The 113,366-nt window shown below is 67.2% G+C and carries 102 protein-coding genes, 1 tRNA gene and 1 riboswitch (2 of these 104 running past the window's edge); of the genes, 35 read left to right on the top strand and 68 right to left on the bottom strand.

Annotation, left to right across the window (positions count from 1 at the left end; all coding sequences use genetic code 11):
- The 12 genes from ccoP to RD110_RS08735 form a co-directional block, all read right to left on the bottom strand.
- Window positions 1–746 carry the 5' portion of a cytochrome-c oxidase, cbb3-type subunit III gene (gene ccoP / locus RD110_RS08790; protein WP_076198629.1) on the bottom strand. It extends 172 nt beyond the left edge of the window, so 746 of the gene's 918 nt are visible here — the first part of the coding sequence; it begins with the start codon at window positions 744–746; the stop codon falls past the left edge of the window.
- Window positions 747–755: 9 nt separating this feature from the next.
- Window positions 756–893 (bottom strand): cbb3-type cytochrome oxidase subunit 3, encoded by a 138-nt coding sequence (locus RD110_RS08785; RefSeq protein ID WP_076204671.1) that lies wholly within the window; start codon window positions 891–893, stop codon window positions 756–758.
- A 17-nt stretch (window positions 894–910) separates the two neighbouring features.
- The gene (gene ccoO / locus RD110_RS08780; protein ID WP_076198627.1) at window positions 911–1,549 is read right to left on the bottom strand and encodes a cytochrome-c oxidase, cbb3-type subunit II; all 639 of its coding nucleotides are present in this window, start codon (window positions 1,547–1,549) and stop codon (window positions 911–913) included.
- Window positions 1,550–1,564: 15 nt separating this feature from the next.
- Window positions 1,565–3,007 carry a cytochrome-c oxidase, cbb3-type subunit I gene (ccoN, locus tag RD110_RS08775; RefSeq protein ID WP_076204668.1) on the bottom strand — a complete coding sequence of 481 codons (1,443 nt, stop codon included), beginning with the start codon at window positions 3,005–3,007 and terminating at the stop codon, window positions 1,565–1,567.
- A gap of 68 nt (window positions 3,008–3,075) precedes the next feature.
- Window positions 3,076–3,213 (bottom strand): cbb3-type cytochrome oxidase assembly protein CcoS, encoded by a 138-nt coding sequence (ccoS, locus tag RD110_RS08770; RefSeq protein WP_076198625.1) that lies wholly within the window; start codon window positions 3,211–3,213, stop codon window positions 3,076–3,078.
- Window positions 3,214–3,222: 9 nt separating this feature from the next.
- Window positions 3,223–5,547 (bottom strand): heavy metal translocating P-type ATPase, encoded by a 2,325-nt coding sequence (locus RD110_RS08765; RefSeq protein ID WP_076198623.1) that lies wholly within the window; start codon window positions 5,545–5,547, stop codon window positions 3,223–3,225.
- Window positions 5,548–5,591: 44 nt separating this feature from the next.
- Entirely contained in the window at window positions 5,592–7,409 is a 1,818-nt protein-coding gene (locus RD110_RS08760) for a sensor histidine kinase (RefSeq protein WP_083686167.1), read from the bottom strand.
- Between the two features lie 164 nt (window positions 7,410–7,573).
- Entirely contained in the window at window positions 7,574–9,124 is a 1,551-nt protein-coding gene (locus tag RD110_RS08755; protein WP_076198621.1) for a bifunctional aminoglycoside phosphotransferase/ATP-binding protein, read from the bottom strand.
- Window positions 9,125–9,189: 65 nt separating this feature from the next.
- Window positions 9,190–10,341, bottom strand: a complete 1,152-nt coding sequence (locus RD110_RS08750; RefSeq protein WP_076198619.1) for an ABC transporter permease — start codon at window positions 10,339–10,341, stop codon at window positions 9,190–9,192.
- Complete coding sequence (gene rbbA, locus RD110_RS08745) at window positions 10,338–13,115, bottom strand: ribosome-associated ATPase/putative transporter RbbA (RefSeq protein ID WP_394329444.1); 2,778 nt, start codon at window positions 13,113–13,115, stop codon at window positions 10,338–10,340. The genes RD110_RS08750 and rbbA overlap by 4 nt, the downstream gene beginning before the upstream one ends.
- A 25-nt stretch (window positions 13,116–13,140) precedes the next feature.
- A complete protein-coding gene (locus RD110_RS08740) occupies window positions 13,141–14,235 on the bottom strand; it encodes an HlyD family secretion protein (RefSeq protein ID WP_204250042.1) in 1,095 nt (364 codons plus the stop codon).
- A gap of 8 nt (window positions 14,236–14,243) precedes the next feature.
- Window positions 14,244–14,696 (bottom strand): universal stress protein, encoded by a 453-nt coding sequence (locus tag RD110_RS08735; RefSeq protein ID WP_076198617.1) that lies wholly within the window; start codon window positions 14,694–14,696, stop codon window positions 14,244–14,246.
- Between the two features lie 262 nt (window positions 14,697–14,958).
- On the opposite strand from RD110_RS08735, the gene RD110_RS08730 reads away from it, so the two are divergent.
- Window positions 14,959–15,477: a universal stress protein gene (locus RD110_RS08730; protein ID WP_076198615.1), complete on the top strand. Its 519-nt coding sequence runs from the start codon at window positions 14,959–14,961 to the stop codon at window positions 15,475–15,477.
- Window positions 15,478–15,489: 12 nt separating this feature from the next.
- Here the strand turns inward: RD110_RS08730 and RD110_RS08725 are convergent, their stop codons facing one another.
- Window positions 15,490–16,983 carry a trypsin-like peptidase domain-containing protein gene (locus RD110_RS08725; RefSeq protein ID WP_239467202.1) on the bottom strand — a complete coding sequence of 498 codons (1,494 nt, stop codon included), beginning with the start codon at window positions 16,981–16,983 and terminating at the stop codon, window positions 15,490–15,492.
- Between the two features lie 13 nt (window positions 16,984–16,996).
- Window positions 16,997–17,626, bottom strand: coding sequence for a hypothetical protein (locus RD110_RS08720; protein WP_076198611.1), 630 nt, complete (start codon window positions 17,624–17,626; stop codon window positions 16,997–16,999).
- Between the two features lie 172 nt (window positions 17,627–17,798).
- On the opposite strand from RD110_RS08720, the gene RD110_RS08715 reads away from it, so the two are divergent.
- Window positions 17,799–18,329, top strand: coding sequence for a universal stress protein (locus RD110_RS08715; RefSeq protein ID WP_076198609.1), 531 nt, complete (start codon window positions 17,799–17,801; stop codon window positions 18,327–18,329).
- Window positions 18,326–18,694 carry a hypothetical protein gene (locus RD110_RS08710; RefSeq protein ID WP_076198607.1) on the top strand — a complete coding sequence of 123 codons (369 nt, stop codon included), beginning with the start codon at window positions 18,326–18,328 and terminating at the stop codon, window positions 18,692–18,694. The genes RD110_RS08715 and RD110_RS08710 overlap by 4 nt, the downstream gene beginning before the upstream one ends.
- Window positions 18,695–18,732: 38 nt before the next feature.
- On the opposite strand, the gene RD110_RS08705 is transcribed toward RD110_RS08710, so the two are convergent.
- Window positions 18,733–19,152 (bottom strand): Hsp20/alpha crystallin family protein, encoded by a 420-nt coding sequence (locus RD110_RS08705; RefSeq protein WP_076204658.1) that lies wholly within the window; start codon window positions 19,150–19,152, stop codon window positions 18,733–18,735.
- A gap of 262 nt (window positions 19,153–19,414) precedes the next feature.
- On the opposite strand from RD110_RS08705, the gene RD110_RS08700 reads away from it, so the two are divergent.
- Window positions 19,415–20,200, top strand: a complete 786-nt coding sequence (locus tag RD110_RS08700) for a dienelactone hydrolase family protein (RefSeq protein WP_157900097.1) — start codon at window positions 19,415–19,417, stop codon at window positions 20,198–20,200.
- Window positions 20,201–20,222: 22 nt separating this feature from the next.
- Here the strand turns inward: RD110_RS08700 and RD110_RS08695 are convergent, their stop codons facing one another.
- Together RD110_RS08695 and RD110_RS08690 are read right to left on the bottom strand one after the other, a co-directional pair.
- Window positions 20,223–20,792 carry an NAD(P)H-dependent oxidoreductase gene (locus RD110_RS08695; protein ID WP_076198603.1) on the bottom strand — a complete coding sequence of 190 codons (570 nt, stop codon included), beginning with the start codon at window positions 20,790–20,792 and terminating at the stop codon, window positions 20,223–20,225.
- A 67-nt stretch (window positions 20,793–20,859) separates the two neighbouring features.
- Window positions 20,860–21,474, bottom strand: a complete 615-nt coding sequence (locus tag RD110_RS08690) for a phasin family protein (RefSeq protein ID WP_083686164.1) — start codon at window positions 21,472–21,474, stop codon at window positions 20,860–20,862.
- Between the two features lie 128 nt (window positions 21,475–21,602).
- Between RD110_RS08690 and RD110_RS08685 the strand changes: the two genes are divergently transcribed.
- Window positions 21,603–22,130, top strand: a complete 528-nt coding sequence (locus RD110_RS08685; RefSeq protein ID WP_076198599.1) for a flavodoxin family protein — start codon at window positions 21,603–21,605, stop codon at window positions 22,128–22,130.
- A 55-nt stretch (window positions 22,131–22,185) separates the two neighbouring features.
- On the opposite strand, the gene RD110_RS08680 is transcribed toward RD110_RS08685, so the two are convergent.
- Window positions 22,186–23,016, bottom strand: coding sequence for a universal stress protein (locus RD110_RS08680; protein WP_076198597.1), 831 nt, complete (start codon window positions 23,014–23,016; stop codon window positions 22,186–22,188).
- 246 nt (window positions 23,017–23,262) lie between these two features.
- On the opposite strand from RD110_RS08680, the gene RD110_RS08675 reads away from it, so the two are divergent.
- A complete protein-coding gene (locus RD110_RS08675) occupies window positions 23,263–23,916 on the top strand; it encodes a BON domain-containing protein (protein WP_076198595.1) in 654 nt (217 codons plus the stop codon).
- Between the two features lie 40 nt (window positions 23,917–23,956).
- Here RD110_RS08675 and RD110_RS08670 read toward each other — a convergent pair whose 3' ends face one another.
- Both RD110_RS08670 and RD110_RS08665 read right to left on the bottom strand, forming a co-directional pair.
- Window positions 23,957–24,940, bottom strand: coding sequence for a zinc-dependent alcohol dehydrogenase family protein (locus RD110_RS08670; RefSeq protein WP_076198593.1), 984 nt, complete (start codon window positions 24,938–24,940; stop codon window positions 23,957–23,959).
- 13 nt (window positions 24,941–24,953) lie between these two features.
- Window positions 24,954–25,772: a universal stress protein gene (locus tag RD110_RS08665; protein WP_076198591.1), complete on the bottom strand. Its 819-nt coding sequence runs from the start codon at window positions 25,770–25,772 to the stop codon at window positions 24,954–24,956.
- 157 nt (window positions 25,773–25,929) lie between these two features.
- On the opposite strand from RD110_RS08665, the gene RD110_RS08660 reads away from it, so the two are divergent.
- Window positions 25,930–27,285, top strand: a complete 1,356-nt coding sequence (locus RD110_RS08660) for an MBL fold metallo-hydrolase RNA specificity domain-containing protein (RefSeq protein WP_076198589.1) — start codon at window positions 25,930–25,932, stop codon at window positions 27,283–27,285.
- A gap of 1 nt (window position 27,286) precedes the next feature.
- Here RD110_RS08660 and RD110_RS08655 read toward each other — a convergent pair whose 3' ends face one another.
- Window positions 27,287–29,836 carry a cation-translocating P-type ATPase gene (locus tag RD110_RS08655; protein WP_076198587.1) on the bottom strand — a complete coding sequence of 850 codons (2,550 nt, stop codon included), beginning with the start codon at window positions 29,834–29,836 and terminating at the stop codon, window positions 27,287–27,289.
- The gene (locus tag RD110_RS08650; protein ID WP_076198585.1) at window positions 29,820–31,457 is read right to left on the bottom strand and encodes a PHA/PHB synthase family protein; all 1,638 of its coding nucleotides are present in this window, start codon (window positions 31,455–31,457) and stop codon (window positions 29,820–29,822) included. The genes RD110_RS08655 and RD110_RS08650 overlap by 17 nt, the downstream gene beginning before the upstream one ends.
- Before the next feature lie 252 nt (window positions 31,458–31,709).
- Between RD110_RS08650 and RD110_RS08640 the strand changes: the two genes are divergently transcribed.
- The gene (locus RD110_RS08640; RefSeq protein WP_076198581.1) at window positions 31,710–34,442 is read left to right on the top strand and encodes a bifunctional acetate--CoA ligase family protein/GNAT family N-acetyltransferase; all 2,733 of its coding nucleotides are present in this window, start codon (window positions 31,710–31,712) and stop codon (window positions 34,440–34,442) included.
- Here the strand turns inward: RD110_RS08640 and RD110_RS08635 are convergent.
- From RD110_RS08635 to RD110_RS08610, 6 genes are all read right to left on the bottom strand, one after another.
- Window positions 34,424–34,786 (bottom strand): TraR/DksA family transcriptional regulator, encoded by a 363-nt coding sequence (locus RD110_RS08635; RefSeq protein WP_083686163.1) that lies wholly within the window; start codon window positions 34,784–34,786, stop codon window positions 34,424–34,426. The genes RD110_RS08640 and RD110_RS08635 overlap by 19 nt on opposite strands.
- Complete coding sequence (locus RD110_RS08630) at window positions 34,787–35,206, bottom strand: universal stress protein (protein ID WP_076198579.1); 420 nt, start codon at window positions 35,204–35,206, stop codon at window positions 34,787–34,789.
- Between the two features lie 87 nt (window positions 35,207–35,293).
- Window positions 35,294–35,626: a hypothetical protein gene (locus RD110_RS08625; protein WP_076198577.1), complete on the bottom strand. Its 333-nt coding sequence runs from the start codon at window positions 35,624–35,626 to the stop codon at window positions 35,294–35,296.
- A 20-nt stretch (window positions 35,627–35,646) separates the two neighbouring features.
- The gene (locus tag RD110_RS08620; RefSeq protein WP_076198575.1) at window positions 35,647–37,476 is read right to left on the bottom strand and encodes a putative bifunctional diguanylate cyclase/phosphodiesterase; all 1,830 of its coding nucleotides are present in this window, start codon (window positions 37,474–37,476) and stop codon (window positions 35,647–35,649) included.
- Window positions 37,477–37,623: 147 nt separating this feature from the next.
- Complete coding sequence (locus RD110_RS08615; protein WP_076198573.1) at window positions 37,624–38,265, bottom strand: response regulator; 642 nt, start codon at window positions 38,263–38,265, stop codon at window positions 37,624–37,626.
- Entirely contained in the window at window positions 38,262–39,752 is a 1,491-nt protein-coding gene (locus RD110_RS08610) for a PAS domain-containing sensor histidine kinase (RefSeq protein ID WP_076198571.1), read from the bottom strand. The genes RD110_RS08615 and RD110_RS08610 overlap by 4 nt, the downstream gene beginning before the upstream one ends.
- A 260-nt stretch (window positions 39,753–40,012) precedes the next feature.
- Between RD110_RS08610 and RD110_RS08605 the strand changes: the two genes are divergently transcribed.
- Window positions 40,013–41,734 (top strand): methyl-accepting chemotaxis protein, encoded by a 1,722-nt coding sequence (locus RD110_RS08605; protein WP_076198569.1) that lies wholly within the window; start codon window positions 40,013–40,015, stop codon window positions 41,732–41,734.
- A gap of 33 nt (window positions 41,735–41,767) precedes the next feature.
- Here RD110_RS08605 and RD110_RS08600 read toward each other — a convergent pair whose 3' ends face one another.
- The 3 genes from RD110_RS08600 to RD110_RS08590 form a co-directional block, all read right to left on the bottom strand.
- Complete coding sequence (locus RD110_RS08600) at window positions 41,768–42,511, bottom strand: response regulator (protein WP_076198567.1); 744 nt, start codon at window positions 42,509–42,511, stop codon at window positions 41,768–41,770.
- Entirely contained in the window at window positions 42,511–43,188 is a 678-nt protein-coding gene (locus RD110_RS08595) for a helix-turn-helix domain-containing protein (RefSeq protein WP_076198565.1), read from the bottom strand. Before RD110_RS08595 ends, RD110_RS08600 begins: the two co-directional genes overlap by 1 nt.
- Window positions 43,189–43,269: 81 nt before the next feature.
- The gene (locus RD110_RS08590; RefSeq protein WP_083686161.1) at window positions 43,270–45,972 is read right to left on the bottom strand and encodes an ATP-binding protein; all 2,703 of its coding nucleotides are present in this window, start codon (window positions 45,970–45,972) and stop codon (window positions 43,270–43,272) included.
- Window positions 45,973–46,091: 119 nt separating this feature from the next.
- On the opposite strand from RD110_RS08590, the gene RD110_RS08585 reads away from it, so the two are divergent.
- The 7 genes from RD110_RS08585 to hemN all read left to right on the top strand — a co-directional run bounded on the left by RD110_RS08585 (window position 46,092) and on the right by hemN (window position 56,730).
- A complete protein-coding gene (locus RD110_RS08585) occupies window positions 46,092–46,463 on the top strand; it encodes a response regulator transcription factor (RefSeq protein WP_076198561.1) in 372 nt (123 codons plus the stop codon).
- Window positions 46,463–47,230 (top strand): HD-GYP domain-containing protein, encoded by a 768-nt coding sequence (locus tag RD110_RS08580; RefSeq protein ID WP_076198559.1) that lies wholly within the window; start codon window positions 46,463–46,465, stop codon window positions 47,228–47,230. The genes RD110_RS08585 and RD110_RS08580 overlap by 1 nt, the downstream gene beginning before the upstream one ends.
- Before the next feature lie 47 nt (window positions 47,231–47,277).
- Window positions 47,278–48,084, top strand: a complete 807-nt coding sequence (locus tag RD110_RS08575; RefSeq protein ID WP_076198557.1) for an ABC transporter substrate-binding protein — start codon at window positions 47,278–47,280, stop codon at window positions 48,082–48,084.
- An 8-nt stretch (window positions 48,085–48,092) separates the two neighbouring features.
- Window positions 48,093–50,624, top strand: a complete 2,532-nt coding sequence (locus tag RD110_RS08570; protein WP_083686160.1) for an ATP-binding protein — start codon at window positions 48,093–48,095, stop codon at window positions 50,622–50,624.
- A gap of 303 nt (window positions 50,625–50,927) precedes the next feature.
- Window positions 50,928–51,326 (top strand): response regulator, encoded by a 399-nt coding sequence (locus RD110_RS08565; protein WP_076204651.1) that lies wholly within the window; start codon window positions 50,928–50,930, stop codon window positions 51,324–51,326.
- A gap of 12 nt (window positions 51,327–51,338) precedes the next feature.
- Complete coding sequence (locus RD110_RS08560; RefSeq protein WP_076198555.1) at window positions 51,339–55,121, top strand: EAL domain-containing protein; 3,783 nt, start codon at window positions 51,339–51,341, stop codon at window positions 55,119–55,121.
- A 217-nt stretch (window positions 55,122–55,338) separates the two neighbouring features.
- On the top strand, window positions 55,339–56,730 hold the full coding sequence (gene hemN / locus RD110_RS08555; protein WP_076204649.1) for an oxygen-independent coproporphyrinogen III oxidase: 1,392 nt from the start codon (window positions 55,339–55,341) through the stop codon (window positions 56,728–56,730).
- Window positions 56,731–56,773: 43 nt separating this feature from the next.
- On the opposite strand, the gene RD110_RS08550 is transcribed toward hemN, so the two are convergent.
- From RD110_RS08550 to thrS, 11 genes are all read right to left on the bottom strand, one after another.
- Window positions 56,774–57,394: an OmpW/AlkL family protein gene (locus RD110_RS08550; protein WP_076198553.1), complete on the bottom strand. Its 621-nt coding sequence runs from the start codon at window positions 57,392–57,394 to the stop codon at window positions 56,774–56,776.
- A gap of 77 nt (window positions 57,395–57,471) precedes the next feature.
- On the bottom strand, window positions 57,472–58,260 hold the full coding sequence (fnr, locus tag RD110_RS08545; RefSeq protein WP_083686159.1) for a fumarate/nitrate reduction transcriptional regulator Fnr: 789 nt from the start codon (window positions 58,258–58,260) through the stop codon (window positions 57,472–57,474).
- Window positions 58,261–58,696: 436 nt separating this feature from the next.
- Window positions 58,697–58,773, bottom strand: a tRNA-Pro gene (locus RD110_RS08540).
- 24 nt (window positions 58,774–58,797) lie between these two features.
- Entirely contained in the window at window positions 58,798–59,271 is a 474-nt protein-coding gene (locus RD110_RS08535) for a MerR family transcriptional regulator (RefSeq protein ID WP_076198549.1), read from the bottom strand.
- 149 nt (window positions 59,272–59,420) lie between these two features.
- A complete protein-coding gene (locus RD110_RS08530; protein WP_076198547.1) occupies window positions 59,421–59,732 on the bottom strand; it encodes an integration host factor subunit alpha in 312 nt (103 codons plus the stop codon).
- Window positions 59,733–59,779: 47 nt separating this feature from the next.
- Window positions 59,780–62,221 carry a phenylalanine--tRNA ligase subunit beta gene (gene pheT, locus RD110_RS08525; protein WP_076198545.1) on the bottom strand — a complete coding sequence of 814 codons (2,442 nt, stop codon included), beginning with the start codon at window positions 62,219–62,221 and terminating at the stop codon, window positions 59,780–59,782.
- A gap of 62 nt (window positions 62,222–62,283) precedes the next feature.
- Window positions 62,284–63,336 (bottom strand): phenylalanine--tRNA ligase subunit alpha, encoded by a 1,053-nt coding sequence (gene pheS, locus RD110_RS08520; protein ID WP_076198543.1) that lies wholly within the window; start codon window positions 63,334–63,336, stop codon window positions 62,284–62,286.
- A gap of 112 nt (window positions 63,337–63,448) precedes the next feature.
- A complete protein-coding gene (rplT, locus tag RD110_RS08515; RefSeq protein WP_076198541.1) occupies window positions 63,449–63,808 on the bottom strand; it encodes a 50S ribosomal protein L20 in 360 nt (119 codons plus the stop codon).
- A gap of 26 nt (window positions 63,809–63,834) precedes the next feature.
- Window positions 63,835–64,038, bottom strand: coding sequence for a 50S ribosomal protein L35 (gene rpmI, locus RD110_RS08510; protein WP_076198539.1), 204 nt, complete (start codon window positions 64,036–64,038; stop codon window positions 63,835–63,837).
- Between the two features lie 214 nt (window positions 64,039–64,252).
- Window positions 64,253–64,795, bottom strand: a complete 543-nt coding sequence (infC, locus tag RD110_RS08505; RefSeq protein ID WP_239467270.1) for a translation initiation factor IF-3 — start codon at window positions 64,793–64,795, stop codon at window positions 64,253–64,255.
- Between the two features lie 150 nt (window positions 64,796–64,945).
- Entirely contained in the window at window positions 64,946–66,853 is a 1,908-nt protein-coding gene (gene thrS, locus RD110_RS08500; protein ID WP_076198537.1) for a threonine--tRNA ligase, read from the bottom strand.
- A gap of 279 nt (window positions 66,854–67,132) precedes the next feature.
- Here thrS and RD110_RS08495 point away from each other — a divergent pair, with 279 nt between their 5' ends.
- Entirely contained in the window at window positions 67,133–67,651 is a 519-nt protein-coding gene (locus RD110_RS08495) for a septal ring lytic transglycosylase RlpA family protein (protein WP_076198535.1), read from the top strand.
- Window positions 67,652–67,726: 75 nt separating this feature from the next.
- Here the strand turns inward: RD110_RS08495 and aceA are convergent, their stop codons facing one another.
- The 6 genes from aceA to RD110_RS08465 all read right to left on the bottom strand — a co-directional run bounded on the left by aceA (window position 67,727) and on the right by RD110_RS08465 (window position 74,022).
- Window positions 67,727–69,046 (bottom strand): isocitrate lyase, encoded by a 1,320-nt coding sequence (gene aceA, locus RD110_RS08490; protein ID WP_076204644.1) that lies wholly within the window; start codon window positions 69,044–69,046, stop codon window positions 67,727–67,729.
- 269 nt (window positions 69,047–69,315) lie between these two features.
- Window positions 69,316–70,134 carry an ABC transporter permease subunit gene (locus tag RD110_RS08485; protein WP_076198533.1) on the bottom strand — a complete coding sequence of 273 codons (819 nt, stop codon included), beginning with the start codon at window positions 70,132–70,134 and terminating at the stop codon, window positions 69,316–69,318.
- On the bottom strand, window positions 70,134–71,069 hold the full coding sequence (locus RD110_RS08480; RefSeq protein WP_076198531.1) for an ABC transporter permease: 936 nt from the start codon (window positions 71,067–71,069) through the stop codon (window positions 70,134–70,136). Before RD110_RS08480 ends, RD110_RS08485 begins: the two co-directional genes overlap by 1 nt.
- 10 nt (window positions 71,070–71,079) lie before the next feature.
- On the bottom strand, window positions 71,080–72,192 hold the full coding sequence (locus tag RD110_RS08475; RefSeq protein WP_076198529.1) for an ABC transporter ATP-binding protein: 1,113 nt from the start codon (window positions 72,190–72,192) through the stop codon (window positions 71,080–71,082).
- Window positions 72,193–72,301: 109 nt separating this feature from the next.
- Entirely contained in the window at window positions 72,302–73,477 is a 1,176-nt protein-coding gene (locus tag RD110_RS08470; RefSeq protein WP_076198527.1) for an extracellular solute-binding protein, read from the bottom strand.
- 131 nt (window positions 73,478–73,608) lie between these two features.
- Window positions 73,609–74,022 (bottom strand): gamma-glutamylcyclotransferase family protein, encoded by a 414-nt coding sequence (locus RD110_RS08465; RefSeq protein ID WP_076198525.1) that lies wholly within the window; start codon window positions 74,020–74,022, stop codon window positions 73,609–73,611.
- 32 nt (window positions 74,023–74,054) lie between these two features.
- Between RD110_RS08465 and RD110_RS08460 the strand changes: the two genes are divergently transcribed.
- The 7 genes from RD110_RS08460 to RD110_RS08430 all read left to right on the top strand — a co-directional run bounded on the left by RD110_RS08460 (window position 74,055) and on the right by RD110_RS08430 (window position 81,716).
- Window positions 74,055–75,029: a DMT family transporter gene (locus RD110_RS08460; protein ID WP_083686157.1), complete on the top strand. Its 975-nt coding sequence runs from the start codon at window positions 74,055–74,057 to the stop codon at window positions 75,027–75,029.
- Window positions 75,030–75,201: 172 nt separating this feature from the next.
- Complete coding sequence (locus RD110_RS08455) at window positions 75,202–75,633, top strand: SWIB/MDM2 domain-containing protein (protein ID WP_076198523.1); 432 nt, start codon at window positions 75,202–75,204, stop codon at window positions 75,631–75,633.
- Window positions 75,634–75,874: 241 nt separating this feature from the next.
- On the top strand, window positions 75,875–76,885 hold the full coding sequence (locus RD110_RS08450; protein ID WP_076198521.1) for an ABC transporter permease subunit: 1,011 nt from the start codon (window positions 75,875–75,877) through the stop codon (window positions 76,883–76,885).
- A gap of 2 nt (window positions 76,886–76,887) precedes the next feature.
- Window positions 76,888–77,802, top strand: coding sequence for an ABC transporter permease subunit (locus tag RD110_RS08445; RefSeq protein ID WP_076198519.1), 915 nt, complete (start codon window positions 76,888–76,890; stop codon window positions 77,800–77,802).
- 12 nt (window positions 77,803–77,814) lie between these two features.
- A complete protein-coding gene (locus RD110_RS08440; protein ID WP_076198517.1) occupies window positions 77,815–78,831 on the top strand; it encodes an ABC transporter ATP-binding protein in 1,017 nt (338 codons plus the stop codon).
- Window positions 78,828–79,898 (top strand): peptide ABC transporter ATP-binding protein, encoded by a 1,071-nt coding sequence (locus RD110_RS08435; RefSeq protein WP_275425866.1) that lies wholly within the window; start codon window positions 78,828–78,830, stop codon window positions 79,896–79,898. Before RD110_RS08440 ends, RD110_RS08435 begins: the two co-directional genes overlap by 4 nt.
- Window positions 79,899–80,066: 168 nt before the next feature.
- A complete protein-coding gene (locus tag RD110_RS08430) occupies window positions 80,067–81,716 on the top strand; it encodes an ABC transporter substrate-binding protein (protein WP_083686155.1) in 1,650 nt (549 codons plus the stop codon).
- Window positions 81,717–82,186: 470 nt separating this feature from the next.
- Here RD110_RS08430 and RD110_RS08425 read toward each other — a convergent pair whose 3' ends face one another.
- Window positions 82,187–82,576, bottom strand: coding sequence for a hypothetical protein (locus tag RD110_RS08425; protein WP_076198515.1), 390 nt, complete (start codon window positions 82,574–82,576; stop codon window positions 82,187–82,189).
- Window positions 82,577–82,760: 184 nt separating this feature from the next.
- Between RD110_RS08425 and RD110_RS08420 the strand changes: the two genes are divergently transcribed.
- Complete coding sequence (locus RD110_RS08420; RefSeq protein ID WP_239467201.1) at window positions 82,761–84,845, top strand: beta strand repeat-containing protein; 2,085 nt, start codon at window positions 82,761–82,763, stop codon at window positions 84,843–84,845.
- Between the two features lie 28 nt (window positions 84,846–84,873).
- On the opposite strand, the gene RD110_RS08415 is transcribed toward RD110_RS08420, so the two are convergent.
- Window positions 84,874–85,779, bottom strand: a complete 906-nt coding sequence (locus RD110_RS08415; protein WP_076198513.1) for a LysR family transcriptional regulator — start codon at window positions 85,777–85,779, stop codon at window positions 84,874–84,876.
- Between the two features lie 139 nt (window positions 85,780–85,918).
- Between RD110_RS08415 and RD110_RS08410 the strand changes: the two genes are divergently transcribed.
- Together RD110_RS08410 and RD110_RS08405 are read left to right on the top strand one after the other, a co-directional pair.
- Window positions 85,919–86,794 (top strand): SDR family oxidoreductase, encoded by an 876-nt coding sequence (locus RD110_RS08410; protein ID WP_076198511.1) that lies wholly within the window; start codon window positions 85,919–85,921, stop codon window positions 86,792–86,794.
- On the top strand, window positions 86,782–87,222 hold the full coding sequence (locus tag RD110_RS08405) for a hypothetical protein (protein ID WP_239467200.1): 441 nt from the start codon (window positions 86,782–86,784) through the stop codon (window positions 87,220–87,222). Before RD110_RS08410 ends, RD110_RS08405 begins: the two co-directional genes overlap by 13 nt.
- A gap of 61 nt (window positions 87,223–87,283) precedes the next feature.
- On the opposite strand, the gene RD110_RS08400 is transcribed toward RD110_RS08405, so the two are convergent.
- Both RD110_RS08400 and RD110_RS08395 read right to left on the bottom strand, forming a co-directional pair.
- Window positions 87,284–88,984 carry a thiamine pyrophosphate-binding protein gene (locus tag RD110_RS08400; RefSeq protein ID WP_076198509.1) on the bottom strand — a complete coding sequence of 567 codons (1,701 nt, stop codon included), beginning with the start codon at window positions 88,982–88,984 and terminating at the stop codon, window positions 87,284–87,286.
- Between the two features lie 38 nt (window positions 88,985–89,022).
- A complete protein-coding gene (locus tag RD110_RS08395) occupies window positions 89,023–89,766 on the bottom strand; it encodes a response regulator (RefSeq protein WP_076198507.1) in 744 nt (247 codons plus the stop codon).
- 127 nt (window positions 89,767–89,893) lie between these two features.
- Between RD110_RS08395 and RD110_RS08390 the strand changes: the two genes are divergently transcribed.
- Window positions 89,894–92,563, top strand: a complete 2,670-nt coding sequence (locus RD110_RS08390) for a sensor histidine kinase (RefSeq protein ID WP_076198505.1) — start codon at window positions 89,894–89,896, stop codon at window positions 92,561–92,563.
- Window positions 92,564–92,612: 49 nt separating this feature from the next.
- Here RD110_RS08390 and RD110_RS08385 read toward each other — a convergent pair whose 3' ends face one another.
- Window positions 92,613–95,066 carry a DEAD/DEAH box helicase gene (locus tag RD110_RS08385; protein ID WP_083686154.1) on the bottom strand — a complete coding sequence of 818 codons (2,454 nt, stop codon included), beginning with the start codon at window positions 95,064–95,066 and terminating at the stop codon, window positions 92,613–92,615.
- Between the two features lie 77 nt (window positions 95,067–95,143).
- Window positions 95,144–95,299, top strand: a riboswitch (FMN riboswitch).
- 96 nt (window positions 95,300–95,395) lie between these two features.
- Between RD110_RS08385 and RD110_RS08380 the strand changes: the two genes are divergently transcribed.
- Window positions 95,396–95,893 (top strand): 6,7-dimethyl-8-ribityllumazine synthase, encoded by a 498-nt coding sequence (locus RD110_RS08380; RefSeq protein WP_076198503.1) that lies wholly within the window; start codon window positions 95,396–95,398, stop codon window positions 95,891–95,893.
- A gap of 4 nt (window positions 95,894–95,897) precedes the next feature.
- On the opposite strand, the gene flhD (RD110_RS08375) is transcribed toward RD110_RS08380, so the two are convergent.
- The 7 genes from flhD (RD110_RS08375) to RD110_RS08345 all read right to left on the bottom strand — a co-directional run bounded on the left by flhD (RD110_RS08375) (window position 95,898) and on the right by RD110_RS08345 (window position 99,929).
- The gene (gene flhD / locus RD110_RS08375) at window positions 95,898–96,224 is read right to left on the bottom strand and encodes a flagellar transcriptional regulator FlhD (protein WP_076198501.1); all 327 of its coding nucleotides are present in this window, start codon (window positions 96,222–96,224) and stop codon (window positions 95,898–95,900) included.
- Window positions 96,225–96,387: 163 nt separating this feature from the next.
- Window positions 96,388–96,933 (bottom strand): flagellar transcriptional regulator FlhC, encoded by a 546-nt coding sequence (gene flhC / locus RD110_RS08370; protein WP_076198499.1) that lies wholly within the window; start codon window positions 96,931–96,933, stop codon window positions 96,388–96,390.
- Between the two features lie 28 nt (window positions 96,934–96,961).
- Entirely contained in the window at window positions 96,962–97,294 is a 333-nt protein-coding gene (gene flhD, locus RD110_RS08365) for a flagellar transcriptional regulator FlhD (RefSeq protein WP_076198486.1), read from the bottom strand.
- Between the two features lie 259 nt (window positions 97,295–97,553).
- Window positions 97,554–98,594, bottom strand: coding sequence for an NAD(P)H-dependent glycerol-3-phosphate dehydrogenase (locus RD110_RS08360; protein ID WP_076198485.1), 1,041 nt, complete (start codon window positions 98,592–98,594; stop codon window positions 97,554–97,556).
- A 31-nt stretch (window positions 98,595–98,625) separates the two neighbouring features.
- Window positions 98,626–99,087 carry a protein-export chaperone SecB gene (gene secB / locus RD110_RS08355; protein WP_076198483.1) on the bottom strand — a complete coding sequence of 154 codons (462 nt, stop codon included), beginning with the start codon at window positions 99,085–99,087 and terminating at the stop codon, window positions 98,626–98,628.
- Window positions 99,088–99,207: 120 nt separating this feature from the next.
- The gene (grxC, locus tag RD110_RS08350; protein WP_076198481.1) at window positions 99,208–99,468 is read right to left on the bottom strand and encodes a glutaredoxin 3; all 261 of its coding nucleotides are present in this window, start codon (window positions 99,466–99,468) and stop codon (window positions 99,208–99,210) included.
- 50 nt (window positions 99,469–99,518) lie between these two features.
- Window positions 99,519–99,929, bottom strand: a complete 411-nt coding sequence (locus RD110_RS08345; protein ID WP_076198479.1) for a rhodanese-like domain-containing protein — start codon at window positions 99,927–99,929, stop codon at window positions 99,519–99,521.
- Between the two features lie 124 nt (window positions 99,930–100,053).
- Here RD110_RS08345 and gpmA point away from each other — a divergent pair, with 124 nt between their 5' ends.
- The 3 genes from gpmA to RD110_RS08330 all read left to right on the top strand — a co-directional run bounded on the left by gpmA (window position 100,054) and on the right by RD110_RS08330 (window position 103,192).
- On the top strand, window positions 100,054–100,800 hold the full coding sequence (gene gpmA, locus RD110_RS08340) for a 2,3-diphosphoglycerate-dependent phosphoglycerate mutase (RefSeq protein ID WP_076198477.1): 747 nt from the start codon (window positions 100,054–100,056) through the stop codon (window positions 100,798–100,800).
- A gap of 118 nt (window positions 100,801–100,918) precedes the next feature.
- Window positions 100,919–102,352, top strand: a complete 1,434-nt coding sequence (locus RD110_RS08335) for a S41 family peptidase (RefSeq protein WP_076198475.1) — start codon at window positions 100,919–100,921, stop codon at window positions 102,350–102,352.
- A gap of 69 nt (window positions 102,353–102,421) precedes the next feature.
- A complete protein-coding gene (locus RD110_RS08330) occupies window positions 102,422–103,192 on the top strand; it encodes a HesA/MoeB/ThiF family protein (protein ID WP_076198473.1) in 771 nt (256 codons plus the stop codon).
- Here the strand turns inward: RD110_RS08330 and RD110_RS08325 are convergent.
- On the bottom strand, window positions 103,174–103,707 hold the full coding sequence (locus tag RD110_RS08325; protein ID WP_076198471.1) for a thermonuclease family protein: 534 nt from the start codon (window positions 103,705–103,707) through the stop codon (window positions 103,174–103,176). The genes RD110_RS08330 and RD110_RS08325 overlap by 19 nt on opposite strands.
- Before the next feature lie 53 nt (window positions 103,708–103,760).
- On the opposite strand from RD110_RS08325, the gene RD110_RS08320 reads away from it, so the two are divergent.
- The 3 genes from RD110_RS08320 (at window position 103,761) to RD110_RS08310 (ending at window position 107,212) form a co-directional block, all read left to right on the top strand.
- Window positions 103,761–105,449 carry a SulP family inorganic anion transporter gene (locus RD110_RS08320; RefSeq protein ID WP_076198469.1) on the top strand — a complete coding sequence of 563 codons (1,689 nt, stop codon included), beginning with the start codon at window positions 103,761–103,763 and terminating at the stop codon, window positions 105,447–105,449.
- Between the two features lie 136 nt (window positions 105,450–105,585).
- Window positions 105,586–106,365 carry a GGDEF domain-containing protein gene (locus RD110_RS08315; protein WP_076198467.1) on the top strand — a complete coding sequence of 260 codons (780 nt, stop codon included), beginning with the start codon at window positions 105,586–105,588 and terminating at the stop codon, window positions 106,363–106,365.
- Between the two features lie 4 nt (window positions 106,366–106,369).
- A complete protein-coding gene (locus RD110_RS08310) occupies window positions 106,370–107,212 on the top strand; it encodes a MinD/ParA family protein (RefSeq protein WP_076198465.1) in 843 nt (280 codons plus the stop codon).
- Between the two features lie 30 nt (window positions 107,213–107,242).
- Here the strand turns inward: RD110_RS08310 and RD110_RS08305 are convergent, their stop codons facing one another.
- From RD110_RS08305 to clsB, 7 genes are all read right to left on the bottom strand, one after another.
- Window positions 107,243–109,240, bottom strand: coding sequence for a CHASE domain-containing protein (locus RD110_RS08305; protein WP_076198463.1), 1,998 nt, complete (start codon window positions 109,238–109,240; stop codon window positions 107,243–107,245).
- Window positions 109,241–109,320: 80 nt separating this feature from the next.
- Entirely contained in the window at window positions 109,321–110,139 is an 819-nt protein-coding gene (locus tag RD110_RS08300) for a substrate-binding periplasmic protein (RefSeq protein ID WP_083686153.1), read from the bottom strand.
- Between the two features lie 123 nt (window positions 110,140–110,262).
- Complete coding sequence (locus RD110_RS08295; RefSeq protein ID WP_076198461.1) at window positions 110,263–111,156, bottom strand: DUF429 domain-containing protein; 894 nt, start codon at window positions 111,154–111,156, stop codon at window positions 110,263–110,265.
- Window positions 111,157–111,172: 16 nt separating this feature from the next.
- A complete protein-coding gene (locus RD110_RS08290) occupies window positions 111,173–112,054 on the bottom strand; it encodes an EamA family transporter (RefSeq protein WP_076198459.1) in 882 nt (293 codons plus the stop codon).
- Window positions 112,055–112,125: 71 nt separating this feature from the next.
- Window positions 112,126–112,548: a BLUF domain-containing protein gene (locus RD110_RS08285; RefSeq protein WP_076198457.1), complete on the bottom strand. Its 423-nt coding sequence runs from the start codon at window positions 112,546–112,548 to the stop codon at window positions 112,126–112,128.
- Window positions 112,549–112,550: 2 nt separating this feature from the next.
- Window positions 112,551–113,261: a GTP cyclohydrolase I gene (gene folE / locus RD110_RS08280; RefSeq protein WP_157900371.1), complete on the bottom strand. Its 711-nt coding sequence runs from the start codon at window positions 113,259–113,261 to the stop codon at window positions 112,551–112,553.
- 82 nt (window positions 113,262–113,343) lie between these two features.
- On the bottom strand, window positions 113,344–113,366 hold the final stretch of the coding sequence (gene clsB, locus RD110_RS08275) for a cardiolipin synthase ClsB (RefSeq protein ID WP_076198453.1). It continues 1,189 nt past the right edge of the window; the window shows 23 of its 1,212 coding nt (coding positions 1,190–1,212); its start codon lies beyond the right edge, outside the window — the gene reads right to left on this strand; the stop codon is at window positions 113,344–113,346.

The following is a 113,366-nucleotide window of genomic DNA, read 5'->3' as shown; positions in this document are numbered from 1 at the left end:
TTCAGGCGCGGCGCACCCACGGCCTGCTGGCCCACGCCGCCGACGCCGTGGCAGGCGGCACACACCCCGAACTTGGACTTGCCCAGGCCGGCGCGCAGCGAGTCCGTGGCGCGGCCCGACAGGCTCAGCACGTACTGGGCCAGGTTCTTCACGTCGTCGGGCGTGCCCACGGCCGCGGCCATCGGCGGCATCTCGCCGATGCGGCCCTTGGTGATGGTCTCGATGATCTTGTCCGGCGTGCCGCCGTGCAGCCAGTCGGTGTCGGTGAGGTTGGGAAAGCCCTTGCTGCCGCGCGCGTCGGAGCCATGGCATTGGGCGCAGTTGTTCAGGAACAGCCGTTCGCCGATGGCCATGGCGGCGCCGTCGCCGGCCAGCACTTCGGTCGGCATCGCGGCGAACCGCGCGTACACAGGCTCGAGCGCAAGCTCGGCCGCGCGGGTGTCCTTCTGGTACTCGCCGCTCGTGCTCCATCCAAGCTTGCCCGCATAGGCGCCCAGACCCGGATAGGCGATCAGGTAGCCGACACCGAAGACGATGGTGAGCACGAACAGGCCCATCCACCAGCGAGGCATCGGGTTGTTGGCTTCGCGCAGGTCGCCGTCCCAGACATGGCCGGTGGTGTTGTCGTCGCCGGTCGGAGCCTGGCCGCGTGCGGTCAACCACAGCAGCAGGGCACAGGCGACGATGCTCGCCACCACCGCCACCGCCACGTAGACGGACCAGAAATTGTTGATGAAGTCACTCATGCGGGGCTTTCAATCCTGTTCGAAGGGCAACTGCGCGGCTTCCTCGAAATCGCGTTGGTCACGGCGCAGGTAGACCCAGGCCAGGATGCCGAGGAAGGTGGCGAAAGACACCAGGGTGCTCGCCACGCGCAGAAAGGTGATGTCCATGTCCATGTGTTCTCTCCTTACTTCAGGGCCAGGCCCAGGGATTGCAGGTAGCTCACGAGGGCGTCCATCTCGGTCTTGCCCTTCACGGCGGCCGGCGCGGCGGCGATCTGCGCGTCGGTGTAGGGCACGCCCACGCGGCGCAGCGCCGTCATGTGGGTGGCGGCCGTGTCAGGGTCGACCAGGGCCTTCTCGAGCCAGGAATAGGCGGGCATGTTCGATTCAGGCACCACGTCGCGCGGGTTGTTGAGGTGGATGCGATGCCACTCGTCGCTGTACTTGCCCCCCACGCGGTGCAGGTCGGGCCCGGTGCGCTTGCTGCCCCACTGGAAAGGATGGTCGTAGACGAATTCGCCAGCCGTGGAATAGTGGCCGTAGCGCAGCGTCTCGGCCAGGAAGGGCCGGATCATCTGCGAATGGCAGTTGTAGCAACCTTCGCGCAGGTAGACGTCGCGGCCCAGCACCTGCAGCGGCTGCAGCGGCTCCACTCCCTTCATCGGCTCGGTGGTCGACTTCTGGAAGAACAGGGGCACGATCTCCACCATGCCGCCGACGGCGATGACCAGCAGGATCAGCAGGATCATCAGGAAGTTGTTGGTCTCGATTTTCTCGTGCGTGAAGCCGGGCTTGGCCACGCTGGACTGGTTTTCTTTGGACACATCGACTCCTTTGACTTACGCGGCCACCGGCACCGGGATCGACGCCTTCACCGAACGGCCGGCCACCACGGTGCGCCAGACGTTCCAGGCCATCACCAGCATGCCGCCCAGGTACAGCAGCCCGCCGATCAGGCGCACCACGTAGAACGGATAGGTCGCCTTCACGCTTTCGACGAAGGTGTAGGTGAGCGTGCCGTCGGCGTTCAGCGCGCGCCACATCAGGCCCTGCATCACGCCGGCGATCCACATGGCGGCGATGTAGAGCACGATGCCCACGGTGGACATCCAGAAATGCAGCTCGATGGCCGGCACGCTGTACATCTGGGTGCGGCCGTAGAGCCGCGGAATCAGGTAGTAGAGCGAACCCATCGAGATCAGGCCGACCCAGCCGAGGGCCCCGGAGTGCACGTGGCCGATGGTCCAGTCGGTGTAGTGCGACAGGGCATTCACCGTCTTGATCGACATCATCGGCCCCTCGAAGGTCGACATGCCGTAGAACGACAGCGCCACGATCAGGAAACGCAGGATCGGGTCGGTGCGCAGCTTGTGCCACGCGCCAGACAGCGTCATCACGCCATTGATCATGCCGCCCCAGCTCGGCGCGAGCAGGATCAGCGAGAACACCATGCCCACCGATTGGGTCCAGTCCGGTAGCGCGGTGTAGTGCAGGTGGTGCGGGCCGGCCCACATGTAGGTGAAGATCAGCGCCCAGAAGTGCACGATCGACAACCGGTACGAATACACCGGGCGGCCGGCCTGCTTGGGGATGTAGTAGTACATCATGCCCAGGAAGCCGGCGGTGAGGAAGAAGCCGACCGCATTGTGGCCGTACCACCACTGCACCATCGCATCCTGCACGCCGGCATAGGCGGAATAGCTCTTCATCCAGCCGGCGGGCATCTCCGCGCTGTTGACGATGTGCAGCAGCGCCACGGCAATGATGAAGGCGCCGTAGAACCAGTTGGCCACATAGATGTGTCGCACCTTGCGCGTGCCGATGGTGCCGAAGAAGACCACCGCATAGGCCACCCAGACCACGGCGATCAGCAAATCGATCGGCCATTCGAGTTCGGCGTATTCCTTGCCGGTCGTGTAGCCCAGGGGCAGGCTGATCGCCGCCGAGACGATCACCAGTTGCCAGCCCCAGAAGACGAAGGAAGCGAGCTTCGGCGCGAACAGCCGCACCTGGCAGGTGCGCTGCACCACGTGGAAACTGGTGGCCATCAGCGCGGAGCCGCCGAAGGCGAAGATGACCGCGTTGGTGTGCAGCGGCCGCAGCCGGCCGTAGCTCAGCCAGGAGATGCCGGTGATCAGATCCGGCCAGGCCAGTTGCGAAGCGATGATCACGCCGACCAGCATGCCGACCACGCCCCACACCACGGCCATGAGCGCGAACTGCCGTACGGCCGTGTCTTCGTACGCCGCGGCGGGAGCATTTGGATACGTGGAAGCTTGCATCATGGGAACCTTGTTCTATGGACGAGGTCGAGTGTCCCGCGCACCGGCGCCGGGCTCGTTGATGCAAATCAATCGTCCAGAAGAATGCGCTCGCCTTCGCGCTCCACGTCGTCGAACTGACCACGCTCGACGGCCCACCAAAGTCCACCGACGATGACCAACGCTAACACAACGGAAAAGGGAATCAGCAGGAACAGGATGTCCATGGAACTTTCTCAGGTTGTCGGCAGGTGACGACCCGACAGCCGGGCCGCGTTGGCCACCACGACCAGCGAACTGGCCGCCATGCCAGCGCCGGCCAGCCATGCGGGCAGCAGGCCACCCAGGGCCAGGGGCACACACACGGCGTTGTAGGCCGCGGCCCAGTACAGGTTCTGGCGCACGACACGCATGGTGCGCCGGGCCTGGCCGATGGTGTGGACGATGGCCATCACCTCGCCGCCCAGCGCGCTGAAATCGGCACCCGCCTGCGCCAGCGGCACGGCACGCCCGAACGCGAAGGAGGCGTTGGCCCGCGCCAGCACCGGGCCGTCGTTCAGGCCGTCGCCGACCATCGCCACGCGCCGGCCGCTCGCCTGCAGCGCGAGCAGGGCCTGCAGCTTGTCCTCCGGCGTGCAGCCGCCTTGCGCATGGGTAATGCCCGCGCGCTCGGCCAATGCGTTCGCAGCCTCGGGCTGATCCCCGGAGAGCAGCCGCACCTCGATGCCCTGGGCCCGCAGCGCGTACACCGCCGCTACCACATCGGGGCGCAGGCTCTCGCCCAGCTCGAAGCTCGCCAGCCAGCCGGCGTCGTCGCACAGGTGCACCTGCACCGCCTTCGTGCGCAGTGCCACGGCACCACAGAACGCTGCGGCGCCCAGCCGCACATGCATCGGCACGGCGCCGGACGCGATGCTCGCCGACGGCTGCAGGCTGACCTCGGCGGCCAGTCCCTGCCCGCCATGCTCGACCAGGCGCATCACCTGCCAGCCGGGCTTCGCACCGCCGCCCCAGGCCGCCACCAGCGCGCGCGCCGCAGGGTGGGACGACTGCGCGCCGATCGCGGCGGCCAGTGCCAGCACGTCGTCGGTGCGGGCGCCGGCCCGGCAGAACACCCGCTCGAGCCTCGGCGTGTCGTCGGTCAGCGTGCCGGTCTTGTCGAACACTACGGTGTCGACGCCTGCCAGCGCCTCCAACCCCTGCAGCCGGCCCACCAGCACACCGCGGCGTGCGAGGCTCGCCGCGCTGGCCAGCATCGCCGCCGGCGAGGCCAGCGACAACGCGCACGGGCAGGTCACCACCAGCACGGCCACCGCCGCCATCAACGCCTTGCCGTGGTCCACCGGCCACCACCACGCCAGCGCCGCCGCGGCGGCGGCGAGCACGCCCACGAGGAACGGCCGCGCGATGCGGTCGGCCAGCAGCGCCAGACGCGGCTTGGCCGTGGCGGTGGCCTCCATCAGGGCCACCACCCGCGCGAACCGCGTGGACTGGCCGACGCCGCGCACGCGCACCTCCACCGTGGCATCCAGGTTGTGGCTGCCGGAGAGCACGGGATCGCCCGGCCCACGCGACACCGGCCGCGATTCGCCGGTCAGCAGCGCCTCGTCGGCATGGGTGGCGCCGGTCTCCACCACGCCATCGGCCGGAAAGGCCTCGCCTGGCAGCACCCGCACGAGATCGCCCACGGCCAGCCGGCCCACCGCCACGCGCTGGAAGCGGCCGCTGGCATCGGCGCGCAGCACGCTGTCGGGCAGCCTGTGGATCAGCGCATCCAGGGCCCCGGCCGTGCGCCCGCGCAACCGCTCTTCCAGCCAGCGGCCGGTGAGCAGCAGGAACACGAACATGGTGAACGAATCGAAATAGACCTCGTGGCCGAGGGCGCCGCCGGCGTCGAAGGTGGCCGCGGTGCTCACGGCAAACGTGATGCCCATGCCGAGCGCCACGGGCAGGTCCATGCCCAGCCGCCGCCGCGCCAGGTCGCGCCAGGCGCTCGCAAAGAATGGCGCACAGGAAAACAGCAGCACGGGCAGGCTCAGCACCCACGAGGCCCAGCGCATCAGCTGCGCCGAGCCGGCGTCCACCTCGCCGGGCGTGGCGATGTAGGCCGGGTAGGCGTACATCATCACCTGCATCATGCAGAAGCCGGCGACCATCCAGCGCCACAGGGCGACGCGTTCGGCCTGCTGGCGCCTGGCCCGCGTGGCCACCGCACCAAGAGGAACGAAGCCATACCCGGCGGCCTGGGCCGCCGCGAACCAACCGGACGGGCGTCCCGCGGCAGCCGACCACACGATGCGTGCGCGCTGCGTCACCGCGTTGACCTGGGCTTCCTCCACCCCCGGCACGCCGGCCAGTGCGGCTTCGATGGCGAAGGCGCAGGCCGCGCAGCGCATGCCGTCCACGGCCACCTGCGATTCCCAGCGGCCATGGAGCGCATCGTCGTCCAGGCAACGCCCGAAGCTGGGCCATTCGGCCGGATCGTCCAGCACCGCCCAGGCCTGCGCCCGCCCCTCGCCTGAACCGGAGGGCGGGTCGATGGAAGGGAGTACCGCCTGCATCCGGCGAGCTTAGGCCGGGCTCGCCGGCACAAGGTTGACCTAGGTCAAACCCGCTCGCGCGGCAGGCAGAGCGTGAAGCGGGCCCCTTGCCCTTCTTCGGAGACGAGCGACAGGCCGCCGCCCATGCGGATGGCCAGCGCCCGCGACAGGGCCAGGCCGAGCCCCGTGCCGCCATGCTGGTAGCTGACCCGGTCGTCCGCCTGGCGGAACCTCTCGAAGATCGTCTCGTGCAGGTGCGCGGGTATGCCGGGGCCGGTGTCTACCACGTGGAAGCGGACGTGCTGCGGGTCCGCGTCGACTTCGATGCGCACCGAGCCCGCCGCGGTGAACTTCATGGCGTTGGACAGCAGGTTGTTGAGCACCTGCTTTACGCGCAGCCCGTCGCAATGCAGCGTGCGGGGAACATCCGGCGCGAGGTCGACCTGCAGATCCAGATTCTTGGAAGCAGCGGTGATCGTGAACAGGTCCGCCGTGGACCGCACGAGGTCGCCCACCTGGTGCGCCGCCGGCATGAACGGCATCGCGCCGGCCTCCACCTTGGCCAGGTCCAGGATTTCGGTCAGCAGGTCGTTCAGATGTTCGGAGGCCTTGCGGATCAGGCCCGCCGTCTCCTTGTAGCGGGGTTGCTCCAGGCGCAGCTCCATCAACTCCGCGAAGCCCCGGATGCTGGTCAGCGGTGTGCGCAGTTCGTGCGAGATCGCCGCCAGGAACTCGCTCTTGGCCTGGCTCGCTGAACGCGCCTGTGCCTCGCTGGCCTGCAGCGCGGCGTTCTTGACCTCCAGCTGGCGCACGCTGCGCACAAAGATGACGGCGGCACCGACCGTGGCCAGGCTGAACAACGCGGTAATCACCAGCGCCAGATCGCGGTGGTGGCGCCATTCCCCCAGGGCCTCCGAAATACTCGTGGCGACGGACACCATCAGCGGATAGTCGCCGACGCGGCGGTAGGCGAACACGCGCTCCACCCCGTCCAGGCTGCTGACGCGGGTGTAGTGCCCCTCGCGGCCGCGCCGTTCATCGCCGCTGCCCGACAGCAGGCTGCCCATGCCCTGACTGTCCCCGCCCATCACCCGCGCGCGCACGGAGTTGTCGTCGCCCAGTAGCGCCACGCTGCCCTGTCTGCCGAGCCGCACGCCCCGGTAGATCTCTTCGAAATAGCCCGGGTTCAGCGACGCCACCACCACGCCCAGCACCTTGCCTTGGGCATCGCTGATCCGGCGCGACAGCTGTATCGTCCATTTGCCCGACACCTTGCCCAACACCGGCTTGCCGATGAACAGGCCATTGCCGGCAATCTGGCGCGCCACCTCCGGCGCGACCAGGGTGCCCAGGTGCGCCTGGACATGCTCCCGGCCCGACAGGTCGACATGGCCGGTGGCCTCGGCGCCGGGATCGATGTTGCTGCCGATGAAGCGCCCGTCAGGACCGATCAGCGACAGCTGCGTGAGGATTTGCGGCACCAGGCCGGTCTCGTTGGCGAAACGCTTGAAGTCCGCGGCCTGGAACTCGCCCGAACGCACCGCATCCCCCATGCGCAGCGTGGCCTGATCCGCCGAAGCCAGCACACGGATGGTCTGCGCCTCCAACGCCAAGGCCAGGTTGCCGTTTTGCCGGACCTCGGCATCGAGCGCCGCCCGCCTGGAGACGACCACCCCCCCGGCCACGAACAACCAAGTGAGCAGCAGCACGACCGAAATCACCAGTCCGACGCGCCAGTCGAGGCGCGAGCCCGCGAGTCGCTCGAGCAGCGCGCCACGAATGCCGGAGCCAGCTGGCGACGGGCGCGCGGCAGCGCCGCCGGATGGATCAGGGGCGTCCCAGGCCGCCAGGCCCGGTGCGGTGTCGGTGGTGGAGGTTTGCATGGTTCCCGGGCCGTCGGAAGGCCCCTTCTCGCGGCGGACAGGCATCACCCAATGTGTGCCGCACATCCGTCGCAAGCGGACGAAGTGTAGGTGATTTCAAATTTATTTGATAAATTTGAAATTAAAACCACGTTAATTCGTGAAATATGATAGATAACCCGCCTTCACGCCACCGCCAGGCACCGCGCGTGCAGCACCTTGGCGTCCACCGGCGCATCGGTGCAGACATCGATCACCAGTGGCAATTCTTCGTCGCGCAGCGGCTCGCGAAACGTGCGCTGGCGCTCGACGACGGCATCGTCCGCCTCGGAAGGATCGTCCCCGGCCTGCTCGCGCGCATGCAGCCGCGCGCGCAACAACACCGGGTCCGCATGGCAGTGCAGGATCGAAAATGGCACGCCGAGTTCGTCGGCCAGCTCGCGAAAGAGATGGCGCTGCGCATGACGAAGGAAAGCCGCGTCCACGATGACCGGATAGCCCGAGCGCACCGCCACGCGCGCCGCCTCCGCCATGCGCTCGAAGGTCTGCCGCGTCGCGTCTTCCGTGTAGATGTCGAACGGTTGGCCGCTGGACCGCTGCAGCGGATCGAGCCCGAACAGGCGCTTGCGTTCCACATCGGAACGCACCCGTACCGCGCCCTGCTGCTCCACCAGCCGCGCTGCGACGCTGGACTTGCCAGAACCCGAGACGCCGTGCGTGATGAGGATGCGGGCCGCAGCCCGGTCGGGCCGCGTCAGGCGCACGGCCAGGCCGAAATACGCCTCGGCCTGGCTGGGCAGGGCGCCGCGCCGTGGCCCGTCATTCCCGACTTCCACCAGGGTTCGCACCAGCGCCCGGTAGACCTCGAAGAAGCGCAGCACGGCCACGCCCGCATAGTCGCCGGTGTGCTGCAGGTAGACGTCCAGGAAACGGAAGGCCAGGTCGTTGCGGCCGCGCGATTTGAGGTCCATGGTCAGGAAGGCGACATCGCTCATGACATCGGTCCAACGCAGCGATTCGTTGAATTCGAGCCGGTCGAAGGCGGTGGGCATGCCATCCACCAACGCGACGTTGCCCAGGTGCAGGTCGCCATGGCACTCGCGCACCAGCCCGCTGCGCAGCCTGAAATTCCAGGTGTCGCGCAGCAGCGCGGCCTGCTCGTGCACCCACGCCCGCAGCGCGCCGGTCTCGCCGGGGTAGGCGCCTTCCTCGAGCTGCCGAAGGATGTCGAGCACCGGGTCGGCGGCATCGGCCTGCGCGCCCGCGGGCAACGGCACGAGCTGCGCGTCGCGGTGGAAGTCGGCGATACGGCGCGCCAGCGCGTCCACGTGCGCCGGCTCGAGCCCACCGGCCGCCAGCAGCTCACTGAAGAGTGCCCCTTTGGCAAAGCGGCGCATGGCCACGACATGGTCGATTTCCGGGCCGCCGCCGCCCAGCCGCGGCGCGGCCACCGTCCCGCGAACGGGGAGCACGCCCAGGTACAGCGATGGCGCCAGCCGCCGGTTCAGGCGCAGTTCCTCCTCGCAGAAGTGCTTGCGCAGCGCCGCAGTGCTGAAATCCAGGAACGGCCGTCGCACAGGCTTCTTCAGCTTGTAGACCAGCCGCTCCGTCAGCAGCACCCAGGAAATCGGCGTTTCGATCAGTTCCACCCGCTGGCCGGTCTCCTCCCCCAGGCGTTGCTGCAAGGCCAGCGCCAGCGATGGGTCGGGGCCGATATCAGAGTTCGAGGCGTCCATGGCCGCAGTTTGCGTCGCCCTCCACCGCGCGCTTTTGACCTGGCGCAAGGACCACGCGAAGCGGCTCAGCCCTGCCTGGCCACCGACAGGCGCAGCCGGCGCAGTGCCGCGATGAAGAACACCGCGCCGATCAGTGCGATGGCGGCGAAATGCGGCCAGACGATGGACAGCCCCGCGCCACGGTAGAGGATGGCCTGCGCGAAGCTCACGAAATGCGTGGTGGGCGCGCCCAGCATCACGAACTGCACCGCCTCGGGCATGCTCTCGCGTGGCGTCGATCCACCCGACAGCAGTTGCAGCGGCAGCAGCACCAGGATGATCAGCAGCCCGAGTTGCGGCATGGAGCGGGCCACGGTGCCGAGGTAGATGCCCATGGCCGTCATGGCGAACAGGTGCAGCGCGCAGCCGGCCAGGAACAGCGCCGTGGCGCCGGCGATCGGTGTGTGCAGCGCCCCCTGGACCACGAAATGCAGCGACAGCGCAGCCGCCACCAGCACCACCAGTCCCATCGCCCAGACCTTGGAGACCATGATCTGCAGCGGCGTCACCGGCAACACCAGGATGTGCTCCAGCGTGCCGTGTTCGCGTTCGCGGATCAGCGCCGCGCCGGTGAGGATGATGGACAGCATGGTGATTTCGTTGATCAGTTGCATCACCCCCATGAACCAGCGCGGCTCCAAGGTCGGATTGAAACGCATGCGGAGTTCCAGCTCGACCGCCGATGGCACCGCGACGCGATCGCGCTGCACGAACTCGGCGATCTCGCCCAGCGCGATGCGCTCGATCGTGGCCGCGCCCACGAAGGCTTGCGTCATCTGGGTGGCATCGACGTTGAGCTGCATGGCCGGCGCGCGGCCGGCCAGCACGTCGCGCTGCAGCCCGCTCGGCAACTGCAGCACGAAGGTGTAGAGCCCGCGGTCGAGCCCGGCGTCCATGCGCTGCACCGACACCTGCTCCGGCAACTTGAAAGAAGGTGGATACAAGGCCGTGGTGATGCGCTGCGACAGCGGCGACTGGTCTTCGTCCACCACGGCGACGGCCGCACGGCGCAGCGTATCGGGCGCGCTGCTGGCCGCGCTGTAGATGCCGCCGGAGAACGCCCACAGCACCAGGAGCAGCAGCAGCCGGTCGCGCCACAGGCTGCGCAGTTCCTTCACGCCCAGCCGCGCCACAGTACGCAGCCAGGCCAACAGGGCTGGATCACCATGCCGGCTCATGGCGCCTGCCGACGCAGAAGCGCCACGCTCAACGACAGCAGCAGGGCGGCCGCCGCCAGCAGCGGCATGAACTCGTTGCGCAGGTCCGCGAAACCCAGCGCCTTGGAAAACACGCCGCGGCTGATCGTGAGGAACGGTCCGGTGGGATAGACGCGCCCGATCCAGGCACCGAGGCCTTCGAGCGATGACACCGGCGTCAGGATGCCGGAGAACTGGATCGCCGGCAGCATGGTCGCCAGCGCCGTACCGAAGATCGCCGCAATCTGGCTGCGCATGAACACCGACATCAGCAGGCCCAGCCCCGTGGCGGCGAACAGATAGGCCACGGCCGCCGCGGCCAACGTGAGCAGGCTGCCCTTGAACGGCACGCCAAAGACCCACACCGCCATCGTCGCCATCAGCGCGAAATTGACCAGGCCGGCGGCCACGTAGGGCAGTTGCTTGCCGAGCAGGAACTCGAGCCTCGTCACCGGCGTCACGTAGAGGTTGACGATGGAGCCCAGTTCCTTCTCGCGCACCACGCCCAGCGCGGTGAGCATCGCTGGCACGAAGATCAGCAGAATCGGGATCACCGCCGGCACCATCGCATCCAGGCTGCGCATGTTGGGGTTGTAGCGGTAGCGCAAGGCCACCGAGGCCAGCGCCGCGTCGGCCCGTCCGCGCTGTGCCGCCGCCTGCGCGAGGTAACCCGCGTGCAGCGCCTGCACATAGGCCGACACGTTCTCCGCGCGCATCGGCATCGCGCCGTCGATCCACACGCCGACAGCGGTCGGCGTGGCGCGCAACACGTCGCGGCCGAAGCCGCTCGGGATCTCGATGGCCACCGTCAGCTCGCCGCTGCGCATACGCCGCTCCATGTCCGCGCCATCCAGAATGGCCGGCTGCACCTTGAAGTACGGCGAGCCCGAGAACTCCTGCACGTAGGCGCGGCTGGCCGGTGTGCGGTCATGGTCCAGCACCGCGAAGCGCAGGTCCTTCACGTCCAGGCTGATGCCGTAGCCCATGATCAGCATCAGCAACAACGTGCCGAGCAGGGCCATGACCAGGCGGATCGGGTCGCGGCGCAGTTCGAGCTGCTCGCGCCACGCATAGGCGAACAGCCGCTGCAGGCGCAGCCCGAAAGGGCCGGGCCGTCCCTCCGGCGCAGCCGCTGCCACCGGGGTTGCGGCGGCCTGCGACAGGGGTGCGGCGGCGTTCGGGCCGGGCGCCGCCTGCGCGGCCAGCAGGCAGGCGACGAAGGCCTCCTCCAGTGTGCGCGCGCCGAAGCGCGCGACCAGCGCGGCCGGGGTGTCGCTGGCCAGCACCCGGCCCGCGTGCATCAGCGAGATGCGGTCGCAGCGCTGGGCCTCGTTCATGAAATACGTCGAGATGAAGATCGTCACACCATCGGTGCGCGCCAGCTCGAGGATCAGCCGCCAGAAGCGATCGCGCGCCACCGGGTCCACGCCCGATGTCGGCTCGTCCAGGATCAACAGGCGCGGCGCATGCACCACCGCCACGGCAAGCTGCAGGCGCTGGCGGTGGCCGAGCGGCAGGCCCTCGGGCCAGGCATCGGCCACGTTCAGCAGGTCGAAGCGCTCCAGCATCTCGGCGATGCGGGCCTCCACCCGGTCCGGCGGCATGCCGAAGAGTTGCGCGTGCAGCCGCAGGTTCTGGCGCACGGTGAGCTCGGCATACAGCGAGAAGCCTTGCGACATGTAGCCCACCTGGCGCCGCGTTTCCAGGTCGCGTGCATCGATGGGCTTGCCGAACAGGCTGGCGCTGCCGGCGTTGGCCGGCAGCAGGCCGGTGAGCATCTTCATCGTGGTCGTCTTGCCGCAGCCGTTCGAGCCGAGGAAGCCGAAGATCTCGCCGCGGCGGATGCTGAAACTCACGTCGTCCACGGCGACGAAATCCCCGAAGCGGCAGGTCAGGCCGCTCGCCTCGATGGCCACCGGCGCATCGGCCAGATCGCGCGGCGCCGCCGCCGCGTCGGCCGGCGGCCCCCGCTCGGCCTGCGGCAGCAGGGCGATGAAGGCCGCGTCCAGCGTGGGCGTGCCGGTGCGCGCCATCAGCTCGGCCGGGCTGCCCTGCCCCAGGATCCGGCCGGCGTGCATGGCCACGATGTGCTCGAAGCCCTCGGCCTCGTCCATGATCGAGGTGGCGACCAGCACCGTCATCGGCACCGCCGACCCGCGCTGCCGCGCGGAGCGCATCCGGCCGATCAGCTCCCAGAACTGCCGGCGCGAAAGCGGATCGATCCCGGTGGTCGGCTCGTCCAGGATCAGCAGATCGGGGTCGTGGATCAGGGCGCAGCACAGCCCCAGCTTCTGTTTCATGCCGCCCGAAAGCTGGCCGGCGAGCCGGTCGGCGAAAGGCGCAAGGCCGGTGGCGGCCAGCAGTTCGGCGCTGCGCCGCGCGCCTTCGCGCTGGCTGTGGCCGAACAGCCGGGCGAAGAATGCGATGTTCTCCCGCACCGACAGGTTGGCATAGAGGTTGCGGCCCAAGCCTTGCGGCATGTAGGCGATGCGCGGGCACACGCGCTCCCGGAACCGTCCGCTGGCCATGTCGCCGCCCAACACCTCGATGCGCCCGGCCTGCATCTGCCTGGCGCCGGCCAGCAGCGCCAGCAGGGTGGACTTGCCGACGCCGTCCGGGCCGATCAGCCCCAGCATCGCACCCTCGGCGAGTTCGAGCGTGACATCGTCCAGCGCCACACGGTCTGCGTAGCGGTGCCCCACCTGCACGAGTCGCGCCGCGACACCGGCCGCGCGGTTCACGGCGCCGACGGACACGCAACACCCCAGTCTCGCGCGCGGCTCATGGCGATGCGCCCTCCGCCGGCGCGGCGGGCAGCGAGGTCTGCAAGCGCGCCGGCCACGGCAGCGCCGGGTCGGTGCGGACATAGGCCATGCCGGGCAGGCCGGTCTTCACCTGCGCGCCATAGCGCGCCAGCAGCGCCGGGTCGATGCGGGCCCGCACCCGGAACACCATCTTGTTGCGTTCGTCCAGCGTTTCCACGGTCTTGGGCGTGAACTGGGCGACGCTGGCGATGAACGACACCCGCGCCGGTATCGCCCATTGCGGCGCCGCATCCAGCACGATGCGCACCTCGGCGCCGATCGGCGTGCGGCCGGCGGCCACTTCGGGCAGGAAGAAATTCATGGTCACGTCGCTCAGGTCCACCAGCGAGAGGATGCGCGTGCCGGCGGCCACGATCTCCCCTTCCTCGGCGGCGCGCACCTGGACCCGCGCGTTGCGCGGTGCGCGCAGCACACTGTCGTCCAGGCTGGCCTGCAGGCTCAGCACACCAGCGCGTGCCGCGTCGATCGAGGCCTCCGCCTCCACCGCCTGGGCGCGCGCGGCGGCGATGGCCTGCCTGGCTTCGGCAACCTGCGACAGCGCCGCAGCCAGCACGGCGCGCGCGCCGTCGTTCTGCGCGCGCGCCTCGTCGAGCTTCTGCGGCGCGAGGAATTGCTGGTCGACCAGTTCCCGCGTGCGCTGCATGTCGCGCTCGGCCAGGGCCAGCTGGCTCTGGCGCTGGGCCACCGTGGCCAGCGCCGTCTGCTCGGCCTGCAGTCGCAGCGCCACTTGCGCCTCGGCCGTCTGGCGCGCATGAACCGCCTGCGCGACCTGGGCACGTGCGCGCGCCAGCTCCGCGTCGAGGGTTTCGGTGGCGAGTTCGGCCACCACCTGGCCGGCCGAGACCATGTCGCCCTCGTGCACCCGCACCGTCTTCAGCCGTCCGGCGGTCTTGGCCGCGATGTCGATCTCCACCGCCTCCAGCCGTCCGTTGCCGCCGACCACACCGGCCAGCGAAGGCTCGGGCGCCAGGCGCCACCACACGCCGGCGGCCAGCAGCACGGCAGCGATCGGCAGCCCCCAGGCGGCCGCCCTGCGAAGTCGCGGTGGCACGCCCGCCATCAGGTGCCCGAGACCGAGCGCACGAGCAGCACCGGCACCGTGCTGGCGCGTGCGACGAATTCGGCATCGCTGCCCATCATGACCCGGTTGAAACCGCGCCGGCCGTGCGTGCCCATGACGATCAGGTCGCAGCCGGCCGCACCCGCCTCCTCGACGATCGCCTGGCCGACCCGTTCGCGCGTGATCTCGCGCAGCCGGGTCTCGGCGGCGACATCGGATTCCTCGGCGGACTTCTGCGCACCGTCGAGCAGCCGCTGCCCGACCGAGCGCAGGTGCGCCATGGTTTCCTCATAGGCCTGCACGCTGGCCATCTCCACCAGCATGGGAAAGTCGTCGATCACATGCAGCAGCACCAGCGTGGCCTTCAACTCGGACGCCATGCGCATGGCCTCGAGAAGCCCGCGCTCGGCCGTGTCGCTGCCATCGAGCGGAACCAGGATTTTCTTGTACATCGCCTACCTCTCGCGGCCGGGACTCCGAAGGCCCCGCCGCCGGCCACGCGCGGGGACGTCCTCATTCTTCGACACGCCCGCGGCGCAAGGGTTGCGTCAGATCAAGCCGGTGCGACGGGCGCACGACACGTGCATCGTCGCGCCGCTTGATTGACCTGGGTCAAACCCTCGGCGCCCCGATCGCCGAATACTGGTCAGGCCTGCCCGCGGTGCGACGCTGCAAGCGGCAGCCAGCACCGAACATCAGCCCAAGGAGTTCACCATGTACCAACGCATCCTGGTTCCCATCGACGGCAGTCCCACCGCCCAGCGCGGCTTGCGCGAAGCCATCGCGCTGGCCCGGCTCACCGGTGGCCGGCTGCGGCTGATGCATGTGATCGACCAGTTGTCCACCGCCCGTGCGCGCAATGCCTACGATGGCTATGCGCCGGACTGGCTGGAGACCGTGCGCCGCGACGGCACCAAGCTGCTCGAGGACGCTGCGGCCCAGGCCCAGGGCGAAGGCATCGACACCGACACACTGCTGCATGACAGCTTCTCGCCGCATCTGGCCGAGGTCGTGGCCGAAGAGGCCGACCGCTGGAGCGCCGACCTGATCGTGCTCGGCACCCACGGCCGCCGCGGTGTCGGTCGCTTCCTCATGGGCAGCGGTGCCGAAAGCATCCTGCGCCTGGCCAAGGTGCCGGTGCTGCTGGTGCGTGCGGTCGAACTGGCCAAGGTAGAGGCGCCGGAGGCACCGATCAAGGTCAGCCTGCCCACGGGCGCGCTGGCCTACGAATGAGGCCGCGCACGCTCAGCGCAGCCGCACCGGTACGAAGCCGCGCCCGCCGTGGCGCAACACCAGCAGCGCCACCACCCCGGGACCGGCATCGGCGGCGGCATCGAGTTGCCGCTCGTCGCGCAGCGGCGTGCCGTTGACCGCCAGGAGCACGTCGCCGCGGACCAGCCCGGCCGCCGCCGCCGCGCCGGTGGCGGCATCGACCACCAGGCCATGGTCGAGGTTCAGCGCCCGCCCCCGTGCCGGCTCCAGCGCATGCAGCTTGAGGCCGAACGCGCCAGGCCGCATGTCCACCGCGGCGGCCGTGGACTCCGGTGCGGAGACCACCATGTCCAGCGTGACACGCAACTCGCGCCGAGCCCGATCGCGCCAGAGCGCGAGCCGCCATGTGGCGCCGGGCGCCGCCGCGTCCAGCCGGCGGTAGAGATCGCCCGGCGTGAGGACGGGCCCGTCGTCCACGGCCAGGATCACATCGCCGGGCAGCAGCCCCGCCAGCGCCGCCGCGCTGCCCCGCCCCACCTCGCAGACCAGTGCACCGTCGGGCGCCGCAAGGCCGAAGGCTTGCGCCAGATGCTGGTCGAGGTCCTGCAGCACCGCGCCGAAGACGGCATGCTCGGCCCGGCCCTTGGCCAGGATCTGCCCCAGCGAGCGCAAGGCCACGTCGATCGGGATGGAGAAGCCCAGTCCCTGGTACCCGCCCGAGCCGGAGAAGATCTGCGCGTTGATGGCCACCACCGTGCCGTCCTGCCCCAGCAGGGGCCCGCCGGAACTGCCAGGGTTGAGCGCGGCGTCGGTCTGGATGTAGGGCACGGCCGCGTCGCCCGGTAACCAGCGATCCACCGCGCTGACGACGCCCTGGGTGGCGCTCTGCGCCAGTCCGAATGGCGAGCCTATGGCCAGCACCGGATCGCCCATCTCGAGCAGCCGCGCATCGCCTGTGCACACCACCGGCAAGCCGGTCGCCTCGATGCGCAGCACGGCCACGTCGGTGAGGCGGTCCACGCCGACCAGTCTGGCATCGAAGGTCCGCCGGTCGGCCAGGGTCACCGTCAGCAGGCGCGCCCCGTGCACCACATGGGCGCTGGTCAACACGAGGCCGTCCTCGCGGACGATGAAGCCCGAGCCTTGCGTGCGAAACGGGACCTTGGCCTCGGGCATTGGCTCGGATGACGGTTCCGGCGCGCTGCGTTCCCCGGGAACGAAAGGAAACAAAGGATCGACGAGATCCGCCCCGCCAGCGCCTTCGGCCAGCGCGAGCACGCCGGTCGCCGAGACCACCACCACCGCGGGCGCAGTGCGCCGCGCGGCCTCGCGGAAGCTGCGGCCCGCGGGCCCAGGTGGCCCGGAGCCAGCGCAGAGCGCGGGCGGCTGGAGCGATACGGCAGCGGGCGACGCCTGCCCGGCCGCGGTGCCCTGCAGCAGCGCCAGGCAGACGACGCCGATCCCGGCCGAGACGCACCGATGCACCACGGGTGGCCCCATGCTGCGGTGCGGTCCGCGCCGATCCATCGCGCGGGCGTCATCAGCCCTTCTGCGCGGGGCGGCCGGCACCGACGGTGTGCCTGGCCGCCTCCATGGTCCTGGCGGCGGCCTCACGGGCCGCGCCCGCCGCCGCATGCATGGCCTCGTCGGCCTTGTGCAGGGCATCGCGCGTCGCCGCGGCCGCCTTCTCGGCCTCGTCACGGGTCGACGCGGCAAACTGTTTCGCGGCTTCCTCGGCGCGTGCCAGGGCCTCGCGCGAAGCGTCGGCAGCCTTGCGGCTTTCGTCCGCCGCATGTTCGGCGGCAGCGCGCGCATCGTCGAGCGCATTGTGCGCGGCGGCATGCGCCTTTTCGTCGAAACGGATCGCCCGCTCGGCGGCCTTGCGCGCGAGCCGGCGGATCGCATCCGCCGCGGCCTGCGACACCTTGGCGCTGAGCACGCGGCTTCGCTCGGCCGCCTCGCGTGCCTGCGCCTGCGCCTGCCGCCCGGCCGCGTCCGCATCGCGCGCCGCCGTGGCCGCATCGCCGCCCTTCGCGCGGTTCGTACCGGCTTGGCCGGACGCCGCCGGCGCGGGCAACGGAGCGGACGAAGGGGAAGTTTGCGCTTGCGCCGCGGCAACGGCCAGCCCGAAGGCCAGGCCGATCACGCCGTGAAGATATCTGGTTGCCATGGGGCTTCTCCTGCAATTCGGTGGAGCACCAGTGTCAACACACTAAGTGGCCGCCGCCTTGCGCCAACGCAACCCATCAGCGCCAGGCTGCCCCCTGTTTGACCTGCATCAAGCATTTCTGTCCGATGCCTACCAATACTGCCGGTACCCCCATCCACACCGAGAGGTTGCCATGTACCAACGAATCCTTGTCCCGGTGGACGGCAGTTCCACCTCAGACGCCGGCCTCGCCGAAGCCATCCGGCTAGCCCGCGGCAGTGGCGGCCGGCTGCGCCTCATCCACGTGATCGACGACCAGTCCTTCGGCTTCGGCATGGCCGCGTATGGCGAATACCCCGGCGACTGGCTGACAGTGCTGCGCGACAACGGCATGGACATCCTGGAAAAAGGCCAGGCAACGGCCAAATCAGCCGGCGTCGAAGTCGAGATCAAGCTGCACGACGGCCTGCTCGGAGCGCTGGACGACATCGTCCAGAAGGAGGCGGCACAGTGGCCGGCGGACCTGATCGTGCTCGGTACGCACGGACGCCGCGGCGTGGGTCGGCTCATGCTGGGCAGCGATGCGGAACGCATCGTGCGATCTTCGAACGTGCCGGTACTGCTGGTCCACGGCGCCAAACCGGAGGCCGGTGGCGCAGCGGTGGCCGCCGAAGTGAAGGCCTTGGCCGGCGCGACGGCCAGCACGGTGGCGGCGCTCGGATGAAAGCCACCAGACAGGCCCTGCTGGGGCTATGGCCCTCGCTGGTGCTGGGCCTTTGGCCGCAGGCGCATGCTGAGCAGCCCGCCTCGCGCGGCGCCATGCTGTATGCCACGCAGTGCGCGGCCTGCCATACGACGCAGGTGCACTGGCGAGCACGGCGCCTGGCCACCGACTGGCAGAGTCTGCAGGCGCAGGTCCGCCGCTGGCAGGACGTGGCCGCCTTGCGCTGGACGGAGGAAGACGTCGTCGAGGTCACGCGTCATCTCAACGATACCTTCTACAACTTCGAACCGCCCGGCGGCCGGCTGGGCGCAATCCGCACCGGCGCCGAGGCCGCGGCGCTGCGGCCGGGCGCTGGCGCGAGCTGAAGGCCGGGGCGCGGTCCATCGCCGCGCCCGGCGGCACCTCACTGGATCGCGATCGCGCGGCTGCCACCCCCTTCGCGCTTGGGCAACGTGAGCTTGAGCACGCCGTCTTCGAGCCGGGCCACGGCCGCCTGGGTGTCGACCTCCTGGGCCAGCGAGAACCCACGCGAAACGCTGCCCACATAACTCTCCTTCAGCAGCACGCGGCCGCCGGACTTCTCTTCACGGTCCTGGCGCACTTCGGCCGAGATGGTGATGTAGTTGCCGTCCGCCGTCACGCGGATGTCCTCCTTCTTCGCCCCCGGAATCTCGGCCCGCACCTGGAAGTCCTTGTCGTTCTCGGTCACGTCCAGGCGGATGTCGCCGGGCACGTCGTCACGCAGGCCGGTGGACCGGGCCAGCCGTCGGAACATGTCGGGGAAAAGATCGTCGAAGCGATCGAAACGGGTCAATGCATTCATGGTTTTCTCCTTGGGTTGGAAGGGTTGCGAACCGGACACCCATACCGGCGACCGGTGAGAAAAAGTCTAGAAAACGATGTGGCCGCCAGCGTTGCGCAAGATCAAGCCAGCCGCATCACGCCGCCCGCCAAACGGCCATTGGTACGCATCGACGCACAGCTTGATGCGCATCAACACGATGCCGCGCGCAAGGCGAAAAATGCCTGCATGCGTTCATGGCCGCGGATGCTTTTTCTTCAGCGCGCGGCTGGAAAGGTTCATCATGGCTTCAATCGCATCGTCGCCAGTTCTGCCGGTCAGGCTCGCGCCCGGCAGCCGCGCCGGTCTGGCGCAGGCTGCCTTTGCGGGTCGCTGCCGCAAGGGCGCGTCCTGCACCGAACCCCTTCGGGGCTTGCGCGTGCACATCGGCCCCAATGGCGTGGAAGGCGAGCTCTGTCTGCCGCCGCTGGCCCGCGGACTCGTCATCTTCGCGCCGGGCAGCGGCGGCAGTGGTCACAACGCCTGCCATCTGTGCGTGACCAAATCTCTGCACGGCCAGGGTCTGGGCGCACTGCTGGTGGATCTGCTGACGCCGCGGGAAGCCCACGACCGCACCAAGGTGTTCGACATCGACCTGCTGAGCGATCGTCTCACCGAGGCCATCGAATGGACCCGCAGCGAAGCCGGCGTGCGCGACCTGCCGATCGGGCTCTTCGGCGCGGAAATCGGCGGTGCCGCGGTGCTGGCCGCCGCGGCCGCGAACCGCGACCGCATCTTCGGCGTGGTGACCCACGGCGGCCGCCCCGACATGGTGATGCCGATGCTGCGGGCCGTGCGCACGCCCACCCTGCTCATCGCCAGCGATGCCGACCCGCTGGTGCTCGCGCTGAACCGCCTGGCACTGGACATGCTCAAGTCCAACGGCCAGATCGCGGTGATCGCCTCTGCCGACCTGCCCGCCGACGGAGCCGCCGCGAACGAGCAGATCGCACAACTGGCCGCCGAGTGGTTCGCCGCACGCCTGGCGACCGCGCCGCAGGCGCAGCCACAGGCCCGGCAGCACGCATGAGCTTCTGGCGACGGCCCGGCGCTCAGCCCGCCGCGCGTCCCAAGGCGTGCAGATGCGCAAGCCAGCGGCCGCGCCGAGCCGGCCCGATGGCTTCGATGGAGCCCACCAGGGTGATGCGCACCGGCTTGATGCCCACGAAGCCGAAAAGATTGCGCCTGAGCGAGCGCAGGCTGTGCGCCCAGAAGTACCAGCGGTACAACGTGGCCGGCATTCCCATCGTCACCACCACCCGGGCCGCGCAACGCCGGCCGCGGGTGGGCGGCGTGGTCCCGCCTTGGCCGGGCCTCAGCACCTGTTCGAAAAAGGCTTTCAGCACCGCCGGCATGTCACCGAGCCAGAGCGGGAAGACCACCACCAACTGGTCCGCCGCCTCGATCGCCGCGCGCACCCGCGCCAGTTGCGGCAGCACCTCGCCGCTGTCCCATTCGGATTTCTTGCGCAGCAGAGGGAAGTCCATGGCGCCCACCTCGAACAACTCGACCGCGTGCCCGGCCGCCCTGGCCCCGTCGGCGTAGGACATCGCCAGCCCGTGGCAGAAATGAGATCCCTCGGTGTCAGGGTGCCCCTGAAGGATGACGATATGCTTGGTCATGTGGACCTGTGAGACAAGGTTGGGTTGCGCCGGAGCGCAGCGGAGAAGGTTGCGCGCCCGCCGCCGCTCAGCCGGCCTGTGCCGCGGCCCGCGTTGCCTCGACCCAGGCCGTGGTCATCTTCTGGGCATTGGCGCGAACCGTCTCCAGCCAGGCATCGGCGGCCAGTGGGGATGAGGGTGTGGCGGCGGCTTTTGCCGGCGCCAGGGCAGCAGCCCAGGCGTTCCCCATTTGCTGCCATGCCGACGCCCAGGCATCCTGCCCGGACGAAGCGGTGGCCTCACCGTTCAGCCGTTTGGACGCCTCCCCCTTCGGTATCGGGCCCGCATGGACCAGGTGCTTCGTGCACGCGGCCTGCAGATCACCCCAGGCCGCCAGGGCATCGCCCTGCGCGGCGAGCGCATTGACGATGCTCTTGCCGAGGAATTCGGCCTGCACGTTGAGCCAATCCTTGGGTTCCTTGCTGGCCGCCAACTTGCGGGCGGCTTCGGACATGTCCTCGGCGAAGGTGCGGGCCATCCTGGCCTGGGCGCGCCTCGACACCTCCAGGCCGTGCAGCCACAGCTGCTGCATCTGCTGCAGCTGCAGACCGGAAGATGCGGATGCAGCCTCCGGAGACTCGCCCGGTGCCGCATCTGCGCCTCCGGCAGTTGAAGACATGGACTTCGTCGTGGTGCGTGTCATGGCGTGCTCCTGAGGGATGGGTGCTGCCACTGTAGGCGCGGGCACCAACGGCGCCTTGATCCATCGCAAGGCAGGAACGCAGCAATTCCATAGAGTCGATCCATCGCCATTCTCGCAAGGGGCTCGCCATGCGCAAGACACTGGTCGTCTTCTATTCCAGCACCGGCACCTGCCGCCGCCTGGCCCAGTTGCTGAACACGCAGTTCGGCTGGCCCCTGGGCGAGATCCGCGAACCCCATGTGCGCGTCGGCTTGCGGGGCGTGCTGCGCTGTGTGGCCGATTCATGGCTGAGCCGGGAGCCGCCGATCCGCTACGAAGGCCCCGCGCTGCGGGACTTCGACGCGGTGGTCCTGCTCGCGCCGATCTGGCTGTACCGGCTGGCCGGGCCGATGCGCAGCTTCATCGCGTCGCACGGCGCCGAACTGCGGCACTATGCGGTGCTCTCGGTGATGGGCGGTCGCGGCGCACCCAATGCCGTGGCGGAGATCGGCGCGCTCACCGGCCGTGCGCCGCTGCTGAGCATGGCCTTCACGTCGCGCGAGGTGGACGACGGATCGTGCGTGGCCCGGCTGCCCGCCTTCGCCGCGGCGGTGGAAGGCGCGGCCACCGCCGACACGCCGCTGCGCCCCCACGAGCTTTCGCCGCACACGGCGTGAACACCGGGCCGGGCCGCCGGTCGACGACCCGTCGTGGCATGGCCGGCAGGCCGGCTCAATGCACCATCAGCACCGGCACCGTCATCGATTGCAGCACCGTCCGGCTCATGCCGCCGAGCACGAACTCGCGCAACCGGTTGTGGCCGTAGCAGCCCATCACCAGCAGGTCGACCCCGAGGTCCGCCGCCCGTGACAGCAGGTTCTGGCCGATGTCGCCACGCTCCGCACCCGCGGCATGGACCGCCGCCGTGATCCCGTGCCGCCCCAGGTACTGCGCGATGCGGTCCAGCCCCGGCCTGGCATCGTCACCGTAGCTCACGACGTGCACCTGCCGCGCACGCGCAAGCCAGGGCAGGGCCGCCGCAACCGCACGCGCAGCTTCGCGGGTTTCCTTCCAGGCCAGCAGCACGGTGGTGCCAGGCGGCTGGCCGTGGCCGACAGGGCTTGCATACGGCAACACGAGCGCGGGCTTCCCGGTGGTGACCAGCAGGGTCTGCACCATGTCGGCCGGCACGTCGCCGCCGGCTTCATCGTCGGGATCGCGCTGCCCGAGGATCAGCAGGTCGGCGTAGAGCGCTCGCTGGGCCAGGCCGCAATGTGCATCGCGCAGGCTGTCGCCCCAACTCAGCCGCGGCGACGCGGCCGCATGCGATTCGAAGATGCGCAAGGCCTTCGCGCGCCGCTCCGCGTCGAGTTCGCGCATCGTCGCGATCGCCTGGCCGCCGCCTTCGAGCGAGGCGGTGACGCGCAGTTCCGCCGGCAACACCGCGTACTGCACCGTGGCATCGGCGCCGAAGCACTCAGCCACCTGCCGTGCGACTTCGATGCGCCGCGCGGCGTGGGATGAACTGTCCATGTGGACGAGGATCGAGCGAAGGTTCTGCATGGGCGGCTCCGTGATGGTTTGGATCGAATCCCGAAGCTACAGGCTCGGGGCCGCCGAGGCATTGCGCCATGTCAATCGCCGCAGTGACGCCGCGGTCGCGCCGGCCAGAACGCTGCCGAAGGCGAAGCAGCCGGATCGCCCTTTGATCCACCGCAAGACACCCGCCCGCAGGCTTTCTAGACTGCTTCGGCAGGCCCTCAAGTGGCCTGGTGCCAAGCGTTCTGAACTTCAACGAAAGGACATCTCATGAAAACGGATCTACAACTGCGCGACGACGTGCTCGCCGAACTGAAATGGACGCCGGACGTCGACGAAACCGATGTGGGCGTGATCGTCAAGGATGGCATCGTCACCTTGACGGGGCACATGAAGTCGTATGCGGAAAAACATGCCGCCGAGCGCGCGACGCAACGTGTCGCCGGTGTGAAGGGGGTGGCGGTCGAACTGAAGGTCCAGTTGCCCCTGAGCAGCCAGAGGACCGACGCCGACATCGCCGCCGCGGCCGAGCGGGCCCTCGAGTGGGACGCGCTGGTGCCAAGCAATGCGGTGCGTCCCACGGTGGAGGGCGGGTGGGTGACCCTGGACGGCAGAGTCGAATGGGACTACCAGCGCAGTGCCGCTCACCGCGCCGTGCGCAATCTCCTCGGGGTGACGGGTGTCACCAACAATGTCGCCATCGTTCCCAGGGCATCGCTCAAGAACATCGAACAGGCCATCCACGGCGCGCTCGAACGCCAGGCCGAGCGTGAAGCCAAGCACATCGAGGTGTCGGTGAGCGGCAACCAGGTGACCTTGCGCGGCAAGGTGCACTCCTGGGCGGAACGCACGGCAGCGCAAGGTGCGGCATGGTCCGCACCGGGCGTGGCGACCGTCGTGAACCACATCGAAGTCACCTACTGAGGGTTGACTGGCTGACCGGCGATGCGGGCAGGTCGGCCGGTCAGGGCACCAGCACGGCCGCGCCGTGCACACGGCCTTCGCGCAGGTCCAGCAGCGCCCGGTTCGCCTCGCGCAGGGGATAGGCCGTGGTCGTGGTCTGGATGCCGACCAGCGGCACCAGGCGCAGGAAATCCTCGGCGTCGCTGCGGGTCAGGTTGGCGACCGAGACCAGTTGCCGCTCGTGCCAGAGGAGCCGATAGGGGAAAGCCGGGATGTCGCTCATGTGGATGCCCGCGCAGACCACGCGCCCCCCCTTGCGTACGGCCTGCAGCGCCAACGGCACCAGGTCCCCCGCGGGCGCGAAGATGATGGCCGCGTCGAGCGGCTGCGGTGCGGCCTGGTCCGAGCCGCCGGCCCAGTCGGCGCCGCATTCCCGCGCGAAGGCCTGGCCCGACGTGTCGCCCGGCCGGGTGAAGGCGGCCACCCACCGCTTCTGCCAGCGCGCCACCTGCACGACGATGTGGGCTGCCGCGCCGAAGCCGTAGAGTCCGATGCGCGTGCCCTTGCCCGCCGCGACCAGCGAACGCCAGCCGATGAGCCCGGCGCACAGCAGCGGCGCAAAGCCAACATCGTCGCCCCCTGCCGGAAGCCTGAACGCGAAGCGGGCATCGGCCACCACCTGTGTGGCGTAGCCGCCGTCGCGGGTGTAGCCGGTGAAGCGCGCGTTGTCGCACAGGTTCTCGGCGCCGCGCAGGCAATAGGCGCACGTGCCGCAGGTGGCGCCGAGCCAGGGCACGCCGACGCGGTCGCCGATGGCGAGTTGCGTCACCCCGGCACCGAGCCCGTCGACATGGCCGACGATTTCATGGCCCGGCGTCACCGGCAGCGCAATGCCGGGCAGTTCGCCGTCCCGCACGTGCAGGTCGGTGCGGCACACGCCGCATGCCGACACGCGCAGCCGGATCTCACCCGCACCGGGCACCGGATCGGGCAGCTCGGTCCACTGCAGCGGACGCGAGGTGGCCAGCAGGCGCATCGCGTGCATGGTCGTCTCCCGGCTAATGCGCCATCAGCACGGGCAGCGTCATCGAGCGCAGGATGGTGCGGCTCACACCGCCCAGCACCAGTTCGCGCGCGCGGCTGTGGCCGTAGCAGCCCATGACCAGCAGGTCCGCGCCGATGTCGGCGGCGCGCGAAAGCAGGTCTTCGCCCACGGCCACATCGCGCGCCTGCGACGCATGCTGGATGATCGCCACACCGTGCCGCGCCAGGTAGTCGTGCAGCGCATTCAGCGAAGCCCCCTCGTCCTCGGCATAGCTGATGGCGTGCACCTGCCTCGCCTTGCGCAGCCAGGGCAGCGCGGCAGCCACGGCATGTGCGGCTTCGCGGGTTTCCTTCCATGCGATGAGCACGGTTTCGCCCACCCGGTCGAAGCTGCCGGCGCTGGGCAGCACCATGACCGGCCGCCCGCTGCGGGCCACCTGGTGGAACACGAAATCCGCCGGGGTTTCGTCCACCACGGCATCGGCCTCGTCGCGCTGCCCCAGGAGCAGCAGATCCGCGTAGAAGGCACGGCTCTCGAAGTTCCATATCGAATCGCCCGGCGAAGCGGTCCAGCGCATGCGCGCCGAAGTGCCCGCGAGGCTGCTCCAAAGCCGGCAGGCCCTGGCGCGGCATTCGTCGTCGTACTCCTGCAGCCCCATGGCGCCGGCCATGCCGTCCAGCCCCATGGGATGGCGCAGCAGCGAAGGGACCACGGCGTACACGCCGATGGCCGTCGCATCGAAGCTCTCGGCCAGCCGCTGCGCCACGCGGATGCGTTCGGCACAGCGCTCCGAGCTGTCCAGGTGTACCAGGATCGATTGGATGTCCGCCATGATGGTCTCCTTGCCTGCGAGGGTGTCGTGAACGCTTCGACGGTACGGGCGCGTGCGGCAACGGTCATTGACCTGCGTCAATCGGTCGCATGCGGACGTTGAAGACACTGGAGCCATGCATCCAAGGCGGATCCCGCCGGCTTGATTGGGGACGTTCATGAAACTCGGCTTTCTCGGCGGCGCGGGCACGGTCACCGGCTCGAAATACCTGGTCGAACACGCCGGCCGCCGGCTGCTGGTCGATTGCGGCCTGTTCCAGGGGCTCAAGCCACTGCGTCGGCAGAACTGGTCGAGTCTGCCGGTCGATGCGGCCAGCATCGACACCGTGGTGCTGACCCATGCGCACATCGACCACAGCGGCTTCCTGCCGCGCCTGTACGACCTGGGCTTCAGGGGCCGAGTCATCGCCACGGAAGCCACGGTCGCGCTGTGCCGCCTGCTGCTGCTGGATTCGGCCTATCTCCAGGAGGAGGAGGCCCGCTACGCCAACCTGCACGGCTTCAGCAAACACGCGCCGGCACTTCCCCTCTACACCCAGGACAGCGCGCGCAAGGTGCAGTCGCTGATGGCGGGCCAGGCCATGGACAGCGCCTTCGCGCCGCTGCCCGGGCTCACGGCGCGCTTCAGTTACGCCGGCCACATCCTGGGTGCGGCGAGTCTGCATCTGAGCGGCGAAGGCCGTTCGATCCTGTTCTCGGGCGACCTGGGACGCAGCGACGACCTGGTCATGAAGCCGCCGGCGCCGCCGCCTGCGGCCGACGTGGTGCTGATCGAGTCGACCTACGGCAACCGCTCGCACCCGCCCGGTGACCCGGTACAGCAACTCGGCGAGGTCATCTCACGCACCGCCGCCCGCGGTGGCATCGTCGTCGTGCCGGCGTTCGCCGTGGGGCGCGCGCAGGCGCTGCTGTACATGGTCCAGCAGTTGAAACGCGGCGGGCGCATTCCCGATCTGCCGGTCTACCTGAACAGCCCCATGGCGGCCAACGTCACCTCGATCTTCCAGCGGCACGCGGACGAGCATCGCCTGTCGCCGGAAGACACGCGCGGCCTCTGCGATGGGGTGCGGATCGTCACCACCGAGCAGGAATCCAGAACCCTCAACACCTTGCACATGCCGTCGATCATCATCAGCGCCAGCGGCATGGCCACCGGCGGGCGCGTGGTGCACCACCTGAAGGCCTATGCACCCGACGCGCGCAACACGGTGCTCTTCACCGGCCACCAGGCGGTGGGCACGCGCGGCGCGGCCATGGTCGGCGGTGCGACCCAGGTCAGGATCCACGGCCAATGGATACCGGTGCGCGCCGAGGTCGCCAACCTGGAAGGCCTCTCCGCCCATGCCGACCGTGAAGGCCTGCTCGCCTGGCTGGCGGCGCTGCCGCGTGCGCCCCGTCACGTCTACGTCACGCACGGCGAGCCGGAGGCGGCGGACGCGCTGCGCCTGTCGATCCAGGCCGATCTGCGCTTCCCCTGCGAGGCGGCGCAGTACCTGCAGAGCGTGGAGATCTAAGTCACGGTATCGAAGCCGGCCGCCGCGTGCCCAGGCTGCGGGACACCAGTGCCAGCAAGGCCCAGTTGCATCCAGCGATCGCCAGGCCGATGCCGAGCTGCGCCGGCGAGGGCCATGCGAGCCGAAACAGATCCCGCGCGGCCGGCCAAGCCAGCACGGTGGCCAACATGCCCAGCGCCACGGCGATCGACGCCAGCATCGCCAGGCTGACCGCCGCAGCGCCGTCGGCCGGGCGCCTGTCGCCGGTGCGATAGCTGAGCAGAAGCGCCACGTTGCCGAGCACCAGCAGGGCAAAGGCCGCGGTGCGCACGCCTTCCTCGTCGAGCCGCGCGGCGCGGGCCGCGGCGCAGGCCAGCAGCACGGAGCCCAGCACCAGCAGCCCGCGCACGACCCACGGCCACACGCCGGCATCGCCGAACAGCGAGCTGCGCGCGCGGCGCGGCGGGCGCGACATCGCCTGCGACTCGGAGGGCTGCGCCTCGAAGGCCAGCGAGCACGCGGGATCGATCATCAGCTCGAGCATGGCGATGTGGATCGGCAGCAGCACCAGCGGTCCGCCGCCGATCACAGGCAGCAGGCAAAGACCCGCGATCGGAATGTGGATGGCCACCAGGTAACCGCAAGCCTGCGTCAGGTTGGCGAAGATGCGCCGGCCGACGGCGATCGCCTCGACGATGGAGCTGAAGCGGTCGTCGGTGACGATCAGATCGGCCGCCTCGCGGGCCACGTCGGTGCCGCGCCCGCCCATGGCGATACCGATGTCGGCCGCGCGCAGCGCCGGCGCGTCGTTGACGCCGTCGCCGGTCATCGCCACCACTTCGCCGTTGCGCTGCAACGCCCGCACGATCCGCAGTTTCTGCGCGGGCACGGCCCGTGCGACCACCCGCACACGACGCAGGCGCTCGCCCAGGGCGGTCTCGTCGAGCGCGTCGATCTCGGCGCCCGCGAGGATGCCTTCGCCCGCGTCAATGCCGGCCTCGGTGGCGATGCTGGCTGCGGTACCGGCGAAGTCGCCGGTGACCATGATGACGCGGATGCCGGCCTGCTCGCAGCGGCGGATGGCCTGCGGCACTTCCCGCCGCACCGGGTCCGCCAGCGCCAGCAGGCCCACGAATTCGAACCGCAGGTCGGCCAGCCGCGCCGGCAGTGCCTCCCGGGCGACCTCGGCACGCGCCACGCCCAGCACCCGCAGCCCGGCGTGGGCGAGCTGCTCCACCGTGGAAAGCGTCGCGGCCGTCCGGTCCGGCGGCATGCCGCACAGCCCGGCAATCGCCTCGGGGGCCCCCTTCACGGCGACGAAGGCCGGTGCGACCCGCTCGGGCTGCCAGGCATGCGCCACGGCCAGCAACTGCGGGCTCAGCGGGTATTCGCGCAACGGCACCCAGCCCGTGGGCCGCGCGGGCAGCGAGGCCTGGGCGCATGCGGCCTGGATGGCCTGCTCCATCGCATCGGCGGTATCGGCCGGACTGGCCAGCCCCGCCACCCGCAGCACCTCGGTGAACGCAGGCGCCAGCCCGGCCGTGGAGAGCGCCGTGCCGATGCGCTGCATGTGGCCGTCGGCGCTGTAGAGCCTGACCACCTGCATGCGGTTTTCCGTCAGCGTGCCGGTCTTGTCCACACACAGCACGGTGGCCGCGCCCAATGCTTCCAGGGCCGGCATGCGCCGCGTCAACACGCGCTGACGCGAGATCCGCCAGGCACCGATCGCCAGGAAGATCGCCAGCACGACCGGAAACTCCTCGGGCAGCAGCGCCATGGCCCAGGCCACGGCGGCCAGCGTCGCCTCGATCCAGTGGCCTCGGGTCCAGCCCAGCACCAGCGCCATGCCGAGCGCCACCGCCAGCACGCCGAAGGCCACCTTGCGCACCAGCATCCCGGTGGCCTCCTGCAGCGGTGTCCGTTCGCGCACGATGTCGTTCAAAGCGGCGCCGATGCGTCCGATCTCGCTGCGGTGCGCGGTCGCGGTGACGAGTGCCCGGGCCCGGCCCTGCACCACCAGCGAGCCGGCATGGACCCTAACCGCAGCGCCGTGCTGCACGCCGCCGGGCGCCGCCGCGTCGGCCTCCTTGGCGACCGGCAGCGACTCGCCGGTGATCAGCGACTCGTCCACCAGGAGGTTGTGGGCGCGCAGGAGCACGCCGTCGGCCGGCACGCGGTCGCCTTCGCAGAGCAGCATGACATCGTCCGGCACCAGCTCGCGCGCATCCACCGCGCGCGGGACGCCATCGCGCAGCACCAACGCCCGCGGACTGGCCAGCTCGCGCAGGGCATCGAGCGCGCGCTCGCTGCGGCGCTCCTGCACCAGGGTGATGCCCATCACCACCAGCACGGAGACCGAAAGCGCAACCGCTTCGCGCCATTCGCCCAGCATGAAATAGAGCGCCGCACAGGCGACCAGCAGCAGAAACATCGGCTCGCGCAGCACCTCGTACAGGCTGTGCAGCCATCCATGCCGCCGCGTGGCGGCCAGCTCGTTGGGCCCGTGAGCGGCCAGCAGCGCCTGCGCATGGACCTCGCTCAGACCCTGCAGCGGGTCAGCGTTGGAGGACATATTCACCCGGCGCGTTGCGCAGCACACGGCCCATGCCGGCCACGCCGCACATTGGCGGCGGGGCCGTGCGCGGGCCGGAGCGTTCGGCCAGCCAGGCCTGCCAGGCCGGCCACCACGACCCCTCGCGCTCCTCGGCCTGCGCCAGCCATTCCTCGGGCCCGAGGTACTTGCCGTTGCGCGGGCGGCCATGGATGCGGTAGCTGCGCCCCGCATGGCCCGGCTCGCTCAGGATCCCGGCGTTGTGGCCGCCGCTGGTGAGCACGAAGCTCAGTTCCGCATCGGTGAGCAGGTGCAGCTTGTAGACCGAGCGCCAGGGCGAGATGTGGTCCTTCAGCGTGCCGACGGCAAACACCGGAACGTCCAGGTCCGACAGCGCCACCGGGTGATCCCCGACCTGGTACGCGCCGCGCGCGAGCGCGTTGTCGCGGTACAGGCTCTTGAGGTACTGCACATGCATCTGGTAGGGCATGCGCGTCGTGTCCAGGTTCCAGGCCGTCAGATCGTTCGGCGGCAGGCGCGCACCGAGCAGGTAGTCGCGCACCATGCGCGACCACAGCAGGTCGCGGGTGTTGAGGTAGGTGAAGCTGGCGCCCATCTGCGGGCCGTCTAGGTAGCCGGTCTGCCACATCATGTCCTCGAGGTAGGTGATCTGGCTGTCGTCGATGAACAGCGACAGTTCGCCAGGCTCCTCGAAATCGGTCTGCGTCGCGAGCAGCGTCAGCGACGCGAGCGAGTCGCGGCCTTCACGCGCCCAGGCCGCAGCCGCGATGGCCAGCAGCGTGCCGCCCAGGCAATAGCCCGCCGCATGCACCTTGCGGCCGGGTTGCAGCTCGGCCACCGCGTCCATCGCCGCCACCGGGCCGAGCGCCAGGTAATCGGCCATGTCGAGCGCCCGGTCTTCGGCACCGGGGTTGCGCCACGACACCATGAACACCGTGTACCCCTGCGAGACCAGGTAGCGGACAAGGGAATTCTGCGGCGAAAGGTCCAGGATGTAGTACTTCATGATCCAGGACGGCACGATCAGCACAGGCTCGGGAAACACCGTCTCCGTGACCGGGCTGTACTGCAGCAACTCGATCAGGTGGTTGCGGAACACGACCTTGCCCGGGGTGGCGGCGAGCTCGTGCCCCGGTCGGAAGCGGCTGGGATGGCCCGGCGGTGTGCCGCCGCCCAGGCGCGCCGCGTCGTCCATCAGGTTCAGCATGCCGCGCGCGAGGCCCTGCCCCCGTTCCTGCTGCACGGCGCGCAGCGCTTGCGGATTGGTCCACAGGAAGTTGGATGGCGACAGGGTGTCCAGCCACTGCCGCGCACCGAAGGCCACCACGTCCTCGTGGTGCCGGCTCACCCCGCGCACGCCGGTGGCGGCCGATTGCCACCACCGCTGGCCGAGCAGGAAGCCGCGCTTGAGCATGTCGAAGGGCCAGGTGTTCCAGGCCGGATCGTCGAAGCGACGGTCGCCGCCCCGCACGTCATCCTCCGCCGACGCGGGCTGACCTTCCTGCGCGGGCGGCGCCACGGGCAGCCATTGGAGCAGGGCTTGCCGCGCCTCTTCGGCCAGGGCCAGCTGCCGGCCGGGCGAGATCGCCAGGTGCAGCAGCCAGTCGAGGTAGGCCAGCATGAATGAGGCGGGTGAAAGCCTTGCGTCAACCTGCCCATGGCGGCATGCAGGCTGCGGTCGAGGTCGAGATAGGGATTGGCGCCGGCGGCATTCGGCTCTGGCGTATCGGAATCCATGGTGTTCCTCAGGGCTACGCGGGACACGGTGTCGAGCCGTTGCAGCATAAGCACGGCCACGGCCGGACCGCTTGATCCGCGTCAAACGCCGTCCGGTGGGCGCATGCGAAAGTCGCGCATCCCTGAAGGGGCTTCCATGAGCGTGCGCCATCTCCAACACCTGTTCCAGCCCCGTACCGTCGCCGTGATCGGCGCTTCCGACCGACCCCACAGCCTGGGTGAGATCGTCATGCGCAACCTGCGCACGGCCGGCTTCACCGGGACCGTGTGGCCAGTCAACCCGGGGCACGGGCGCGTGGCCGGCGTTCAGGCCTGGCCCGACGTGCAGAGCCTGCCCGAGACCCCGGACCTGGCCGTGGTGTGCACGCCGGCGGCCACGGTGCCGGAGCTGATCGCCCAACTGGGCCGGCGCGGCAACCGGGCGGCCGTGGTGCTCAGCGGCGGCATGCAGAAGCTGACCGCCAATGGCCAGAGCCTGCAGTCGCTGATGCTGCAGGCCGCGCGCCCTCACCTGCTGCGCATCCTGGGGCCGAACTGCGTCGGCCTGCTGGTGCCGCACCTGGGGCTGAACGCCAGCTTCGCCCATCTATCGCCTAAGGCCGGCAAGCTGGCCTTCCTCTCGCAGTCGGGGGCGCTCACCACCGCCATGCTGGACTGGGCCGACACCCATGGCATCGGCTTCTCGCACTTCGTCTCCATGGGCGACTGCGCCGACGTGGACTTCGGCGACATGCTCGACTACCTCGCCAGCGACCCGCGGACCGAAGCCATCCTGATGTACATGGAGTCGGTGCAGCAGCCGCGCAAGTTCCTCTCGGCCGCGCGCGCCGCCGCACGCAACAAGCCGGTGCTGGTGGTGAAGGCCGGGCGCGCGCCCGCGGGTGCCAAGGCCGCGGCCTCGCACACCGGTGCCCTGGCCGGAGGCGACGACGTCTTCGATGCCGCCATCCGGCGCGCCGGCATGCTGCGCGTGGACACGCTGCAGGAACTGCTCGACGCGGCACGCACGCTGTCCCGTGCCCGCCCGCCCCGGGGCGACCGGCTGGCGATGCTGACCAATGGCGGCGGCGCCGGCGTGCTGGCCGCCGACGCCCTGGCGCTGGGCGGCGGCTCCCTGGCCACGCTCTCGGGCCCGACCCTGGCTGCGCTGGACGCGGTGCTGCCCGCCGCATGGTCGCATGGCAACCCGGTGGACATCGTGGGCGATGCCCCCTGTGATCGCTACACGGATGCGCTGTCGGTGCTGATGCGAGCGCCGGAGGTCGACGGCGTACTGTTCATGCAGGCGCCGACCGCGATCGTGCCCAGCGCCGACATCGCGGCCGCCTGCCTGCCGCTGCTGACCCAGGGCAGCCGCACGGTGATGGCCTCCTGGCTGGGCGGGCGCGCCGTCGCGCAGGCGGTACGCTTCTGCGAAGAGGCGGGCGTGCCGACCTACGACACGCCGGAAGAAGCGGTGTCGGCCTGGCTGCAGGTGGTGGGCCATATGCACAACCGCGAAGCCCTGCTGCAGACACCCTCCTCGCGCCCGGACGACTGGCAGCCCGACGTGGCCGCCGCACGGCGCATCATCGAGGCAGCGCTGGCCGAGGGCCGCTCCCTGCTCGGCGAAGGCGCGGCAAAACAGCTGCTGGCCGCCTATGGCATTCCGGTGGCGGCGTCGGTGCTGGCGGCAACGCCGGCCCAGGCGGTGCTTGCCGCCGAAGGCATCGGCTTTCCGGTGGTACTGAAGATCGTGTCGCCGCAGATCTCGCACAAGTCCGACGTGGGCGGCGTGGCGCTGAACCTGCGCGACGCCACCGAGGTCGAGGCCACCGCTCTGGCCATGCTGGAGCGGGTGCGCAGCCTGCGCCCCGAGGCCACGCTGTCGGGCTTCAACGTGCAGCAGATGGTGCACCGCCCGGGCGCGCACGAGCTGATCGTCGGCGTCGCCAGCGATCCCGTGTTCGGCCCCGTGGTCCTGTTCGGCCAGGGCGGCACTGCGGTGGAAGTGCTGCGCGATCGCGCGGTGGCCCTGCCGCCACTGAACGCCGCGCTGGCCGAGGACCTGGTGGCACGCACCCGCGTGGCGCGGCTGCTCGCAGGTTACCGCGATCAGCCGGCCGCAGACCGCGCCGCGCTCAGCCGGGTGCTGGTGCGGATCTCTCAGCTGGTCTGCGACTGCGCCGAGATCGCCGAGCTGGACATCAACCCGCTGCTCGCGGATGGCGCGGGCGTGATCGCCTTGGACGCCCGGGTGCTGCTCGGCCCGTTGCGAGGCGATGGCCGCGGCCGCCTGGCGATCCGCCCCTATCCTTCGGAGCTGGCCCGGCCCTGCAGCCTGCCCGATGGCACGCGGGTGCTGTTGCGCCCCATCCGGCCCGACGACGAAGCCGCGCTCGCCCATTTCTACGAAACCGCGCCCACCGAGGACATGCGGCTGCGTTTCTTCGCGCGGCGCGGTTGCGTGCCACGCTCCGAACTCGCGCGCTACAGCCAGATCGACTACGACCGCGAGATGACCTTCGTCGCCTTCGACGCGGCCGACACCCAGCAGTCGCGGTTGCTGGGCTACGCCTGCGGCCTCAGCGATCCGGACAACGTGAACGTGGAATTCGCCGTGCAGGTGGCCTCCTGGGTCAAGCGGCACGGCCTGGCCACCGCGCTGATGCGCACGCTGAGGGACTATGCCGCCGACCGCGGCGCGGCGCGGCTGGTCGCCGAATGCCTGCCCGACAACCTGGCCATGGCGGGCCTGGCCCGCAGCCTGGGCTTCAACGTCCAGCGCGCGAACGGCGTGAACCAGCTCCGCCTGGAACTGGCCGCCTCCAGCCCGGCGACCCCATCGTCCCCGGCCGCGCCGGCACAGCTTCAGCTGCCCGCGGCCTGAGGACGGCGTTCGGCTGCCTCCTGGCAGGCCAGGCAGCGTGTGGACGCGGGCCGGGCTTGCAGACGCGCGGCTTCGATCGGCTCTGCGCAGTCCTCGCACAGGCCGTACCGGCCCTGGCGGATGATCGCCAGCGTGTGTTCGTTGTCACGCAGTTCGGCCAGGTCGCGCTCGACCTCGGCACCGGACACCGTCGACGCGAGGCTGTCCGTTGCCTCGTCCTTGAAGTCGCCCACCTCATGGCTCCTGTCGGGCAGCCGCTGCGCCGCAGCGATCTCGGCGCGCAACTCGTCGCTGCGCGCCTCAAGCCAGCGCAGCACCTCGGTGTGATCGATCGGCCTGTCCATTCAACGCACCAGCAGCAGGGGCACCTTGCATTGCGCAAGCACCTTGGTGGCCACCGACCCCATGACCAGGTTCTTCACCAGACCATGTCCGTGCGAGCCCATCATGACCAGGTCGAAACCATTTTCCTCGGCATACCGCGCGATCTCCTGCGCGGGATGGCCCACCTTGTAGACGTATTCGGCCTGGACGCCGTGGGATTGCAGGAAATCGCGCACCGGGTCGAGCACCAGGCGCGCGTCATCGGTGTAGTACAGCTTGACCGTCTCCGTGCCGACGAAGGCGGCCGCCCGGTGCGGCACCGGCAGCACGGTGGTGAGTACGGTGAACGCGTTGCCAGAGACGAGCCAGGCGTGGGAGGCCAGGTATTCGGTCATGCGCTTGGTGTAGTCGCTGCCGTCGACAGCCAGGAGGATCTTCATGATGGCCCTTTCGAGAGAATGCTCAGGCTGTCCATCATCCGCCGGTCGGCTGCAGGCCTGTTGCGTCAGATCAAGCCATGGTGTCATTCAAGCGCGGGCCAGCAGCGCCAGCAGCGTGGCCTCGAGCTGGGACCAGGGCAGCCACCCGGGGGCGAGTGCGCCGCCGGCGAAGACCGCCAGTTTCGCGCGTGGTGCCGAGCGCTGTGCGTGGCGCAGCAGCGCGCCGAGCAGGTCCCCCGCCAGGCCGGCGTCGACCAGCACCAGGTCCATGGGACCGGTGAGCAGCGTGAGCACCGCATCGGTGGCGCTGGCCACGTCGGTGACCTGGCTGGCGGGCTCAAGGCTGCGGCACAGCCGGCGTACCGTGTCCCGATGCCCGCGCGCGGCGAAGACCGTCAGCACCTTGCGGGGCCTGGTCAAGCCTGCCGTCTGGGCGGGATTCAGTCGGTTGCACACGAGACGCTCCTTCTTTCGACGACGGTGCCGTGCGCCTCGCCGGCCCGTACGGGTTGCGTCGCGGCCGCCTCGCCATCGAACAGATGCGCCCACGGCAGCCGGCCGGCCAACACCTCGTCCATCGCCAACGGCGGCATCGGCCGCGCCAGCAGGAAGCCCTGGCCTTCGTCGCAGCCCATGGCCTTGAGCAATTCGAGCTGCGCCACGGTTTCGATGCCCTCGGCGATGCAGCGCAGGTTGAGGCGGTGCGCCATCTCCACGATCAGCCGAACGATCTCGCAGGCGCTGGTGTCGCTGGCCATGGCCGAGACGAATTGCCGGTCGATCTTCAGGTACTGGATGGGGAAGCGGCGCAGATAGGCCAGCGACGAATAGCCCGTGCCGAAGTCGTCGATGCTCAACGTCACGCCGAGATCGCGGAAGGTGCGCAGCGATTGCATCACCACATCGATGTCGCCGATCAGCAGCGATTCGGTGAGCTCCAGCTCCAGCAGCCCGGCAGGCACGCCATGCCGGTCCATGGCCAGTGCCAGGCGCTGGGTCGGGTTTTCGCGCTGGAACTGCAGCGCCGAGAAATTGACGGCCACCACCGGCGCCGGCAGGCCGTCGTCGCACCACGCGCGGATCTGCGCGAGCGCGGTGTCCATCACGCTGTCGCCGAGTGCCCCGATGAGTCCGCGCCGCTCGGCCAGGGGAATGAATTCCGAAGGCGGCACGGCCGTGCCGTCGGGCAGCACCCAGCGCGCGAGCGCTTCCACACCGGCCAGCCGCCCGGTGGCCAGCGCCACCTTGGGCTGGTAGGCCAGCGTGATCTGTTCCAGCCGAACGGCTTCGCGCAGCGCGATCGCCATGCGCCGCTGGCCGTCCTGGTCTTCGTAGCGCTGCAGCGTGGGCAAGCCGGGGACCGCCTGCTGGCGCGCCACCGAGGCATGCAGCAGCGCCTCGGTTGCCGTGCCGCAGCCGCGCACCAGCGAGGCCAGACCCACGCTGACGGACACGTGCAGGCTTTGCCCGCTTCCGAGGTCGAAGGGCATGGCCATCCTGGCGTAGAGGCGGGCCGCGAAAGGCTGCACCGCATCGATCTCCTCGCCGCCCCGGGTACGGCAACCGGCCAGGGCGATGGCGAATTCATCGGGGCCGACCCGGGCGACCACCGCTGCCCGGCCGTTCGCGGCGGCCACCTCGGTGCAGCGCAGGGCCATCTGGCGCAAGACCGCATCGCCAGACTCCAGGCCATGCAACTCGTTGAGTTCGGTGAAGCCATCGATGTCGAGCGCGAGCACGTGCACCACGCCGTGTCGGCCACACAGCCGGTCGGCCGCGCCCGCAAAGGCCTGCCGGCTCGGAAGGCCGGTCGTGGCGTCGGTGGCGCCGTCGCGGCTTCGGTCCCGGCTGGCCCCGCGCGGCGCCTGCGCGGCATAGGTGCCGAGGTAATAGTCGGGGTTGCCTTCTGTGCCGCGCAACGCAATGATGGAGAGATGTTCCTGGAACAGCCGGCCGTCCTTGCGGCGGTTCCAGATTTCGCCCTGCCAGCGCCCGGTGCGCCGCAACTGCGACCACATGCTGCGGTAGAAACCGGTCCCCTGCAGCCCGGACTTGAGCAGGCTCGGGTTGCGGCCGGCGAGCTCCGCGAATGCGTAGCCGGTAGCCTGCTCGAAGGCGGTATTGACACGCAGGATGTCACCCGTGGCGTTGGTCAACATCATCGGCGCTGGCGATTCCTGCATGGCCTGCAGCATCATGCTGGCGACGTCCCCCAGATTCTCCAGAGGAAGCTGGGGCACGGCGACGGCGCTGGTCTTTTCGTAGGGCATGGCGATTCCTTGCAGAAGACCCGGCGGCAAAGGCTGTGTGCCGGTCGGTCAAATGTAGGAATCGCTGCGCCTGGCGTCTGTGGGGAACTCTCGACTGCCGCTGTCGGGATGGCCGCGACAGATGCACGGCATCGGAAGCAAAAACCGTCAGGAAGCGTCCACGCCAAGCAACTGGTGCCGCATGGCCAGGCGCACCAGCGCCGTGACATTGGCGGTCCCCAGCTTGTTCATGAGGCGGCTGCGGTAGGTGTCGATGGTCTTGGGCGAGAGGTGCAGCTCACGCCCGATGGCCGCGCTGGAAGAGCCCTTCACCACCATCACCACGATCTGACGCTCCCGCGGCGACAGCCCGGCGAACGGATCGGCGTCCGAGTTGCCGGTGAGCGCCTGCACGGCCAGATCGGCCACCTCCTGGCCCAGGTAGCGCCGGCCCTGCAGCACCACCTCGACGGCGCGCAGCATCTCGCTCGACGGGGCGCCCTTGAGCACGTAGCCCACCGCCCCCAGCCGCATGGCCTCGGCCACGTGCTGCGGCTGGGCGGACATGGTGAGCACCACGGTGCGCACGCTCGCGGCACGGCGCTGCAGTTCGACGAGCACTTCGAAGCCCGAGCGCCCCCCCAGGCTCAGGTCGAGCAGCAACACCTGGGGGCCCAGCCGCAGGATCTCGGCCACCGCCACCGTCGGGTCGGCGGTCTCCCCCACCACCTCGTGGCCGGCGATCTGCAACACCGCGCGCAAGCCTTCGCGCACCATGAGGTGGTCGTCCACAAGATAGAGCGTGCTCAAGAGGACTCCTCCCAGTCGAGGCACACCAGGGTGCCGCCGCCGGCGTTCGGTTTGACGGTGAAATGCGCGCCGATGGCCAGCGCCCGCTCGCGCATGCCGACCACGCCCAGATGCCCGGGCCGCGCGTTCTGCGCATTCAGCGGCCAGCCCTGTCCGTCGTCGATGACTTCCACGCGGAACCGCCGCTCGCCACCGGTGAGCACCACGCGCACCAGGCTCGCACGCGCGTGCTGGATTGCGTTGGACGTGGCCTCGCGCGCCACCATGAAGGCGGCGTATTCGATGTCCGCCGGCCAGCGCAGCCGCGCGACCTCGGGTTCGACTTCGAGCAGCAGGTCGACACCGGCGAGCAGGCGGTCGCGCGACTGCAGTTCATTGTCGAGCGCGGCGGCCAGGCCGTGGTCGTCCAGCAACGGCGGACGCAGGTCGACCAGCACCTGGCGCACCTCGCGGATGGCCTGGTCGATGAGCTGGCCCAGCCGCTGGCTGGCCGGGTCGGCGCTCGTCGAACCCGTCGACCGCACCGGGGTGGCGTCGAAGGTGAGACGGATGGCCGTCAAGGTCTGGCCCAGCTGGTCGTGCAGCGCCTGCGCCAGTTGCCGGGTGGTTTCCTTTTCCTGGTGCATGAGCCGCTGGGTCAGGTCGGACAGCTCGCTCTGGTAGCGCAGCAGCGCGGCCTCGGCGCGGGCGCGCTGGGTCACGTCGCGCAGGATGGCCGTGAGCGTGAGCCGACCGTTGACCACGGAGCGCGAGATCGAGGCCTCGAGCTCCAGCTCCTCGCCGTCGGAGCGCACACCCTTGACCCGTCCGGCCCCCATGGCGCGTCGCGTGACCTCGGAGTCGACGAAGCCCTGCAGGTCGCCGCCGTGGCGGTCGCGGTAGCGGCCCGGCATCAGCACGTCCAGCGGCTGGCCCAGCATGCTGGCGGCCGTGCGGCCGAAGATGCGTTCGGCCGCCGGATTGAACAGCACGATCAGTCCGTCCTTGTCGCAGCTGACCACCGCATCGCTGGCCGCATCGATGACGGCCGCCAGGGTCTCCTGCTGCTCGCGCAGGCGCTGCTCGTCGCGCACGCGCTCGGTCACATCGCGCAGAATCACGGTGAACAGCTTGTGGCCGTCCAGATCGACCTGGGAGATCGACGCCTCGATGGGGAATTCCTCGCCGTCGGCCCGCAGGCCGCTGATGGCGCCGATGCGGCCCATCCGGCGCATGGTGACACCGGTGGTGCCGAAGTTCTCGACATAGCTCTCGTGATGGGCGCGGAAGCGTTCCGGCATGAAACGGGTGATGGGTTGTCCGAGCGCCGTGGCGGCGTCGCAGCGGAACATGTGTTCGGCGGCCTTGTTGAACATCACGATGCGCTGCGTGGCATCGATCGTCACGATGCCGTCCATCGCCGACTCGAACAAGGCCTTGAGCCTGGCTTCGCTGTGCGCGAACCCGGACTGGATCTCCTGGGCGGGCGGGGTCTGACCGGGTTTCAAGTTAGGGCACACCTCTGGTTGGAGCAAGGCGGAGGGACGCGGCACAGACCACGCGAGGCGCAGGCCTGGAGCGCCGTGGTTACCAATTGCTTCATTGTAGTGAAGCGAAAAGCAGGGAGGTGGGGAAATATGACCACCGCTCCCGGCATCCGGGGTCGAGAACTCCCTACATCGCCGCCACCGGCGCGTGCCTAAAGTCGGCGCACCGGGCAAAGGCTCCCGCCCCAGGGCGCCAACCATGCCGGCCAATTGGAAAAACCATGCAAAACAACCTTCCCATCACACAGCAGGAATACGATTTCCCGGATGCGGACGCGCTGGTCTCGACCACCGACACCCGGGGCTTCATCACCCACTGCAACCATGCCTTCGTCGCCACCTCCGGTTATGCCTACGAGGAATTGATCGGCCAGCCGCACAACCTGATCCGGCACCCCGACATGCCGGAGGCCGCTTTCAAGGACATGTGGCGCACCATCGGCCGCGGCAGCCCATGGACCGGTTTCGTGAAGAACCGCCGCAAGAACGGCGACCACTACTGGGTGCTGGCCAACGTGACGCCCATCCTCGAGAACGGCAAGCCCTGCGGCTACATGTCGGTGCGCATCAAGCCGAGCCGCGCGCAGGTGCATGCGGCCGAGGCGCTGTATGCCCGGCTCGCCCGGCAGGCCAAGGCAGGCGGGCATGCACTGTCCCTGGAGGCCGGGCAGGTGCGTCAGCGCGGCCTTGCGGGCTGGTCTGCACGGCTGCACCAGGCGTCGCTGACGGCCCGCATGGGCGTGGCGCTGGCGTTGGTCGGCGGCGCATCCCTGTTGCCCGACCTGATGCAGTGGTCGGGCCCGACGGCCGCGCTGGCACGGTTGGGTATCCTGGCCCTCGGCCTCGGCGCGGCGTTTGCGTGGTTCCATCTGCGCCAAGGCGAGGCCCTGAAGGAAGCCGTGCGGTTCGCCGGCGAGCTCTCGGGCTGCAACCTGCTGGGCGAGCCACGGCTGGACTTCCCGGAGCCGATGGGCACGCTGATGCGCCGGCTCAACCAGATCCAGATCAACCTGCGTGCCGTCGTCGGCGATGTGCGCAAGGAGATCGCCGGCTTCACCGCCTCGGCCCGCGAGATCGCGCAGGGCAGCCTCGACCTGGCCGGCCGCACCGAATCGCAAGCCAGCAGCCTGGAGCAGACGGCGGCCTCGATGGAAGAACTCTCCGGCACCGTGCGCCAGACGGCGGACACGGCCGCGCAGATGGCCAGCCGCAGCGACAGCAGCCGCGAGGTCGCCAGCCGCGGCGAGCAGGCGGTGCGGGACGCGCGCGAAGCGATGGACGCCATCGAACAGTCGTCGAGCAAGATCGGCAGCATCACTTCGGTGATCCAGGGCATTGCCTTCCAGACCAACATCCTGGCGCTGAACGCGGCCGTGGAGGCGGCGCGCGCCGGCGAAAGCGGCCGCGGCTTCGCCGTGGTGGCGGCCGAGGTTCGGGCGCTGGCGCAACGCAGCGCGAGCGCGGCCAAGGAGATCCAGCAACTCACCGCCGAGGCCGCGCAGCGCATCGCCCAGGGCACGGAACGCATCCATGGCGCCGGCACGACGCTGGCCGAGGTGATGAACTCGGTGCGCGACGTGTCGGCGATGGTGCACCAGATCACCGGGGCCACCCAGGAGCAGTCGCTCGGCATCGCGCAGGTGAACCAGGCCGTGGCGCAGCTGGACACCGTGACGCAGCAGAATGCCGCACTGGTGGAGGAGTCCGCCGCTTCGGCGGGCGCACTGGGTCAGAGCGCCGAGACGCTGCAGCGCGCGGTCGGTGTGTTCCAGATGCGGGAGGGCACGCCCATCCGCGCAGCATCGGGCCCGCAGGTCACCGGAATGCGTCCGGCCATCCCGGCCCATCCCCGAGCCCGGGCCCATGCGGGCGCGGGCGCCGCGACGCCCCAGGTCGTCGCGCACAGGAAGACCCAGCCGCTGCGCATCGGCCGCGCCCGCTGAGTCGCCGGCTGGCGCGCGACCGGCCGGGCGATGTCAGGGCCGCACCAGCGAAAGCAGCAGGCCGCGCAGCCGCGCCCAGTCGCCTTCGGCCTCGCGCCAATCGGCCTCGGCCGCCGCCAACTCGAGCCGGCGCGCGCAGTCGCTGGCCTGGGTCATGCCCAGGGACAGCAGCACGGATTTGAGCGTGTGGTTGACGCGACGGAAAGCGGCGGCATCCCGTGCGGCAAGCGCCGTATCGCCGGACTCCATGTCCACGGGAAACTGCGCCAGGCAACTTTCGCGAAACGATGTGAACAGGGCCAGGTTGCCAGCGAAATACCGGGCCACGGCAGCCGCCTCGTCGTTCACCCATGCATCCGCCCCGTCGCCCGGCGGGGACCCGGCGGAGGCCTCCTCGACGGGCAGGCGCAGCCCTTCCTGCACGCAGTCGCGCACCGCCTGCACCGACACCGGCTTGTGCATTTGCCGCCAGGCGCCCAGCGCGGCCAGTTCACCCTGCACCTGGGCCGTGATCCCAGCGCTGCAGACCGCCAGCCGGGCGCCGGCCCGCAGCCGGGGCGTCTGCTGCAGTCTTTGCAGCAGGACCAGGCCGGATTCGCCGGGCAGCATCAAGTCGGTGATGATCAGTTGCGACGGCTCGGCCTCCAGCGCCACGATGGCCTCCGCCACGGTGGCGCAGACGCGCAGGGTGATGCCGAGATCCTCCGTCGCCAGTCGAAAAAACCGCACGAGCGCCGGATCGTCTTCGACCAGCAGCACGCCAGCGGCATTGGCCATCAGGCGACCGCCGTGGCGGTGGCACCGGCAGGCGCCGCCAGCAGCGCCGGCAGCTCGGCGACCAGGGCCGTCTTGTGCACCACGGGCACGCCCTCCAGCGCGAATGCATAGGGCCCGCGCTGCGATTCGTCGAGCGAGGTCACCACGATGAGCCGGCTGCTGGCGAATTGCGGATGGGAGCGCAGCGTGGCGATCAGTGTGGCCCCGTCAATGCCAGGCAGCAGGATGTCCACCAGCATCACGTCGGGCTGGAACTGGCCGTACATGGCCAGGCCGATGATGCCGTCGCCGGCCGTGCGCAGTTCCGCATCGGGGAAATGCTGTTTCACCAGCAAGGCCACAAGGTTCTGGAAATGCACCGAATCCTCGATCAGCAGGATCTTCATGGGCCGCGCATCGCCTGGGTCGGCTCCAGGCTGAGCGGGCCGGTCGGTGGCGCGCCGGTTGCGGGGGGCCGTGACGGCGGCCGTGGCGGTGGACAGCCGCGCGGCTTCCCAGCGCTCCACGGACTTGCGCGAGATGCGGCGGTGGCCGCCATGGGTCTTCCAGGCCTCGAACTCCCCTCGGTCCACCATCTGCTGGATGGAGCGAACGGCCAGGCCGAGCCGCTTGGCGACATCACGGGTGGTGTAGTCGTCCGAGAAGCTTTCGTCGGGCTTGGGATGGGTGGCTTTCATGCTGTGCTATTTTCATCGATTTTAAAATGGACGGTCAGCCTCCCGTCAGGAATTGATAAATCTGGTGCGAGCAGTCCCGCCTCATTCACCCAACGGCAACTCCAGGCAGAAGCTGCTGCCGCAGCCGTAGGTGCTCTCGAGCGTCAGCCGCCCACCGAGCTTTTCGGCCAGGCTGCGGCTCAGATGCAGGCCCAGGCCCGTGCCTTCCGGCTGCGGGCGGTCGGGATCGACCACGCGGGCGAAGGCCTTGAACAGGCGCGCCTGGTCGGCTTCGCGGATGCCGGGCCCGGTGTCGGTCACGACGAACAACGCACGGCCGCCCGTGCCATCACGCTCGACCTGCAGGCGGGCAGCCACCTGGCCGGCGGGTGTGAACTTGATGCCGTTGCCCACCAGGTTGATCAGGATCTGCGTCAGCGCGCGCCGATCGGTGCGCAGCACCACGGGCTCGGCCGGCAGGGTCACCTCGAGCGCCAGGCCGGCTTTCTCTGCCTGCGCGCGCAGCAGGGCCGCCACTTCCTCCACCACCGCACCGGCATCGACCGGCTCCGGCCGCACGTCGATCTGGCCCGCGTCGAGCTTGGCCACCTGCAGCAGGTCGTTGATGAGCGACAGCAGGTGCCGGCCACTGCTCTGCACCGTGCGCAGCTGTTTCTCCTGCTCCGGCAGCAGCGGGCCGGGCAGGCGCATCAGCAAGGTGCCGGTGAAGCCGATGATGGCGTTGAGCGGCGTGCGCAGCTCATGGCTCATGCTGGCCAGGAACAGATCCTTGGCCCGGCTGGCCTTTTCGAGCTCCACATTCTTTTCCTGCAGCACGCGCTCCAGTTCGCGGCGCTCGCTCATGTCGCGGGTGAACTTGACGAAGCCCCGCAGCTTGCCGTCGCCGTCGCGCAGCGCGGTGATCACCACATTGGCCCAGAAAGGCGTGCCGTCCTTGCGCAGGCGCCAGCCCTCGTCTTCAAAGCGTCCCTCGGCCGCCACGGCCTCCAGTTCGCGCTCGGGCTTGTGCTGCGCCACATCGGCCTCGGGATAGAAGCGCGAGAAATGCTGGCCGATGATTTCGGCCTCCCGGTAACCCTTGATGGCCTGAGCGCCCGCATTCCAACTGGTGATGTGGCCGCCGGTATCGAGCATGATGATCGCGTAGTCCTTGACACCGGCCACCACGGTCTTGAACCGCTCCTGGTTTTCATGCAAGGCTTTCACGGATTCAATCATGGAAGCCACCAGGGGTTTCATCTTCGAGCGCAGCAGCCAGGTGCCGGCGCCGACCAGCAGCAGCAAGGCAGCGCCGCACAGCCACAATTGCTCGCGGATCGGCGTGAAGATTTCCACCGTATCGATCTTGACCGCCAGCCCAAGCCCGGACTCGCCCACCGGGCCAAAGGCCACGATCACGTTGTGATCGCGGTAATCGCGGGTGATCGTGACACCACTCTCACCCTGCAGCGCAAGGGTCATCGCGCGCGGCTTGCCGTCCGCGCCCAGCAAGCTGACGTTATAGGCACGCGGATTGGCGCGCTGTGGAAAGCAGTCCAGTTGCTCGGTGCCGAGCACGCAGAGGCCGATTTCGGTGGAAGAGCCCAGCCGCGCAGGATCCAGCGCCAGCCTGGTCAGCACGGGAAGTGCCTGCTCGACCAGGACGCTGCCCACGGCCCCTGCCGCATCCGCCACCGCCAGGCGGCTGCGCAGCACGAAACCCTCGCTCCACAGGAGTTCGGCCGTGCCGCCCGTGCCGAGTGGCACACGCATGGCCGGCGCATCGGCGAACACGCCCCCACTGGCAACGCGTCTGCCATCCAGACCGCGGTATTCGATCGCGCTGAAACCCTGCGTCAGGAAGCCGTCGATGACGGCCTGCACGTTGGCGAGCTGGCCGGGGTCGCCATTGCCCGCCTGGATGCGGCGCAGGTTGCCGATCAGCGCCGGCCGGGTTGCGGTGAACCTGGCCATGTTCTCACGCAGCGATAGAAAGTCCGTGAACATCGCGGTGCGGTTGGTCAACTCCGCACGCACGCTTTCTCCGAAAAGCATCTGCACCCGGCCCTGCAGGATGGCGAAACACGACACCCCGGCGATGAGGGCGATGGCCGACAAAATCGCGGCGCTGGTCGCGGTGATGCGGTCCACCTCCGACACCGCGAGCACCGGCTCCCATCCCAGGCCCGTCCACGTGGCATGCATGCCGATGGCCAGCACCACCAGCCCGGCGGCACTGGGCAGCGCCAGGTCCGACAGCCAGTAGTCGTAGAAAAGCAGACGGGCATCGACCAGGAATCCGACCAGGCCCAGCACGCCGGACAAGCCGACCCACAAGGTCAACATCTTGACCATCGTGCGCGACCTGAGGCTCGCATCGTCCCTGGCCAGCAGAAAGGTCGCGCCGGCGGCGACGAAGGCCACCAGCGACGCCCACGACATGCGGCCCGGCTGACCGGTCTGCATGTCGGCCCACCGGTGCAGATTCGGCCAGTTCAAGCCGTGACCGGCACCGAGACCAGTCAAACTGGCCAGACCGATCGTCAAGGGCGCGATGAGGATCGCCCAACAAACCATGCGCCGGACCAGGGCGCCATGCGCTACGGCACCAGCGGGCAGCAACAGGGCCACGCCGCACAGGATGAACAGGGTGGCGGCGTTCACCACCATCCGGGTCTCGCCGAGCCAGAGCCGCGTCAAGCCCTCGTGGTGCAGCCACCAGCCGAGCAGCGCCGAGCCCCCGAGCAGCACCAATGCGACGCCGCAGGCGGTCGACTGCCAAGCACGCCGTGATCGATTACGCATATTCGGCAAATTCGTGGCCTCAATTGATATTTACAAATTGTATTTGATAAAAATGATATTTAAAATTTCTAGATCGGCCATGCTTTCCGACAGGCCCTGTTTCCCAACCCATCTTTCCCATGAAAAAAGTTCTCATCATCGAAGACCATGCCGACATTCGCAAACTGCTCCGCATGACGCTGGAATTCGAAGACTATGACATCTACGAGGCGACGGACGGCGATACCGGGTTGGTGATGGCGCGCGACCTCCGACCCGACGTCATGCTGGTGGACGTGATGATGCCCGGCCTGCTCAACGGTCTGGACGTCTGCCGCGCCACCAAGCGCGACAGCGCCCTGCGCGGCACGAGCGTCGTGATGCTGACCGCGCGCGGCCAGAGCAGCGACCGCGAAGCCGGGATGGCGGCCGGTGCGGACGACTACCTCATCAAGCCTTTCAGCACGCTGCAGGTCCTCGAGACGCTGCGCCGCATCGAGGACCAGGCCTGATGAAAGCCACAACCACGGAGACGGACGAGCTGTTCACCGCGTGCAAGTTCGACGAAGCCGCCGCGCGTCAGATGGAACAGTTCATCGCCGATTTCGGCCAGATGTACCGGGAGCGCAACCAGGCCTTGCGGGAGGTCGCGCTGGCCCACCATCAGGCACTGCTGCAGTTGGCGGTGGCCGCCGACTTCAGGGACGACGACACCGGCGTACACATCGTGCGCATCGGGTTCCTGGCCGAAGCGCTGGCTCTCAAGCTGGGCCAGTCTCTGAGTTTTGCGCGCATGCTGCGCAAGGCCGCGCCCATGCACGACATCGGCAAGATCGGCACACCGGACTGCGTGCTGAAGAAGCCCGGATCGCTGTCGGCCGAAGAGCGCTCCGAGATGAATCGCCACCCCGTCATCGGCGCAGAAATACTCGGGCGCTCCCGCATTGCCCTGTTCCAGCTGGCGGCCGAAGTGGCACTCACGCACCATGAACGTTTCGACGGGCGCGGCTACCCGGCCGGGCTGGTCGGCCACGCCATTCCCCTGTCCGGCCGAATCACCAGCGTGGTCGACTTCTACGACGCGCTCACCATGGACAGGTGCTACCGGCCCGCGTTCAACTGCGCAACCGCCCTCGAGATGTTGCAGGCTGAGCGCGGCGGCGCCTTCGACCCGGAGATCGTGGACACCTTCGTGGCCCATGCCGCAGAACTCGAAGAGGTGCGGCGCACCATCGACAGGAAGAAGCTGACGTTCCAGGCCCTGATCGACGCCAACTGAACCGGTGCCGCCCACCCGGTCGGTGCCCCATTCCGAGGAAAAGAACCATGAAATTTCGCCCCCTCCAGTCGTTTGTCCCCCTGCTGGCCTTGCTCCTGGCTGCGACCCTCGCGCCCCGTTTCGCGTCGGCCGGAGCCGTGCTCGACCGGGTCAGGGCGCAGGGCAGCGTGCGGGTCTGCATCTGGCCCGATTACTATGGCATCACCTTCCGCAATCCACGCACCGAGCAGCTCACCGGCATCGATATCGATCTGTCGGCCGCGCTGGCCGGCGATCTCAAGCTGCGCATCGAGTATGTGGATTCGTCCTTCGCCACGCTGGTGGCCGATCTGCGCGGTGACCGCTGCGACGTGGCGATGTTCGCGGTCGGCATGCTGCCGCAACGCATGGAACAACTCCGATTCACCCAGCCGTACATGCACAGCGACATCTATGCCGTCTCCACCAAAAGCAATGCCGTGGTGAAGACCTGGGAAGACATCGACAAGCCGGGCGTTCAGGTCGCGGTGCAGGCCGGCACCTTCATGGAGCCGGTGATGGCACAGTCGCTCAGGCACGCCCAGCTGGTTACTGTCAGGCCGCCCAACACGCGTGAACGGGAGCTGGAATCGGGCCGTGTCGATGTCTTCATGACCGACTACCCCTACAGCCGGCGGCTGCTCGACAACGCCGACTGGGCCCGGTTGATCTCGCCCAGCCGGCCTTTCCACGTCATGCCGTACGCCTATGCCGTGCGCCCGGGCGACGACGCCTGGCTGGCGGTGATGGACGATTTCGTGCGACGCATCAAGGCCGATGGCCGCTTGGCCGCGGCAGGCCAGAAACATGGGCTTGGCGAGATCGTGTCGCGTTGAGGGACAGCATGGCGAAAAACTTCACCACCTCGACCACGCCATCCCCGCCCGAGGCGGGACGCATCGCGAGCCGGTGGGCCATTCCCATCGGCGTTTTCCTGGCCCTGTTGGTGGTGGCGCTGGTGGCCTGGGCGGCCTGGAGCGACCGCGGCGCGGGCATTGCCGCGGAGACGAGCCAGAACGAGCTGCTGGCCCGCGTGCTGGAAGAACAGGTCACACGCGACATCGAGAACGCCGCCACCGCGCTGGCGACGCTGGCCGAACTGCCTGGTGTTGCCGAGGCCGCCCAACGCCCGGGGCAGGTCAATCCTGCGCTGTCGCAAATGCTGCTCGGCATGCCCTTCATCCGCGCCATGGCCGTGCTCGACAGGCAAGGCCGTGTGCTCGACGCCACCCAGCCCGCGGAGCTGGGGCTGGTGATCGAGATGCAGCGCCTGGGCCCTTGGCCTTCGGCCGGTCGCGACGCGATCGGCCCCTTCGTGCCGACACGGGGCCTGTCGGGACTGCAGCGCGGAAATACCGCACGTACACCGCCGGGCGTGGGTTTCATCCCGATCCTGAGGACCGTGTCCAACGGCACCGCGCCGCCAACGTTGCTCGTGGCGCTGGTCAACCCCGATTCCTTCGCCAACTACCAGCGGCAGACGCTGGGCGATGCCGGACGGCGTGCGGTCGTCGCGTCCTACGCAGGCATGGTCCTGGCGAGTTCCACCGACATGCCCGCGCTGGCCGGCCGCAGCGTCGGCAACCTGCCCGTGTTCCGCCACTTCCTGCCGGAAAGGGAATTCGCGAGCTACGTCGGCAAAGGCACCGGCGGCGATGCGCAAATCGTGGCATTCCGCGTGTCGCGCACCCGGCCGATCGTGGTGCTGGTGGAGTTGCCGATGAATGCCGCACTCGCGCACTGGTTCGACAGCGTCAAGGGTTTCGCCGTGGCCGGCGCCGTTGCACTGGCCCTGATCCTGGGGCTGACCCTGACGGTCTGGCGCAGCCTGCGTGCGCGCGAATCGGCGCGCCGGCTCACGTTCGAGGCCCAGGCCCGCGTGACCCGCAGCGAGCACGAACTGGCCGTGCTCATGAAAAGCGTGCAGGAGCTGATCTTCCGCACCGATGCGGCCGGACTCATCACCTTCGTCAACGCGCGCTGGCTGGCCCTGCGCGGCACGGACGTGCGCTCGGCCATCGGCCACGCGCTGCACGACATCGTCGAGCCCGACTCGCGCCAGGCCGTGCGCGCCCTCTTCCGCAAGGAGGGCCAGGAAGGCGTGCGAACGGCTCAGGCGAGGCTGTGCACGGCCGACGGCACGGCGTTGCGCTTCGACGTCGCCGTGGTCCCGCTGCTGTCCCAAGGCGTCTTGGTGGGATATGCCGGCAGCGCGGTCGACGTGACAGAACGCTGGAATGCCGAACACCAGCTCCAGACGCAGCTGGCACTCAATGCCCAGCTGCTGGAACTCAATCCGCTGCCGATCGCGATGACGGACATCCGCGGGCGGCTGCTGCTGGTCAACCGGGCCTGGGAGGAGTTCGAGGGTGTGCCGCGCGGCGACGCCATCGGTCGCTCCCTGGCCATGGTGGTGGACAAGGCACAGGCGCGCATGCACGAGGAGGCCGACCGCAGGCTCATGACACAAGGCGGCAGCACCCGCTTCGAAACCCGGCTGCGGGCGCGCGGCAGCAGCTGGCGCGATACGCGCGTGCTCAAGGCCCTGGTACCCGACGGCGACGGCAACGCCAGCGGCATCCTCAGTGTGTTGATGGACATCAGCGAGTTCCGTGAAGCCGAACGGGCCACCCGCGAAGCCCATGACGCGGCCGAGGAAGCCGCCCGTGCCAAGACCGAGTTCGTGAGCAACATGAGCCATGAACTGCGCACACCGCTGCAATCCATCATCGGCTTCTCGGAGCTCGGCAAGACGCGGGTGCGTGATCCGGCACGGCAGTCCGCGATGTTCGAGGACATCCACGCCGCCGGCCAGCGCATGCTGGCACTGGTCAACGACCTGCTCGACGTCGCCAAGATCGAGAGCAGCGTGGGCACCTTCCACCTGGAACGCATCGACCTGCGCGGCACCGTACGCGGCGTTCTGCGCGAAATGGAACCGCTGGTACTGGCCAAGCGCCTGGAACTGCGGCTGGCGCTGCCCGACGTGCCGCTGATCGGCAAGGCCGACCCCGCGCGGTTCCAGCAGGTGATCCGCAATGTGATCGCCAATGCGGTCAAGTTCTCCCCCGCCGATGGCGTCATCACCGTGTCGGGCGAGGTCTCGGAGGACCACGACCTGCATTTCTGCGTGCGCGACCAGGGCCCCGGCATTCCCGCCGACGAGATCGACCGTATCTTCGACGCCTTCGTGCAGTCGAGCGCCACCAAGGACGGCTCGGGCGGCACCGGCCTCGGCCTGGCGATCTGCCGCAAGATCGTGGAACTGCATGGCGGGCGCATCTATGCCCAGTCGCTGCCCGGCGGCGGATCGGCCTTCCACATCCACATGCCCATGCGCGCCAGCCTGGCGGAGACCGTGCCGGCCGCACTGTAGCCCTTCGCCATGCCGTCCCCGTCGTAACGCGGCGACCAGCGTATGGCCCCTGGCAGACCCGAATCGCTGCTTTCTGGGTGCGTCCTAGGTGTTACCACTCACCTGAAATTGCAAGGAAATGTGGTCGATTGTGGACATTCAACTTACACTTTGTGCAAGTGAATGTTTTGTTCCGTCACACTTGGTCCACACTTTCCCATCCCGACTGCGAGACCATTGCCAGCCCGAGCCGAAGATAAAAGCGGCGCCGAAGCAACGGATTCGACTCGAACGCCAGCCAATGGCGCCCAACAGGTGAACAACATGCGCGCGCGTATTCTCGTGATCGAAGACAACGCCGCCAACCTCGAATTGGCGCGGTACCTTCTTTGCGCAGCCGGTCACGAAGTGCTGGCGGCCACCGACGGCCATGCCGGCCTCCTGCTCGCGCAGCAACAACATCCCGATCTCGTCATCAGCGACCTGCAGATGCCGGGGCTGGACGGCTATGCGCTGCTGTCGGCCCTGCAGCAGGATCCGGGCTGCCAACACATTCCAGTCCTGGCACTCACGGCTTCGTCCATGCCGGGCGACAGGGAAACGGTGATCCGGGCGGGTTTCCGGGCCTATATGTCCAAACCCATCGAGCCGGAGATGTTCGTCGGCGAAATCGAATCCCTGCTGGAGCCGGCCAAGCCACGCGCCCCTCCCAGAGCGAGCTGAACGGACACCGCCGTGGCCAAGGTCCTGGTGGTCGACGACGTCGCAGAAAATCGCGAACTCATCGTGATGCTCATGCGGTACGCGCAACATGAGGCGCTCGAGGCGAGGGATGGCGAGGAGGCGCTGGCGCTGGCACACACCCACCGTCCCGACCTGGTCATCTGCGACATCCTCATGCCCAAGATGGACGGGTATGCCTTCGCGCGAAGACTGCGTGAGGAGCCCGCGCTGTCCACGACGGAGATCATCTTCTACACCGCCACCTTCATGGAGAAGGAAGCCGCCGTTCTTGCCGCCGGCTGCGGTGTCTCGCATGTGCTGCACAAGCCCTGCGAACCCGAGGAGGTGCTGCGGGTGGTGGCGCAGGTGCTGGAGAATGCGTGCCGGCCCGCCGCTGTAGTGCCCCGCGTCGATGCGGATTTCGACCGCGACCACTTGCGCCTGGTCACCGACAAGCTCATCGTCAAGGCAGAAGAACTGGAGCGCGCCAACCAGCGGCTCGCGGCCCTGACCGAGCTGGCGATGCAGCTGGCGTCCGAGCGTGATCCGCAGGTTCTGCTGGACAAGTTCTGCCAAGGCGTGCGGGTTCTGTTCGATGCGCGAGGCGCCGTACTGGCCATACGGGACAGGGGCCACGCGCAGAAGGTGCATCTCACCGTCGCAGGCCTGGCGGCGGAGGAACAGGCATCGGTCCGCTCCCTGCCGGTCGATGCCGCCACAGCCGATGCATCGCTGCGCGGTCGACGGGCCATGCGCTTCGAGCCAGGTGCGGGACATGCGGCGCTGCGCCAGGCCGTACAAGCCGTTCTCCCGCGGGTGACCAGCGGCCTGCTCGCGCCGGTGGCCTCTTTGCACCATGGCTATGGCTGGGTCCTTTTGCTCGACAAGGCCGCGATGGCCGGATTCTCCACCGACGACGAGCACACCCTCGCAGTGCAGGCCGCACAGACCGGGCGCATCTACGAAAACGGTTGGCTCTACGCCAGGGTGCAGCACCAGCTTGGCCAGCTGCAGGCCCAGACCACGGAGCGGGAGCGCGCGGACGAATTGCTGCGGCTGGACCATGCCGTGGCGCTGGCACTGGCTTCTTCGGACGATGTCGGTCAGGGCCTGCGCTCGGTGCTGCGGGCGGTATGCCAGTCGCAGGCATGGGAACTGGGGCGCTACTGGCAGGTCGACGAAGCGCGCAACCTGCTGAAGCTGACGATGCTGTGGAGTCCGCCCGGGCAGTTGTCGGCGGACTTTCTGGCGGCCGTGCAAAGCGCCGACGTGCGTCGCCCAGGCGAAGGCCTCGCCGGCAACGTCTGGCAGCAGGGCTTGCCGCTGTGGATCGCCGACCTGCGCTGCGAGCCCCGCGTGGCCAGCAGGACGTCCATCGCCGAGGGCCTGCGATGCGCAAGCCTTTTCCCGGTGTTCGACGCCGAACGTCCCATCGGCGTGTTGTCGTTTCTCAGTCGCTCCTCGCGGCCACGCGATGAACGGCTGCAGGCGTCGGGCCAGGCCATTGCGAATCAGTTGGGCCAGTATCTGCAGCGACGTCGGGCCGAGGCCGCCTTGCTCGCCTCGGAACGCTTTGCGCGCTCCACACTGGACTCGCTGTCGGAGCACATCTGCGTGCTCGATCAAGATGGCGTGATCGTCGCCGTCAACCGGGCCTGGCGTGAATCCGTCGAAAACGACGCGCAGGCGGCCCTGCGCCCATCCGAAGGGACGAACTACCTGAACACCTGCGAACAGGCCGCCGATGCGCGGGCACCCGAAGCCGGTTCGCTGGCCGCAGGGATCCGCGAAGTGCTGCTGGGCAGCAGGCACACCTTCGCGATGGAGTACCGCTGCGACAGCCGGACGCAGCGGCGCTGGTTCCTGGCGCGGATTTCTCGCTTCTCCGGCGAGGGCCCGTTGCGCGTCGTCGTGGCCCACGAGGACATTTCCGAGGGGAAGCGGGCGGAGGAGCGCATCCGACGCCTGCATCGCGTCTCCAGCGTGATGAGCGACATCAACGCGCTGATCGTCCGTGCGCCGCACCGTGACGAACTGTTCCGCGAGGCCTGCCGCATTTCGGTGCACACCGGGCGCTTCAAGACCGCATGGATCGGCCTGTTCGATGGTGATCACTGGCACCTGGACATCGTGGCCCGGTTCGACGACGGCACCGCGGCCGACCATTTCGAAGCGGTGCGCGAGTCCATCCACCGGCACTTGAGAGATCGCGACATGCGGCTGCAGCGTCTGGTGCTGCACGGCGAGACGGTCGTCGAAAACGACATCGCGACCAGCGTCTGGCTGACCGCACCCGCGCAGGCATCGGTGCTGGCCGCCGGCTCCCGCTCCCTTGCCCTGCTGCCGCTCATCGTGTCCAAACGCACGGCAGGCATGCTCGTGCTGCATGCGGGTGAAGCCGATTTCTTCGATGCCAGGGAGATACGGCTGCTCGAGGAACTGGCCAACGACATCGCCTTTGCGATGGACCACATCGCCCAGTCCGACAAGCTGAACCGGCTTGCCTACTACGATGTGTTGACCGGCCAGGCGAATGCGATGCTGTTCCAGGAACGCCTCGGGCGGTATGTGGCGGGCGCGCAGGAAAAGCAGGAAATGCTGGCACTGGTGATCCTCGACATCGAACGCTTCAAGGCGATCAATGACAGCCTGGGCCGCCGTATCGGCGACGAGGTGCTGCGCGAGGTGGCGCGGCGGATCGTTCATGCCGTGGAAGACGCCACGCGAATGGCGCGTGTCGGCGCCGATCAGTTTGCCATGGTTTTTCCCAATGCCACCGAAGGATATGGGATCGCGCGCGTGCTGCAGGACTTCTACCGAAGCAGCTTCGATGCGCCGGTGGTCTGCGGCGCGCAGGCCCTGCACATCTCGGCTCGCATCGGCATTGCGTTGTGTCCCGCCGACGGCACGACCGCTGAAACCCTGTACCTCAACGCCGAGGCGGCACTCAAGCGGGCCAAGGCCTCGCCGGACCGCATGAGCTTCTACGATGCGCGGATGGCTGCCAGCATCGCCGAGAAGGTGGCCCTGGAAAACAAGCTGCGCGAGGCGCTGGCGCGAGGTCGCTTCGTGCTGCACTACCAGCCCAAGGCAGAAGCCGCCAGGCGGCACATCGAAAGCGTCGAGGCCCTCATCCGTTGGCAGGACCCCGAGTTCGGGCTGGTGCCTCCCGCTCGCTTCATCCCGCTGCTGGAAGAAACCGGGCTCATCGTCGAGGTCGGCGCATGGGCATTGCGGCAGGCCGTGCTGGACCGGCAGTATTGGCTCGGCTTGGGCCTCGCCGCACCACGCATTGCGGTCAACGTCTCGGCCGTGCAGTTGCGCAAGGTCGATTTCGTCGCCACCGTGGAACTGGCCCTGGCCACAGGTGGCGCCGATCCCGGCATCGACCTCGAAATCACCGAAAGCGCGGCGATGGAGAACATCGAGGACACCATTCTCAAATTGAAGACCTTGCGTGGCCTGGGCGTCGACATCGCCATCGACGACTTCGGCACCGGTTACTCGTCGCTGGCCTACCTGGCCAAGTTGCCGGTGCAGGTGCTGAAGATCGATCGGGCCTTCGTCATGACCATGAACGAAGACCCGAACCAGATGACACTGGTCACCACCATGGTGTCGCTGGCGCATGCGCTGGGCATGAAAGTGGTGGCCGAAGGTGTGGAGACGGAAGCACAGGCGCAGACGCTGTTGCAGCTGCGTTGCGATCAACTCCAGGGCTACCTGATCAGCAGGCCGGTGCCTGCCGAGGCCCTGGCCGCAATGCTGGCGAGGCGAATCGAAGACATGGCCTGATCGGCAAGATCGCAGCGGGTTCGTGTCCAGCGCACGGCGAAAGCACGGCACGCTCTCCTGAGATCGCAAAAGCTTGAGACAGGTCATGGCCGCAGGACCCGGGCTGACGCACAGTGGCGGCATCATCCAGAACCGCGCTGACATGCCATCCATCTCACACCTCGCGCCCCTTGCGGGCCTTGCGTCACCTCGCCCGGCACCCGCTCGCCGCCAGGCCATCGCGGTACCGACCGAAGACCTGCTGCGCCGCCTGGACGTACCCGGCCCGCGCTACACCTCCTATCCCACCGCAGACCGGTTCTCCGACGGCGACGGCGCGGAGCCGTTCCTGCGCGCCCTGGAACAACGCCGAGGCCGGGCCGGACCGAGCCTGCCGCTACCGCTGTCGCTCTACGTGCACATCCCTTTCTGCGAATCGCTTTGCCACTACTGCGCCTGCAACAAGATCATCACCCGGCGCCATGAATTGGCACGGCCCTACCTGGACGACCTGCGCAAGGAAGCCGGGCTCTACGTCGAGCGGATCGGTCGCGGTCAGGTGGTCTCGCAACTGCACCTGGGCGGCGGCAGCCCGACATTCTTCAGCGACGAGGAACTGGCCGAACTGATAGCCATGCTGCGCGAGCATTTCACGCTGCCCGCCGAAGGCGAGTACGCCATCGAAGTCGATCCGCGCACGGTCGATGCCGCGCGGCTGCGCCGCCTGGCGGACATTGGCTTCAACCGCCTGAGCCTGGGCGTGCAGGATTTCGATCCGGCCGTGCAGAGGGCCGTGCATCGCGTGCAGCCACTGGCGCAGGTCACCGGCCTGATGCAGGCGGCGCGTGCCATCGGCTTCGACTCCATCAATGTCGACCTGATCTACGGCCTGCCGCTGCAGACGCCGGATTCGTTCGCCCGCACCCTGGCACAGGTCACGGCGCTCAGGCCCGACCGGGTGGCGCTCTATGGCTATGCGCACCTGCCCGAACGCTTCAAGGCACAGAGGCGCATCGCCGACCATGCGCTGCCCGGCGGCCCCGCCCGCGTGAGGATGCTTGCCGCCGCGATGGCTGCCTTCGAGCAGGCCGGCTACGTGTACATCGGGATGGACCATTTCGCCCTGCCGGAGGATGCGCTGGCCCGGGCCAAGCGCCAGGGCCGGCTGCACCGCAACTTCCAGGGCTACAGCACGCAGCCCGACAGCGATCTCATCGCGCTCGGTGTGTCGGCCATCGGCCGTGTCGGCGCCAGCTACGGGCAGAACGCCAAGACGCTGGAAGCCTACCGCCAGGCCCTCGCCGAAAACCGGCTGCCCATCGAGCGCGGGCTGGGATTGACCCGCGACGACCTGGTGCGGCGCGCGGTGATCATGGCGCTGATGTGCCAGGGCTGCGTGGATTTCGAATCGGTGGAACTCGGGCACCTCATCGACTTCCGCAGCTACTTCGCTGCGGAACTGCAGGTGCTGGCAGGCTTCGCGGCGGAAGGCCTGGTCGACATCGACCTCGGCGCGGGCGTGGTGCAGGTCACGCCGACCGGCTGGTTCGTGGTGCGCGCCATCGCCATGGTGTTCGATCACTACCTGCGGACACCTCGCAGCGGTTCGCAGTTCTCGCGCATCGCCTGAACCCGAACGCCCCGGGCGGGGCGTTCGTCTCCAGCCCGGCGTCTCAGAAGCGCCGGCCGATGCCGATGCCGATCAGCCAGGGATCGACCTTGAAGGTGCCGACCTGGGCGCCGGCAGAACTCACGTCGGTGTGGATCTTCACCTTCTTCACGTCGAAGTTGAAATAGGTGTTCTTCGCGAACTCATAGTCGAAGCCAGCCTGCAGGGCCAGGCCGAAGCTGTTCTTGCTGAGCGAGGGGTCCAGCGCGGCTTGCACGGCCGGCGAGAACTTGACCGAGGAGAAACGCGTGTAGTTCAGGCCAGCGCCGAGGTAGGGCTTGAACTTGCCCAGGTCCGCGAAGTGATACTGCAGCGTGAGTGTCGGCGGCAGATGCTTGAGTGAGCCGATGTCCGAGCCGCCTGCGCGCACGGTCTGCTTCTGCGGATAAGTGAGCACCAGTTCCGTCGCCCATGCGGGAGTGAAGAAATAAGTGAAGTCCACCTCGGGCAGGACCTTGTTGTTGATCGACAGGTCGAGGCCGGTCGAGTCCTTGTTGGCGCTGTCCAGGTTCACCGCGCGCACACGCACCAGCCAGGGGGTTTCCTGCGCGCCTGCGTCCATTGCCGTGAAGCCCATTGCCGCCACGGCCAGAAGGGCGGCGGCCTTCGTATTCAGTCTTGACATTTTGATCCTTTGAAAGAGCCCAATCGCTCTCAAGGATTGGACGCTTTACAGGTCCGACGGACCTTGTGCGGGATCAATCAAGACGCAGTCAGCGGCACGTTGGCCACTTGCTCAGACGCAGCAAGCGGCCTTGGTGCGGCATCGGCACCGGTGTCGTCCAGGTTTCCGACACGCCGCAGGCCGGCGGTGGAAAGGATCTGGATCTGGCGCTGCTTCACCAGCAGGATGCCTTCGGCCGCGAACCTGGAAAACGTGCGACTGACCGTCTCCAGCGTCAGCCCCAGATAGCTGCCGATGTCCTCGCGCGTCATGCGCAGCACCAGTTCCGTCTGTGCAAATCCGCGCGCATGCAGCCGCTGCACGAGGTTCAACAGGAAGGTGGCCACGCGCTCGTCCGCGGACATGGCGCCGAGCAACAGCATGACGCCCTGATCCCGCACGATCTCTCGCCCCAGAAGCCGATGGATGTGGTGTTGCAGCGAGGGGATGTCGCGTGAGAGTTCTTCCATGCGGTTGAACGGCATCTTGCACACCTGGGCATCCTCCAGCGCAACCGCGTCGCAGCTGTGCCGGCCCCCCACAATGCCGTCGAACCCGATCACCTCTCCGGCCATCTGAAAACCCGTGACCTGCACGCGCCCGTCCGGCGTGCCGATGCTGGTCTTGAAATGGCCCAGCCGGATGGCATACAGCGATTCGAAGACATCGCCCTGACGGTAGAGAAACTCGCCGCGTCGGATGGCATGCCGCTTGTCGATCACCTTGTCGATGCGTTTCATGTCGCCGGGATCCAGCCTCGGAGGCAGGCAGACATCGACGAGTTCACAGTTGGCGCAACGGACTTGGTTCTTGGGTAGATGGCTCATGGGTGTTTCTTGATGCAGCACAGACATTCTGTGCACTACCGGAAACACCGGTTTGATCTGGGTCAACGCGGGCGGTGTCGGCGCCATGGCGGCGGAGTGCCGCGGCGGCGACCAGGCCCAGGGCCACGAGCGCGAGGGAGCGAGTAACCCAAAGCGTTGAAGCAACCGGTCTGTGTAGACCCGTCAGGAACCAGGTTGAAGTCTTGCCCCGTGTTGATGCGCAACAGTGATAGATTCCTTCAGTTTTCCGCGGCTAAGCCAAAACTGGCCCTGGCAAAGAATCAACAAGTTACGTATTTTTACATAACAAGCTGTTAAGTTTTCCGTGAAATTTCTCACATCGGGAGATGGCGTGCTTTCAGCAGCGGGTCGCGCTTACCCAACGAAAATGGGCCCGACATTTTCATGTCGGGCCCATTGATTCAATGAATTTCTATGGTCGGTGTGAAAGGATTCGAACCTTCGACCCCTTGCACCCCATGCAAGTGCGCTACCAGGCTGCGCCACACACCGATCAAGCCCTGAATTATAACCCGCTCAATCGGCCTCAAGCAGCAGATCGCGAATTTCGACCAGTTCGCGGCGCAGCCAGGACACCTGCGCACTGGCGATGGCGCCATCGCCCTCGGTCAGCGCCTCGGGGTCGGGGAAGCTGTCGCCGATCAGTTCTTCCTCCTGGTCCAGACCTTCCAGCACCACAACGCCTACGCCGTCGAGCATGACCTCGCCGTTGCGCCGCTTGTCGCGTTCGCCCTGCACGATCTCCTGCAGCTTGTTGCGGGCACCGCTGATGGTGAAGCCTTGGTCGTACAGAAGGTCGCGGATGCGACGGATCATCAGCACCTCGTGGTGCTGGTAGTAACGCCTGTTGCCGCGCCGTTTCATGGGACGAAGCTGCGTGAATTCCTGCTCCCAGTACCTGAGCACGTGTGGCTTGACACCGCACAAGTCGCCCACTTCCCCGATGGTGAAGTAGCGTTTGGCCGGAATCGAAGGGAGAGAATTTCCCATTGAAATCAATGTTGTTTTGGCGGAACCTTTGAGGTTACTCCAAGTGGCCAAAGGCGCAAAGCGCAAGGGGAGGCAGGAAAAAAGAAAAGCACGTGCAAATGCACGGATGCGCCGCCTCCTGCGCGGCAGGCGCCCGCCGGCACGGGCGTTCAGCCCTGGATCTGCTCTTTGAGCTTGTGGCTCGCGTGGAAGGTGACGACGCGGCGGGCCTCAATGGCCACCGCCTCGCCCGTGCGCGGGTTGCGGCCGGGTCGCGGCGCCTTCACACGGATCTGGAAGTTGCCGAAACCCGAGATCTTCACGTCGGTGCCGTCGACCAGGCTGTTGGTGACGAGATCGAAAAACGCGTCCACCATGTCCTTCGACTCGCGTTTGTTCAGGCCGATCTGCTCGAACAGCAGGTCGGCGAGTTGCGCCTTCGTCAGCGCCGGGGTCTCCAGACTTTCAACCGTAATTTCCAAGACGTCCTCCCTGCTTGATGTGTTGGTGACAGCGTACTGGGCCAGGCTCAGGCACGCAGCCGCGCGCCCACGTCCCGGGCGAGCTGGGCGAGCACGGCCTGCACCGAAGACTCGATCTCCGCTTCCGTGAGTGTCGCCTCTTCGCTGTTCAGCGTGAGGCGGACCGCCAGGCTTTTCTCATCGGCCGCGAGCCAGCTCGAGGTGTTGGCCTCGCCGGCCTTGGCCGGTTTGGGCCGGTACACGTCGAACAAGGTAGCCGCGCGCAGCAGGCCTTGCGTCGGCGCGGTGTGGATCGCCGCCATCAACTGGGCATGGCTCACGCGTTCGGCCACGATCACCGCGATGTCGCGCTCCACGGCCTGGTGTTTGCTCACCGTCTTGAATACCGGCACCGCACGTTGCAGCACAGCGTCAAGCTCGAGTTCGAACAACACCGGCGCCTGCGCGAATTCGTAGCCCTGGCGCCATTTCGGATGGAGTTCGCCGACGAAACCGATGCCGCGGCCGTCGAGCAGCACACGGGCCGAGCGGCCAGGATGCATGGCCGGGTGTTCGCCGACCTCGAAGCTCGGCTTGCGTGGCGCGAGCAGCGCTTCGATGTCACCCTTGACGTCGAAGAAGTCCACAGCGGCATCCTTGCGGCCCCACTGCAACCCGTCGTTGCGACCATAGGCCACGCCCGCCACGCGCATGGGCTGGTGGAAGCCGGCGACGGTGGTATCGGTGTTCTGCGCAGTGGCATCGCGCAGAAACACGCGGCCGAGTTCGAAGACGCGCACGCGTTCGGCGCGCCGGTCAAGGTTGAACTTCAAAACCTGTAGCAGGGACCCCAGCAGCGACGAGCGCATCACGCTCATTTGGCTTGCAATTGGGTTCAGCAGCTTGATCGGATCGGGATTGCCGGCGAGCTCGTGCTCCCAGCGCGCTTCGACGAAGCTGAAGTTGATCGTTTCCTGGTAACCCAGGCTGGCCAGCGCGCGGCGCACGGCGAACGGGCTACGCTCGGCCTCGGCGCGGATCTTGGCCGTGATCGGTGCCAGCGGCGGCGTGGTGGGCAACTGGTTGTAGCCCATCAATCGCACGACTTCCTCGATCAGGTCTTCCTCGATGGTGAGGTCGAAGCGGTAGGACGGCGGCTGCACCGTGATGACACCGTCGCCCTGCGTGAGCGGCAGGCCGAGCCGTGTCAAGGCATCGGCACACTGCGCCTGGGTCAGCGGCATGCCGATGACCTTGGCGGCCCGCGCCACGCGCAGGTTCACCGGTTCGGCCTTGGGCAGATGGGCCACCACGTCGTCCATCGGACCGGCCTCACCCCCACAGATGTCGATGATCAGCTGCGTGATGCGCTCCAGGTGCTCGACGGTCTGGCCCGGATCGACGCCGCGCTCGAAGCGGTGACCGGCGTCCGTCGAAAAATTGAAGCGGCGCGAACGCCCGGCAATCGCCTTGGGAAACCAGAACGCGGCTTCGGCATAGATATTTTGCGTGTCGTCGGAGACCGCGGTGGCATCGCCGCCCATGATCCCGGCCAAGGATTCGACCTCGCGGTCATCGGCGATCACCCCGACCTTCTCGTCGACGGTCACGGTGTTGCCGTTCAACAGCTTGAGCTGTTCGCCCGGCTGGCCCCAGCGCACGTCCAGGCCACCGTGGATCTTGTCGAGGTCGAAGATGTGCGAGGGCCGGCCGAGTTCGAACATCACGTAGTTCGAGATGTCGACCAGCGCCGTCACACTGCGCTGGCCGCAACGCGCGAGGCGATCGACCATCCACTGCGGCGTCTTGGCCTTCGGATCGACGCCGCGCACGATGCGGCCAGAGAAACGGCCGCACAGGTCGGGCGCGCTGATCTTCACGGCCAGTTTCTGCGCGTGTTGGGCGGGTACGGCCGGGAAGTCCAGCGTCTTCAGCGGCGCACCGGTGATGGCGGCCAGTTCGCGGGCCACGCCATACACGCTGAGGCAATGCGCCAGGTTCGGCGTGAGCTTGAGCGTGAACAGTGTGTCGTCGAGCGCGAGGTGCTTTCGGATGTCTTCGCCGATCGGCGCATCGGCCGCGAGCTCGAGCAGGCCGCCGTGGTCTTCGGAGAGCTTCAACTCACGCGCCGAGCACAACATGCCCTGGCTCTCGACACCGCGTAGCTTGCCGGTCTTGATGAGGAAGGGCTTGCCATCGTCGCCGGGCGGCAGTTCCGCGCCGACCAGGGCGACCGGCACGCGGATGCCCACGCGCGCATTCGGTGCGCCGCAGACGATGTTGAGCAAGGCCCCGCCCTGCCCCGCGTCCACCTGGCAGACCCGCAGCCGGTCGGCGTTCGGATGCTGCACGGCTTCCTTGATTTCGCCGACCACGATCTTGCTGAACGGCGGCGCCACGGGCTTGAGCTCTTCGACCTCGAGGCCGGCCATGGTCAACGTCTCGGCCAGTTGCTCGGTAGAGAGCGGGGGGTTACAGAATTCTCGGAGCCAGGATTCGGGGAACTGCATGGATGTCTTCTTTGCTCAGGAGCCGGATCAACACACGTTGACCAGCGCTCGGACTTTCTGGATTACTGGAACTGCGACAGGAAACGGATGTCGCCGTCGAAGAACAGGCGCAAGTCGTTCACGCCGTAGCGCAGCATGGTCAGCCGGTCCGGCCCCATGCCGAAGGCGAAGCCGATGTACTTTTCGGGGTCGAGACCCATGTTGCGCACCACGTTCGGATGCACCTGGCCGGAGCCGGCCACCTCCAGCCAGCGGCCGGCCAGCGGGCCGCTCTGGAACTGGATGTCGATCTCGGCGCTGGGCTCGGTGAACGGGAAGAAGCTCGGGCGGAAACGCAGCACCAGGTCGTCCGATTCGAAGAAGGTGCGGCAGAAATCGGTGAACACGACCTTCAGGTCCTTGAAGGACACGTTCTCGCCGATCCACAGGCCTTCGCACTGGTGGAACATCGGCGAATGCGTGGCATCGCTGTCGACGCGGTAGGTGCGGCCCGGGGCGATCACGCGGATCTCGGGCATGGCCTTGCCGGCATCGATGGTGGCGCGGTGTTTTTTCACGTGCTGCACCGCGTGGCGGATCTGCATCGGGCTGGTGTGGGTGCGCAGCAGGTTCGGGGCGGTGTCGGTGCCACCCTCGACGTAGAACGTGTCGTGCATCGAACGCGCAGGGTGGTCTTCCGGCGTGTTGAGCGCGGTGAAGTTGAACCAGTCGGTTTCGATCTCGGGGCCTTGCGCGACCTCGAAGCCCATCGAGCCGAAGATGGCCTCGATGCGTTCGAGCGTCAGCGACACCGGATGCAGGCCGCCCTGCCCGCGCTGGCGACCGGGCAGCGTCACGTCGAGCGCCTCGGCCTTGAGTTGGAGTTCGAGTTCTGCATCGGCCAGGGCCTGGCGGCGCGCGGTGAGCGCGGCTTCGATCGCCTGCTTGGCAAGGTTGATGGCGGCGCCGCGCGACTTCTTCTCCTCGACGCTCAGCGACCCCATCCCCTTCATCAGCTCGGTGATGCGGCCCGATTTACCCAGGTACAAGGCCTTCGCGTTTTCCAGATCGGCGGGGGTCGCGGCTTGCGCGAAACTGGCCTGGGCCGCCTGGGCGATGGCATCCAACTCGTTCATACAAAATCTCTTAGGAAGGACGGAAACGACAAAGGGCTAGTGCTTTTTAAAGCCCTAGCCCTTGTATTATTTGCACAGAACGCTATTCAAAGAATAGCGTCCGACGTGAAAATCAAGCAGCCAGCTTGGCCTTGACTTGCTCCACGATGCTGGCAAAAGCCGCCTTGTCATGCACAGCGATATCGGACAGCATCTTGCGGTCGATTTCGATGGCAGCCTTCTTCAGGCCGTTGGCGAACTGGCTGTAGGTCAAGCCGTTTTCACGCGCGGCGGCGTTGATACGGGCGATCCACAACTGACGGAAAACGCGCTTCTTGGTACGGCGATCGCGGTAGGCATATTGCCCAGCCTTCATCACCGCTTCTTTGGCGACGCGATAGACATTACCGCGGCGGCCGCGGAAACCCTTGGCAAGGGCGAGAACTTTTTTGTGGCGGGCGCGAGCCGTTACACCACGTTTGACGCGAGGCATGTGTTTACTCCTTGTTCGTCGTTAAATCAAATGCCACGGCCGGGCATCATCTGCGCCACGTGACCCATATTGGTCTCGTGCACAGCGACAGCACCACGCAATTGGCGTTTATTTTTGGTGGTCTTCTTGGTCAAGATGTGACGTTTGAAGGCTTGACCGCGCTTGACGGTGCCACCTGGACGGACGCGGAAGCGCTTTTTGGCGCTGCTCTTGGTCTTCATTTTGGGCATGTGAATGCTCCTTTTCGTTGTGCTCGTGAGGCGCTGGAAACCGATCCCAGACTTGATGGCCCCGAGCCACTTATGTGGCGAGTTTTAATTCACCACTTATTGGCGCTTTTTAGTTCGCCAGTTTTTAGACGATGCCGGAGCATCGCCTCGGACAGGACTTACGTCCTCACCGCGGCATTCAGCAGCTTGCGCCGCCGAACACCGAATCCTTCCATCAGGCCGCCGGCTGGGCCGGTGCCGCCGCATCCGCGGTGGCTGGCTTGGCCGCTGGCGCCGGCTTCTTCTTGCCCGGCGCGATCATCATGATCATCTGACGGCCTTCGAGCTTGGGAAACTGCTCGACCACGATCAGATCCTGCAGGTCATTCCGGATGCGCTGCAACAGCGCCATGCCGATTTCCTGGTGGGTGATTTCCCGGCCGCGAAAGCGCAAGGTGATCTTGCACTTGTCGCCTTCGGCCAGGAATCGCCGAATGTTGCGCATCTTGATGTTGTAGTCGCCATCGTCGGTACCGGGACGGAATTTGACTTCCTTGATTTCGATGACCGTCTGCTTGGCTTTCGCGTCGGCCGCCTTCTTCTGCTCCTGGTACTTGAACTTGCCGTAATCCATCAGGCGACAGACCGGCGGATTCGCCGTGGCAACGATCTCAACCAGGTCAACGTCATACTCACCGGCCATGCGCAAGGCATCCATCAGGCTGACGATGCCCAAAGGCTCGTTCTCGGGGCCGGAAAGTCGAACTTCCGGCGCCATGATTTCACGGTTCAGGCGGTGTTTGCGTTCTTCACGGTGACGGCGGTCACGAAATTCAGTAGCGATGGCTTTATCCTTCAATCAAAATGCTATAAATTAAATAGCTAACACCGCAAGCAGCGCGCACGCTAAAGCTCGGTTTCATTAAAACTAGACTTTAGAAGCAATGTCGCTGGCAATTCTTGACTGGAAGTCTTGGAGCGGCATGACACCGAGGTCAATATTGCCTCGGGCGCGCACTGCGACGGCACCGGCTTCCTTCTCTTTCTCGCCTACGACGAGAATAAAAGGGAGCTTTTGCATCGAATGCTCGCGTATTTTACGCGTAATCTTCTCATTGCGCAGATCGAGCGTGACCCTAAGCCCTTGATCCGTCAGCGTTTTGGCAATTTCGCGACAGTAGGCGTCCTGCGAATCGGTGATGTTGAGGATGGAAACCTGCACCGGCGCAAGCCAGGTCGGCAGCGCACCGGCGTGTTCCTCGATCAGGATACCGATGAAACGTTCCAGGCTGCCGACGATGGCGCGGTGCAACATCACGGGGCGATGACGCGCGCCGTCTTCACCCACGTATTCGGCGTCGAGCCGCTCGGGCATCGAGAAATCGACCTGCATCGTGCCGCACTGCCATTGCCGGCCGATCGCGTCCTTCAAGGTGTATTCGATCTTCGGGCCATAGAACGCGCCGTCGCCGGGGGCGATCTCGAACTCCACGCCCGAGGCGCGCAGGCTTTCCATCAGCGCGTGTTCGGCCTTGTCCCACACCGCGTCGGAGCCGATGCGTTTTTCGGGGCGCGTCGCCACCTTGTAGATGATGTTCTTGAAGCCGAAGTCGGTGTAGACCTTCTGCAGCAGCGTGGTGTAGTTCACGCACTCTTCCAGGATCTGGTCCTCGGTGCAGAAGATGTGGCCGTCGTCCTGCGTGAAGCCGCGCACACGCATGATGCCGTGCAGGCCGCCCGAAGGCTCGTTGCGGTGGCATTGGCCGAATTCGCCGTAGCGCAGCGGGAGGTCGCGGTAACTCTTGATGCCCTGCTTGAAGATCAGGATGTGGCCCGGGCAGTTCATCGGCTTGAGGGCGTATTCGCGCTTCTCCGATTCCGTCACGAACATGTTCTCGCGGTACTTGTCCCAGTGCCCCGTCTTCTCCCACAGCGTCTTGTCGATGATCTGCGGGCCCTTGACTTCCTGGTAGCCGTTGTCGCGGTAGACCTGGCGCATGTACTGCTCCACGCCCTGCCACACCGTCCAGCCCTTGGGATGCCAGAACACCAAGCCCGGTGCATGGTCGTCGATGTGGAACAGGTCGAGTTCGCGGCCGAGGCGGCGGTGGTCGCGCTTTTCTGCCTCTTCCAGCATCGTCAGGTACTGCTGCAACTCGTCCTTCGTGGCCCAGGCCGTGCCGTAGACCCGTTGCAGCATCTCGTTGTTGTGGTCGCCACGCCAATACGCGCCGGCCAGCTTCATGAGCTTGAAGAATTTCAGCTTGCCCGTGCTCGGCACGTGCGGGCCGCGGCATAGATCTTCGAATTGACCTTCGCGGTACAGCGACACGTCCTCGTTCGCCGGGATGCTGGCGATGATCTCGGCCTTGTAGTGTTCGCCGATGCTCTTGAAGTACGCCACGGCTTCGTCGCGTGGCAGGACGCGGCGCGTCACCGGCTCGTCACGGGCGGCGAGCTCGGCCATCTTCTTCTCGATGGCCGTCAGGTCTTCGGGCGTGAAGGGCCTCTTGTACGAGAAGTCATAGTAGAAGCCGTTCTCGATCACGGGGCCGATTGTGACCTGCGCGTCGGGAAACAGCTCCTTCACCGCATAGGCCAGCAAGTGGGCCGTGGAGTGGCGGATCACGTCCAGCCCGTCGGCGTCCTTCGCCGTGATGATCGACAGCGGGCTGTTCGCCGTGATCTGGTAGCTGGTGTCGACCACTTTCCCGTCGATCTTGCCGGCCAGCGCGGCCTTGGCCAGGCCGGTGCCAATCGAGGCCGCCACTTCGGCCACCGTCACCGGGCCGGGGAATTCACGTTGGGAACCATCGGGAAGCGTAATCTGGATCATGATTTTGATTTTCGAAGAGACAAGAAAAAAGCGCGGACCGGATGCCGCGCTTTTTCGAATTTGATAGCTGAACACGCCCTAGGCGCGCGGACTACGGCCTTGGTCGTTGTGAAAACTTCGACGGTGTAGTTCGCGGTGTCATAACCTGGTGTGCCTTTCTCGCTCTTATCTGTGGGTTGAAAACAGACCCGGATTTTAACCCGATGGCGAGCTTGACCGAGCGGCCGGGGTTACGCGTTGTTGCAGGGCCGCGGCGCCAGAACGTTTAGGATGCGCCCCATGACCGTGGTCCGTCCCCTGCCCTCCCAGCTGTTTGCCGCCGCGCTTGCGTTGCTGCTTGCCAGCGGCACGGCATCGGTGCAGGCCGCTGACGCGGAACTCGCTGCGTCCATCAACGTCGAGAAGACCACAGACACCACGGCCGATGCGACCAAGGACGAATTGCCAGCCTTGGCCGCGGCCGAAAACATCGTCAAGGACGCCGAAACCGGCATCGCCAGCTGGTACGGCAACACCTTCCACCGCAAGCGCACCGCATCCGGCGAAGCATTCGACGCCAGTGCACTCACGGCCGCCCACCCCACCCTGCCGTTCGGCACCTGGGTGCAGGTGACACTCCTCAGCACCGGCCGCAGCGTCGTCGTGCGCATCACCGACCGCGGACCGCACATCGCCAACCGGCTGATCGACATCAGCCGCGCGGCAGCGGCAAAGATCGGCCTGGTGCAACGCGGCGCCGGCAAGGTGGTCATCGAGCCGATCGCCGCACCGGCTGGCGACCCGCCCAAGATCCGCTGAACGAAAAAAGCCCGGGGCGTAAACCTCGGGCTTGAAGTGTCGGCGAGCAAGGTCGCCGACAGGGCTCTCGGCAGTTCAGTGGAACTGTTCTTCTTCGGTCGAGCCCGTCAGCGCCGTCACGCTGGACTTGCCGCCCTGGATCACCGTCGTCACTTCGTCAAAATAACCCGTGCCGACTTCCTGCTGGTGCGAAACGAAGCTGTAGCCGCGGTCACGCGCCGCGAATTCGGGTTCCTGCACCTTGTCGACATAGGCCGACATGCCGCGCGCCACGTAGTCCTGCGCCAGATCGAACATGTGGAACCACATGTTGTGGATGCCGGCCAGCGTGATGAACTGGTACTTGTAGCCCATGGCGCCGAGTTCCTTCTGGAACTTGGCAATGGTGGCGTCGTCCAGGTTCTTCTTCCAGTTGAACGACGGCGAGCAGTTGTAGGCCAGCATCTTGCCCGGATGAACCTTGTGCACGGCATCGGCGAACTTCTTGGCGAAGGCCAGATCGGGCGTGCCGGTTTCGCACCACACCAGGTCGGCGTAGTGGGCATAGGCAATGGCGCGCGAGATGGCCTGGTCGATGCCCTTCTTCGTCTTGTAGAAACCTTCGGCCGTGCGTTCGCCGGTGATGAAAGGCTTGTCGTTCTCGTCGTAGTCGCTGGTCAGCAGGTCGGCGGCTTCGGCATCGGTGCGGGCGATCACCAGAGTCGGCACGCCGTAGACGTCGGCGGCCATGCGCGCGGCGATCAGCTTCTGCACGGCCTCGGCCGTCGGCACCAGCACCTTGCCGCCCATGTGGCCGCATTTCTTCACCGAAGCCAACTGGTCCTCGAAGTGCACGCCACCGGCGCCGGCGCGGATCATGGCCTTCATCAGCTCGAAGGCGTTGAGCACGCCGCCGAAACCGGCTTCGGCATCGGCCACGATCGGTGCGTGGTAGTCGATGTAGCCTTCGTCGCCGGGATTCATGCCCTTGGACCATTGGATTTCATCGGCACGGGTGAAGGTGTTGTTGATGCGCTCGACCACTTTGGGCACCGAGTCCACCGGATACAGCGACTGGTCGGGGTACATGGCGGCATAGCCGTTGTTGTCGGCGGCGACCTGCCAGCCGGAAAGGTAGATGGCCTTGATGCCGGCCTTGACCTGCTGCATGGCCTGGCCGCCGGTGAGCGCGCCGAGGCAGTTCACATACGGCTCGTTGTTCACCAGGTTCCACAGCTTCTCGGCACCGCGGCGCGCCAACGTGTGCTCGACCGGGAAGGAGCCGCGCAGCCGCACGACGTCGGCGGCGCTGTAGCCGCGCTTGATGCCTTTCCAGCGGGGGTTGGTGGCCCAGTCCTTTTCGAGGGCGGCGACCTGCTGTTCGCGGCTGAGCTGTTCGGTGATCGATTGGGGCATGACGGTACTCCTGAGGTGGTTGAAAGGGATCGGCTCGGGCATCGGCATTTCTGCTTCAGCTTCTGGGCCGGTGAGTAAATTCTAGTCTTCTATAAGAGTTGATTTGCATCTTATGTCTTATATAAGACAAATATTTATTCGTTTAAATTCAATCACTTACGGTCATAATTCCTCGATGTGAAAAGACAATTCTCATATTGAGAAAAATCTTGCAGTGCAGCATTTTGACTTTCCACATCGTGGAAAGAAAATCGACTGGATGAAATGGTTTAAACCGCCCGCTTCTGGCGGCGCAGCACCGTGAGGCTGTAGGCCAGGATGCCCAGGCTCACGGTGGCGATCAACAGGGCCGCAGCCGCATAGATCGAGGGATTCACGCCGCGGCGGGCGTAACTGAAGATCACCTGCGGCAGCGTGGTCACGCCCGGGCCGGAGAGGAACTCGGAAATCACCACGTCGTCGAAGGACAGCGTGAACGACAACAGCCAGGCCGCCACCAGCGACGGCGCGATGTTGGGCAGCGTCACCAGGAAGAACACCTCCGCCGGCCGGCAGCCCAGGTCCATCGCGGCCTCTTCGATGGAGCGGTCCATCTCGCGCAGGCGCGACTGGATGACCACCGTGGCATAGGCCATGCCGAGCAACGTGTGGCCGAGCACGATGGTCAACATGCCGCGCTCGGGCCAGCCGAGCACACGCTGTACCGCCACCATCAGCAGCAACAGCGACAGGCCGATGATCACCTCGGGCATCACCAGCGGCGCATTCACCATGCCAGAGAACAGCGTGCGCCCGCGAAAACGCAGATAGCGCACCAGCACGAAGGCCGAGAAGGTGCCCAGCACCACCGACAGCGTGCCGGTGATCAGCGCCACCTTCAGCGACAGGAAGAAACCCTCGACCAGGCGCGAGTCGTCCACCAGCGCCTGGTACCAGCGCAGGGAAAAACCGGTGAACACGCCGTCCTGCCGTGTGCTGTTGAAGGAGAAGACCACCAGGAACACCAGCGGCGCGTACAGGAACAGATACACCGCGGCCATCCAGAACCGGCCGAGACGGCGCTCCAGGAAACGGGTCAGGCTTTTCATCACGTCTGCGCCCCTGCGTCGGCCTTGGCACTGTAGTGGTGATGAACGGCCAGCGGCACCAATATCAGCAGGATCAGCACGATGGCCAGCGCCGCGGCCCGGGGCCAGTTGTTGCTGCTGAACATCTCGTCCCACACGACGCGGCCGATCAGGATGTTTTCGGCGCCGCCAAGCAACGAGGGAATCACGAATTCGCCGAGCGCCGGGATGAACACCAGCATCGAGCCCGAGATGATGCCGGCCTTGCTCAGCGGCACGGTGACGAGCCAGAAAGCCTTCCACGGGCTCGCGCCCAGGTCGTATGCGGCCTCGAGCAGGCGCAGGTCCATCTTCACCAGCGTGGCGTACAGCGGAAGGATCATGAACGGGCAATACACATAGGTCATGCCGACCAGCATGGAGAAGTCGGTGTAGAGCATCTGAACCGGCTCCTGCACCAGGCCGGTGGCCAGCAGCAGCTGGTTGACGATGCCCTGGTCGGCCAGGATCCCCTTCCAGGCGTAGACGCGCAGCAACAACGAAGTCCAGAACGGCAGCATCACCAGCATGAGCAGCGCCGGCCGTACGCCGGGCCGCGCGCGGGCCATGAAATAGGCGAAGGGATAACCGATCAGGAGGCACAGCACCGTGGTCCAGAACGCGTAGCGCAGCGAGGTGCGGAAGGCGTCCATGTAGATGGTGTCGCCGAACGCGTTGCCTCCGGCCGCGTCGACGAACAGCGAACCGTAGTTGCCGATCTTCATGATCACGTGCCAGCTGCCGTCGATTACGGCGAACAGCGGCGCGAACGGGTCCACGCCTCCGCCCATGTCGGTCACGCTGATGCGCAACAGGATCAGGAACGGCACCAGGAAGAACAGAACCAGCCAGAGCATCGGCAGGCCGATGACGAAGCGCCGTCCCGGGCGCCACTGGATGCGGGCGGAAGTTTTCATGCGGCGCTTTCTACTGCGTCAGCACCACCGGTGCCGCCCCGTCCCACCAGAAGTAGACGGCATCGCCCCAGGTGATGTCGCCGCCCTCGCCGCCTTCGCGCGTGGCATTGGTGTTGGTGACCTTGACGCGGTGGCCGTTGGCCATGTCGATCACATAGGTGCTGTAGCTGCCGAGGTAGGCGATCTCGCGCACCGTGCCGGTGAACAGGTTGCGCGTCACACCCGCGGGCCGCGCCTTGGCGATGTGGATCTTTTCGGGCCGCACCGCCACAGACAGCGCCATGCCCACCGCGCCGGTGATGCCGTGGCCCACGTGCAAGACGCCCTCGGCCGTCGTCACCTCGCAGCGATCGGCCTCGTCCACGCTGAGCCGGCCATCGAACAGGTTGATGTTGCCGATGAAGTCCGCGACGAAGCGGCAGTTCGGGTATTCGTAGATTTCCTTGGGCGTGCCGACCTGCAGCACCTGGCCTTTGCTCATCACCGCGATGCGCGAGGCCATGGTCATGGCTTCCTCCTGGTCGTGGGTCACCATTACGCAGGTGACGCCGACCGACTCGATGATGTTCACCAACTCGAACTGCGTGCGTTCGCGCAGCTTCTTGTCCAGAGCGCCCAGCGGCTCGTCGAGCAGCAGCAACTGTGGCTTCTTGGCCAGGCTGCGTGCCAGCGCCACGCGTTGCTGCTGGCCGCCCGAGAGCTGGTGCGGCTTGCGGCGCGCGAAGTCGGCCAGTTGCACCAGGTTCAGCATCTCGTCGACCCGTTCATTCAACTGGGCACGGGCCATGCCCTCGCGCTTGAGGCCGAAAGCGATGTTGTCCCACACGCTCAGGTGGGGGAACAGCGCATACGACTGGAACATCATGTTGATCGGCCGCTCGTACGGCGGCAGGGCGGCGATGTCCACGCCGTTGAGGATCACCCGTCCCGAGGTCGGCGTCTCGAAGCCGGCCAGCATGCGCAGCAAGGTCGATTTGCCGCAGCCGGAGCTGCCGAGCAGGGCGAAGATTTCGCCGCGCTTGACCGAAATCGACACATGGTCGACGGCCACCACGTCGTCGAAACGTTTGACGATGCGCTCCGTGCGCAGGAAACCATCGTCGGGCAGATCGGAAGCCGTCATCGAAAAAAGATCCTGGAATTCATTTCACACATGAAAAAGCTGCGCCAACACGGGGCTGGCGCAGCTTGATGAGGCATCGGCCACGGGGCACAGGGCCGAACGGCAGGTACTACTTGCCCTTCTTGAATTGCGTGTAGACGTTGCTCATCGACTCGCGCGCTTCGTTGGTGAAGCTGGCCGGCGACACCATCTTCTTCATGTTGTCCGCGTCGACGAACACCGTCTTGTCGGCGGCGATCTCCGGCGTCACGTTGGCCAGGCTGGCCTTGTTGGCGGTGGGGTAGCTGAGTTCATTGGTCAGCGAGGCCGAGACTTCGGGCTTGAGGAAGTAGTTGATGAAGGCCATCGCGTTGTTCGGATGTTTCGCGTCCTTCGGAATCGCCAGGTTGTCCATGAAGATCAAGCCGCCGGACTCGGGCAGCAGCACCTGGATGTCGTTGCCGTTCTTGTTCTCGATGGCGCGCGCCTTGGCGATGTTCATGTCGCCGGCCCAGCCGAGCGCCACGCAGGCCTTGCCGCCGGCCAGGTCGTCGATCATGGTGCTCGAGAACAGGCGGATGTGCGGACGCACCTTGGCCAGCATCTCGCCAGCGGCCTTGTGGTCGGCCGGGTCGTTCGAATAGGCGTTCTTGCCGAGGTAGTGCATGGCCGGCGGAATCACCTCGGTGGGCGAATCCAGGTAGGCGATGCCGCAGGACTTGAGCTTGGCGGTGTAGGTCGGGTTGAACACCAGGTCCCAGGCGTTGGCCGGCATGGGCGTGGAGCCCAGGGCCTTGGCGACCTTGGCCTTGTTGATGCCCACCGTGGTGTAGCTCCAGGCCCATGGCACGACGTATTCGTTGCCGGGGTCGACCGTGGTCAGCTTGGACATCAAATCGGGGTCGAGGTTGCCGTAGTTCGGGATCTTGCTCTTGTCGAGCTTGGCCAGCAGGCCGCCGTCGATCTGGCCCTTGACGAACACGGCGCCTGGCACAACGAGGTCGTAGCCGCTGTTGCCGGCGACGAGCTTGGCCTGCAGCGCTTCGTTGTTCTCGAAGGTCTGGTAGTTGACCTTGATGCCGGTCTCCTTCTCGAAGTTGGCGACCATGTCCTTGGCGATGTAGTCGGGCCACTGGTAGATGTTGAGCACCTTCTCCTCAGCGGGCTCGGGTGCCGGCGCCGGGGCGGCGGCCACCGGGGCCGAGGCCGGTGCGGGCGCGGCGGCGGGAGCCGGCGCCTCTTCCTTCTTTCCGCAGGCGGCCAGGGTCATGGCGGACAGAGCGAAAACCCAGAGATACTTCTTCATAAAGCCGACTACTCCTTCAAAATGACAGTCGAGTGATGCAGATGGACCGGTGAAATGCCGCAAGACACGTGCCTGCTTCAAGCCGGCGCCGGGCGGATTCAGCGGGGCATTGTAAGAAGAGTTGGGGCCTCTCACCCATCTTTATTGGCGATCCAGTCACCGCTGGCAATCACCGGTTTCCCGTCGGCATGCGCCGGGCTGATTTCGTAGACGAGGCACGCGAGCTGGCGCGGCCCGACCTGCACGGCCAGTTCGCGCTTGAGGTATTCGCCCGTGGGCTCGGGCAGGATCATCTCGATCTCGTCGAGGAGGCGCTCCACCTCGGGCGCGATCGCATAGACCTCGCCCTGGACCGTGCCGCCGGCCTGCAGGCGCACGCCGGGGTATGCGCCCAGATGGTGCATCACGCCCTCGATCTGCGCAGTGCCGACGAAGGCGGGTGCGGGCGCCAGCCGGTTGATGTCGTTGGCGCCACCACGGCGCAAGGTGCCATAGACGAACACATGGCGGGCGCTGCGGGCCAGGGAATCCGGGGTTTGGGGCATGATCGGTGGCTGTTTTTTCCCATTCGAGAGCCATGAGTCTAGTGAATCCCGCGGAGGCGGCGGCCAACACGGCCGCGGCTCCGGCCTTGCCCAGCCGCGGCATGGCCTATGGCTGCCTGGCGCTGGGCATGGCGTTGACGGGCAGCTACGTCGCCCTGTCCAAGCCGCTTGCGGCCGCCCTGCCGGTGTTCCTGCTGGCCTGGCTGCGCTTCGGCATCGCGGCCGTCGCCATGCTGCCTTGGCTCAGGCGCGGCCCGGCCGAGCCACGGATGACGGGCCAGGTCAAGCGCCTGGTGTTCCTGGAATCCTTCTTCGGCAACTTCCTGTTCACCATCTGCATGGTCAGCGGCGTGCGCATGACCAGCGCGGTCTCCGCCGGCGTGATCATGGCCTCGATACCGGCCGTGGTGGCCCTGATGAGCTGGGCCTTCCTGCGCGAACGCATCAGCCTGCGCATCGGCGCGGCCATCGCCTGCGGGGCGCTGGGCATCGGCTTGCTGGCCCTTTCGAGATCGGAACCTGCTGCGCATGGCGGCGTCGCCGACTCGCCCGGCGCGCGCGACGAGATGCTCGGCAACCTGCTGGTGCTGGGCTCGGTGTTCTGCGAAGCCGTCTACGCGGTGATCGGCAAGAAACTCACCGGCAGCCTCGCGCCCAAGCGCATCAGCGCACTCATCAACCTCTGGGGCCTGGCGCTGATGACGCCGATGGGCCTGTACCTCGCGCTGTCCTTCGATTTCCCGGCCGTGCATCCAGGCATCTGGCTGCTGCTGGTGTTCTATGCCCTTGCGGCCAGCATGTGGACGGTATGGCTGTGGATGACCGGCCTGCGCACCGTGCCCGCGGCCCAGGCCGGCGTCTTCATGGTGCTGCTGCCGATTTCGGCGGCGCTGGTCGGGGTGTTCGTGCTCGGCGAAAGCTTTGGCGGCATGCAGCTCCTGGCCTTCGGCATCGCCCTCCTGGGCGTACTGTTGGCGACCTTGCCGCAGCGCACGAAGTCACTGTAGGACGCCCGATCGCACAAAGCGTTGCTTTCAGAGGGAAAACAGGGTCGCTCCAGAGTGAAAAAAACCCATTTCCCCTTGGAAAGGGGTTTTTTCTCCAGTAGCATCGCGCTTGCCGGTGGAGAAGCAGTTTTTCGCTGGTGATTAGTCAACTCCAACAAGGACACATTCAATCATGGCAACTGCAAAAAAGACCGCGGCGAAAGCCGCTCCCGCCAAGAAAGCTGCACCCGCAAAAAAAGCAGCTCCGGCGACCAAAGTAGCTGCGAAGGCAGCTGCTCCCGCGAAGAAGGCCGCGCCCGCCAAGAAGGCGGCTCCGGCCAAGAAGGCCGCCGCCAAGAAGGCCCCTGCCGCCAAGCGCACCGTCAACGCCGCCTTCATGAAGGCCCTCACGCCCAGCCCCGCTCTGGGCGCTGTGGTCGGCGCCACGCCGCTGCCCCGCACCGAAGTGGTCAGCAAGCTGTGGGTCTACATCAAGAAGAACAAGCTGCAGGACGCGGTCAACAAGCGCCTGATCAATGCCGACGCCAAGCTGAAGGAAGTCTTCGGCAAGGCCCAGGTGTCGATGTTCGAAATGGCCGGCCTCATCGGCAAGCACCTGAAGTAAACCCGGCATCCTCCGGAGTTCGAAAGGCCGCAGCGATGCGGCCTTTTTCTTTGGTGGAGCAGCTCGATGCTGTACATACAGGCACGCTTCCTGCATTGTCCGCCAGCATGCCTCCATGCACCAATCCAGTCGCATTGCAATACGGGTTTCTCGGGAGCCGCGGCCCCGCCCGGCGCGCCCATCCAGGCGCAAACGCTTGCTAGACTGATCCGGTAAATACTTTAGTTCTGAACAACATCCCATGCTGCGCTTCCTGTTGACGCGCCTGAGCCTGATCATTCCCACGTTCCTGGGCATGACGCTGCTGGCGTTTTTCCTGATCCGGCTCGTGCCCGGCGATCCGATCGAAACCATGGCCGGCGAGCGCGGCATCGACCCTGCGCGGCATGCCGCGCTGCTGGTGGAGTACGGCCTCGACAAACCCGTGCTCGTGCAATACGGCATCTATATCGGCCGCGTGCTGCAGGGTGACCTCGGCAAGTCGCTGATCACCCAGGAGCCAGTGCTGCGCGAATTCGCCGCGCTGTTCCCGGCCACCATCGAGCTGGCCATCTGCGCCATCCTGTTCGCGCTGATCGTCGGCATACCGGCCGGCATCCTGGCGGCGGTGAAGCGCAATTCCCTGCTCGACCACGGCGTGATGGGGGTCTCGCTCACCGGGTACTCGATGCCAATCTTCTGGTGGGGCCTGCTGCTGATCCTGCTTTTCTCGGTCCAGCTCGGCTGGACGCCGGTGTCGGGCCGCATCGATGTGAAGTACTTCATCGAGCCCACCACCGGCTTCCTGCTGATCGACTCGCTGCTGTCGGACGACAAGGGCGCGTTCTGGTCGGCGCTCTCGCACCTGGCGCTGCCGACCATCGTGCTCGGCACCAATCCGCTGGCCGTGATCGCGCGCATGACGCGTTCGGCCATGCTCGAAGTGCTGGGCGAGGACTACATCCGCACGGCGCGCGCCAAGGGCCTGTCGCAGCTGCGCGTGGTGGCCCTGCACGGCCTGCGCAACGCGCTGATCCCGGTGGTCACCGTCATCGGCCTGCAGGTCGGCGTGTTGTTCACCGGCGCCATCCTGACCGAGACCATCTTCTCCTGGCCCGGCGTGGGCAAGTGGCTCATCGAAGCCATCAGCCGGCGCGACTATCCCGTGCTGCAAGGCGGCATGCTGCTGCTGGGCACGGTAGTGATGGCGGTCAACCTGCTGGTCGACCTGACCTACGGCATCATCAATCCGCGCATCCGGCATCAGCACTGAACATGAGTACCGCAACCGTTTCCACCAAGCCCGCGATGCCCGCGACGGCCCCGGCCCCCCCTCATCCGCTGCGCGAGTTCTGGAACTACTTCAGCGCCAACAACGGCGCGGTGGCCGGCCTGGCCATCGTCGTTCTGGTGCTGCTCGTCGCGCTGCTCGCGCCCTGGATCGCGCCCTATGCGCCGAACCAGACCGACACCAGCGTCTTCCTCAAGCCGCCGTTCTGGCAGCAGGGCGGCAGCACCGCCCACCTGCTCGGCACCGACGCCATCGGCCGCGACATCCTCTCGCGGCTGATGCATGGCGCCCGGCTGTCGCTGGTGATCGGCGTGGCCGTAGTCGCCATCTCGGTCGTCGTCGGCACCGTGCTGGGCCTGCTCACCGGCTTCTTCCGCGGCATCTTCGAGATCGCGGTGATGCGGCTCATGGACATCATCCTCACGCTGCCCAGCCTCTTGCTGGCCATCGTCATCGTGGCCATCCTCGGCCCGGGGCTGATGAACGCCATGCTGGCCGTGGCGGTGGTGGTGCTGCCGCATTACGTGCGCATCACGCGCGCCGCGGTGATCGCCGAAGTGTCGCGCGACTACGTGACCGCCGCGCGCATGAACGGCGCGAGCCGCATCCGCCTGATGTTCAGCGAGATCCTGCCCAACTGCACCGCGCCGCTGATCGTGCAGGCCTCGCTCGGCGTGTCCACCGCCATCCTGGACGCGGCCGCACTCGGCTTCCTCGGCTTGGGCGCGCAGCCGCCATCGCCAGAATGGGGCACCATGCTCGCCGATGCGCGGGAGTTCGTGCTGCGCGCGTGGTGGGTCGTCACCTTCCCCGGCCTGGCCATCCTGATCACGGTGCTGGCCTTCAACCTGCTCGGCGACGGTCTGCGCGACGCGTTCGATCCCAAACTAAAACGATAAGGAGCGCACACGATGGCTCTGCTTGAAATAGAAAACCTCAGCGTCGAATTCCCCTCGCAAAACAGCGTCATGCACGCCGTCGACGGCGTGAGCCTCTCTCTCGACGAGGGCGAGGTGCTCGGCATCGTCGGCGAATCCGGCTCGGGCAAGAGCGTCACGATGATGGCGCTGATGGGCCTGGTGGCCTTTCCCGGCCGAGTGCGTGCCGACAAGCTGCGCTTTGCCGGCCACGACCTGCTGAGCCTGTCGCCGCGCGAGCGCAGCAAGCTCACCGGCAAGGACGTGGCCATGATCTTCCAGGACCCGACCACCAGCCTCAACCCCTGCTTCACCGTCGGCTTCCAGTTGAAGGAAACCCTGCGCCTGCACCTCGGCCTGGACAAGAAGGCCGCGCACCGCCGCGCCATCGAACTGCTCGAGCAGGTGGGCATTCCCTCGCCCGAGAGCCGGCTTTCGGTGTACCCGCACCAGATGTCGGGCGGGATGAACCAGCGCGTGATGATCGCCATGGCCATCGCCTGCAACCCGCGCCTGCTGATCGCCGACGAGCCCACCACCGCGCTCGATGTGACCATCCAGGCGCAGATCCTCGACCTCCTTCGCAGCCTGCAGAAGGAGCGCGGCATGGCCCTGGTGCTCATCACCCACAACATGGGCGTCGTGTCCGAGATGGCGCAGCGCGTGGCCGTGATGTACGCCGGCCAGATCATGGAAGAACGCAGCGCCGCCGACCTGTTCGCCGCGCCGCAGCATCCCTATACCGAAGCCCTGCTCTCCGCCCTGCCCGACCGCAGCGAAGACGGCGCGCGCCTGGCCACGATTCCGGGCATGGTGCCTGGCCTGTACGACCGGCCCAAGGGCTGCCTTTTCGCGCCGCGCTGCAGCTACGCCACCGAACATTCGCGCAACGAGCGGCCACTGCTGCGCGCCTGGAAGGATGGCATGGTGCGTTGCCACTATCCGCTGGGTGATCCGTCGCGCGATGCGAAGCGGATGCAGGACCAACCGGTGGCCGAGGTGTCGGCATGATCGCGGCTCCAGCCATGGCGCCCACGCCTGTCGCCATGTCCACGCCAGGTCCGGTCGTCGAGGCCCGCGACCTGCGCCAGGTCTACCAGATCAAGCGCGGCATGTTCCGCCCCGCGGACCGGTTGCAGGCCGTGGGCGGCGTTTCGTTCACCGTTCAGGCCGGCAAGACGCTGGCCGTGGTCGGCGAATCCGGCTGCGGCAAATCGACGCTGGCGCGCATGGTCTCGCTGATCGAGACGCCCACCGCCGGCAGCCTGCGCATCAACGGCGTGGATGCGGTCAAGGCCGATGGCGAAGCACGCCACAAGCTGCGCAGGACGGTGCAGATGGTGTTCCAGAACCCCTACGGTTCGCTGAACCCGCGCAAGAAAATCGGCCAGATCCTGGAAGCGCCGCTCGAGATCAACGCGCCGTTTTCCGCCGAGGAGCGCGCCAGCCGCGCGCGCGACATGCTGGCCCGGGTCGGCCTGAGGCCCGAGCACTACGAGCGTTATCCGCACATGTTCTCCGGCGGCCAGCGCCAGCGCATCGCCATCGCGCGCGCGCTGATGCTGAATCCCTCGCTGGTGGTGGCCGACGAGCCGGTGTCCGCGCTCGACGTATCGATCCAGGCCCAGGTGCTGAACCTGCTGGCCGACCTGCAGCAGGAGTTCGGCCTGGCCTACCTGTTCATCTCGCACGACCTCGGCGTGGTGCGCCACATCGCGCACGACGTGCTGGTGATGTACCTCGGCCACGTGATGGAACAAGGCGAGAAGAAGACCATCTTCGCCCAGCCGCTGCATCCGTACACGCAGGCGCTGCTGGCCTCGACGCCTGGCATCGGCGCATCGGCCAACGTGCGCCAGCGCATCGTGCTGCAGGGCGAGCTGCCGTCGCCGCTGAACCCGCCCGCGGGCTGCGTGTTCTCCACGCGCTGCCCCTACGTCACCGAGCGTTGCCGCGCCGAGCGGCCCGCGCTGCGCCCGTTGACGGGCCGTCTGGTCGCCTGCCACGAGGCCGAACGCATCGCCGAAGGCACGGCACCGCTGGCTTACGGCAAGCCGGCACTGGCCGTCGCCGCCTGAGCGTTGGCCCCGTTGCGTCGCCGTGTTTGGTTTCCTATCATCGTGTGCCGAGGTGCAGCGCCAACCAGCGCCACGCCACGGCATGTTGTCCAGGCGGATGCAAACATCCCGAGCATCCGCCATCCAGCCCGCTGCATCGCAGCCCTCCAACCGAAGGAAGTCGTCAAGATGAACCAGTTTTCCAACCAAGCCGCCACCGCGCCCAAGAAGCTGCGGCCGCTGCAACGCGCGCTGCTGGCGACGGCCGTGGCCCTGCCGGCCCTGCTGGCCTTGACGCCCGTTTCGGCCAAGACACTCGTGTATTGCGCCGAAGGCAGCCCCGAGAATTTCTACCCCGGCGTGAACACCACCGGCACCTCGTTCGACGCCAACGAACCCATCTATGACCGCCTGGTCGGCTTCGAGCGCGGCACCACCAAGACCGTACCCGGCCTGGCCGAGAAATGGGACATCTCCCCTGACGGCCTGGTCTACACCTTCCACCTGCGCAAGGGCGTGAAGTGGCACCAGCACCGCGCGTTCAAGCCGAGCCGCGACTTCAATGCCGACGACGTGATCTTCGCCTTCACGCGCCAGTGGCAGGACACAGACCCTTACTACAAGGTCACCAGCCCCAACCACAGCTACTTCAACGACATGGGAATGCCCAAACTGCTGAAGGCGGTGGACAAGGTGGACGACTACACCGTCAAGATCACATTGAACCAGCCCGAGGCCCCGTTCCTGGCCAACCTGGCCATGCCCTATGCCGCGATCCAGTCCAAGGAATACGCCGTGGCCATGCTCAAGGCCGGCACGCCCGAAAAGCTCGACCAGGAACCCATCGGCACCGGCCCGTTCTACCTGGTGCAGTACCAGAAGGACGCGATCCTGCGCTACAAGGCTTTCGCACCGTACTGGGGTGGCAAGGCCAAGATCGACGACCTGGTCTACTCGATCACGCCGGACGCGTCGGTGCGCTGGGCCAAGGTGCAAAAGGGTGAGTGCCACGTCATGCCCTATCCGAACCCGGCCGACCTGGACGCGATCCGCAAGGACCCGAACGTCACCGTGCTCGAGCAGCCCGGCCTGAACGTCGGCTACCTGGCCTACAACACGCAGAAGAAGCCGTTCGACGACGTGCGTGTGCGCAAGGCCATCAACATGGCCATCAACAAGAAGGCCATCATCGACGCGGTGTACCTCAGCACCGGCGTGGCCGCCACCAACCCGATCCCGCCGACCATGTGGTCCTACAACAAGGCGGTGAAGGACGATGCGTACGATCCGGCAGCCGCCAAGAAGCTGCTGGCCGAAGCGGGCCTGCCCAACGGCTTCACCACCGACCTGTGGGCCATGCCCGTGCAGCGCCCCTACAACCCGAACGCCAAGCGCATCGCCGAACTGATGCAGGCCGACCTCGCCGCCATCGGCGTGAAGGCCGAGATCAAGAGCTTCGAATGGGGCGAATACCGCAAGCGCATGCAGGCCGGCGAACACCAGATGGGCATGCTCGGCTGGACCGGCGACAACGGCGATCCGGACAACTTCCTCTACACCCTGCTGGGCTGCGCCTCGGCGCAAAGCGCCAGCGGCAGCAACGTCGCCAAGTTCTGCTACAAGCCGTTCGAAGACTTGGTGCTGAAGGCCAAGACGGTGAGCAGCCAGAAGGAACGTACCGCCCTTTACGAGAAGGCCCAGGTCGTGTTCAAGGAACAGGCGCCATGGTTCACCATCGCCCACGCGGTGCAGCTGAAGCCCGTGCGCAAGGAAGTCATCGACTTCAAGCTGAGCCCGTTCGGGCGGCACGTGTTCTATGGGGTGGACATCAAGGAATAAGCGAATCAGCGCCAGCGCGATGAGGGGCGTTGCGCCCCTTCATCGCCTGCATGCAAGGGCCAGTCGATCCGGCCCTTTTTTGTGGGTGGCGCGCTACGCCAGTTCAAGTGCTTCGCGCAGCAGGTTCACCCTTGGGTTTTCCATGTCGGCACGGTAGATGAGCCCCACCGGGCCGGACGGAACCCCCGCATGAAACAGTCTTCGATCACCCGCCGCGCCATGGCGTCGCGCGCCGGCATCACCCATGGCTCGAGAGAGAGCTGACGCCAGCTGACATGGGGCCGGCCCGCCAGCCGATGTCCTCTCGGTGCGCCGAGGCGCGATGCTGGTGGAAGGTGGAGGGTCGGGTCCTGGATGCGGAACGCCCGGCCCTCGTCGCCGAATGGCTCATCCAGGTGCGTTTCTGACGACGACTGCCGGCCCGGTGCCGCCGACGTCAACCGACGCACACGCACCCGTGCCGAACGCCTTCAACGCACCTGGGCCTGCTCCGCGATCAGCTTGCCGATCTTCGAATCGCTGCCCACGGGCTCGACCAGCAGCACCTGCTGACGGTTCAGCATCATGCGGTCGGGGCCGTGCGCCTCGCCGCCGCGCTTGATCAGCACGTTCGCGACTTCCTTGTTTTCCGGGTTCTGCCGCGACTGGATGTAGAAGACGTCGCGCAGCACGGTGTAGTTGCCGTCCAGGCGATCGATGCGGCCGAAGAAAACCTGCCCATTCGTGAGCGCGACCGCGTGGTAAGGCGCCGACAGTTCGGGCGATGCCTGGCTGCGCAGGCCCTGGTAGGCGATGACGCACAAGGCCGCGGCGATGACGATGGCGGCCAGCGTAGCGAGCCATCCGACGAGTTTTTGCATGAGAGGAAGCGGTGGGGACGTGAAAACCGCGGCCGCAGCCGTGCGGACGAGGCAACCGACAAGGCTAGCGGTTCAGCATGACAACCACATGTCACCGGCCATGGCCGGCAGGCTGCGGTTTAACACGCCTGTCATCTTGCCGCGGTCCAATCCGGCGGCCACCCCTCGAAACGGAATGCTTCAAATGCCCACCTCCCCGTCCAAGGCGCCCGCCTTCTCCCGCAGGCGCCAAGCCGTCATCGGCGGCCTGTTTGCCATGGCCTGCCTGCCGCTGAGCATCGGCAACGCCTACGCGGGGCCGTTCTCCATCGGCGGCAACAGCACCAGCGCACAGACGCTGGGCAGCGGTTCGGGCCAGACCGGCGCGGTCGCCGACACTGGTTCGCTCATCGTCAGCGGCTCCGCCGTGGCCGTGACGATCACCGGCAACAACGCGACACTGGACAACCAGGGCACCATCTCGCAGACCGGCACCGGCCGGGTCGTGCGCGACAACACCGGCGTGACGGGACTGATGATCAACAACGGCAGCGTCACCAACGCCAGCGCCGTCATGAAGGCCGCCGACGCCGACGTGGTGCAGATGGCCAAGTCGCCCGCCAGCGTGACGCTGAACAACTACGGCCAGATGATCTCGCTCAACGCCTCGGCGGGCGGCGCGCAGGTGGTGGACTTCAACGCCATCGCATCCGGCGTCAACGTGGTCAACAACTACGCCACCGGCGTGATGACCGCTTACGAGGCCGACGCCGTGCGCCCGGGCGTCAACGGCGTCGTCAACAACTACGGCGCGATCAAGGCCATCACAACCACCGGCAGCAGCAGCGACGGCATCGACGCGCAGAACAATACCGGCATCCAGGTCAACAACCTCGGCAGCGGCACGATCGACGGCGGCCGCCACGGCATCACCGGCGGCCCGGCGAACGCCACCGCCAAGTTCGACATCGGCGTGACCAACGACACCAATGCCGTGATCCGCGGCAACAACGGCTCGGGCATCAACCTGGATGGCTACAACGCCAACCAGACGGCCACAGTCGTCAACCGCGGCCTGATCAGCGGCAATGGCGTCACGGGCGACGGCGACGGCATCGATGCCGACGGCCTGGTCAACATCACCAACACGGGCACCATCCGTTCCGTCAACGCGTTCAGCAAGCCGGCCGATGGCAAGGCCTACAGCGAAGGCATCTCCGTCGGCGGCGGCACCATCGTCAACTCGGGCACGATCGAGGGCCTGGTCGCCGCCGGCAACACCAATGCGGTGGGCCGCGGCATCACGCTGGCCGGCAACGACATCACCAGCGGCCCGCTCGCCGGCACGCGCGAAGGCCTCTACGGCAATGCCGTGGTCACCAACCAGTCCGGCGGCCTGATCCGCGGCGACAGCGATTCCGCCATCGTCGTGGTCGGTGCGGCCAGCGGCTACACGGTCACGATCAACAACAACGCCGGCGCCACGCTGCTGGGCGGCGGCACGGCCAACGCGGCCGTCAAGACCGGGGCCGACAACGACACCATCCGCAACGCCGGCATCATCAACGGTGCCAGCAGCGGCATGGCGATCGACATGGGCGGCGGCAACAACACGCTGTACGTCGACGGCGGCAAAGCCGCCATCCTGGGCAACGTCAACGGCGGCACCGGGGGCAGCAACAGGATGGTGGTGGACCCGGGCGCGGGCAATGCCTTCGCCTACGCCGGCTCGCTGTCCAATTTCAGCGAGGTGCAGGTCCGCAGTGGCACCGTGACGCTGTCGGGCGCCAGCACCTACACCGGGACGACGCAGGTCAGCGGCGGCACGCTGGTGCTGGACGGCGCCAACCGCCTGTCCTCGCTCGGCAGCCTGGTCATGGACGGCGGCAGCCTGCAATTGACCAACGCCGCGGGCGAGGACGCGCAGACCTTCGCCGGCTTCTCCCTGCTCGACGACGCATTGTTCGACCTCGGCCTGTCGTCGCTGACCTTCGACAGCCTGGATGCCGTCGTCGCCGGCAAGACGCTCACGGTGCTGGGCTATCTGCGCGGTACTTCGCTGGACTACGCGTTCAGGTTCCTGGGCGATTGGTCCACCGATGCAGACTTCCTGGCCCTGATCGACAACACGCTGATCGACGGCGCCAAGGCCAGCTTCCGGTTCGACGGCACCTACACGGACATTGCCCGACTCGCCGAAGTGCCGGAGCCCGGCACGCTGGCGTTGATCATCCTGGCGCTCGCCCTGATGGTCGCCGCGTCGCGTCGACGCCATCCGATGAACCGTTGAACTCGGGCAGGCCCGCCTCGGCCGTTGTCTAGGTCAGCATCGAGGCCGGGAGATTGGCCTCGCAGTAGTCGCAGACGAAGCTGACGAAGGCTGCGACCTTCGGACTGACCAGGCGGCGCGATGCATGCAGGACCCAGAGTTCAGCCACCGGCGCGGTCGAATTGCCCCAGTTGACCAGACGCCCCGACGTCAGGTCGGACGCCACGATGGCGTAAGGAACCAGGGCCGCGCCCGCGCCGGCATAGACGGCATTCCTGATCGGCAGCGGGGTTGAGAATTTCAATACGGCCCGCGGGAAATAGAGCCTTTCGGTCCCGTCGTCGGGATCGGTGACACGCCATGTGTCGTCGTCGGCCGCACCGATGCGCATGACCGCGGGAAAGGTCGCGGCCGCATGCCGCGTGGCACTCGCCGGCGGGCGCGGCATGTCCGGCCCCGCCACCAGCACCATTCGATTGCGCATGAAGCACCGGCCGACCAGCGCGTCGTCCGGGCGGGGATTCACACGGATGACAACGTCGATGCCGTCGGTGACCAAGTCGACGAACTTGTCCTCCGTGCTCACCTCCAGGGTGACGTCAGGAAATGCGGCCACGAAGGCTGCCGCCAGCGGTCCCAGCGTTGTCTGACCGAACAACATCGGGGCGCTGACACGCAAACGCCCGCTCGGTCGACTCAGGCCGGCCTTGACGTCTTGAAGCGCTTCGGCGATCTCCACATAGGGCATTTCCGTACGGGCGTGCAGCACCGCACCTTCCTCGGTCAGCCGCAGGCTGCGTGAGCCGCGTTCGATCAAGCGCACACCCAGGCTTGTCTCCAGTTCCCTGACACGGCGGGACAGGGTGGCCTTCGATTGTCCGGAAGCCCTGCTGGCCAGGCCAAAGCCGCCATGTGCGGCCACCAGGTTGAAATCCGCCAGTGCCAGATAGTCCATGAACGTTCCAAATTTGAGACAACTTGTCTCTATTCTAGAGACTATGAATCAAAAATGGTACGACCTAATATCCAGTGACCGGAGCAAATGCTCTTTCATCCCCCCGCTCAAGCCGAGCGCATCACCTCAGGAGTTCATCATGACCATTCTCGTCACAGGCAGCACCGGCCGCATCGGTGCACGAGTCGTCGCACAACTGGCCCAGAGCGGCGCCACCGTGCGCGCCCTCACACGCTCGCCAGAAAAAGCGCGATTCCCCGCCGGTGTGACCGCCATTGCCGGCGATCTTCTGGACGCCCAGGCCATGCGCCAGGCACTTGCCGGGGTGAAGACCCTGTTCCTGCTCGTCAGCAATGCGGCCGATGAACTGACCCAGGCCATCAACACGCTGGGACTGGCGCGCGAAGCAGGCGTCCAAGGCATCGTCTACCTGTCGGTGACGCGCTCGGCCGGGTACACGGACGTGTCGCACTTCACGGCCAAGCACGCCGTCGAAAAGATGATCGAGCAGTTGGACCTGCCGGCGACCATCCTGCGCCCGTCCTACTTCATTCAGAACGACGTCGCGCAGAAGGACCTGCTGCAGCAGGCCGGTCTTTATGTATCACCGGTAGGAACCGTCGGGGTGTCGATGGTGGATGTCCGCGACATCGCCGACGCGGCCGTCCTGGAGCTGCTGCGACGCCACCACGCGGCACAAGCCCTGCCCCGTGAAACCTATGAGTTGTCAGGTCCGCAAGCGCTGACGGGCCCATCGCTGGCCGCCATCTGGAGCGAGGTGCTGGGCCGCCCGGTGCGCTACGCGGGCGATGACCTCGACAGCTTCGAGAAGAATGTGGCCACACGTGCGCCGGCCTGGCTGGCCTACGACATGCGGGCCATGATGCGCCGCTACCAGCAGGACGGCGCCGTGGCGACGGACACCGACATCGCCAGACTGACGACGCTGCTTGGCCGGCCGCCGCGCAGCTATCGCGACTTCGCCCTGGAAACCGCACGGCAATGGCAGGCCTGATCCACCCGCATCGACAACCCGACAAGGAGAACGCAATGAACAAATCGCATGACACGCACAAGGTCCTGTTCGTGGGACAGGTGCCGGAGACGGTCGACTTCTCGGACCCGGCATTGCCGCCCGGCTTCGACGCTGCCAAGATCCACGCCGGGATCGCGGCAGGCATGCAGCAGATGCTCGACCGCGGATGGCAGGCCGATCTATGCCTGGTGCAACCCGATGAAACCGCCGCCATCGCGCTGAAGCAGCAACTCGCAGGCAAAGACTACGAATGCGTCGTGATCGGTGGCGGACTGCGCATTCCTCCCAAGAGCCTGTTGCTCTTCGAGATGTTGATCAATGCCGTGCACCGTTCGGCGCCGCACGCGGCCATCGCGTTCAACACGACGCCGCTCGACACGGCGGATGCGGCAAACCGATGGTTGTGAGACAACACTGCCAGTGGAAAAAATGAGGACAAGGTGCGTGCCAGAAGCCAGGCACGCGACCCTACCTGGTCGCCAGCCGCGCCTCGGCCGCCTTCGTGATCGCCGACAACGTGCCCCGCGTCGTGATCACCTCCGGATCCAGCACCACCTCGATCACCGTGCCTTCCGCCCGCTCCAGCGCGGCCAGCAGCTGGGCCTCGAATTCCTCCGTTTTCGTGATGCGCACGCCAGCATAGCCATAGGCTTGCGCCAGCTTCACGAAGTCGGGGTTCTTCAACTGCGTGCCGCTCACGTTCTGCGGGTATTCGCGCTCCTGGTGCATGCGGATGGTGCCGAACATCCCGTTGTTGAGCAGCACGATCAGGCTCTTGGCGCCGTATTGCGCAGCGGTGGCGAGTTCCTGGCCATTCATCAGGAAGTCGCCGTCACCGGCGATGGTGAAGGCCAGCCGGCCCGTGGCGATGGCCGCGCCGATGCCCGCAGGCACGCCGTAGCCCATGGCGCCGTTGGTCGGGGCGAGCTGGGTCTTGAACCCCTTGGCCAGTCCATGGTGCCGGTAGAAGCGATGCACCCAGCTGGCGAAGTTGCCCGCGCCGTTGGTCAGCACGGCGTCCTCGGGCAAATGCTTTTGCAGCAGGGCGATGATGGCCGGCATGTCGATCGGACCGGGCAGTTGCTGCGGCTGCAGGTTGGCCAGGTAGTCATCGTTGCAGGACTTGGCCCAGGCTTCCCACGCCACCTGCACCGGCGCGGTGAGCACCTCGAGCGAACGCGCGGCGGCGTTCATGGTCGCATTGATGGCCAGGTCGGCCTGGTAGACGCGGTTGAGTTCCTCGGCGCTGGCGTGGATGTGCACCAGTTTCTGCTTCGGCCGGGGCGCCTCGATCAGCGTGTAGCCGCCGGTGGTCATCTCGCCCAGACGCGGGCCGATGGCGATGATCAGGTCGGCCTCGCGCACGTGCGCCGCCAGCTTGGGGTTGATGCCGATGCCCACGTCGCCGGCGTACAGCGGATGGAAGTTGTCGAAGGTATCCTGGAAACGGAAGGCGTTGCCCACCGGCAGTTTCCAGTTCTCGGCGAAGCGCTGCAGCGCCTGGGCCGACTGCGGCGTCCAGCCGCTGCCGCCGGCAATCACCAGCGGGCGCTGGGCCTGCATCAGCATCTCGCGCAGCGTGCGCAGCGAGCCCGGGTCGCTCCAGGCCTGCACCGGTTCGACACGCGGCATGGGCACGGCGTCGACGGTCTGCGTGAGCATGTCCTCGGGCAGCACCAGCACCACCGGGCCGGGCCGGCCGTTCATCGCCGTGGCGAAGGCACGCGCCACGTATTCGGGGATGCGGCGCGGGTCGTCGATACGCTCCACCAGCTTGGCCAGCCCCTTGGTGCTCGGGCCGAAGAAGCTCTGGTAGTTGACCTCCTGGAACACCTCGCGGTCGCGGCTGTCGCTGGCCACGTCGCCGACGAACAGCACCATCGGGGTGGAATCCTGGAACGCGGTGTGCACACCGATGGAGGCGTTGGTCGCACCCGGCCCGCGCGTGACGAAGCACACGCCCGGCCGGTTGGTGAGCTTGCCGTGTGCCTCGGCCATGAAGGCTGCGCCGCCCTCCTGCCGGTTGATGATGAACCGGATGTCGTCGCGGTAGGCGTGGAAGCCGTCGAGCACGGCCAGGAAACTTTCACCGGGTACGCCGAACGCGTGTTCGACGCCCTGGTGCACCAGGCACTCCACGAGCAAGTGGCCTGCGATCTGCTGAGTCATGGAAATCCTAGAGATGGAGAGTGGGGCATTGAAACGAGTCAGGGCACATAGACGTAGCCGACATTGCGTACCGTCTTCAACACGGAAGGCTTGGTCGGATCAGGTTCGAGCTTGCGCCGCAGCCGCATGATGCGCAGGTCGATGGAGCGGTCGAACACATCCCAGCTGCGATTGTGGCCGTATTCCATGATCTGGTCGCGGTTGAGCGGCCGGTTGGGATTGCGCGCGAACAGCGCCAGCAGGTCGAACTCGGCCGCGGAGATCGGCATGTCCGCGCCCTTGGCGTCGAACAGGCGGCGCAGTTCGAGGTCGAGCACACAGGTGCCGAAACGAACGCGGTGCTGACCGCCGGCCGCCGCGGTCTGGGCCGTGTCCTGGCGGGTCGGCTCCGGTGGCGGTGCCAGGCGGCGCAGCAGGCCACGTACCCGTGCCAACAGCTCGCGCATCTCGAAGGGTTTGGTGACGTAGTCGTCGGCGCCGACTTCCAGGCCGACGATGCGGTCCACCGAATCGGCGGCGCCGGTCAACATCACCAGACCGACGCGCGGAAAGCTCTCGCGCAGCCACCGGGCCAGCGACAGCCCACCCTCGCCGGGCATGTGCACGTCGACCAGCACCACATCGGGCGCGAGCTCGGCCACCATGGCGCGCGCCTGCGCCGCGTTGGCCGCCGTGCGCACTTCGAAGTGGTTGTAGCTGAAGTACTTGGCCAACACATTGCGCAGCTCGGACTCATCGTCCACCACCAGCAACTGCGGCTTGACTACGGCCTCGTCAGCCATGATCCCTGCTCCTTCGCGACATGCTGGATCGATTGTATCGGGCGGCAGTCGCCACGGCGCGTGATGGCACCCCCTCGGCAAGCCCGCTTGACATGGCGCAGTCCGCTGGAGAATCATCAACCTTCCCATGCGCCAAGCCCCACACCCCTCCGTCGAGGACGGCACCGACACCGACCCGGGGGACGCCATCTGCTCGCAACTGATGCACCATGCCCCCGACGCGGTGCTGGCCGTCGATGGGCAAGGGCTGATCGTCGCCTGCAATGCGAGCGCCTGCCGGCTCCTGGGCCGTGCCGCGGACGAAGCCCCGCAGGACCGCCTGCTGTCGCGTTGGCTGGTGCCGGCCGGCCCGCCCGCCACCGGCGGCGCGTGGGCCGCCTACCTCGCCAGCGGCAACCCCGCCTGGCTCGACGCGCTGCAGGGCTTGCGCACGCTCGACCTGCGCCGGCCCGACGGCGGCCAGGTGCGCGCCGAGGTCTCGGCCTTCGCCGCGCCAGTGAACGGCGCGCCCGGCTCGGGCCTGGTGCTGCGCGACATCGGGGCGCGCGTCGAGGAAGCCCCGGACGCCAATGTTCACCAGTCGGTGATGCAGGCCCTGCACACCTCGGAGGAACGCTACCGCGCCGTGGTGGAACACGTGACCGAAGGCATGGTGGTGATCCAGGACGAAGTCATCGTGTTCGCCAACGCGCGCGCAGCCGAGATCGCCCGCATGCCGCTGGCGGAGATGCACCACATCGGCTTCCTGCACCGCGTGCACCCCGACGATCATGACCTGGTGCGTGAACGCCAGCGCCGCCGCCTGGCCGGCGAGGAGGTGCCCGACCACTACGAGCTGCGCCTGCTGTTTCCCGATGGCGACATCCGCTGGATCGCGATCGGCGTGAGTGTCGTGCCCTGGGGCGGCAAGCCGGCCAGCCTGACCTTCTTCAGCGACGTGACCGACAACAAGCTCATCCTGGAGGCGATGCACCGCTCCGAGGAGCGCTACCGTGCGGTGGTCGAGCACGTGGGCGAAGGCATGGTGGTGGTGCAGGGCGAGCAGATCGTTTTCGTCAACGAACGCGCCACCGCGATCGCCCGCATGTCGCAGCGCGAGATGCTGCGGCAGGGTTTCCTCACCGCGATCCATCCCGGTGACCGCGCCCAGGTGCGCGAGAGGCAACGCCGCCGTATCGAAGGCGACCCCGGGCCACAGCGCCACGAGTTGCGGCTGCAACATGGCGACGGCAGCGTCACCTGGATCGACATCGGCGTGACCAAGGTGCCGTGGGGCGGCCAGGACGCGACACTGACCTTCTTCAGCGACATCAGCCACCGGAAGGCGCTCGAGGAAAAGCTGCGCGACACGCTCGCCGAGCGCGAGACCATCCTCGAGAACTCGCTGGTGGGCATCGCCTTTCTCACGCAGGACCATCGCTTCCGCTGGTCGAACCGCGCCATGGCACGCATCTTCGCGATGCGGCGCGGGCCCTCGGCGCCGCCTTCGTGGGAGGCGCTGTTCCCGTCCAAGCAGGCCTACGACGAGACCGTGCAGGACATTGCCGAGCACATGCGCCGCGGCCGCGACTACCAGAGCGAGATGCGCTTGCGCCGCATCGATGGCAAGCTGTTCTGGGCCGCGGTGTCGGGCCGTGCGGTGGATGCCGCCGATGCCGGCCAGGGCACGGTGTGGACCGTGATGGACATCACCCAGCGCAAGGAGCTCGAGGAAGCGCTGCAGCGCACCTCGTCGGAGCGCGAAGCCATCTTCAACAGCGCGCTGGTGGGCATCAGCTTCAACGTGAACCGGCGCATCCAGTGGGTCAACGACAAGTGCGTGGAAATGCTGGGCTACAGCCGGGCCGAACTCAGCGGCCAGCCTTCGCGCGTGTTCTACAAGGACGAGGAGACCTACGTCACCGAGGGCCGGCGCACGCTGGAAGCGCTGCTGCGCGATGGCCACCATACGACCGAACGCGAACTCGTGCGGCGCAACGGCGAAACCTTCTGGGTGCAGCTCGCAGGGCGCTGCGTGGTCGACCGCAATCCCGACGCGGGCGTGATCTGGACCCTGCTCGACATCACCGACCGGCGCAAGGCCGAGGACGACATCCGCGCCGCACTCGCGCGGCAGAAGGAACTCAACGAACTGCGTTCGCGTTTCGTGTCGATGACCAGCCATGAATTCCGCACGCCGCTGGCCACCATCCTGTCCTCGGCCGAACTGATCCAGCACTACGCCGACCGCATGCCCGAGGCCGAGAAGCAGGAGGTGCTGCGCAGCATCGAGACCGGCGTGCACCGCATGACCCGCATGCTCGACCGCATGCTGCTGATCGGCAAGGCCGATGCCCAGTTGCTCGACTTCCTGCCCCAGGCGCTGGACCTGCGGCTGCTGTGCCAGCGCTGCATCGACGAGGCGCGGCGCCAGCATGCCGAGGCCGCCAGCGAGATCGTGCTGGCCTACGAGGCGCGCGCCGTACCGGGCGTGTTCGACGAGAAGCTGCTGCACCACATCTTCAGCAACCTGCTGTCCAACGCGGTGAAGTATTCGCCCGACGGCGGCGAGGTGCGCTTCCGCGTTTCCGAAGATGGCGCCAACACGGTGTTCGAGGTCATCGACCAGGGCATCGGGATTCCGGCGCAGGAGCTGCCCCACCTGTTCGAGTCCTTCCACCGCGCGAGCAACGTTGGCCGCATCCAGGGCACCGGCCTGGGCCTGGCGATCGTGAAGAAGGCCGTGGAGCGGCATGGCGGCACGGTCTCGGTGCGCAGCGCGCCTGGTCAGGGCACGCACTTCACCGTAACACTATGATATTCATAGCGTATCGCGCAGTAGCCACCGGCGCCAGAGGCTGATTTTCTTAAATTTCGGTGTGGTCGCCCAAAGGCGCGAGCAGGTCTTGCAGATCGGCCACGCTGAACTTCACCGTGCCCAGCCGGTCTTCGCCGAGCACCCCTTGGGCCAGCGCCGACTTGCGCGCCTGCAGCTCAAGCATGCGTTCCTCGATGCTGCCCTCCACCACCAGCTTGTAGACGAAGACCGGCTGCGTCTGGCCGATGCGGTGCGCCCGCGCGGTGGCCTGCTGTTCGGCCGCCGGGTTCCACCACGGATCGACATGCACCACCGTGTCGGCCGCGGTGAGGTTCAGGCCCAGGCCGCCCGCCTTGAGGCTGGCCAGCAGGATCGGCACCTCCCTCGCCTGGAAGCGCGCCACGGTGTCGCCGCGTTGGGCCGCCGGCGTCTGCCCGGTGAGCGACAGGTGGGGCACGCCCAGCCTGGCCAGCGCCGGACCGATCAGCCCCAGCATCTCGGTGAACTGCGAGAACACCAGCACGCGCCGGCCTTCGTCGACCAGCGCCGGCAGCGTGTCGCAGAGCCAGTCGAGTTTGGCGCGCTCCATGTGGGCCGGCATCCGCGCGCCCTTCACCAGGTACGGGTCGCAACACACCTGGCGCAGTCGCAGCAGCGCGCCGAGCACGCTGATCTGCGAACGCGCCAGGCCTGCCCTGGCGAGCACGCGGCGCACCATGTGGTCGGCTGCGACACGCACGCTCTCGTACAGCACGCGCTGCTGGCCGGCCAGCACCACGCGCTGCACCTGCTCGGTCAGTGGCGGCAACTCCTTGGCCACGTCTTCCTTGCGCCGGCGCAGGATGAAGGGCCGCACGCGCCGCGCCAGCGCCTGGGCGCGCAGCGTCTCGCCCCCAACCTCGATGGGTTTGCGCCAGTGGCGCTGGAAGCTGCGCACATCGCCGAGGAATCCCGGCATCAGGAAATCGAACTGGGCCCACAGCTCGCCAAGATGGTTTTCCAGGGGCGTTCCGGTCAGGCACAAGCGGTGCCTTGCGCGGATGCGCCGCACGGAACGCGCGGCGCGGCCTGCGGCATTCTTCACGCTCTGGGCCTCGTCGAGCACGAGCAGGTGGAAAGGCTGGGCGGCCAGCGGCCGGATGTCGCGCCACAGCAGCGCGAAGGTCGTCAGCACCACGTCGGCCTGGCCCATGGCATCGAAGCGGTCGGCGCGGTCCGGGCCATGCAAAGTCAGCACCCGCAGACCGGGCGCCATGCGCCGCGCCTCGGCCTGCCAGTTGAACAGCAGCGAAGTTGGCACCACCACCAGTGCCGGCAGGTCGAGCCGGCCGGCCTGCTTCTCGAGCAGCAGGTGGGCCAGCGTCTGGGCCGTCTTGCCCAGACCCATGTCATCGGCCAGGATACCGGCCAGGCCCTGCGCACGCAGGTACTGCAGCCAGGCCAGGCCCTCGAGCTGGTAGGGGCGTAGCGTGATGCCAAGCCCCTCGGGTGCGGCCACGAGCTGGGGCACGCTGCCGGCGAGTCGACGTGCCAGCACCCGCAAGCCGTCGTCTCCCTGCAGTTGCCAGGCGCCCTGCGGCCCCGCGCGCGCGGCGAGCGCGGCCCGGCTTTCTTGCAGGCCCTGGCGCAGCGCTTCGAGACGGAAGCTGTCCCAGGCCGCGAGCTGGAACGGCCCGTCCTTGCGGCGCGGATCGGTGAGCAGGTCCAGCATCGCGGCAACGATGGCCTTCAGCGGCGCGGCCGGCGTCTCGATGCGGCGACCGCCCGGCGCCCGCAACGAGATGATCTTTCCGTCGTCGATTTCGGCCAGCTGGTCGGCATTCAGCCATGCCGCATCGCGGCGCAGCAGGTCGGCCAGCATCGGCGCCAGGTCGAGCGATTCGCCATCGACCTCCACGCCCAGCGTCAGCAGCCACGAGCCCTCGCGCCGCGCCAGGCCCAGGCCGGCCGCAGGCACGGGCCTGGGCGCCAGCGGCCCGGCCACCTCCTGGCCCAGCACCTCGCCCGTGTCCGTGCTGACCACCAGGCGCCAGGCCTGCACCGGCACGCTGTGGTGCGCGAAGCCGGGCCGCACCACGATCGACCAGCCGAGCGCCGCCAGCCGAGGCACCTCGTCGGCCCAGAAATCGCCGAAGTGTTCTTCCTGCGCCAGCGTCCACGCGCCGGCATGGTGGGACGCCACTTCGTCGCTGCGCCACTGCCAGGCATCGCCGGGAATGGCGTGCAGGCCGAGCGCCTGCAGGGTTTGCAGGGCCGCGGACAGGCCGGCGGCGGTCGGTGTACCGAGCCAGTCGAGGTGGGCGACCGTCACATCGGGCCCGCGCGGACCCGACGGGCCGAAAGCCATCAAGCCGAGCAGCCCGTCACCGCGCCCGAGCGTCTGCAGCGTGAGCCGAGGCCGGGCCTGCGCCAGGTCGGCTGGTGCGGGCAGCACCGCCCTGCCCTTGGCAGCCTTGACGACCTGGGGCTTTGACGTGGTTCGGGGGCGAGAAGGCGCTGGCATCGGCGGCCATTGTCGCCGCGGCTGCAAGGCGTTCGCGCCCTTCGTACAATCCGCGAGCCGCGGCGCGAAAGCTGCGGCAGCGTTCTCAGGGCGGGGTGGAATTCCCCACCGGCGGTGATGGCGATTCTTTGGATCGCCGAGCCCGCGAGCGCCTGCCGATCACTCGGCAGGGTCAGCAGATTTCGGTGCGATTCCGAAGCCGACGGTCATAGTCCGGATGAAAGAGAGCGCGATCCATGGTTCGCCGGAGGCCACCGCTGCGTGGTCTCCGGGCGTGCCGTGCGCTCGTGCGCCCTGATTCTGGAAACCAGCTTTGCAACAAGGCCACCATGAGTCAGTCTGTCAACTTCAACATCCACTCGGGTCACCACCCGATCCGCATTGCCTATCTGCACGCCAGCTGGCATGCCGACATCGTCGGCGAAGCCCGCAAAGGCTTCGAAGCCGAGATCGAGCGCCTAGGTGTGCCGGTGGCGGGCATCGAATACTTCGAACTGCCCGGCGCATTCGAGATTCCGCTGCATGCCAAGCAGCTTGCGCTTTCCGGCCGCTACGACGCCGTGGTCGCCTGCGGCTTCGTCGTCGATGGCGGCCTCTACCGCCACGACTTCGTGGCCTCGGCCGTGATCTCGGGCCTGATGTCGGTGCAACTGGAAACCGGCGTGCCGATGATCTCCGTGGTGCTCACGCCGCACCACTTCCACGAACATGCGGAGCACCAGCAGTTCTATCACGCGCACTTCAAGGTGAAGGGCGAAGAGGCCGCGCGCGCCTGCGTGAACACCGTGACCAGCCTGCGCAAGGTGGCCGCGCTGGCGCATCGATGATCCCTTAAAGGATCTCGCTCACGCGCCCCGCCATCAGGATGTGCGCGTGCAGTTTGTTGGTCGCGTCGTTGCCGACCTTCTTCACGTCGTGGTTGGTGAGCAGGCTCCAGACCAGGCCGTCTTCCATGCGGAACTGGCACAGCAGCCTGGGCGTGGAGGCCAGCTTCAGGATCTGCGCCGCCGACAGCGAACCGAGCAGATCGGCCGATTCCTCGTTCATGCCCAGCCGGAACAGGGCCTGCGCCTTGTCCTGCCGGATCAGGCTCTGCGCCAGCATCAGGTAAGTGAGGTTGGCCTCGCGGATCTCGTCTGGTGTGGTGTCGCTGTTCATGGTGATGCCAATGTTTCAGGAATGGAAATTAACGCGCCTGTCTTCGCCAGAGACACCGCGGAACCGGCTTCGCCGGGCCGCCGGTGTCTCCCCCTGCAAGCCTGTGCTGAGCTTGTCGAAGCAGGGGTGGGCGCGACACGAAGTGCGCAACCTGGGGGTGTGCCTAGTGCAACATCAACGAGCGTTCACCCTTGCACTTGCCGGCACGTGCCGGCGGGTTGCACAGCCCGCAGACATACTGCTTCGGGTTCTCGTACAGCTCGGTCACGAACTTGCCCGTGCACTGGCTGCAGGCGGTCATGTTGAGCATGTTGGCGTCGACGAACTTCACCAGGCGCCAGGCACGGGTGAAGGACAGCAGCGCGTCGATCTCGGCGGCCTGGACCTGTTCGCTGTACAGGCGGTAGGCCTTGGTCAGGATGTCGATGGCGTCGAGCTCGATGCTCTTCGACAGGTATTCGTAGATGTTGAGGAACAGCGAGGAGTGGATGTTCTCCTGCCACGACAGGAACCAGTCGGTGGAGAACGGCAGTTGTCCCTTGGAAGGCGACTTGCCGGAGACTTCCTTGTACAGGCGCAGCAGGCGTTCGTAGGACAGGTCGGTCTCGGATTCGAGCACCTGCATGCGGGCGCCCATCTGGATCAGCGCGGCGGCGCGTTCGATCTGCTGGGAATCCTTGAGGACACTCTTGATGGTTCGGGTGGACATGGCGGGCTCCGTTCGGAATAGCTTGGGATCAGAGGACTTCAGCCACGCGGCCGGCCATCAGGATGTTGGCGTGCATGCGGTTGGTGGCGGGATTGCTGATCTTCTTGCTGGGCAGATCGTGGTTGGTGAGCAGGTCCCAGACCATGTTGTCGTCCACACGGAAGTGGCACAGCAGCATGTTGCTGGAGGCCAGCTTGAAGACCTGCTGGGTCGAAAGCTTGGCCAGCAGATCGGCCGACTCTTCGTTGAGGCCCAGGCGGAACAGGGCGTCCGCCTTGTCCTTGCGGATGAGGCTCTGCGCCAGCATCAGGTAGGTCAGGTTGGCTTCGCGTATTTCGGCAATGATCTGTTCGCTGTTCATGGGGCATCCTTTCGTTCACCCGGTTCCGCCTCCTCGTCCCTGATCGCATCGTGTGCTTGTAGGGCATGTCGGTAAGGCCGATCCGTTGAAATGGATTGTGAATTCAGCCCAATCGGAAATTAAGTCGGGGGAGTGACATACGCGGCGTCTGGTTTCCGGCGTGCCCTGTAGGCATTTGTCCTACATGGATGACGCCGAACCTGACAGCCCCGCGCACCGCCGGTGTGCCGCTGCGCCTTGCGGCTTGTCAGCCCGCGGATCAGATGCCGGGCGGCGGGGGCAGGTCGCGCACTTCGGCAACCGGCCCGCGGCCCATCAAGGCCGCCACGGCAACGGCCGGCTGGATGCGGCCATCGAGCAGATCCACCACACTTTGCGTGATCGGCATGTCGATCTGCAGGGCCCTGGCGCGCTGCAGCACGGTGCGCGCGCAGTACACGCCCTCGGCCACGTGGCCCAGCGACGCCACGGCCTGCGTCAGCGACAGCCCCTGCGCCAGCATCAGGCCGACCTTGCGGTTGCGGCTGAGGTCGCCGGTGGCGGTGAGCACCAGGTCACCCAGGCCGGACAGTCCCATGAAGGTTTCGGTGCGAGCGCCCAGCGCCACGCCGAGCCGCGTGATTTCCGCAAGGCCACGGGTGATGAGTGCGGCGCGTGCGTTGAGGCCGAGGCCGAGGCCGTCGCACAGTCCGGTGGCGATGGCCAGCACGTTCTTCACCGCGCCGCCGACCTCTACGCCGGCCATGTCTTCGCTGGCGTAGATGCGCAGCGCCGGGCCGTGGAAAGCGGCCACCAGCGCCTCGCGCACGGCGGCACTGGCACTGGCGGCCACCAGTGCGGTGGGCTGCCCGCGCGCCACCTCGAGCGCGAAGCTCGGGCCACTCAACACCCCGTATTCGCCGCCCACGCCCAGGCTGGCGCGGATCTCGTGGCCCAGCAGACCGACAGAGCCGGACACCGGGGCCTCGAAACCCTTGCACAGCCATGCCACGGGGGCCTGGGCAGACGACGTCGCCTGCAGCATGCCGCGCAATGCCGACATCGGCGTACCGATGACGATCAGGTCCTGCCGGGCCAGCAGGCCGGCCAGGGATTCGACGGGATCGCAGCAGATCTGCAGTGCGGGCGGCAGCGCCACGTCAGGCAGATAACGGCTGTTGCGCCGTTCGGTCGCCATGTCCGCGGCCTGCTGCGCATTGCGCGCCCAGAGGGTGACCTCGTGCGGTGCCGGCGATGGCCGGCTGGCGCTGATGGCCAGCGCGGTGCCCCAGGCACCCGCGCCAAGAACGGCGATCTTCATGGCAACCCGCTCCCGGCGCGCCAATGCGGATTTATTGCAGCACGGTGCCGGCTTCGCCAGCCTGGGCCGCGGCAGCCTGTTGCTGCTCGTACATCGCCTGGAAGTTGATTTCGGCCAGGTGCACCTGCGGGAAACCGGCGCGCTGCACGATGTCGGCGACGTTGCCGCGCAGGTACGGATAGACGATCTGCGGGCAGGCGATGCCGATGATCGGGCCCATCTGCTCCTGCGTCAGGTTGCGGATCTCGAAGATGCCGGCCTGCTTGGCTTCCACCAGGAACATGGTCTTTTCGCCGATCTTGGTGGTCACGGTGGCCGTGACGGCGACTTCGAAGATGCCGTCGGTGACGGGCTGGGCATCGACGCTCAGCTGGATGTCCACCGCGGGCTGCGTTTGTTCGAGCAGGATGGCCGGAGAATTGGGCTGCTCGAGCGAGGCTTCCTTCAGGTACACGCGCTGGATTTGGAAAACGGGGTCTTGTTGGTCAGCCATGGCATTCTTTCGGTCTAGCGGATAAGGGACAAAACAAAGCCCGGTGGAACGGTTCCAGCGGGCCAGGGAAACACGGGATTATTGCAGGTCGCAGGCACCGTCCAGGGCGCCGACACGACCTCAGGCGGCGTTCAGCAGCGGCATTAGGTCACCGCGGCCGTCGAGCGCGATCAGATCGTCGCAGCCGCCGACATGGGTGTCGCCGATGAAAATCTGCGGCACGGTGCGCCGGCCGGTCAGCTCCATCATCTTCATGCGCTCCTGGGGCTGCTCATCGACGCGCACCTCGTCGATCTGGTCCACCCCCTTGCTCTTGAGCACCTGCTTGGCGCGCACGCAGTAGGGGCAGAAGGCGGTGGTGTACATCTTCACGGCTTGCATGGGATTCCTCTTTCAATACAGTGGCGTCGAAAAGCGCAGATGGGGCCGCTTCAGGCCTTTTCCAGGGGCAGGTTGGCTTCCTTCCAGGCCTTGAGGCCACCGCCGAGCGAGGCCGCCTGCTCGTAGCCCAGCTTCTTCGCGATGGCCACCGCGCGCTTGGCACGCGCGCCCGTCGGGCACACGAGCACCAGCGGCAGGCTCTTGTTCTTCACCGCGGCACCGAGTTTTTCCTCGAGCTGACCAACGGGGATGTTCTTCGCGCCGCCGATGTGGCCGGCGGCGAATTCCTCGGCTTCGCCCACGTCGATCACCACCGCCTTCTGGCGGTTGATGAGCTGCACCGCGTCGTTGGCCGACAGCGCGCCCGAGCCTGCGGCGCCGGAGACGGTGGGCCACAGCAGCAGACCGCCCGATGCCAGGGCCACCGACATCAGCATCCAGTTATCCAGTAAAAACTTCACGTTGCACCTTTATTTGCGAATGGACGGAAGCGCCCATGAGCGTCGATTTTAGAATGCTGGTCGATGCCGCCAACGCGGCCAGCGCCTTTTGACCGTTTTTTCAACTCCCCGTCCCTGCCACACCATGTACAAGCTCGTCCTGATCCGCCACGGCGAATCCACCTGGAACCTCGAAAACCGCTTCACCGGCTGGACCGACGTGCCGCTGACCGAAACCGGCATCGAACAGGCCAAGAATGCAGGCCGCCTGCTCAAGGCCGAAGGTTACGAATTCGACCTGGCCTACACCAGCGTCCTGAAGCGCGCCACGCACACGCTGTGGCATTGCCTGGACGAAATGGACCGCACCTGGCTGCCGGTGGCGCACAGCTGGCGCCTGAACGAGCGCCACTACGGCGCCCTGCAGGGCCTGAACAAGGCGGAAACCGCCAAGCAGTACGGCGACGACCAGGTGCTGGTCTGGCGCCGCAGCTACGACACGCCACCGCCCGCGCTCGAGGCCACCGACCCGCGCAGCGAGCGCGGCGACATCCGCTACGGCAAGCTGCCTGCCAGCGACATTCCGTTGACCGAATGCCTCAAGGACACGGTGGCGCGGGTGCTGCCGTACTGGAATGAATCGATCGGCCCGGCCATCAAGTCGGGCAAGCGCATCGTGATCGCGGCGCACGGGAACTCGATCCGGGCGCTGGTGAAATACCTCGACGAGATCTCCGACGACGACATCGTCGGCCTGAACATTCCCAACGGAATTCCCCTGGTTTACGAACTGGACACGCAACTCAAGCCGATTCGCCACTACTATCTGGGAGATGCGGAAGCGGCGGCCAAGGCGGCCGCGGCCGTCGCCGCGCAGGGCAAGAAGGCCTGATCCGACGAAAGCCGGTGCGAACGGGCGAAAAAACAGGCATAAACCATGCTTCAACCAGGGAACCACGCTGCCCGGCGTCGTTCCAATGTGCATATCGAACCGTAAACAGGAAGTAGCCATGGGCCAGAAACTCAAGATCGCGGGTTGGATTTCGGCAGGTGCGCTTGCCGGCGCCCTGACCACCGTATCGCTGCAGACCGTGGCGCGCGGCACGATGACGCCGCTGCCGCTCGAAGAACTGCAGCAGATGGCGGCGGTCTTCGGCATGGTCAAGAGCGACTACGTGGAGCCGGTCGACGAGAAGAAGCTCATCGGTGACGCCATCGCCGGCATGGTCGCCGGCCTCGATCCGCATTCGCAGTACTTCGACAAGAAGTCCTTCAAGGAATTCCGCGAAGGCACGAGCGGGCGCTTCGTCGGCGTCGGCATCGAGATCACGCAGGAAGACGGCCTGGTCAAGGTGGTGTCGCCCATCGAGGGCTCGCCCGCGTTCCGCGCCGGCCTGAAGCCCAACGACCTGATCACCAAGATCGACGACACCGCCGTCAAGGGCCTGTCGCTCAACGACGCGGTGAAGAAGATGCGCGGCGAGCCGAACACCAAGGTCGATCTCACCATCTTCAGGAAGGACGAGAACCGCAGCTTCCCGGTCACCATCACGCGCGAGGAAATCCGCACGCAGTCGGTGCGGGGCAAGGTCATCGAGCCGGGCTACGCCTGGATCCGGCTGAGCCAGTTCCAGGACCGCACGGTGGACGACTTCGCCAAGAAGATGGAAGAAATCTACAAGCAGGACCCGAACCTCAAGGGCCTGGTGCTCGACCTGCGCAATGATCCCGGCGGCCTGCTGGATGCGGCCGTGGCCATTTCCGCGGCCTTCCTGCCCGAGAACGTGACCGTGGTCTCGACCAACGGCCAGCTCGCCGACAGCAAGTTCACCTACAAGGCGGCGCCCGAGTTCTACCAGCGCCGCGGCGGTGCCGATCCGCTGGCGCGGTTGCCGGCCGGCATCAAGTCGGTGCCGCTGGTGGTGCTGGTCAACGAAGGCTCGGCCTCCGCCAGCGAGATCGTCGCCGGCGCGCTGCAGGACTACAAGCGCGGCACCATCATGGGCAGCCAGACCTTCGGCAAGGGGTCGGTGCAGACCGTGCGCCCGCTCGGCCCCGACACCGGTCTGAAGTTGACCACGGCCCGCTATTACACGCCGAGCGGCAGGTCGATCCAGGCCAAGGGCATCGTGCCCGATGTGATGGTCGACGACACCGAGGACGGCAGCCCGTTCGCCGTGCTGCGCATGCGCGAGGCCGACCTGGAGAAACACCTGAACAGCGGCCAGGGCGAGGAAGTGAAGGACGCCAACCGCGAGAAGGCGCGCGAGGAAGCGCGCAAGAAGCTGGAAGAGGAAGCCAAGAAGCCGGTTGCCGAACGCAAGGTGCCCGAGTTCGGCTCCGACAAGGACTTCCAGCTGGTGCAGGCCATCAACCAGCTCAAGGGACGTCCGGTGCTGATCAGCAAGACCATGATCGAGCGCAAGGAAAAGACCACGGAGTAAAGCCTCCGAGGTTTCCCCCAGAAAGCCCCGCCCCGCGGGGCTTTCTGTTTTGCGGGCCACAATAAAGCCATGGAAGACGAACAGTTACTACGTTACTCGCGGCACATCCTGCTCGACGAGATCGGCATCGAGGGCCAGGAGCGGCTGCTGGCAGCGCGGGCCCTGGTGATCGGCGCGGGCGGCCTGGGATCGCCGGTGGCGCTGTACCTGGCCACGGCCGGCATCGGGCGCATCACGCTGGTGGACGACGACGAGGTGGACCTGACCAACCTGCAGCGGCAGATCGCGCACACCATGGCACGCCTCGGGCAGCCCAAGGTCGAATCGGCCCGCACGGCGATGGCGGCGATCAACCCCGAGATCGATGTGATGGCCATCGCCGAGCGGGTCGACGCGGCGGCGCTGGCCGGGCTTGTGGCCCGGGCCGATGTTGTGCTCGACTGCTGCGACAACTTCGCCACCCGGCATGCGGTGAACGCGGCTTGCGTCGCGCACCGCGTGCCGCTGGTGTCGGGCGCGGCGATCCGTTTCGACGGCCAGATCACGGTCTACGACAGCCGCTCGGCCGATTCGCCGTGTTATGCCTGCGTGTTCCCACCGACCGCGGATTTCGAGGAGACGCGCTGCGCCACCATGGGTGTGCTGGCGCCGCTGGTCGGCATCATCGGCGCGATGCAGGCGGCCGAGGCCATCAAGCTGCTGAGCGGCGCCGGTTCGTCACTTGCCGGCCGGCTGCAGATGCTCGACGCGCGGCGCATGGAATGGAACGAGATGCGCGTCGGGCGCGACCCGGCCTGCAGCGTCTGCGGCAAAGAACACCGTCAAGGCTTCGAGGGATAACAGCTGCCGTGGCTTTTGCGGAAATCGCGCGGGCGTTCGGCACCGACATCCGCGAACAGGCCACGGCCCGCACGCCGCGCGCTTTTCTCCTCGGCCGCATAGGGGCCGGCGCTGCGGTGATACCGGTACGACCAGGCATGCCCTTGCGCCACCATCCAGCGGCCCAGGTCCTCGCCGTCGAGATGGAGCGTGACCAGCGTGCGCTGGTAGTCGTCCGTGGCGCGGCTGCTGACCATCACCTGCCGGTGCAGGACCCGTCGCATCAGCGCCTCGCGCGCCGCCACGCCGTGAACCTGGCAGATCTCCGGCGCGTCGATGCCGTCCAGGCGCAGCTTGCGCGGCGGGCTGCCGGCCTCGGGCCGCACCCACAGCGTGTCGCCATCGGTGACGTAGGTGACTTCGGCACGCCACGGCTGTTTGGCGTCGAATGACGCTTCCGCGCAGGCCCAACCTGCGAAGAGTGCTATCAATACCGAAGCAATTGACTGGATGATGCGGTTTCGGTGCCAAGGCATCGCCGCATTGTCGCCGGCTGGAACGCGCCCAGGCCGCGTTAGCATTGGCGTCGATGGCCACCCACCCAAGACTGCACCGCTGGTTCCCCTTTCTGGCCTGGCCCCGCCCCAGCCGCGAAATGCTCAGCGGCGAAATGTGGGCCGGCCTGACCGTCGGCATGATGGTCATCCCCCAAGGCGTGGCCTATGCCGCACTGGCCGGCATGCCGCTGGTGACCGGCATCTATGCCTCGCTGCTGCCGGCCCTGGTGGCCGTGCTGTGGAGCTCGTCGCAGCGCCTCGGCGTGGGCCCCACCGCGCTGAGCGCACTGCTGGTCGGCACCTCGCTCACCGGCCTGGCCGATCCCGGTAGCCCCGAGTGGGTCACGCTCGCGGTCTGGCTGGCGCTGCTGTCGGGCCTGCTGCAGTTGATGCTCGGGCTGGGCCGCTGCGGCTGGCTGCTGAACCTGGTGAGCTCGCCAGTGCTCACCGGCTTCACCCAGGCCGCGGCCATCCTGATCCTGCTGTCGCAGTTGCCGGCGCTGATCGGTCTGGACGGTCCTCTCACACAGCTGCTGCACCATCCCGCCATCGACCTGCAGGCACTGGCCTTCGGCCTGGGTGCGATGCTGGTGCTGGCCGCGGGCAAGCGTTTCGCGCCGCGTTTCCCGACGTTGATGGCGTTGATGGCGGCCAGCGCCGTGCTCAGCGCCTGGCTCGGCTTCGCGCGCGGTGGCGGCGCGGTGGTCGGCACCCTCCCCGCGGGCCTGCCGGCGCTGCACTGGCCGGGTGCGTTGTCGTGGTCGCTGCTGGCCCAACTGGCCCTGCCGACCATGGTCATCACGCTGGTGAGCTTCCTGGAGACGGCCTCCAGCGCCAAGGTCGACAACCAGCGCGGCGGCACGCGCTGGAATGAGAACCAGGACCTGATCGGCCAGGGCCTGGCCAAGATCGCCGCGGCCTTCAGCGGCGCGTTTCCCACGAGTTCGTCCTTCTCGCGCTCGGCCATCAACCTGTACGCGGGCGCCAAGTCGGGCTGGGCTTCGATCTTTTCGGTGCTGCTGGTCCTGGCGACGCTGCTGTGGCTCACACCGGCGCTCTACCACGTGCCGCAGGCGGTGCTGGCCGCGGTGGTGGTGGCCGCGGTGTCCAGCCTGGTGCAACCCCGCGTGTTCGTGCGCCTGTGGCGCGCCGCGCGCGTGGAAGCGCTGATCGGCGGCACGACGTTCCTGCTCACCCTGGCCACGGCACCGCGGCTGTACTGGGGCGTGCTCGCCGGGCTGCTGATGAGCCTGTCGCACTTCCTGTTCCACCGGTTGCACCCGCGCATCATCGAAGTCGGCCTGCATGCCGACGGCAGCCTGCGTGACCGTCACCTGTGGCGCCTGCCCGCCCTCGCGCCCAACCTGTATGCGCTGCGCATGGACGCCGAACTCGACTTCGCCTCGGCCCGCGGCTTCGAACGCGCCATCGTCGAACACCTGGGAAGGCATCCGCGGCTGCAGCATGTCTGCCTGTTCGCCCAGCCGATCAACCGCGTGGACGCGACCGGCGCCGAGGTCTTCGGCCAGTTGCGCACGCTGCTGGCCGAACGCCAGGTGACGCTGCACATCAGCGGCATGAAGCTGCCGGTCGAGCAGGCGCTGCGCCGCGGCGGACAGCTGCCGGCCGAAGGCACGAGCGCCCCGTTGCTGCGCCTGTACCGCACCGACGGCGACGCGTTGAGGCAGCTGCGCCATCGGCTCGAGGACTACGTCATCTGACGCATGCGACGCCCCCCTGGCACGCCTCGTGCATCGATCGAAATGGCCACCTTTGCGGCCGCTTGAAAAGCATTCACCGGGGCTCTCGCACACCGGGCTTGCTGCTAAAATTTGTGTAGCACCTCGCACCATACCTGTGTCACTACCGGCAATTCCCTCGTCCATCGATCTGAGCGACCTCCGCCTGGATGAAGCACGTGCCTTGCTCGGATCGGACGATGCCACGTTCGCCGCCATGGACGCCGAGGCCGATCCCCGTGCCTATCTGCAGAAGGTGATCGACGGTCTCGTCGACCTGTCGCTCAAGGACCCGTTGACCGGGCTGTCGAACCGGCGTTATTTCAACGCGGAACTCGAGGCCGAGATCGACCGCGTGGCGCGCTCGGGCGAAGCCGCGCTGCTGCTGATGCTCGACATCGACCACTTCAAGAGCGTCAACGACACCTACGGCCATGCCGCCGGCGACCAGGTGCTGCAGGCCGTGGCCAAGGCGCTGCAGAGCTGCGTGCGCCCGATGGACACGCTCGCGCGCTACGGCGGCGAGGAATTCGCGGTGGTGCTGCCGTCCTGCCAGCCGGCGTTCGGCGAAGTGGTGGCCGAACGCATCCGCCGCACGATCGAATCGACGGCCATCCAGATCTCACCGTCGGTTGACTTGCGCGTCACCATCAGCATCGGCGGCGCCTTCGCGCTGCAGTGGATCCGCTCCACCACGCTGCTGTGGACCGACCGCGCGGATCAACAACTCTACATCGCCAAATCGGGCGGGCGCAACCGGCTCTGCCTGGAAACCCAACCCGAAAGCACCGTCAGCGCCGAAGAAAAAAGTCTGTTGTTTGGCCATCTGTCAGCCAGTGATCCGGCCTGGATCGAATTGACTTCCGGTGCCGCCATGGGCAGCACCGCACAAAGGTAACCTGATGAGTGATGTGTTGAAGTCCCCACCTGCCGCCCCCTTCACGGGTGCCAAGGTGCTGGCCGTCACCAGCGGAAAAGGCGGCGTGGGCAAGACTTTCGTCTCGGCCAATCTCGCGGCCGCGCTGGCCAAGCGCGGCCACCGCGTGCTGGTGCTGGATGCCGACCTCGGCCTGGCGAACCTGGACGTGGTGCTGAACCTGCATCCCAAGACCACGCTGCACGATGTGTTCACCGGCAAGGCCACGCTCGACGAGGCCATCGTCAAGGCACCGGGCGGCTTCTCGGTGCTGCTGGCCGGCTCCGGCATGGTCGAGTATTCGCGTCTCACGCCCGAGGTGCGCGACGAGTTCATGGACGTGCTGCGCAGCCTGATGCCGCGCTACGACGTGGTCATCCTGGACACCGGCGCGGGCATTTCCGACGTGGTGCTGTTCGCCGTCTCGCTCGCCTCCGAAGTGCTGGTCGTGGCCACGCCCGAGCCGACTTCGCTGACCGACGCCTACGCCGCCATCAAGGTGCTGGCCACGCAACAGAAGCGCCAGCACGTGCGCATGATCATCAACCAGACGGCGCGCCCCGGCGACGGCCGCGCCATCACCACACAGCTGCAGCAGGTGCTGGACCGTTTCGTCACCACCGGCTCCGGCCGCTCGGTGCGGCTGATCCACGTCGGCGACATCCCGGCCGATCCGTCGGTGCGTGAAGCCGTGATGCGCCGCCAGCTGCTGCTGGTGAACGTGCCCGGCTGCCCCGCGGCGCTGGCGATCTCGGAAGTGGCGCGCAAGCTCGACGAGTCGGTGATCTCCCCGTCCGAATTCGGCGGCCGCAAGACCACCGTGCCCTGAACACGGCCCGCCCGGGCCGCAGGGCCAGGCTCAGCCGGGGCCCAGATCCATTCCCGCCTTGTGGCGCCGCGGATGGAAGTCCCCGAAACACACGACGCGGTCGCGCCCCATCTGCTTGGCCTGGTACATCGCGTCATCGGCATGCTTGGCGAGCTGGATCTCGTCGATGGCGTGGTCCGGATAGACCGCCACGCCGATGCTCGACGAAATGTGCGCGGTATGGCCGCCAGCGAGTTCGAACACTTCGGTGAGTGCCTCCCGGATCTTCTCCGCCACCCCGCGCGCGTCGTCCTTGTCGTGAACGGCCGACAGCAGGATCACGAACTCGTCGCCGCCGACCCGGGCCACGGTGTCGGAGGCGCGCACATGTTCCTGCATGCGCCGCGCAGCGAACTTGAGCAGGATGTCGCCGGCCGCATGACCCAGCGTGTCGTTGACCGGCTTGAAGTGATCCAGATCGAGATAGAGCAGCGCCAGCCGCGTGCGGTTGCGGTGCGCCTGGGTCACGGCCTGGTGCAGCCGGTCGTCGAACAAGGCGCGGTTCGGCAGTCCGGTGAGCGCATCGTGCTGCGCCATGTGGGCCAGCCGGTTCTCGATGACCTTGCGCGCCGTGATGTCGCGCATCACCCCGACGAAGCAGGAAACCCCCTTGAAATTCGCCGGCTGGGCCGACAGGATGCCGACCATCTGCGCACCGCCCTTGCGCAGGATGGCCGCCTCGAGATTTTCGCAGCCGTTGTGCTCGTGCAGTTCGCGCAAGTAACGGTCGCGGTCCTCGGCCGTTCTCCACAACGCCAGGTTGGCCAGCGACTGGCCGATCACCTCGGCGCGCGTGTAGCCGGTCATGCTCACGAAGCCCGGGTTCACGTCGATGATGCGGCCGTCGGCCTGGCGGCTGATGACCACCGCGTCGGGGCTGGTGTCGAACACCAGTTCGAAATGCTCCTTGGTCTCGCGCAGTTCGGCGGTCATGCGCAGGGCGAGGATCATGGCGCGCGCGCGGTCGCTGACCATGATCCAGGTCAGCAGCGCGAGCAGCACACTCAGTATCACGCCGCTGCGCGCGATGATCAGGGATTGGTCCCGACTGGCGTAGGCGCCACTGGTGCCGGCGGCCTCGCTCACGGGCAGCGCCCGCACGGCCAGGGTCCAACTGCGGCCGGCAACATGCAGGTATTCCAGTTTCTCGTCGCTGCGCTGGACGACCGCCGAGGTCGGCGCCCCGGAGTCGTACAGCAGGGCATCGCGCGTGACCTCGATGCCGTCGAAGATCCGCACGTCGATACCGGCCGCCGTTTCGCCATAGAGACTGGCCATCCAGGCCTCCATGTTGAACGGCGCCACCACCCAGCCCTGCAGATTCGCGCGCCGCGCTTCCAGCGAATCGACCGCGGTGCCACGCCGGTACACCGGGAGGAACATCACGAACCCCGCCTTCACCGGCGCGCCGGTCTCGATCAGCTGCGTGAGTTTGGAGGTGATCGTGACCAGCCCCGAATCGCGTGCCCGCTGCATCGCGGCCTGGCGCGCCGGGTCGGTGGACAGGTCCAGCCCGACGGACGCGGCATGTCGCGCCAACGATGGCTCGAGTTGCGCCAGCGGTGCCCAGGCCGGCCGATCCCCCGCCGGCTGGATGTCGTAGCCCGGCAAACCCTGCTGGCGCTGGGACGCCACGTGCCCCGCACGTTGCGCCGTGGTGACCAGCGGAACCCAGCCCACGCCTTCGAGCCCGGAAAAATCGGCGCCGAGCTTGAGCGCGGCCACATATTCACGGAATGCCCGGCGCGTGATGGGCACTTCCGACGCCGCGAACAAACCCTGGACACCACGCAGCATCTGCTCCTGCGCGAGCATGCGCTGGTCGATGCGGCTCAGGAAGGAGCGCAGGTTCAGATCGGCCTGGGCCCGCTGGTCCATGACGGCGTTCTGTTTCTCGTGCTCCCACAGCCAGTACGTGGTGCCGAGCGACGCGGCCAGCACCAGCAGCGCCGCACCGAGATGCCGCGTCCAGTTGACCGGGTATTTCAACGCGCCACCATATCAGGGGCGCATGCCCGCCCGAAGACACCGAAGCGCGCCCCCGGAGGGTAGCGATGAGCGAGGGGCATTCATTGCTGGAAGTTCACCATGCGGCGGGCCAGATCGGGGGCGAAGTATTTTTCGAAGATGCGTTGTACGGTGCCGTTCTGGCGCAGCTCGTCGACCAAGGCGCGCCACTTGTTCTGCTCCACGGGCGAAAGCGATTTCTTCGACATGATGAGCCCATGGGGGATGGCCGGATCGTCCAGCTCGATGATGCGGGTGACGTCCTTCACCGGCGTGCCCTGCACGTCCATCATATCGAATGGCTCGATGATCATGCCGTGAATGCGTCCGAGCAGCAACACCTGGTACAGGGGCTCGAGATCGGATGCATAGCTGATGCGCCCATCGGCGGCGAGCTGATCGACCCATTGGTTGGCGCGTGCGCCATAGCGGAAGCTGCGGATCACGCCGAGCTGCAGCTTCGGACGCACGTCGAAATCCGCCAGCCTTTCGACGCCGCTGTCCTGGCGCACCAGCAGGTAATAGCGGTTGGAAAAATACCAAGCGAAGGCGGCAAACCGATCGCGCTCCGGCGTGGCGATACCCGACAGGCTGAAATCGAGCGCCCCTGATTCGATGAGCTGCCAGATGCGCGCACGCGGCAGCACCGTGGTGGTGATGGTGCAGCCGCTGCGCTGCGCCATGGCGTCCGCGATGTCCTTGTCGATGCCGGTGCCGGTCTGCGACGAATACAGCAGGCCATGCACATGCAGGCCGAGCGTCAGCGGGCGTGAACAATCCGGGCCGTCGGCCGCGTTGGCGGCCACGCAGAACGGCAGGACTGCAACCACGAGGTACAGGCGAAACACCAGATACTGGAACACATGGCTGAATTTGGGCATAGATACTGGGAATTTATCTCATTTGATGCCGATGTAAATCGATGTAAACAGGTGCAGAAGCACAAGGCATGCCGTCGGGTCGCAGCGGGGACTCACCAGCCTGCACCTTCCGCAGGTGCCCGATCAGCCGCCCGCCCCGACGATCCAGCCCTCCAGGGCATCCATCTGCGCCGGCATGCCGTAGCCGGCATCGCCGGCCTGGTACAGCGACTCCGCCCGTCCAGCCTGCAACAGGCAGAGCACCGCATCGAGCGCATCACCGCTGGCGTCCGCCACGAGCATGTCGCGCTGCGCGTGGCTGAGCTTGAGGCGCAGGCCCGGCGACACCGGCCCATGGCGGCCGTGCCCGGTTTCCAGGGCATCAACCAGTTCCTTGCGTGCGATCAGGCGCTCGGGCGTCTGCCGGGCCACCTCGTCGCTCTTGTAGCTGCGCCTCGCCACCCCGGCAAGGCCCGGCCGTGGCCGCCAGCCATCGAGCACCTCGCGCGCCAGCAGGCCGGGGTAACCCTCGAGCGCCACACGCGCCGGGTCGCCCGCATGCAGACCGGGCAGCGCCACGCCAGCGGCCAGCAGGCGAGGCACGCCCGCATGCAGCATGAAGGCCACCGGCGGGTTGACCCATTTCATCGACGGGCTGGAGCCGGCAAAGGCATCCGTGGCGCGGTGCGCGAACTTCCCGCCGACCGGCCGCGCGTGGCAGAACGCGGCAAAGGTGGCCCGGATCTCGGCGCGTGACAGCCCGGCGTAGTGGCGCATGCAGGCCAGCCAGTCGGTCGGCCAACCCAGGGACGTGACGAGTTCACGCGGCAGGCCGAAGGGAAAGTCGAAGGCCCCGGTCCATGGCCCAGGTTCGGCGAGCCAGGCCGCCCAGGCTTCCAGCGTCTTGAAGCGCTCCAGCCGCGACAGCACCACGCGCCCTTGCGCCAGCGTGCCATGCGCGACCACGATGGGTTTGCGCGGTGTGGGACTGCTGGAGAAGTCGCAGCCGACCAGTGGGTGCGGCACGGTACGCGTCATCGCGGGCTGTTGCCTCTCAGCCGGTGGCCAGCGCCAGCACGCCGGCCGCGATGCAGCCCGCGCCCAGCAGGCGCAGGCCCCGCTGCCCTTCGCCCAGCAGATGGCCGCCCAGCAACGCGGCGAACAACATCGAGACCTCGCGCGCTGGCGCCACATGCGACAGCGGCGCGACCTTCACGGCGTACAGCACCAGCACATACGAGACCGGGCTGATGATGCCCACCGCCAGCGCATGGCGCCACTGCCGCCGCCACAGGGCCACGGCCTCGGGCCGATTGCGCAGCACCACCGGGGCCAGGAACAGCAGACGGATGTAGTTGCCGAAGTAATCGAGCAGGATCGGCGACATCAGCAGAAGCTTCACCGCATAACCATCGACCACGGTGTAGCCGGCGATGAAGGCGCCGGTGAGCAGGCCGTAGGCCATGCCCTTGCGCAGGCGCCGGGCCTGCTGCGGGTCGTGCGAGGCGCGCCACAGCGCCGGCCCGCCGGCAATGAGGAACACACCGCCCACCACGCCGAGAATGCCCAGCACGCCTGTCGCCGAAAGGCTTTCGCCCAGCACCAGTACCGCCACCAGCGAGGACAGCAACGGCCCGGAGCCGCGCGCCAGCGGGTACACCACGGTCAGGTCGGCCTTGCGGTAACCCCGCAGCAGCACCACGAAATACACCGTGTGCAGCGCGGCGCTCAGCGCCAGTGCCAGCCATTCCATACGCCCCCAGCGCGGCACTTCCTCCACGCCGAGCCAGATGCCCAGCGGCGCCCAGAACACCGCCATCACCACGCCGGTGAAAGCCGCAAACCGCACGTCGCCGCCGGCTTTCTTGGCCAGGATGTTCCAGCTCGCGTGGATCAGGCCGGCGAGCAGGACGAGGACGAGGGCGGAAGCAGGCATGCCTCACCGCTGCAGCGCTCGCCGCCGCAAACGGGCCGGAATCGAATGGGCGATGGACCTCAGGGCGTTGCTCAGACCCGGCCGATGATGGCGGCGGTGGCCATCAACTCTTCCAGCAGCGCCAGAGAGACCTTGCCCGAGACCGCATAGGGATCGAGTTCAGGCTTCTCCGAATACTTGAGCAGGATCGAATGGTTGAGCTTGAGCAGATTGACCTGGCCCATGGTCCAGCCGCCAAAACGGCGCTCGGAGATTTCCTCGAAATGCAGCAACGCGACGTCCTTGTGGCGCACGTCCTTCTGGATGTGGCCGTAGAGCTCGCTCACCGCCATGCGGCCACCCTCGATGGCTTGCAGGAAGATGCCGCCGCCATAGCACAGGATGCCGGTGATGCCGCAGGTCGGGTTGTACTGGCGCGACTGCGCCAGGATGGCCTCGATCGCGCCCGGGCTCGTATCGACGGCGCGACTGGCATATAACAAACGTACCAGCATGGTTAACCTCTTTGCGGAATCAGGGCCAAAAATTCTCGGCGCAGGTTCGGGTCCTTGAGGAAGACGCCGCGCATCACCGAGTTGATCATCTTGCTGTCCATGTCCTTCACGCCGCGCCAGGCCATGCAGTAGTGCGTGGCCTCCATCACGATGGCCAGGCCGTCAGGCTGGGTCTTCTCCATGATCAGGTCGGCGAGCTGCACCACGGCCTCTTCCTGGATCTGCGGCCGGCCCATCACCCATTCGGCCAGGCGGGCGTATTTCGACAGGCCGATCACGTTGGTGTGTTCGTTGGGCAACACGCCGATCCAGATGCGGCCGATCACCGGGCAGAAATGGTGCGAGCAGGCGCTGCGCACCGTGATCGGGCCGACGATCATGAGCTCGTTCAGGTGTTCGGCGTTCGGGAATTCGGTGATCTTCGGCGCCGCCACATAACGGCCACTGAACACTTCCTTCACGTACATCTTGGCGACGCGGCGCGCCGTGTTGTCGGTGTTGTGGTCGTTGACGGTATCGATGACCATGCTGTCGAGCACGGCCTGCATCTTCTCGGTGACTTCGTCGAGCATCAGCTCGAGTTCGCCGGGCTGGATGAACTCCGCGATGTTGTCGTTGGCATTGAAGCGCTTGCGCGCGGCCTTGAGCCGTTCGCGGATCTTCACCGAAACCGGTGTGCCTTCGTCGTTGCTCATGGCGTCGGGTGCTTTCATTAACATCGCTGGATGTTAACAGTTCTGGTTTAAAGATTTTGGGCCTCCAGCGTAGACCCCAATTGCGCAGACCGCTACTAATTCAATAGCGATTCCGCGTGACCA

This window comes from Rhodoferax koreense (assembly GCF_001955695.1).
GTDB classification, from domain to species: domain Bacteria; phylum Pseudomonadota; class Gammaproteobacteria; order Burkholderiales; family Burkholderiaceae_C; genus Rhodoferax_B; species Rhodoferax_B koreensis.
Note: the sequence above shows the minus strand (reverse complement) of the source record. Positions and strands in the feature narration are given on the sequence as shown.

Bases quoted from the DNA above. Each gene is read 5' to 3' on its own strand.
- RD110_RS08785 (WP_076204671.1), bottom strand. From the start codon at position 893: ATGGACATCACCTTTCTGCGCGTGGCGAGCACCCTGGTGTCTTTCGCC.
- ccoN (WP_076204668.1), bottom strand. From the start codon at position 3,007: ATGCAAGCTTCCACGTATCCAAATGCTCCCGCCGCGGCGTACGAAGAC.
- ccoS (WP_076198625.1), bottom strand. From the start codon at position 3,213: ATGGACATCCTGTTCCTGCTGATTCCCTTTTCCGTTGTGTTAGCGTTG.
- RD110_RS08765 (WP_076198623.1), bottom strand. From the start codon at position 5,547: ATGCAGGCGGTACTCCCTTCCATCGACCCGCCCTCCGGTTCAGGCGAG.
- RD110_RS08760 (WP_083686167.1), bottom strand. From the start codon at position 7,409: ATGCAAACCTCCACCACCGACACCGCACCGGGCCTGGCGGCCTGGGAC.
- RD110_RS08755 (WP_076198621.1), bottom strand. From the start codon at position 9,124: ATGGACGCCTCGAACTCTGATATCGGCCCCGACCCATCGCTGGCGCTG.
- RD110_RS08750 (WP_076198619.1), bottom strand. From the start codon at position 10,341: ATGAGCCGGCATGGTGATCCAGCCCTGTTGGCCTGGCTGCGTACTGTG.
- RD110_RS08735 (WP_076198617.1), bottom strand. From the start codon at position 14,696: ATGTACAAGAAAATCCTGGTTCCGCTCGATGGCAGCGACACGGCCGAG.
- RD110_RS08730 (WP_076198615.1), top strand. From the start codon at position 14,959: ATGTACCAACGCATCCTGGTTCCCATCGACGGCAGTCCCACCGCCCAG.
- RD110_RS08725 (WP_239467202.1), bottom strand. From the start codon at position 16,983: ATGGATCGGCGCGGACCGCACCGCAGCATGGGGCCACCCGTGGTGCAT.
- RD110_RS08720 (WP_076198611.1), bottom strand. From the start codon at position 17,626: ATGGCAACCAGATATCTTCACGGCGTGATCGGCCTGGCCTTCGGGCTG.
- RD110_RS08715 (WP_076198609.1), top strand. From the start codon at position 17,799: ATGTACCAACGAATCCTTGTCCCGGTGGACGGCAGTTCCACCTCAGAC.
- RD110_RS08710 (WP_076198607.1), top strand. From the start codon at position 18,326: ATGAAAGCCACCAGACAGGCCCTGCTGGGGCTATGGCCCTCGCTGGTG.
- RD110_RS08705 (WP_076204658.1), bottom strand. From the start codon at position 19,152: ATGAATGCATTGACCCGTTTCGATCGCTTCGACGATCTTTTCCCCGAC.
- RD110_RS08700 (WP_157900097.1), top strand. From the start codon at position 19,415: ATGGCTTCAATCGCATCGTCGCCAGTTCTGCCGGTCAGGCTCGCGCCC.
- RD110_RS08695 (WP_076198603.1), bottom strand. From the start codon at position 20,792: ATGACCAAGCATATCGTCATCCTTCAGGGGCACCCTGACACCGAGGGA.
- RD110_RS08690 (WP_083686164.1), bottom strand. From the start codon at position 21,474: ATGACACGCACCACGACGAAGTCCATGTCTTCAACTGCCGGAGGCGCA.
- RD110_RS08685 (WP_076198599.1), top strand. From the start codon at position 21,603: ATGCGCAAGACACTGGTCGTCTTCTATTCCAGCACCGGCACCTGCCGC.
- RD110_RS08680 (WP_076198597.1), bottom strand. From the start codon at position 23,016: ATGCAGAACCTTCGCTCGATCCTCGTCCACATGGACAGTTCATCCCAC.
- RD110_RS08675 (WP_076198595.1), top strand. From the start codon at position 23,263: ATGAAAACGGATCTACAACTGCGCGACGACGTGCTCGCCGAACTGAAA.
- RD110_RS08670 (WP_076198593.1), bottom strand. From the start codon at position 24,940: ATGCACGCGATGCGCCTGCTGGCCACCTCGCGTCCGCTGCAGTGGACC.
- RD110_RS08665 (WP_076198591.1), bottom strand. From the start codon at position 25,772: ATGGCGGACATCCAATCGATCCTGGTACACCTGGACAGCTCGGAGCGC.
- RD110_RS08660 (WP_076198589.1), top strand. From the start codon at position 25,930: ATGAAACTCGGCTTTCTCGGCGGCGCGGGCACGGTCACCGGCTCGAAA.
- RD110_RS08655 (WP_076198587.1), bottom strand. From the start codon at position 29,836: ATGTCCTCCAACGCTGACCCGCTGCAGGGTCTGAGCGAGGTCCATGCG.
- RD110_RS08650 (WP_076198585.1), bottom strand. From the start codon at position 31,457: ATGCTGGCCTACCTCGACTGGCTGCTGCACCTGGCGATCTCGCCCGGC.
- RD110_RS08640 (WP_076198581.1), top strand. From the start codon at position 31,710: ATGAGCGTGCGCCATCTCCAACACCTGTTCCAGCCCCGTACCGTCGCC.
- RD110_RS08635 (WP_083686163.1), bottom strand. From the start codon at position 34,786: ATGGACAGGCCGATCGATCACACCGAGGTGCTGCGCTGGCTTGAGGCG.
- RD110_RS08630 (WP_076198579.1), bottom strand. From the start codon at position 35,206: ATGAAGATCCTCCTGGCTGTCGACGGCAGCGACTACACCAAGCGCATG.
- RD110_RS08620 (WP_076198575.1), bottom strand. From the start codon at position 37,476: ATGCCCTACGAAAAGACCAGCGCCGTCGCCGTGCCCCAGCTTCCTCTG.
- RD110_RS08605 (WP_076198569.1), top strand. From the start codon at position 40,013: ATGCAAAACAACCTTCCCATCACACAGCAGGAATACGATTTCCCGGAT.
- RD110_RS08600 (WP_076198567.1), bottom strand. From the start codon at position 42,511: ATGGCCAATGCCGCTGGCGTGCTGCTGGTCGAAGACGATCCGGCGCTC.
- RD110_RS08595 (WP_076198565.1), bottom strand. From the start codon at position 43,188: ATGAAAGCCACCCATCCCAAGCCCGACGAAAGCTTCTCGGACGACTAC.
- RD110_RS08590 (WP_083686161.1), bottom strand. From the start codon at position 45,972: ATGCGTAATCGATCACGGCGTGCTTGGCAGTCGACCGCCTGCGGCGTC.
- RD110_RS08585 (WP_076198561.1), top strand. From the start codon at position 46,092: ATGAAAAAAGTTCTCATCATCGAAGACCATGCCGACATTCGCAAACTG.
- RD110_RS08580 (WP_076198559.1), top strand. From the start codon at position 46,463: ATGAAAGCCACAACCACGGAGACGGACGAGCTGTTCACCGCGTGCAAG.
- RD110_RS08575 (WP_076198557.1), top strand. From the start codon at position 47,278: ATGAAATTTCGCCCCCTCCAGTCGTTTGTCCCCCTGCTGGCCTTGCTC.
- RD110_RS08570 (WP_083686160.1), top strand. From the start codon at position 48,093: ATGGCGAAAAACTTCACCACCTCGACCACGCCATCCCCGCCCGAGGCG.
- RD110_RS08565 (WP_076204651.1), top strand. From the start codon at position 50,928: ATGCGCGCGCGTATTCTCGTGATCGAAGACAACGCCGCCAACCTCGAA.
- RD110_RS08550 (WP_076198553.1), bottom strand. From the start codon at position 57,394: ATGTCAAGACTGAATACGAAGGCCGCCGCCCTTCTGGCCGTGGCGGCA.
- fnr (WP_083686159.1), bottom strand. From the start codon at position 58,260: ATGAGCCATCTACCCAAGAACCAAGTCCGTTGCGCCAACTGTGAACTC.
- RD110_RS08535 (WP_076198549.1), bottom strand. From the start codon at position 59,271: ATGGGAAATTCTCTCCCTTCGATTCCGGCCAAACGCTACTTCACCATC.
- pheT (WP_076198545.1), bottom strand. From the start codon at position 62,221: ATGCAGTTCCCCGAATCCTGGCTCCGAGAATTCTGTAACCCCCCGCTC.
- pheS (WP_076198543.1), bottom strand. From the start codon at position 63,336: ATGAACGAGTTGGATGCCATCGCCCAGGCGGCCCAGGCCAGTTTCGCG.
- rplT (WP_076198541.1), bottom strand. From the start codon at position 63,808: ATGCCTCGCGTCAAACGTGGTGTAACGGCTCGCGCCCGCCACAAAAAA.
- rpmI (WP_076198539.1), bottom strand. From the start codon at position 64,038: ATGCCCAAAATGAAGACCAAGAGCAGCGCCAAAAAGCGCTTCCGCGTC.
- infC (WP_239467270.1), bottom strand. From the start codon at position 64,795: ATGGCGCCGGAAGTTCGACTTTCCGGCCCCGAGAACGAGCCTTTGGGC.
- thrS (WP_076198537.1), bottom strand. From the start codon at position 66,853: ATGATCCAGATTACGCTTCCCGATGGTTCCCAACGTGAATTCCCCGGC.
- RD110_RS08495 (WP_076198535.1), top strand. From the start codon at position 67,133: ATGACCGTGGTCCGTCCCCTGCCCTCCCAGCTGTTTGCCGCCGCGCTT.
- aceA (WP_076204644.1), bottom strand. From the start codon at position 69,046: ATGCCCCAATCGATCACCGAACAGCTCAGCCGCGAACAGCAGGTCGCC.
- RD110_RS08485 (WP_076198533.1), bottom strand. From the start codon at position 70,134: ATGAAAAGCCTGACCCGTTTCCTGGAGCGCCGTCTCGGCCGGTTCTGG.
- RD110_RS08480 (WP_076198531.1), bottom strand. From the start codon at position 71,069: ATGAAAACTTCCGCCCGCATCCAGTGGCGCCCGGGACGGCGCTTCGTC.
- RD110_RS08475 (WP_076198529.1), bottom strand. From the start codon at position 72,192: ATGACGGCTTCCGATCTGCCCGACGATGGTTTCCTGCGCACGGAGCGC.
- RD110_RS08470 (WP_076198527.1), bottom strand. From the start codon at position 73,477: ATGAAGAAGTATCTCTGGGTTTTCGCTCTGTCCGCCATGACCCTGGCC.
- RD110_RS08465 (WP_076198525.1), bottom strand. From the start codon at position 74,022: ATGCCCCAAACCCCGGATTCCCTGGCCCGCAGCGCCCGCCATGTGTTC.
- RD110_RS08460 (WP_083686157.1), top strand. From the start codon at position 74,055: ATGAGTCTAGTGAATCCCGCGGAGGCGGCGGCCAACACGGCCGCGGCT.
- RD110_RS08455 (WP_076198523.1), top strand. From the start codon at position 75,202: ATGGCAACTGCAAAAAAGACCGCGGCGAAAGCCGCTCCCGCCAAGAAA.
- RD110_RS08450 (WP_076198521.1), top strand. From the start codon at position 75,875: ATGCTGCGCTTCCTGTTGACGCGCCTGAGCCTGATCATTCCCACGTTC.
- RD110_RS08445 (WP_076198519.1), top strand. From the start codon at position 76,888: ATGAGTACCGCAACCGTTTCCACCAAGCCCGCGATGCCCGCGACGGCC.
- RD110_RS08440 (WP_076198517.1), top strand. From the start codon at position 77,815: ATGGCTCTGCTTGAAATAGAAAACCTCAGCGTCGAATTCCCCTCGCAA.
- RD110_RS08435 (WP_275425866.1), top strand. From the start codon at position 78,828: ATGATCGCGGCTCCAGCCATGGCGCCCACGCCTGTCGCCATGTCCACG.
- RD110_RS08430 (WP_083686155.1), top strand. From the start codon at position 80,067: ATGAACCAGTTTTCCAACCAAGCCGCCACCGCGCCCAAGAAGCTGCGG.
- RD110_RS08425 (WP_076198515.1), bottom strand. From the start codon at position 82,576: ATGCAAAAACTCGTCGGATGGCTCGCTACGCTGGCCGCCATCGTCATC.
- RD110_RS08420 (WP_239467201.1), top strand. From the start codon at position 82,761: ATGCCCACCTCCCCGTCCAAGGCGCCCGCCTTCTCCCGCAGGCGCCAA.
- RD110_RS08415 (WP_076198513.1), bottom strand. From the start codon at position 85,779: ATGGACTATCTGGCACTGGCGGATTTCAACCTGGTGGCCGCACATGGC.
- RD110_RS08410 (WP_076198511.1), top strand. From the start codon at position 85,919: ATGACCATTCTCGTCACAGGCAGCACCGGCCGCATCGGTGCACGAGTC.
- RD110_RS08405 (WP_239467200.1), top strand. From the start codon at position 86,782: ATGGCAGGCCTGATCCACCCGCATCGACAACCCGACAAGGAGAACGCA.
- RD110_RS08400 (WP_076198509.1), bottom strand. From the start codon at position 88,984: ATGACTCAGCAGATCGCAGGCCACTTGCTCGTGGAGTGCCTGGTGCAC.
- RD110_RS08395 (WP_076198507.1), bottom strand. From the start codon at position 89,766: ATGGCTGACGAGGCCGTAGTCAAGCCGCAGTTGCTGGTGGTGGACGAT.
- RD110_RS08390 (WP_076198505.1), top strand. From the start codon at position 89,894: ATGCGCCAAGCCCCACACCCCTCCGTCGAGGACGGCACCGACACCGAC.
- RD110_RS08385 (WP_083686154.1), bottom strand. From the start codon at position 95,066: ATGCCAGCGCCTTCTCGCCCCCGAACCACGTCAAAGCCCCAGGTCGTC.
- RD110_RS08380 (WP_076198503.1), top strand. From the start codon at position 95,396: ATGAGTCAGTCTGTCAACTTCAACATCCACTCGGGTCACCACCCGATC.
- flhD (WP_076198501.1), bottom strand. From the start codon at position 96,224: ATGAACAGCGACACCACACCAGACGAGATCCGCGAGGCCAACCTCACT.
- flhC (WP_076198499.1), bottom strand. From the start codon at position 96,933: ATGTCCACCCGAACCATCAAGAGTGTCCTCAAGGATTCCCAGCAGATC.
- flhD (WP_076198486.1), bottom strand. From the start codon at position 97,294: ATGAACAGCGAACAGATCATTGCCGAAATACGCGAAGCCAACCTGACC.
- RD110_RS08360 (WP_076198485.1), bottom strand. From the start codon at position 98,594: ATGAAGATCGCCGTTCTTGGCGCGGGTGCCTGGGGCACCGCGCTGGCC.
- secB (WP_076198483.1), bottom strand. From the start codon at position 99,087: ATGGCTGACCAACAAGACCCCGTTTTCCAAATCCAGCGCGTGTACCTG.
- grxC (WP_076198481.1), bottom strand. From the start codon at position 99,468: ATGCAAGCCGTGAAGATGTACACCACCGCCTTCTGCCCCTACTGCGTG.
- gpmA (WP_076198477.1), top strand. From the start codon at position 100,054: ATGTACAAGCTCGTCCTGATCCGCCACGGCGAATCCACCTGGAACCTC.
- RD110_RS08335 (WP_076198475.1), top strand. From the start codon at position 100,919: ATGGGCCAGAAACTCAAGATCGCGGGTTGGATTTCGGCAGGTGCGCTT.
- RD110_RS08330 (WP_076198473.1), top strand. From the start codon at position 102,422: ATGGAAGACGAACAGTTACTACGTTACTCGCGGCACATCCTGCTCGAC.
- RD110_RS08325 (WP_076198471.1), bottom strand. From the start codon at position 103,707: ATGCCTTGGCACCGAAACCGCATCATCCAGTCAATTGCTTCGGTATTG.
- RD110_RS08320 (WP_076198469.1), top strand. From the start codon at position 103,761: ATGGCCACCCACCCAAGACTGCACCGCTGGTTCCCCTTTCTGGCCTGG.
- RD110_RS08310 (WP_076198465.1), top strand. From the start codon at position 106,370: ATGAGTGATGTGTTGAAGTCCCCACCTGCCGCCCCCTTCACGGGTGCC.
- RD110_RS08300 (WP_083686153.1), bottom strand. From the start codon at position 110,139: ATGCCCAAATTCAGCCATGTGTTCCAGTATCTGGTGTTTCGCCTGTAC.
- RD110_RS08295 (WP_076198461.1), bottom strand. From the start codon at position 111,156: ATGACGCGTACCGTGCCGCACCCACTGGTCGGCTGCGACTTCTCCAGC.
- RD110_RS08290 (WP_076198459.1), bottom strand. From the start codon at position 112,054: ATGCCTGCTTCCGCCCTCGTCCTCGTCCTGCTCGCCGGCCTGATCCAC.
- RD110_RS08285 (WP_076198457.1), bottom strand. From the start codon at position 112,548: ATGCTGGTACGTTTGTTATATGCCAGTCGCGCCGTCGATACGAGCCCG.
- folE (WP_157900371.1), bottom strand. From the start codon at position 113,261: ATGAAAGCACCCGACGCCATGAGCAACGACGAAGGCACACCGGTTTCG.